General features: G+C 66.3%; 101 protein-coding genes, 1 tRNA gene and 1 pseudogene (2 of these 103 running past the window's edge). 62 read left to right on the top strand and 41 right to left on the bottom strand.

Annotation, left to right across the window (positions count from 1 at the left end; all coding sequences use genetic code 11):
* Window positions 1–433, top strand: partial view of a LysR family transcriptional regulator gene (locus AC20117_RS13570; protein ID WP_074699274.1) — the 3' end only. The gene continues 476 nt to the left of window position 1, outside the view; 433 of the gene's 909 nt are visible here — the last part of the coding sequence; its start codon lies off the left edge, out of view; the stop codon is at window positions 431–433.
* Between the two features lie 7 nt (window positions 434–440).
* On the opposite strand, the gene AC20117_RS13575 is transcribed toward AC20117_RS13570, so the two are convergent.
* Genes AC20117_RS13575 through AC20117_RS13585 form a run of 3 tightly spaced genes read right to left on the bottom strand, consistent with a single transcriptional unit; the run spans window position 441 to window position 3,369 of the window.
* Window positions 441–1,766 carry an NAD(P)/FAD-dependent oxidoreductase gene (locus AC20117_RS13575; RefSeq protein ID WP_074699273.1) on the bottom strand — a complete coding sequence of 442 codons (1,326 nt, stop codon included), beginning with the start codon at window positions 1,764–1,766 and terminating at the stop codon, window positions 441–443.
* Window positions 1,767–1,795: 29 nt separating this feature from the next.
* Window positions 1,796–2,122, bottom strand: a complete 327-nt coding sequence (locus AC20117_RS13580) for a 2Fe-2S iron-sulfur cluster-binding protein (protein WP_074699272.1) — start codon at window positions 2,120–2,122, stop codon at window positions 1,796–1,798.
* 47 nt (window positions 2,123–2,169) lie between these two features.
* Complete coding sequence (locus tag AC20117_RS13585) at window positions 2,170–3,369, bottom strand: cytochrome P450 (protein ID WP_074699271.1); 1,200 nt, start codon at window positions 3,367–3,369, stop codon at window positions 2,170–2,172.
* A gap of 140 nt (window positions 3,370–3,509) precedes the next feature.
* Here AC20117_RS13585 and AC20117_RS13590 point away from each other — a divergent pair, with 140 nt between their 5' ends.
* The 10 genes from AC20117_RS13590 (at window position 3,510) to AC20117_RS13635 (ending at window position 12,072) form a co-directional block, all read left to right on the top strand.
* Entirely contained in the window at window positions 3,510–4,430 is a 921-nt protein-coding gene (locus tag AC20117_RS13590; protein ID WP_074699270.1) for a LysR substrate-binding domain-containing protein, read from the top strand.
* A gap of 54 nt (window positions 4,431–4,484) precedes the next feature.
* Window positions 4,485–5,438 (top strand): ABC transporter ATP-binding protein, encoded by a 954-nt coding sequence (locus AC20117_RS13595; RefSeq protein ID WP_074699269.1) that lies wholly within the window; start codon window positions 4,485–4,487, stop codon window positions 5,436–5,438.
* On the top strand, window positions 5,431–6,387 hold the full coding sequence (locus AC20117_RS13600) for an ABC transporter permease (RefSeq protein WP_083339550.1): 957 nt from the start codon (window positions 5,431–5,433) through the stop codon (window positions 6,385–6,387). Before AC20117_RS13595 ends, AC20117_RS13600 begins: the two co-directional genes overlap by 8 nt.
* Window positions 6,384–7,235, top strand: coding sequence for an ABC transporter permease (locus AC20117_RS13605; protein ID WP_074699268.1), 852 nt, complete (start codon window positions 6,384–6,386; stop codon window positions 7,233–7,235). The genes AC20117_RS13600 and AC20117_RS13605 overlap by 4 nt, the downstream gene beginning before the upstream one ends.
* Window positions 7,236–7,357: 122 nt before the next feature.
* Window positions 7,358–7,717 (top strand): VOC family protein, encoded by a 360-nt coding sequence (locus AC20117_RS13610; RefSeq protein WP_074699267.1) that lies wholly within the window; start codon window positions 7,358–7,360, stop codon window positions 7,715–7,717.
* A 111-nt stretch (window positions 7,718–7,828) separates the two neighbouring features.
* Window positions 7,829–8,359 carry a hypothetical protein gene (locus AC20117_RS13615; protein WP_074699266.1) on the top strand — a complete coding sequence of 177 codons (531 nt, stop codon included), beginning with the start codon at window positions 7,829–7,831 and terminating at the stop codon, window positions 8,357–8,359.
* Between the two features lie 86 nt (window positions 8,360–8,445).
* On the top strand, window positions 8,446–9,267 hold the full coding sequence (locus AC20117_RS13620; protein ID WP_074702904.1) for an exodeoxyribonuclease III: 822 nt from the start codon (window positions 8,446–8,448) through the stop codon (window positions 9,265–9,267).
* Between the two features lie 15 nt (window positions 9,268–9,282).
* Entirely contained in the window at window positions 9,283–10,353 is a 1,071-nt protein-coding gene (trpS, locus tag AC20117_RS13625) for a tryptophan--tRNA ligase (RefSeq protein ID WP_074699265.1), read from the top strand.
* Window positions 10,354–10,355: 2 nt separating this feature from the next.
* Window positions 10,356–10,985: a 2'-5' RNA ligase family protein gene (locus tag AC20117_RS13630; RefSeq protein WP_074699264.1), complete on the top strand. Its 630-nt coding sequence runs from the start codon at window positions 10,356–10,358 to the stop codon at window positions 10,983–10,985.
* The gene (locus AC20117_RS13635; RefSeq protein WP_074699263.1) at window positions 10,927–12,072 is read left to right on the top strand and encodes a YihY/virulence factor BrkB family protein; all 1,146 of its coding nucleotides are present in this window, start codon (window positions 10,927–10,929) and stop codon (window positions 12,070–12,072) included. The genes AC20117_RS13630 and AC20117_RS13635 overlap by 59 nt, the downstream gene beginning before the upstream one ends.
* A gap of 4 nt (window positions 12,073–12,076) precedes the next feature.
* On the opposite strand, the gene AC20117_RS13640 is transcribed toward AC20117_RS13635, so the two are convergent.
* The 5 genes from AC20117_RS13640 to sdhC form a co-directional block, all read right to left on the bottom strand.
* The gene (locus AC20117_RS13640) at window positions 12,077–12,856 is read right to left on the bottom strand and encodes an alpha/beta hydrolase family protein (protein WP_074699262.1); all 780 of its coding nucleotides are present in this window, start codon (window positions 12,854–12,856) and stop codon (window positions 12,077–12,079) included.
* 135 nt (window positions 12,857–12,991) lie between these two features.
* On the bottom strand, window positions 12,992–13,780 hold the full coding sequence (locus AC20117_RS13645; protein WP_074699261.1) for a succinate dehydrogenase iron-sulfur subunit: 789 nt from the start codon (window positions 13,778–13,780) through the stop codon (window positions 12,992–12,994).
* Window positions 13,780–15,567, bottom strand: a complete 1,788-nt coding sequence (sdhA, locus tag AC20117_RS13650) for a succinate dehydrogenase flavoprotein subunit (protein WP_074699260.1) — start codon at window positions 15,565–15,567, stop codon at window positions 13,780–13,782. Before sdhA ends, AC20117_RS13645 begins: the two co-directional genes overlap by 1 nt.
* Before the next feature lie 135 nt (window positions 15,568–15,702).
* On the bottom strand, window positions 15,703–16,173 hold the full coding sequence (locus AC20117_RS13655; RefSeq protein WP_074699259.1) for a succinate dehydrogenase hydrophobic membrane anchor subunit: 471 nt from the start codon (window positions 16,171–16,173) through the stop codon (window positions 15,703–15,705).
* Window positions 16,174–16,175: 2 nt separating this feature from the next.
* Window positions 16,176–16,559, bottom strand: a complete 384-nt coding sequence (sdhC, locus tag AC20117_RS13660; protein WP_074699258.1) for a succinate dehydrogenase, cytochrome b556 subunit — start codon at window positions 16,557–16,559, stop codon at window positions 16,176–16,178.
* A 355-nt stretch (window positions 16,560–16,914) separates the two neighbouring features.
* Between sdhC and AC20117_RS13665 the strand changes: the two genes are divergently transcribed.
* The 21 genes from AC20117_RS13665 to AC20117_RS23885 all read left to right on the top strand — a co-directional run bounded on the left by AC20117_RS13665 (window position 16,915) and on the right by AC20117_RS23885 (window position 41,431).
* Window positions 16,915–18,063 (top strand): mannose-1-phosphate guanylyltransferase, encoded by a 1,149-nt coding sequence (locus AC20117_RS13665; protein WP_074699257.1) that lies wholly within the window; start codon window positions 16,915–16,917, stop codon window positions 18,061–18,063.
* 105 nt (window positions 18,064–18,168) lie between these two features.
* Window positions 18,169–19,347 carry an amidohydrolase gene (locus AC20117_RS13670; protein ID WP_236777581.1) on the top strand — a complete coding sequence of 393 codons (1,179 nt, stop codon included), beginning with the start codon at window positions 18,169–18,171 and terminating at the stop codon, window positions 19,345–19,347.
* A 289-nt stretch (window positions 19,348–19,636) separates the two neighbouring features.
* Window positions 19,637–20,743 carry a BMP family lipoprotein gene (locus AC20117_RS13675; RefSeq protein WP_418202219.1) on the top strand — a complete coding sequence of 369 codons (1,107 nt, stop codon included), beginning with the start codon at window positions 19,637–19,639 and terminating at the stop codon, window positions 20,741–20,743.
* 154 nt (window positions 20,744–20,897) lie between these two features.
* Complete coding sequence (locus AC20117_RS13680) at window positions 20,898–22,451, top strand: ABC transporter ATP-binding protein (protein WP_074699255.1); 1,554 nt, start codon at window positions 20,898–20,900, stop codon at window positions 22,449–22,451.
* On the top strand, window positions 22,448–23,815 hold the full coding sequence (locus tag AC20117_RS13685; RefSeq protein ID WP_083339549.1) for an ABC transporter permease: 1,368 nt from the start codon (window positions 22,448–22,450) through the stop codon (window positions 23,813–23,815). The genes AC20117_RS13680 and AC20117_RS13685 overlap by 4 nt, the downstream gene beginning before the upstream one ends.
* On the top strand, window positions 23,812–25,101 hold the full coding sequence (locus AC20117_RS13690; RefSeq protein ID WP_074699254.1) for an ABC transporter permease: 1,290 nt from the start codon (window positions 23,812–23,814) through the stop codon (window positions 25,099–25,101). Before AC20117_RS13685 ends, AC20117_RS13690 begins: the two co-directional genes overlap by 4 nt.
* A gap of 112 nt (window positions 25,102–25,213) precedes the next feature.
* The gene (locus tag AC20117_RS13695) at window positions 25,214–25,609 is read left to right on the top strand and encodes a cytidine deaminase (protein WP_074702898.1); all 396 of its coding nucleotides are present in this window, start codon (window positions 25,214–25,216) and stop codon (window positions 25,607–25,609) included.
* Between the two features lie 30 nt (window positions 25,610–25,639).
* On the top strand, window positions 25,640–26,926 hold the full coding sequence (locus AC20117_RS13700) for a thymidine phosphorylase (RefSeq protein WP_074699253.1): 1,287 nt from the start codon (window positions 25,640–25,642) through the stop codon (window positions 26,924–26,926).
* Between the two features lie 353 nt (window positions 26,927–27,279).
* On the top strand, window positions 27,280–27,951 hold the full coding sequence (locus AC20117_RS13705; protein ID WP_074699252.1) for a DedA family protein: 672 nt from the start codon (window positions 27,280–27,282) through the stop codon (window positions 27,949–27,951).
* A 78-nt stretch (window positions 27,952–28,029) separates the two neighbouring features.
* Complete coding sequence (locus AC20117_RS13710; RefSeq protein ID WP_074699251.1) at window positions 28,030–29,175, top strand: adenosine deaminase; 1,146 nt, start codon at window positions 28,030–28,032, stop codon at window positions 29,173–29,175.
* Between the two features lie 7 nt (window positions 29,176–29,182).
* Window positions 29,183–29,851 carry a MazG nucleotide pyrophosphohydrolase domain-containing protein gene (locus AC20117_RS13715; RefSeq protein WP_101632599.1) on the top strand — a complete coding sequence of 223 codons (669 nt, stop codon included), beginning with the start codon at window positions 29,183–29,185 and terminating at the stop codon, window positions 29,849–29,851.
* A gap of 96 nt (window positions 29,852–29,947) precedes the next feature.
* On the top strand, window positions 29,948–31,228 hold the full coding sequence (gene eno, locus AC20117_RS13720; RefSeq protein ID WP_074699250.1) for a phosphopyruvate hydratase: 1,281 nt from the start codon (window positions 29,948–29,950) through the stop codon (window positions 31,226–31,228).
* A gap of 181 nt (window positions 31,229–31,409) precedes the next feature.
* A complete protein-coding gene (locus tag AC20117_RS13725; RefSeq protein ID WP_074699249.1) occupies window positions 31,410–32,144 on the top strand; it encodes an FtsB family cell division protein in 735 nt (244 codons plus the stop codon).
* 132 nt (window positions 32,145–32,276) lie between these two features.
* On the top strand, window positions 32,277–32,981 hold the full coding sequence (locus tag AC20117_RS13730) for a DUF501 domain-containing protein (protein WP_074699248.1): 705 nt from the start codon (window positions 32,277–32,279) through the stop codon (window positions 32,979–32,981).
* Window positions 32,978–33,922: a Ppx/GppA phosphatase family protein gene (locus AC20117_RS13735; RefSeq protein WP_074699247.1), complete on the top strand. Its 945-nt coding sequence runs from the start codon at window positions 32,978–32,980 to the stop codon at window positions 33,920–33,922. Before AC20117_RS13730 ends, AC20117_RS13735 begins: the two co-directional genes overlap by 4 nt.
* 110 nt (window positions 33,923–34,032) lie before the next feature.
* Window positions 34,033–35,535: a S8 family serine peptidase gene (locus AC20117_RS13740; protein ID WP_083339545.1), complete on the top strand. Its 1,503-nt coding sequence runs from the start codon at window positions 34,033–34,035 to the stop codon at window positions 35,533–35,535.
* 103 nt (window positions 35,536–35,638) lie between these two features.
* On the top strand, window positions 35,639–37,075 hold the full coding sequence (locus tag AC20117_RS13745) for an NAD(P)/FAD-dependent oxidoreductase (RefSeq protein ID WP_074699246.1): 1,437 nt from the start codon (window positions 35,639–35,641) through the stop codon (window positions 37,073–37,075).
* Between the two features lie 184 nt (window positions 37,076–37,259).
* Window positions 37,260–37,772: a GNAT family N-acetyltransferase gene (locus tag AC20117_RS13750; protein ID WP_074702896.1), complete on the top strand. Its 513-nt coding sequence runs from the start codon at window positions 37,260–37,262 to the stop codon at window positions 37,770–37,772.
* Between the two features lie 68 nt (window positions 37,773–37,840).
* Window positions 37,841–37,913 (top strand) — tRNA-Leu (locus AC20117_RS13755).
* Window positions 37,914–38,107: 194 nt separating this feature from the next.
* Window positions 38,108–39,490 carry an ABC transporter substrate-binding protein gene (locus AC20117_RS13760; protein ID WP_101632600.1) on the top strand — a complete coding sequence of 461 codons (1,383 nt, stop codon included), beginning with the start codon at window positions 38,108–38,110 and terminating at the stop codon, window positions 39,488–39,490.
* A gap of 261 nt (window positions 39,491–39,751) precedes the next feature.
* Window positions 39,752–41,431, top strand: a complete 1,680-nt coding sequence (locus AC20117_RS23885) for an HNH endonuclease (protein ID WP_074699245.1) — start codon at window positions 39,752–39,754, stop codon at window positions 41,429–41,431.
* Window positions 41,432–41,496: 65 nt separating this feature from the next.
* On the opposite strand, the gene AC20117_RS13770 is transcribed toward AC20117_RS23885, so the two are convergent.
* From AC20117_RS13770 to AC20117_RS13790, 5 genes are all read right to left on the bottom strand, one after another.
* Window positions 41,497–42,252 (bottom strand): ABC transporter ATP-binding protein, encoded by a 756-nt coding sequence (locus AC20117_RS13770; protein WP_074699244.1) that lies wholly within the window; start codon window positions 42,250–42,252, stop codon window positions 41,497–41,499.
* Window positions 42,249–43,241: an ABC transporter ATP-binding protein gene (locus AC20117_RS13775; protein ID WP_074702894.1), complete on the bottom strand. Its 993-nt coding sequence runs from the start codon at window positions 43,239–43,241 to the stop codon at window positions 42,249–42,251. Before AC20117_RS13775 ends, AC20117_RS13770 begins: the two co-directional genes overlap by 4 nt.
* 65 nt (window positions 43,242–43,306) lie before the next feature.
* Window positions 43,307–44,287: a branched-chain amino acid ABC transporter permease gene (locus AC20117_RS13780; protein ID WP_074699243.1), complete on the bottom strand. Its 981-nt coding sequence runs from the start codon at window positions 44,285–44,287 to the stop codon at window positions 43,307–43,309.
* A gap of 10 nt (window positions 44,288–44,297) precedes the next feature.
* A complete protein-coding gene (locus tag AC20117_RS13785; protein ID WP_418202220.1) occupies window positions 44,298–45,572 on the bottom strand; it encodes a branched-chain amino acid ABC transporter permease in 1,275 nt (424 codons plus the stop codon).
* Window positions 45,573–45,864: 292 nt separating this feature from the next.
* On the bottom strand, window positions 45,865–46,161 hold the full coding sequence (locus AC20117_RS13790) for a GroES family chaperonin (protein WP_074702892.1): 297 nt from the start codon (window positions 46,159–46,161) through the stop codon (window positions 45,865–45,867).
* 264 nt (window positions 46,162–46,425) lie between these two features.
* Here AC20117_RS13790 and AC20117_RS13795 point away from each other — a divergent pair, with 264 nt between their 5' ends.
* Entirely contained in the window at window positions 46,426–47,268 is an 843-nt protein-coding gene (locus tag AC20117_RS13795; protein ID WP_074699241.1) for a Bax inhibitor-1/YccA family protein, read from the top strand.
* 84 nt (window positions 47,269–47,352) lie between these two features.
* Here the strand turns inward: AC20117_RS13795 and galK are convergent, their stop codons facing one another.
* Window positions 47,353–48,519 (bottom strand): galactokinase, encoded by a 1,167-nt coding sequence (gene galK / locus AC20117_RS13800; protein ID WP_074699240.1) that lies wholly within the window; start codon window positions 48,517–48,519, stop codon window positions 47,353–47,355.
* Window positions 48,516–49,622 carry a galactose-1-phosphate uridylyltransferase gene (galT, locus tag AC20117_RS13805; RefSeq protein ID WP_074699239.1) on the bottom strand — a complete coding sequence of 369 codons (1,107 nt, stop codon included), beginning with the start codon at window positions 49,620–49,622 and terminating at the stop codon, window positions 48,516–48,518. The genes galK and galT overlap by 4 nt, the downstream gene beginning before the upstream one ends.
* Before the next feature lie 39 nt (window positions 49,623–49,661).
* On the opposite strand from galT, the gene AC20117_RS13810 reads away from it, so the two are divergent.
* Genes AC20117_RS13810 through AC20117_RS13825 form a run of 4 tightly spaced genes read left to right on the top strand, consistent with a single transcriptional unit; the run spans window position 49,662 to window position 53,872 of the window.
* The gene (locus tag AC20117_RS13810; protein ID WP_074699238.1) at window positions 49,662–50,597 is read left to right on the top strand and encodes an aldose 1-epimerase family protein; all 936 of its coding nucleotides are present in this window, start codon (window positions 49,662–49,664) and stop codon (window positions 50,595–50,597) included.
* Window positions 50,598–50,616: 19 nt separating this feature from the next.
* Window positions 50,617–52,023 (top strand): AI-2E family transporter, encoded by a 1,407-nt coding sequence (locus AC20117_RS13815; RefSeq protein ID WP_083339542.1) that lies wholly within the window; start codon window positions 50,617–50,619, stop codon window positions 52,021–52,023.
* The gene (gene ilvA, locus AC20117_RS13820) at window positions 52,020–53,258 is read left to right on the top strand and encodes a threonine ammonia-lyase (protein ID WP_074699237.1); all 1,239 of its coding nucleotides are present in this window, start codon (window positions 52,020–52,022) and stop codon (window positions 53,256–53,258) included. The genes AC20117_RS13815 and ilvA overlap by 4 nt, the downstream gene beginning before the upstream one ends.
* Window positions 53,259–53,260: 2 nt before the next feature.
* The gene (locus AC20117_RS13825) at window positions 53,261–53,872 is read left to right on the top strand and encodes a rhomboid family intramembrane serine protease (protein WP_074699236.1); all 612 of its coding nucleotides are present in this window, start codon (window positions 53,261–53,263) and stop codon (window positions 53,870–53,872) included.
* 62 nt (window positions 53,873–53,934) lie between these two features.
* Here AC20117_RS13825 and greA read toward each other — a convergent pair whose 3' ends face one another.
* Together greA and AC20117_RS13835 are read right to left on the bottom strand one after the other, a co-directional pair.
* Window positions 53,935–54,426 (bottom strand): transcription elongation factor GreA, encoded by a 492-nt coding sequence (gene greA, locus AC20117_RS13830; RefSeq protein ID WP_074699235.1) that lies wholly within the window; start codon window positions 54,424–54,426, stop codon window positions 53,935–53,937.
* 282 nt (window positions 54,427–54,708) lie between these two features.
* Window positions 54,709–55,161, bottom strand: coding sequence for a DUF4307 domain-containing protein (locus AC20117_RS13835; protein WP_074699234.1), 453 nt, complete (start codon window positions 55,159–55,161; stop codon window positions 54,709–54,711).
* An 85-nt stretch (window positions 55,162–55,246) separates the two neighbouring features.
* Here AC20117_RS13835 and mca point away from each other — a divergent pair, with 85 nt between their 5' ends.
* The 3 genes from mca to AC20117_RS13850 all read left to right on the top strand — a co-directional run bounded on the left by mca (window position 55,247) and on the right by AC20117_RS13850 (window position 58,799).
* Window positions 55,247–56,179 carry a mycothiol conjugate amidase Mca gene (gene mca, locus AC20117_RS13840; RefSeq protein WP_236777307.1) on the top strand — a complete coding sequence of 311 codons (933 nt, stop codon included), beginning with the start codon at window positions 55,247–55,249 and terminating at the stop codon, window positions 56,177–56,179.
* 82 nt (window positions 56,180–56,261) lie between these two features.
* A complete protein-coding gene (locus AC20117_RS23635) occupies window positions 56,262–56,651 on the top strand; it encodes a hypothetical protein (RefSeq protein WP_074699233.1) in 390 nt (129 codons plus the stop codon).
* 6 nt (window positions 56,652–56,657) lie between these two features.
* Complete coding sequence (locus tag AC20117_RS13850; RefSeq protein WP_074699232.1) at window positions 56,658–58,799, top strand: thioredoxin domain-containing protein; 2,142 nt, start codon at window positions 56,658–56,660, stop codon at window positions 58,797–58,799.
* Here AC20117_RS13850 and trhA read toward each other — a convergent pair.
* Window positions 58,796–59,539, bottom strand: coding sequence for a PAQR family membrane homeostasis protein TrhA (trhA, locus tag AC20117_RS13855; protein WP_083339540.1), 744 nt, complete (start codon window positions 59,537–59,539; stop codon window positions 58,796–58,798). The two genes, AC20117_RS13850 and trhA, sit on opposite strands and share 4 nt — an antisense overlap.
* Window positions 59,540–59,699: 160 nt before the next feature.
* On the opposite strand from trhA, the gene AC20117_RS13860 reads away from it, so the two are divergent.
* Together AC20117_RS13860 and AC20117_RS13865 are read left to right on the top strand one after the other, a co-directional pair.
* Window positions 59,700–60,461 carry an isoprenyl transferase gene (locus tag AC20117_RS13860; RefSeq protein ID WP_074699231.1) on the top strand — a complete coding sequence of 254 codons (762 nt, stop codon included), beginning with the start codon at window positions 59,700–59,702 and terminating at the stop codon, window positions 60,459–60,461.
* 268 nt (window positions 60,462–60,729) lie between these two features.
* Window positions 60,730–62,136: an RNA 5'-3' helicase PhoH2 gene (locus AC20117_RS13865; RefSeq protein ID WP_236777308.1), complete on the top strand. Its 1,407-nt coding sequence runs from the start codon at window positions 60,730–60,732 to the stop codon at window positions 62,134–62,136.
* A 23-nt stretch (window positions 62,137–62,159) separates the two neighbouring features.
* On the opposite strand, the gene AC20117_RS13870 is transcribed toward AC20117_RS13865, so the two are convergent.
* From AC20117_RS13870 to AC20117_RS13890, 5 genes are all read right to left on the bottom strand, one after another.
* Complete coding sequence (locus AC20117_RS13870) at window positions 62,160–62,816, bottom strand: GNAT family N-acetyltransferase (RefSeq protein WP_074699230.1); 657 nt, start codon at window positions 62,814–62,816, stop codon at window positions 62,160–62,162.
* A gap of 22 nt (window positions 62,817–62,838) precedes the next feature.
* Window positions 62,839–64,416: a sensor histidine kinase gene (locus AC20117_RS13875; RefSeq protein WP_083339539.1), complete on the bottom strand. Its 1,578-nt coding sequence runs from the start codon at window positions 64,414–64,416 to the stop codon at window positions 62,839–62,841.
* On the bottom strand, window positions 64,409–65,074 hold the full coding sequence (locus AC20117_RS13880; protein WP_074699228.1) for a response regulator transcription factor: 666 nt from the start codon (window positions 65,072–65,074) through the stop codon (window positions 64,409–64,411). Before AC20117_RS13880 ends, AC20117_RS13875 begins: the two co-directional genes overlap by 8 nt.
* Window positions 65,075–65,264: 190 nt before the next feature.
* The gene (locus AC20117_RS13885) at window positions 65,265–66,206 is read right to left on the bottom strand and encodes an AfsR/SARP family transcriptional regulator (protein WP_236777309.1); all 942 of its coding nucleotides are present in this window, start codon (window positions 66,204–66,206) and stop codon (window positions 65,265–65,267) included.
* A 376-nt stretch (window positions 66,207–66,582) separates the two neighbouring features.
* Complete coding sequence (locus tag AC20117_RS13890; protein ID WP_074699227.1) at window positions 66,583–67,440, bottom strand: hypothetical protein; 858 nt, start codon at window positions 67,438–67,440, stop codon at window positions 66,583–66,585.
* A gap of 60 nt (window positions 67,441–67,500) precedes the next feature.
* Here AC20117_RS13890 and AC20117_RS13895 point away from each other — a divergent pair, with 60 nt between their 5' ends.
* Window positions 67,501–68,013 (top strand): prepilin peptidase, encoded by a 513-nt coding sequence (locus AC20117_RS13895; protein WP_074699226.1) that lies wholly within the window; start codon window positions 67,501–67,503, stop codon window positions 68,011–68,013.
* A 10-nt stretch (window positions 68,014–68,023) separates the two neighbouring features.
* Entirely contained in the window at window positions 68,024–68,494 is a 471-nt protein-coding gene (locus AC20117_RS13900) for an NUDIX hydrolase (protein ID WP_074699225.1), read from the top strand.
* A 151-nt stretch (window positions 68,495–68,645) separates the two neighbouring features.
* Here the strand turns inward: AC20117_RS13900 and AC20117_RS13905 are convergent, their stop codons facing one another.
* The 5 genes from AC20117_RS13905 to AC20117_RS13925 form a co-directional block, all read right to left on the bottom strand.
* Window positions 68,646–70,373 (bottom strand): MDR family MFS transporter, encoded by a 1,728-nt coding sequence (locus tag AC20117_RS13905; protein ID WP_074699224.1) that lies wholly within the window; start codon window positions 70,371–70,373, stop codon window positions 68,646–68,648.
* A gap of 59 nt (window positions 70,374–70,432) precedes the next feature.
* Window positions 70,433–71,086, bottom strand: a complete 654-nt coding sequence (locus AC20117_RS13910; RefSeq protein WP_074699223.1) for a TetR/AcrR family transcriptional regulator — start codon at window positions 71,084–71,086, stop codon at window positions 70,433–70,435.
* Between the two features lie 173 nt (window positions 71,087–71,259).
* On the bottom strand, window positions 71,260–72,690 hold the full coding sequence (locus AC20117_RS13915; RefSeq protein WP_074699222.1) for a class II fumarate hydratase: 1,431 nt from the start codon (window positions 72,688–72,690) through the stop codon (window positions 71,260–71,262).
* Window positions 72,691–72,712: 22 nt separating this feature from the next.
* Window positions 72,713–73,327, bottom strand: coding sequence for a carbonic anhydrase (locus tag AC20117_RS13920; protein ID WP_074699221.1), 615 nt, complete (start codon window positions 73,325–73,327; stop codon window positions 72,713–72,715).
* Window positions 73,328–73,387: 60 nt separating this feature from the next.
* The gene (locus tag AC20117_RS13925) at window positions 73,388–73,999 is read right to left on the bottom strand and encodes a DUF4245 domain-containing protein (protein ID WP_083339537.1); all 612 of its coding nucleotides are present in this window, start codon (window positions 73,997–73,999) and stop codon (window positions 73,388–73,390) included.
* A 195-nt stretch (window positions 74,000–74,194) separates the two neighbouring features.
* On the opposite strand from AC20117_RS13925, the gene glpX reads away from it, so the two are divergent.
* Window positions 74,195–75,232, top strand: coding sequence for a class II fructose-bisphosphatase (glpX, locus tag AC20117_RS13930; protein ID WP_074699220.1), 1,038 nt, complete (start codon window positions 74,195–74,197; stop codon window positions 75,230–75,232).
* Window positions 75,233–75,544: 312 nt separating this feature from the next.
* Here glpX and AC20117_RS13935 read toward each other — a convergent pair whose 3' ends face one another.
* Genes AC20117_RS13935 through AC20117_RS13955 form a run of 5 tightly spaced genes read right to left on the bottom strand, consistent with a single transcriptional unit; the run spans window position 75,545 to window position 81,330 of the window.
* The gene (locus tag AC20117_RS13935; protein WP_074699219.1) at window positions 75,545–76,594 is read right to left on the bottom strand and encodes a lipid II:glycine glycyltransferase FemX; all 1,050 of its coding nucleotides are present in this window, start codon (window positions 76,592–76,594) and stop codon (window positions 75,545–75,547) included.
* 32 nt (window positions 76,595–76,626) lie between these two features.
* Complete coding sequence (gene manA / locus AC20117_RS13940; protein ID WP_074699218.1) at window positions 76,627–77,901, bottom strand: mannose-6-phosphate isomerase, class I; 1,275 nt, start codon at window positions 77,899–77,901, stop codon at window positions 76,627–76,629.
* Window positions 77,902–77,957: 56 nt separating this feature from the next.
* A complete protein-coding gene (locus tag AC20117_RS13945; RefSeq protein ID WP_083339536.1) occupies window positions 77,958–79,631 on the bottom strand; it encodes an LCP family protein in 1,674 nt (557 codons plus the stop codon).
* Window positions 79,628–80,140, bottom strand: a complete 513-nt coding sequence (gene purE, locus AC20117_RS13950) for a 5-(carboxyamino)imidazole ribonucleotide mutase (protein ID WP_074699217.1) — start codon at window positions 80,138–80,140, stop codon at window positions 79,628–79,630. Before purE ends, AC20117_RS13945 begins: the two co-directional genes overlap by 4 nt.
* Window positions 80,137–81,330 (bottom strand): 5-(carboxyamino)imidazole ribonucleotide synthase, encoded by a 1,194-nt coding sequence (locus AC20117_RS13955; protein ID WP_074699216.1) that lies wholly within the window; start codon window positions 81,328–81,330, stop codon window positions 80,137–80,139. Before AC20117_RS13955 ends, purE begins: the two co-directional genes overlap by 4 nt.
* Before the next feature lie 171 nt (window positions 81,331–81,501).
* On the opposite strand from AC20117_RS13955, the pseudogene AC20117_RS13960 reads away from it, so the two are divergent.
* Window positions 81,502–81,993 (top strand): annotated as a pseudogene (locus tag AC20117_RS13960) (GtrA family protein); the annotation flags it as partial.
* Window positions 81,994–82,193: 200 nt separating this feature from the next.
* Here AC20117_RS13960 and AC20117_RS13965 read toward each other — a convergent pair.
* The gene (locus tag AC20117_RS13965) at window positions 82,194–82,895 is read right to left on the bottom strand and encodes a TIGR03089 family protein (protein ID WP_074699215.1); all 702 of its coding nucleotides are present in this window, start codon (window positions 82,893–82,895) and stop codon (window positions 82,194–82,196) included.
* A 421-nt stretch (window positions 82,896–83,316) separates the two neighbouring features.
* Here AC20117_RS13965 and AC20117_RS24165 point away from each other — a divergent pair, with 421 nt between their 5' ends.
* The 3 genes from AC20117_RS24165 (at window position 83,317) to AC20117_RS13980 (ending at window position 89,344) form a co-directional block, all read left to right on the top strand.
* Window positions 83,317–83,871: a WhiB family transcriptional regulator gene (locus AC20117_RS24165; protein ID WP_074699214.1), complete on the top strand. Its 555-nt coding sequence runs from the start codon at window positions 83,317–83,319 to the stop codon at window positions 83,869–83,871.
* Window positions 83,872–83,987: 116 nt separating this feature from the next.
* Complete coding sequence (locus AC20117_RS13975) at window positions 83,988–87,503, top strand: glycosyltransferase family 2 protein (protein ID WP_335644091.1); 3,516 nt, start codon at window positions 83,988–83,990, stop codon at window positions 87,501–87,503.
* Window positions 87,504–87,505: 2 nt separating this feature from the next.
* Window positions 87,506–89,344, top strand: a complete 1,839-nt coding sequence (locus AC20117_RS13980) for a DUF5719 family protein (protein WP_179951885.1) — start codon at window positions 87,506–87,508, stop codon at window positions 89,342–89,344.
* Window positions 89,345–89,395: 51 nt separating this feature from the next.
* Here the strand turns inward: AC20117_RS13980 and AC20117_RS13985 are convergent, their stop codons facing one another.
* A complete protein-coding gene (locus AC20117_RS13985; RefSeq protein WP_074699211.1) occupies window positions 89,396–89,887 on the bottom strand; it encodes a metallopeptidase family protein in 492 nt (163 codons plus the stop codon).
* Between the two features lie 90 nt (window positions 89,888–89,977).
* Between AC20117_RS13985 and AC20117_RS13990 the strand changes: the two genes are divergently transcribed.
* From AC20117_RS13990 to AC20117_RS14005, 4 genes are all read left to right on the top strand, one after another.
* Window positions 89,978–90,367: a DUF3499 domain-containing protein gene (locus AC20117_RS13990; RefSeq protein WP_083339533.1), complete on the top strand. Its 390-nt coding sequence runs from the start codon at window positions 89,978–89,980 to the stop codon at window positions 90,365–90,367.
* 103 nt (window positions 90,368–90,470) lie between these two features.
* Window positions 90,471–90,698 (top strand): Trm112 family protein, encoded by a 228-nt coding sequence (locus tag AC20117_RS13995; RefSeq protein WP_074699209.1) that lies wholly within the window; start codon window positions 90,471–90,473, stop codon window positions 90,696–90,698.
* A gap of 19 nt (window positions 90,699–90,717) precedes the next feature.
* Window positions 90,718–92,220 carry an adenosylhomocysteinase gene (gene ahcY, locus AC20117_RS14000; protein ID WP_074699208.1) on the top strand — a complete coding sequence of 501 codons (1,503 nt, stop codon included), beginning with the start codon at window positions 90,718–90,720 and terminating at the stop codon, window positions 92,218–92,220.
* 471 nt (window positions 92,221–92,691) lie between these two features.
* Window positions 92,692–93,801 carry a pyridoxal-phosphate-dependent aminotransferase family protein gene (locus AC20117_RS14005; protein WP_074699207.1) on the top strand — a complete coding sequence of 370 codons (1,110 nt, stop codon included), beginning with the start codon at window positions 92,692–92,694 and terminating at the stop codon, window positions 93,799–93,801.
* A gap of 56 nt (window positions 93,802–93,857) precedes the next feature.
* On the opposite strand, the gene AC20117_RS14010 is transcribed toward AC20117_RS14005, so the two are convergent.
* The gene (locus tag AC20117_RS14010; RefSeq protein ID WP_074699206.1) at window positions 93,858–94,661 is read right to left on the bottom strand and encodes an RDD family protein; all 804 of its coding nucleotides are present in this window, start codon (window positions 94,659–94,661) and stop codon (window positions 93,858–93,860) included.
* Window positions 94,662–94,773: 112 nt separating this feature from the next.
* On the opposite strand from AC20117_RS14010, the gene AC20117_RS14015 reads away from it, so the two are divergent.
* Together AC20117_RS14015 and AC20117_RS24225 are read left to right on the top strand one after the other, a co-directional pair.
* Window positions 94,774–95,766 carry a stage II sporulation protein M gene (locus tag AC20117_RS14015; protein ID WP_170837932.1) on the top strand — a complete coding sequence of 331 codons (993 nt, stop codon included), beginning with the start codon at window positions 94,774–94,776 and terminating at the stop codon, window positions 95,764–95,766.
* Between the two features lie 161 nt (window positions 95,767–95,927).
* Window positions 95,928–97,727, top strand: coding sequence for a TIGR01906 family membrane protein (locus AC20117_RS24225; RefSeq protein WP_074699205.1), 1,800 nt, complete (start codon window positions 95,928–95,930; stop codon window positions 97,725–97,727).
* A gap of 8 nt (window positions 97,728–97,735) precedes the next feature.
* On the opposite strand, the gene AC20117_RS14025 is transcribed toward AC20117_RS24225, so the two are convergent.
* Both AC20117_RS14025 and AC20117_RS14030 read right to left on the bottom strand, forming a co-directional pair.
* Window positions 97,736–99,547 (bottom strand): AMP-dependent synthetase/ligase, encoded by a 1,812-nt coding sequence (locus tag AC20117_RS14025; RefSeq protein ID WP_074699204.1) that lies wholly within the window; start codon window positions 99,545–99,547, stop codon window positions 97,736–97,738.
* 74 nt (window positions 99,548–99,621) lie between these two features.
* Window positions 99,622–101,265: a dolichyl-phosphate-mannose--protein mannosyltransferase gene (locus AC20117_RS14030; RefSeq protein WP_074699203.1), complete on the bottom strand. Its 1,644-nt coding sequence runs from the start codon at window positions 101,263–101,265 to the stop codon at window positions 99,622–99,624.
* A 244-nt stretch (window positions 101,266–101,509) separates the two neighbouring features.
* On the opposite strand from AC20117_RS14030, the gene rsmI reads away from it, so the two are divergent.
* Both rsmI and AC20117_RS14040 read left to right on the top strand, forming a co-directional pair.
* Complete coding sequence (gene rsmI, locus AC20117_RS14035) at window positions 101,510–102,376, top strand: 16S rRNA (cytidine(1402)-2'-O)-methyltransferase (protein WP_074699202.1); 867 nt, start codon at window positions 101,510–101,512, stop codon at window positions 102,374–102,376.
* A gap of 169 nt (window positions 102,377–102,545) precedes the next feature.
* The gene (locus AC20117_RS14040; RefSeq protein WP_074699201.1) at window positions 102,546–104,033 is read left to right on the top strand and encodes an NAD-dependent succinate-semialdehyde dehydrogenase; all 1,488 of its coding nucleotides are present in this window, start codon (window positions 102,546–102,548) and stop codon (window positions 104,031–104,033) included.
* A 96-nt stretch (window positions 104,034–104,129) separates the two neighbouring features.
* Here the strand turns inward: AC20117_RS14040 and AC20117_RS14045 are convergent, their stop codons facing one another.
* The 3 genes from AC20117_RS14045 to AC20117_RS14055 are packed head-to-tail and all read right to left on the bottom strand — an operon-like array spanning window position 104,130 to window position 108,998.
* Entirely contained in the window at window positions 104,130–106,484 is a 2,355-nt protein-coding gene (locus AC20117_RS14045) for a transglutaminase TgpA family protein (protein WP_074699200.1), read from the bottom strand.
* Complete coding sequence (locus tag AC20117_RS14050; RefSeq protein WP_074699199.1) at window positions 106,481–107,908, bottom strand: DUF58 domain-containing protein; 1,428 nt, start codon at window positions 107,906–107,908, stop codon at window positions 106,481–106,483. Before AC20117_RS14050 ends, AC20117_RS14045 begins: the two co-directional genes overlap by 4 nt.
* A 10-nt stretch (window positions 107,909–107,918) precedes the next feature.
* Window positions 107,919–108,998: an AAA family ATPase gene (locus AC20117_RS14055; protein ID WP_074699198.1), complete on the bottom strand. Its 1,080-nt coding sequence runs from the start codon at window positions 108,996–108,998 to the stop codon at window positions 107,919–107,921.
* Between the two features lie 127 nt (window positions 108,999–109,125).
* Here AC20117_RS14055 and AC20117_RS14060 point away from each other — a divergent pair, with 127 nt between their 5' ends.
* The 5 genes from AC20117_RS14060 to AC20117_RS14080 all read left to right on the top strand — a co-directional run.
* The gene (locus AC20117_RS14060; protein WP_074699197.1) at window positions 109,126–110,073 is read left to right on the top strand and encodes a TatD family hydrolase; all 948 of its coding nucleotides are present in this window, start codon (window positions 109,126–109,128) and stop codon (window positions 110,071–110,073) included.
* 337 nt (window positions 110,074–110,410) lie between these two features.
* Window positions 110,411–111,547 carry a resuscitation-promoting factor gene (locus AC20117_RS23895; protein ID WP_269467188.1) on the top strand — a complete coding sequence of 379 codons (1,137 nt, stop codon included), beginning with the start codon at window positions 110,411–110,413 and terminating at the stop codon, window positions 111,545–111,547.
* 167 nt (window positions 111,548–111,714) lie between these two features.
* Window positions 111,715–112,605, top strand: a complete 891-nt coding sequence (gene rsmA / locus AC20117_RS14070) for a 16S rRNA (adenine(1518)-N(6)/adenine(1519)-N(6))-dimethyltransferase RsmA (protein ID WP_074702876.1) — start codon at window positions 111,715–111,717, stop codon at window positions 112,603–112,605.
* Window positions 112,606–112,634: 29 nt separating this feature from the next.
* On the top strand, window positions 112,635–113,570 hold the full coding sequence (locus AC20117_RS14075) for a 4-(cytidine 5'-diphospho)-2-C-methyl-D-erythritol kinase (protein WP_074699195.1): 936 nt from the start codon (window positions 112,635–112,637) through the stop codon (window positions 113,568–113,570).
* Between the two features lie 57 nt (window positions 113,571–113,627).
* Window positions 113,628–115,343 carry the 5' portion of an ABC-F family ATP-binding cassette domain-containing protein gene (locus tag AC20117_RS14080; RefSeq protein WP_074699194.1) on the top strand. It continues 180 nt past the right edge of the window, so 1,716 of the gene's 1,896 nt are visible here — the first part of the coding sequence; its start codon is at window positions 113,628–113,630; the stop codon falls past the right edge of the window.

Here is a 115,343-nt window from a genome sequence, read left to right on the forward strand (position 1 = left end):
CAACCAGCGGACCATCTACCGGACGGAACTCGAGGCCGTCCTGCCGCCGGACCACAAGCTGGCCCGGCAGGACACGGTGGATCTGGCGCAGCTGGCCGAGGAGCCCCTGATCATGTACGACTCCAGCCCCAGCACCGCCAATACCCACCACGTTTTCGCCGAACGCGGCCTGCGTCCCAACGTTGTCTCGTCAATGCCCCAGATGGTCCTTGTCCAAGCCATGGTCGGCCGTGGTCTGGGGTATGCCCTACTCATGTCCAGGCCGAACTCGCCGGGGCTGACCGTCGAAGGCCGCCCGGTGGCCATCCGGCCGCTGTCTCCGCCGGCCACCCGGACCACGGTCTGCGCCATCTGGCCCGAAGACATGTCGCTGAGCCCGCGGGCGGAAGCCGTCGTGGACCTGGCCGTGCGGATTCTGGATAGCCAGGACTGAGGACCGGCTACACGCCCGCCGCGGCGGCCTTGGAGTACGCCTTGAAGTCGAACTCCAGGTCGGCGGCCTGTTCAGGGGCGAGGGTTCGTTCCTGGGCGAGGAGCCGGCGGGCGGCCATGTGGTCGGCGGGCTGGTTCACGGATTCGACTGCCACCAGGCGGCCGCTGCGGAAGCAGAAGACGGAGAACTTCCCGTCGTCCGGGTTGCCGCGCAGGACGGTTTCGTCGTCTGGGTGGGCGATGCCGGCGATCTGCAGCCGCAGGTCGCCCTGGGTGGACCAGAACCAGGGCAGTTCGGTGTAGTCGCGGCCGCCGTCGTGGGTATCGAGGATGGACTTGGCGGTGTGCCTGGCCTGGTCGGTGGCGTTCTGCACGGATTCGAGCCGGGTGCGCGCTTCGGCGTGGTGGCTGGGGTAGTTCGCGCAGTCGCCCAGAGCGTAGATGTCCGCATCGTCGGTGCGCATGGCGCTGTCCACCGTGATGCCGTTGGCGACCGCGAGTCCGGCCTGCTCGGCGAGTTCGGTGCGGGGGATGACGCCGATGCCCACCAGCACCATGTCCGCGGGGTAGGTTTCGCCGGTGGTGCTGGCCGCTGCGGCCACGTGCCCGCCGTCGCCGTCGGCGCTCCCGCCGTTGTCGCCGGTGAAGGAGGCGATGCCTTCGCCCAGGCGCAGGTCCACGCCCATGTTCCGGTGGGCCTGGGCGAACCAGTTGCCCATCACGGGGGAGAGCGCGCGGGCCATCGGCCGGTCCGCGTATTCGAGCACCGTGACGTCCAGCCCGCGTTTGCGCGCGGCGGCGGCGAACTCGAGCCCGATGAAACCGGCACCGATCACGACGACGGAGCGCACCGTGTCCAGGCGGGCGTGGACGGCTTCGGCGTCGGCCAGCGTCCGCAGCCCGTAGATCCCTGCCAAGTCGCTGCCCAAGACGTTGAGTTCGCGGTTGGCGGCGCCGGTGGCCAGGACCAGCGTGCTGTAGCCGATGCTGGTCCCGTCGGAGAGCTCAACAGTATGTCCGGCGCGGTCGATGGCGGTGACCCGCACGCCCAAGCGGGAGTCGACGTCGTTATCGGTGAAGAACTTTTCCGCGCGCAGCGGCAGCGGTTTCGGCTCCTTGTCCGCGGCCATGAAGTCCTTGGACAGCGGCGGTCGCTGGTACGGGAAGTGCGTTTCCTCGCCGATGACCGTGATGGTCCCGGCGTAGCCTTCCTTGCGCAGCGAGTCGACCAGCTGGATGCCGGCCTGCCCGTTGCCGACAATGACAATGTTCTGCGGGTTCTGAGGCTGCTCGGGGATCTTCGCGTTGCTCGATGTGCTGGGTGCGGCGGTCATGGTGGCCCTTCCGTGGGGTTGCGGACTTCCTAGATCTGGCTGGCGGGGACGTCGACCTCGATCTCGTCGAAGCCTTCGCCCGCCTTGATCTGGCAGCCCAGCCGGCTGCGGTCCTCATCCCGCGGGTCGGCGGTGCATTCGAGCATTTCCTCTTCGTCCTCGCTGATCTCCGGGAGCCCGTCGAGGTACTCCGGGCGGACGTAGACGTGGCAGGTGGCGCACATCGCCTGGCCGCCGCATTCGCCGACGATCCCGGCGACGCCGTTGGTCACGGCCGCGCGCATCAGCGAGGTGCCCGGGTCGACGTCGAGCACGTCTACATTGCCGTCATTGTGGTGGAAGCTGACTTTAGCCATGGGAGGTTTCCTTCTTGAAAGTGTGGTCTGGTCTGATGATATGCCGGTTACTTCGCGTCCCAGCGGACCGGCAGGGCGTTCATGCCGCGGAACACCCAGCCCGCATCGACGGCCGGCCGTTCCGGGTCCAGGCGCAGGTTGGGCAGCTCGGCGAAGAGCTGCGGCAGCGCAATGCCCGACACGGAGGCCTTTGCCACCCATGCGCCCGCGCAGTAGTGGTTGCCGCCGCCGAAGGCCAGATGCGGCTTCTTGGGCCGGTTGATGTTGAAGCTCTCCGGATCCTCGAAGACCGCCGGGTCACGGTTAGCCGCACCAACAACGACGCCGAGGCGGGCGCCCTTGGGCAGCTGCACGCCTTCCAGGACGGTGTCGCGGGTGGTTTCGCGCGGGTACATGCCGATGGGCGCGACCCAGCGGACGGACTCCTCGAACACGGTGGGGTAGAGCGCGGGGTCTGCGAGCACCTGGGCCAGTTGGTCCGGATGGGAGAGCAGGGCCCAGACTGCCACGCCGAGCACGTCGCGCGGTTCGTTCAGGCCGCCGCCGATGGTCATCTTCATGTTGGCCCGGATGGCCTCCAGCGGGATCGGCATGCTGGTCATGCCGGAGAGCAGGCTCGAGTCCGGGTTCTTGCGCAGGTAGGGCAGGATCTCGTCGATCGCGTCGTCGACCTCGTTGTAGGACTTTTCCGAGGCGGCCCAGACCTCGGGGTCATCGGCGTAGTTTCCCGTGCCGTTGATCATTGTCTGCGACCAGCGCTGCATGTCTTCCTGCGTGGCGTTGTGGAAGCCCATCACCAGGCGCAGGTTTTCCGCGGCGTATGGAGCGGCGTACTCCCAAATCAGGTCGGAGCCCGGGCCGGCGGCCTTGAGCCGGGCCAGGTACTTCTCGTGGTTGGCCTGGAAGATCGCGTTCCAGTGTTCCTTGATCGCCTTGGGCCGCAGCACCGAGCCATAGGACTTGCGGTCGACGTCGTGCTCCGGATCATCCTTGCGGAGCATCGAGTGGCCCATGGCGCGCTTCATCAGCGAGTTGGTCTCGTCGGCGGAGAAGATTTCCTGGTCATTCTCGACCGTGTGGCAGGCCTCGTAGCTGGTGACCATGTAGCGGTTTACCGCCGGCACCCAATGGACCGGCGCCTCGGAACGCATTTTCCGGTAGATCGGGAACGGGTTGCGGTAGAGGTCCTCGATGGTCACCCAGTCCGCGGTGGGCACCGGGCGGGCTGCAATGGCTTCGGCGGTCATCGTCCACTCCTTGTTGCGGCCGGTTGGACCGGCACGATAGGCGAGCTTGTCTTTCAACTGAGTGTGGCAGGAGTCATATCCCCGGGTAAAGTTCATAAATAGTTGATTTATCCGCAGAAAAGCGGGGGATAGGAGGAGCGATGGCGCGCTACACGCTGAGGCAGCTCTCCTACTTCGCGGCGGTGGCGGAAGCGGGAACCATTTCCGGTGCCGCGGCCAAGCTGCATGTGTCCCAGACCGCCGTCGCCGCAGCGGTGACCGAGCTGGAAAGGATCTTCAAGACGCAGCTGACTGTCCGGCGCAAGGCCCACGGGGTGTCGCTGACGCCGGCCGGCACGTACCTCTACGCGCAGGCCGCCGAGCTCCTGCGCTCCGCCGAGGAGCTGGAGCTCAACGCCAGCAGCGGCGGGCGTGAGCTGGCCGGGCCGCTGGTGATCGGCTGTTATGCCACCGTGGCGCCGACCATCCTGCCGGTGTTGATCGAGGGCTTCACTGTGAATCATCCGAAGGTGCAGCTGGACTTCGTGGAAGGGCCGCAGGACCGGATCCAGGAGCGGCTCTTCGCCGGTGAGCTGGACCTGGCCATCGTCTACGACATGGACCTGAGTCCCGGGCTCGGGTCGGTCCAGCTCTATGACGTGCGGGGCTATGTGCTGTTGCCGCAGTCCCACCGGTTGGCCGGCCAGCCGGAGGTTTCGCTGCAGGAGCTCGCCGAGGATCCGATGATCCTGCTGGATGCCCCGCCAAGCAGCCACCACACCATGACGCTGTTCGAGCAGGCCGGCGTCAGTCCGGCCATCCGCTACCGCACCACGGACTTCGAGCTGACCCGCTCCTTGGTAGGCCGCGGCGTCGGGTATTCGGTGCTGGTGCAGCGGCCGGCGATCGATTCCTCCTACGAGGGGCTGCCGGTGGTGCCCAAGCCGATCGTGCCTGCGGTGAAGCCCGTCGCCGTGAAGATGGTCTGGCCGGAAGCGATCCGGCTGACTGACCGCGCGGAGGCCATGGTCAGCTTTGCCGCCAGCGCCGCCCGGAATGCCCGCAATCCGCCGCCGGCCTAGGCGCGGGGCGGTGATTGACCTTGCTCAATCAGTGAACTCTATTAGGCTTGTGATGTGCCTAACATCGTAGAGCCGAAGCAGCTGACCAAGACGGTCATTTCCGCCCGCGGGCTCACCAAAAAGTACGGGGATTTCGCCGCGGTGGACGGCATCTCCTTCGACGTGCCCGCCGGTGAATCCTTCGGGCTGCTCGGGCCCAACGGCGCCGGTAAATCGACCACCATGCGGATGATCGGCGGCGTCTCCCAGCGCACCTCCGGCGACCTGGCCATCATGGGTCTGGACCCGGAACAGCATGGCCCCGAGATCCGCGCGCACCTGGGCGTGGTTCCGCAGCAAGACAATCTGGACGAGGACCTTCGCGTGCGGGACAACCTCATCGTCTACGGGCGCTACTTCGGCCTGCCGCACAGCTACCTGCGGCCCAAGGCGGACGAACTGCTCGAGTTCGCCCAGCTCTCCGACAAGGCCAAGGCCAAGGTGGACTCGCTCTCCGGCGGCATGAAGCGCCGGCTCACCATTGCGCGCTCGCTGATCAACGAGCCGAAGATCCTGCTGCTGGACGAGCCCACCACCGGCCTGGATCCGCAGGCCCGGCACATCCTGTGGGACCGGCTGTTCCGGCTCAAGGAACAGGGCGTGACCCTGGTGCTGACCACCCACTACATGGACGAGGCGGAGCAGCTCTGCGACCGCCTGATCGTGGTGGACAAAGGCCGGATCATGGCCGAGGGATCCCCGGCCGCACTGATCCGCGAATACTCCACGCGGGAGGTGCTCGAGCTGCGCTTCGGCTCCGAGCGCAACGCCACCGTGGCCGCCCAGCTCGAGGGGATCGGCGAGCGCCTCGAAACCCTGCCGGACCGGGTGCTGATTTACACGCACGACGGCGAAACGTCCCTGGAGCAGGTCAGCGGGCGCGGCCTCCACCCGGTGACCTCGCTGGTGCGCCGCTCCAGCCTGGAAGACGTGTTCCTGCGCCTGACCGGCAGGAGCCTCGTTGACTGAGGACCACCTCCCGCCAAGGTCCACACAGCCCGGGTCCGGCCAACCCGGGCCGACCCCGTCCCCGGGACCCGCCAGCGCCCGGGAGACAGACGCGGCCACGCCGCTGTTGTCCCTCCACGTTCCCCTGACCCCGGAGCAGTCCGCGGCGAAGGCGCGGAAATACGGCTCCCTCTACTTCGCCGAGCACTGGATCCGGACCATGCGCGGCTACGGCTGGACGGTCGCCATGACGGCCGTGGGCACGCCGCTGGTCTACCTCTATGCCATGGGCGTCGGCCTGGCCTCGCTGGTCGATGCCAACACCAATGCAACGCTCGACGCCGGCAACGGCGCCGTGGTTTCCTACCTCACCTTTGTGGCCCCGGCACTGCTGGCCACGGCCGGCATCATGGTGGCCAGCGAGGAGAACACCTATCCCGTAATGTCCGGCTTCAAATGGCGGCGGACCTACTACGGGCCCAACGCGTCCCCGCTGGGCAGCCACCAGCTGGTCAACGGCCACGCGCTGGGAGTTTCCTTCCGGCTGCTGCTGACCACCGGCATCTACTTCGCGTTCCTGCTCCTGTTCGAGGCAGTGCCCGGCTCCACCGGCTGGATCATGATCTTCGCGGCTGCCTTGGGCGGGATGGCTTTCGGGCTGCCGCTGATGGCCTATGCCGCCAGCATCCAGGAGGACCGCGGACAGTTTGCAATGGTCCAGCGGTTCATTGTCATGCCGCTGTTCCTGTTCTCCGGCACCTTCTTCCCGCTCGCCTCCATGCCTTGGGCCGTGCAGTGGATCGGCTGGGTTTCCCCGCTGTGGCATTCCGCCGAGCTGGGCCGGGTGCTCAGCTACGGCTACGGGGAGCCGGCCTGGCTGACCATCACCCACGTGCTCTATCTGGCGGTGCTGGCCCTCGCGGGCTGGGTCTTCGCGCAGCGCGTCTATGAACGGCGGCTGGGCAAATGAGCGCGACCGCCGGCAGCGGACACACTTCCTCCGGCGAGCAACTCCAGCTCCTGCCGTCCGGGCGCCCCTTCGGTTCCCTGTACTCGGGGAACGTTCGTGCCGTCGTCGCACGTGGCCTGAAGGCGACGTGGGGCAGCAACTGGGCCATCATGGCCAGCGGCTTTGTGGAGCCGGTGCTCTTTCTCATTGCCATGGGCATCGGGCTCGGCTCGCTGGTCGGCACCGTGGAAGGCCCCGGCGGCCAGGAGATCGGCTACATCGCCTACATCGCCCCGGCGCTGCTGGCCGTCTCGGCGATGAACGGCGCGGTATACGACTCCACCTGGAACGTGTTCTTCAAACTGAACTTCGCCAAGCTGTACCAGGGCATGCTCTACACCTCGCTGGGCCCGCTCGACGTGGCACTCGGCGAGATCACCCTGGCCCTGCTCCGCGGCGCGCTCTACGCCACCGGCTTCACGGCCATCATGGGGGTGATGGGGCTGATCACCACACCCTGGGCGCTGCTGATGATTCCGGCGTCGGTGGTCATCGCCTTCGGGTTCGCGTCCTTCGGGATGGGCATCACCAGCTTCATGAAGACCTTCCAGCAGATGGACTGGATCAACTTCCTCATGCTGCCGATGTTCCTGTTCAGCGCGACGTTTTACCCGCTGTCCGTGTACCCGCAGGCCATCCAGTGGATGATCCAGGCGCTGCCGCTCTGGCATGGCGTGGAACTGCTGCGCCAGCTCAGCGTCGGCACGTTCACCGCCGCGACCGGCATCCACGTGCTCTATTACCTGGTCATGATTGTGCTCGGCCTGATCCTGACCACCGCGAGGCTGCGGAAGCTGTTCCTGAAGTGAAGGTCGCCTGTTTTCCGCCGCGGCACGGCCGGCAGGCCACGCGAGGCTAGCCAGTCCTTCCAGATGCGGGTCATGATGGAAAGTGCCCGGTGAAACGCGTGAACCAAGTTCAGGAGTTGGCGATGATAGGCACATGGCAGTCGCTGGTCATAGATTGTCCGGATCCGGATTCCCTGGCCACGTTCTACGAGCAGTTGTTGGGCATGATCCGCATCCAGCACGACGAGGACGGCTGGATCAGCATCGGCGACGGCACGGGCCGCCCCGGCATCGATTTCCAGAAGGTGGAGGACTACATGCCGCCGCAGTGGCCCGGCAGCGAGCACCCGCAGCAGATGCATGTGGATGTGCGGGTCAAGGACCTGGACATCGGCGAGGAACTGGTCCTCAAACTCGGCGCGACCAGCATGGATTCAGGTACCAATACTTTCCGGGTCTATCTGGATCCGGCCGGCCATCCCTTCTGCCTGGTGCTCTATTGATGCCACCTGCTGCGGGGCTGAAGTGGGCGCCGCAAAGACGGTCCGCGGCGGATCGTTCGCCTGCGGTGGAAGCTGCCCGCGCGCGGGGTCAGGATTTGAGACAATAACTCCATGCAATCCCTTGGGAACCCCTCAGCGAATACCTCTGCCAACCGCGTCATGCCGTTCAAGGCGGGCAACCTCGGCATCGCCGTCATGGTGCTGGTCTTTCTTTTTGCGGTTGTTTTCGCCGCCAACCAGAACGATGTGATCGGCTGGATCGTGGCCATCATCGCGCTCGGCTGGCTGCTGCTGGCTGCCTTCGTGGTGTTCAGCGTCCGCGGCGCCACCAAGAAGGCCAAGGAGAAGTTCGCCACGGCCCAGGCGGATTTCGCTGCCCAGCAGATGCCCAAGGGCTCCGCCGGCGGCACCGCCGTGGTGGAGGAGCAGGTGGCCAAGGCCAATGCCGTCCGGGACGAGAAGCTGGACCACAGCTTCAAGATCGTCCAGGTCCAAGCCAAGGTCGTCCGCGACTACCTGGGCAAGGACGAGGGCATGGTGGAGCGCGCCCTCGATACCATCGAGGTGACCGCCCACAACGGCCGCGGCATGATCCGCAAGAACGACGGCGAGGGTCCGGTTACGGGCACGGTTGTCAACTGAGCTGCGGGCTTGGGTAAGGTAGTCGAGTGAGTTTGGCATCCGAGGGCATCGTTCAGGAATCCGGTACTGCAGCAGGCGGAGCAGGCATCGCGGTTAGGCAAAAATTGCGGATCGCCACCGTCAATGTCAATGGCATCAGGGCCGCGTACAAGCGCGGCATGGAAGCCTGGCTGGCGGAGCGCGATGTGGACATTTTGTGCCTGCAGGAAGTCCGGGCACCTGACGCTATTGTGCGTGAACTGCTCGGGGACGGCTGGCACATCCTGCACGCCGAAGCCGAAGCGAAGGGCCGTGCCGGCGTCGCCATCGCCTCCCGCACCGCCCCGGTGGCCACGCGGGACCACATCGGCGACGACTACTTCGTTACCTCCGGCCGCTGGGTCGAAGCGGACTTCGAGATCCCGTCCGACGGCGGCACGAAGACTTTGACCGTGGTCAGCGCCTACGTCCATTCCGGCCAGGTGGATAGCCCGAAGCAGGTGGACAAGTACCGCTTCCTGGACGTCATGGGCAACCGCCTGACGGAGCTGAAGACCACCAAGGACTACGCGCTGGTGGTCGGTGACCTCAACGTCGGCCACACCACCCTGGACATCAAGAACTGGAAGGGCAACGTCAAGAAGTCCGGCTTCCTCCCGGAGGAACGGGCCTACTTCGACCGCTTCTTCGGCGACGAGCACGGCTGGCGGGACGTGCACCGTTCCCTCGCCGGCGAGGTCGCCGGTCCGTACACCTGGTGGTCGTGGCGGGGGCAGGCTTTCGATAACGACGCCGGTTGGCGCATCGATTACCACATGGCCACCCCGGAGCTCGCCGCCGTCGCGTCCGACGCCGTTGTTGACCGCGCCGAGACCTACGACGCGCGCTTCTCAGACCACGCACCCTTGGTAGTGGACTACCGCTTCTAGAAAGATCCTGCTCATATGACCAGCACAACCCAGACCACCGACGACGCCGAAACCACCAAGGCCGCCGGAAGCACGTCGCGAAAGCGGCTGCTCTCCGGCATGCAGCCCTCGGCGGATTCGCTCCACCTCGGGAACTACCTAGGCGCCCTGGTGAACTGGGTCAGCATGCAGGACGAATATGACTCCATCTTCTTCGTCCCGGACATGCACGCCATCACCGTGGACCATGACCCGGCCGAGCTCGCCACGCGCACCCGGGTGACCGTCGCGCAGTACATTGCCGGCGGGATCGACATCGAGAAGTCCACCCTCTTCGTCCAGTCCCATGTGCCCGAGCACGCCGAGCTGGCCTGGGTGCTGAACTGCATTACCGGCTTCGGCGAGGCCTCGCGGATGACCCAGTTCAAGGACAAGTCGCAGAAGTCGGGAGCCGAGCACTCCAGCGTGGGCCTGTTCGCCTACCCGGTCCTCATGGCCGCGGACATCCTGCTCTACCGTCCGTACGGCGTGCCGGTCGGCGAAGACCAGCGCCAGCACCTGGAACTGGCACGCAACCTGGCCCAGCGCTTCAATCACCGTTTCGGCGAGACCTTCGTGGTTCCTGAAGCGGTGATCCCGCGGGAGGGGGCGAAGATCTACGATCTGCAGCACCCGAACGCCAAGATGTCCAAGTCGGCCGATTCCCCGGCGGGCCTGATCAACATCCTGGACAACCCGAAGACCGCGGCCAAGAAGATCAAGTCCGCGGTGACCGACGACGGCACCGAGATCCGCTTCGACCGCGACACCAAGCCCGGCGTGTCCAACCTGCTGACCATTTACTCCACGCTCAGCGGCAAGAGCATCGACTCGATCGTCGCGGATTACCAGGGCAAGATGTACGGCCACCTGAAAGTGGATCTGGCGGAACTCGTGGTCGAGCGGCTCGCGCCCATCCAGTCCCGCGCCCAGGAATTGCTGGACGATCCGGCCGAGCTGGACCGGCTGCTCGCCCGCGGGGCCGAAAAGGCACGCGGAATCGCCTCGGCTACACTGGCCGATGTGTATGACAAGGTCGGTTTCCTGCCCGCAGGAGCACGGCGCTAGCAATGTGCCAGCACGGGCTGCAGGTGGACCCCGGCGTCGCTCCGGACGGCGGCGTCCGTCCGGCTGCCCTGCCCGAGGTGGGCTGCGCCGGCGTCGTTATTGGTATTCCTGAGCCGCTGGCTGGCGACCTTGAAGGCTGGCGTGCCTCGTTCGGCGACCCGATGGCCGCCGTCATCCCGCCGCACGTCACGCTGGTAACGACGACGCCGGTAGCTGACTGGGCTGCGACGACCGAGCACGTCCGCCGGATTGCCCGCAGCCAGCAGCCCTTCACGGTGGCCCTGCGCGGCACCGGCAGCTTCCGGCCGGTGTCGCCGGTGGTCTTCCTCAACATTGCCGAGGGCTTCGATGAGATCGTTGCGCTGCACCGGAAGCTGCAGGCGGGACCGTTGGCCCGGGAGCTGGAATTCGACTTCCACCCGCACATCACCGTGGCGCACGATGTCAGCGATGCAGGCATGGACGCGGCGGAAAATAAGCTTGCAGACTATGACGCTTCGTTCACCGTCAGTAGCATGGGCCTGTACGAGCACGATTCGTCAGGAGTCTGGATACTGCGGGAAGAGCTGAGCTTTGGGACAGAAATCGGCGCAGAGAGCAGCGCGCAAGGCGACGGGCAGCGGCGGGAGTAAAACCGAAACACCGCATCCGCTCGAACGGCAGAAGCTGAAAGTCGCCGAGCTGGAAAAGCGGCGTGCCTTCGTCCGGGCCCGGCGCCAAGGCTCCACCGCCAAGACCCTACTGGCCGCCATGCAGTACCTGCTGGCGAAAGCGCACGCGCGGCGGGCCATGCGGGTCTGGATGCTCTACAGCATGCGCCACGGCCCGCTCATGGCCGCAGGCAGCGCCTACAACATGTTCTTCTCCGTGGCGGCGATGCTGGTGGCGGGATTCTCCATCTTCGGCCTCATCGCCTCCGGAAACCGCGACCTGCAGCTGGCGGTGGTGGAAGTGGTCAATGATTCCACACCCGGGCTGATCAATACCGGCGACGGCGGCCTGGCCAAGCCGGAACAACTCTTCTCCCAGAGCGGCGCCTTCGGCATCACGCTGATCATTTCCACGGCCGCCATGATCCTGACCTCCCTGGGCTGGATTGCGGGCCTGCGCGAAGGGATGCGTGGCGTCTTCGGGCTCCCGCCGCTGCAGGGGAATCCACTTCTGATCAAGCTCAAAGACGTGGGCACCCTGCTGTTGCTGGGGGTGGCGCTGATGCTGACCTCGGCCGTGGCCGGCATTGCGAACACCGCGCTGGACCTGATCATCAACCTGCTCCATTTCGACGGCGGCGCAGTGGTTCCGCTGACGAAGATCACCGCAGTGCTGGTCATGCTGCTGCTGGACATGGTGGCCGCCGTGGTGCTGTTCCGGATCGCCTCGGGGGTCCGCATGCCGCGCAGCATCATGTTCCAGGCCGCCCTGATCGCCGGGATCGGCAGTACCGTGCTGCGGTACTTCGCGTCGGATCTGCTGGGCACCGTGGGAAACAACCCGCTGCTGGCGCCGTTCGCGGTGATCCTGGGCCTGTTTGTCTGGTTCTATTTCCTCAGCCAGGTGTACCTGATAGCGACAGCGTGGGGCGCCATCGGCAAGGCGGACCTGCACGCACGCGAACAGGCCGGCGGCCGGACACACGGCTTCCTGTCCCTGCGCCGGCGCGCCCACCTGAAGCAGGACGAGAACCTGGAGCACGCGCTCGGCGGAGCCAGCGTCCCCTAAGCCGTCAGCTCAGCGGGTCTTCGGTGTCCAGGTACTGGTTGGCCCAGGCGGCGATCAGCAGGCCGGCCCGGTCCGTCTGGTCCCGGTCGGTGAGCATGTGGTTGCTGCCTTCGAGCGAGATGAATGATTTGGGGTGCTTGGCCGCGGCGAAGATCTCTCCGGCGTTCTCCACGCCCACGGTGTTGTCGGTGGGGGAGTGCATGACCAGCAGCGGCCGGTCCAGGTTGCTGATGCAGCCGGTCAGATCGGTACGGCGCAGATCTTCCACCAGTTGCCGGCGGATTTCGAGCCGTTTGCCGCCCAAGGTGATTTCGGCCGAGCCGGTGCGCTCGACGTCGTCAATCTCTTCGTCGAAAAGGTGCGTGACATGGTCCGGCCGGAAGGGCGCGGCCACGGTGGCCACGGCCTTGACCTCATCGAGGCCGCCGACGGCGCCCAGCACCGCGGCCCCGCCGAGGGAGTGGCCGATCAGCAGCGAGATCCGGCGCCCGCTCTCGCGCATGAACGCCGCAGCACTGCCGATGTCCGCCATCTTGGTGGAGAAGGTGGCCGCCGACCAGTCCCCGGTGGAGCCGCCCAGGCCCGCGGCATCGTAGCGCAGCACGCCGATACCGTGCCTGGCCAGTGCCTTGGAGATCCGCGCCGCCGCCGCACTGTTCTTGCCGAGCGTGAAGCCGTGGCAGAACAGCGCCCAGGCCCGCACTTCGCCGTCGGGAATATCCAGGACCCCGGCCAGCGTGGTGCCGCCGACCCCGGGGAAGCTCACTTTCTCGAACGTGGTCATGGTGCTCCTGTCTGGCCGTGAAGCCGGAATGCGGGCGGATGGTTAAAAGCGTAAGGTGCCGATTCCTGACGAATCGGCACCTTACGGATGCTGGCAGGTCGTAAGGACCTGACGGACCCGGCAAGCCGGGACGGATCAGATCTTGCGGTTCAGCACGGCGTTCTTGACCTCGGCGATCGCCTTCGTCACCTGGATGCCGCGCGGGCAGGCCTCGGTGCAGTTGAAGACGGTGCGGCAGCGCCACACGCCTTCCTTGTCGTTGAGGATCTCCAGGCGCATGTCGCCGGCGTCGTCTCGCGAGTCGAAGATGAAGCGGTGCGCGTTGACGATAGCGGCCGGGCCGAAGTACTGGCCGTCGGTCCAGAAGACAGGGCAGGACGAGGTGCACGCAGCGCACAGGATGCACTTGGTGGTGTCGTCGAAACGCTCGCGGTCCTCGGCGGACTGCAGGCGCTCACGCGTCGGCTCGTGGCCCGAGTTGATCAGGAACGGCATGATCTCGCGGTAGGACTGGAAGAACGGCTCCATGTCCACGATCAGGTCCTTCTCCACCGGCAGGCCCTTGATCGGCTCGACGAGGATGGGCTTGGACGTGTCCAGGTCCTTCAGCAGCGTCTTGCAGGCCAGGCGGTTGCGGCCGTTGATGCGCATGGCATCGGAGCCGCAGACGCCGTGGGCGCAGGAACGGCGGAAGGAAACCGAGCCGTCGTGCTCCCACTTGGCCTTGTGCAGGGCGTCCAGCACGCGGTCCGTTCCGTACATGGTGAGAACGAACTCGTCCCAGCGGGCTTCTTCCGAAACCTCGGGATCGTACCGGCGAACCTTCAGCGTGATGTCGAAGCTCGGGATTTCCCCTCCGCCGCCGACCCCGGGGGCCAGCTCGACCTTTGACGGTCCTTCGGGAATTTCGGTCGGGGTGCTCATTAGTACTTCCTCACCATCGGTTCGTAGCGCGTGAATACAACCGGCTTCGTTTCCAGACGGATACCGGCGACAGACTCGGACGTGGCCAAGTCATCCTTGTATGCCATGGAGTGCTTCATGAACTTTTCGTCATTGCGGTCCGGGAAGTCTTCCCGGAAGTGGCCACCGCGGGATTCCTCGCGGTGCAGGGCGGCAACGGTCATGACCTGGGCCATGTCCAGCAGGAAGCCCAGTTCCACGGCTTCGAGCAGGTCCAGGTTGAAGCGGCGGCCGCGGTCCTGGATGCCGATGTTCTTGTAGCGCTCACGCAGGGACGCGATCACATTCAGTGTTTCGTTCAGGGTCTGCTCGGTGCGGAAGACCTGGACGTTGGCGTCCATGGTGTCCTGCAGTTCCTTGCGCAGCTGGGCAACGCGTTCGGTGCCGTTGGCCGCACGGACCTGTTCGATCAGATCGATCGTGAACTGATCGGCGTTTTCCGGAACCTCCACGTACTCCGCTACCTTGGCGTACTCGGCGGCGGCGATACCGGCGCGCTTGCCGAAGACGTTGATGTCCAGCAGCGAGTTGGTGCCCAGGCGGTTGGAGCCATGGACGGAGACGCAGGCTACCTCGCCGGCGGCGTAGAGGCCGGGGACAACCGTGTCGTTGTCCTGCAGCACCTCGGCCTTGATGTTGGTCGGGATGCCGCCCATCGCGTAGTGCGCGGTCGGGAACACCGGCACCGGCTCGGTGTACGGCTCCACGCCCAGGTAGGTGCGCGCGAACTCGGTGATGTCCGGGAGCTTGGCGTCGATGTGTGCCGGCTCCAGGTGGGTGAGGTCCAGCAGGACGTAGTCCTTGTTCGGGCCGCAGCCGCGGCCCTCGCGGACCTCGTTGGCCATGGAACGGGCCACGATATCGCGGGGCGCAAGGTCCTTAATCGTCGGGGCATAGCGCTCCATGAAGCGTTCGCCGTCGGCGTTGCGCAGGATGCCGCCTTCGCCGCGCGCGGCTTCGGAGAGCAGGATGCCCAGGCCGGCCAGGCCGGTCGGGTGGAACTGGAAGAACTCCATGTCTTCCAGAGGGATGCCGCGGCGGAACGCGATGCCCATGCCGTCACCGGTCAGGGTGTGGGCATTCGAGGTGGTCTTGAAGACCTTGCCCACGCCGCCGGAGGCGAAGACCACGGACTTAGCCTGGAAAACGTGGATCTCGCCGCTGGCGAGGTCATAGCTAACGACGCCGGCAACGCGCTTCTGCATGTAGGAGGTACCGTCTTCGCGGAGTGCTTCCTCCTCGACCAGGAGCAGATCCAGAACGTAGTACTCGTTGTAGAACTCAACGTTGTGCTTGACGCAGTTTTGGTACAGCGTCTGCAGGATCATGTGGCCGGTACGGTCGGCGGCGTAGCAGGCGCGGCGCACCGGGGACTTGCCGTGATCGCGTGTGTGTCCGCCGAAGCGGCGCTGGTCGATCTTGCCTTCGGGCGTGCGGTTGAAGGGCAGGCCCATCTTTTCCAGGTCCAGCACGGCGTCGATGGCTTCCTTCGCCATGACCTCGGCGGCGTCCTGGTCTACCAGGTAGTCGCCGCCCTTGACCGTGTCAAAGGTGTGCCACTCCCAGTTGTCTTCCTCCACGTTCGCCAGCGCAGCGCACATGCCGCCCTGGGCCGCACCGGTGTGGGAACGGGTGGGGTAAAGCTTGGTCAGTACTGCTGTTCGCGCGCGCTGGCCTGATTCAATGGCGGCGCGCATACCGGCGCCACCGGCACCGACAATAACGACGTCGTACTTATGGACCTGCATACCAGATGCTCTTTCTGTTGAAACCAAATGTTCTTCACGGGGTTGATGCTGCCCTGGGCGCTGCCCCGACGGCAGCGCCCGCGGCGCCCTGCTGGATGTTCTGCCGGCCGCGTTTCCGAGGCGGCCGGCACCGAATTACGGTGCGGGGCAGAAGGAAGGCAGCAGTTCAGCAGCGGCGTTCGGCGGGCACGGATCGAAGGTGAAGATCACGAGGGTGCCGAGCACAATGATGACGGCCGTGGCCGCGTAGAGCACGGACTTGAGCCAGAAGCGCGTGCCGTCCTTGTCCGCGTAGTCGTTGATGATGGTGCGGACACCGTTGGTGCCGTGCAGCATGGCCAGCCACAGCATGGCCAGGTCCCAGATCTGCCAGAACGGGTCGGCCCACTTGCCGGCCACGAAGCCGAAGTCGATGGCGTGGACGCCCTCGCCGACCATGAGGTTCACAAACAGGTGGCCGAAGACCAGGACAACCAGCACGAGGCCCGAAACGCGCATGAACAGCCATGCGAGCATTTCGAAGTTGCCGCGGGAGCTGCCATGGCGGGTGTACTTGGGTGCAACGCGACCGGAGCGCGGTGCCTGGATTTCAGATGTAACTGCCATGATTAGTGACCCCCGGTGAATGCGAGCGTAAGGTGACGGATCAGGAACGGAACCATGACGAGAACCCACAGCCCGACAACGCCCCACAGCAGCTGCGCCTGGTACTTCGGGCCCTTCTTCCAGAAGTCCACGAGGATGACACGCAGACCGTTAAAGGCGTGGAACACGATGGCTGCTACCAGTCCCGCTTCCAGAACGGCCATGAACGGGTTCTTATACGTGGCTATAACGACGTTGTATGCCTCCGGCGATACGCGTACCAGCGCGGTGTCCAGTACGTGTACTAAGAGGAAGAAAAAAATTGCGACGCCGGTGACGCGGTGTCCTACCCATGACCACATGCCTTCTCGGCCGCGGTAGAGGGTGCCTGCTGGTGTCTTCGACACTGAATTAACCTCCCTGCATCGCAAGGGCGCTAGCGTGGTTTCCACGCAGAGTTACGCCATGCGAGAGCGCTCTTCGTTCAAGACTAATCTAGGCTTCGCTCAGGGCTTATTCAATTTGAAGACACTCACATGTGAGCTTTTTAACAGCGGCGCTGTCATGTAGGCCTGATCCGCGCGAAATAGGGGCAGATTGAGGCATTTAGGCCATTAAAACGTGTCCTATTCCCGGCCTCAAAAACAGGCTGCAACGTCCGAACCGGGCGTTCACGCTGCGGACGGGCCTTGACAGGGGCGTGCGCCAGATCCCTCCACAGGATGAGTACACCCGGCGCCGGTCTGGTCTACCTTTGAAGTGATGACTACTGATAAGCCGCTGGGCAATGGCCCGGCCAACGAAGACAATGTGCTGGGCCGTTTTTACGGTGTTATTCCGGCCGGCGGGGTGGGGACCCGGTTGTGGCCGCTCTCGCGGGCGGCGGCGCCGAAGTTCCTGCATGACCTGACAGGGTCCGGGAGCACGCTGATCCGGGCGACGTATTCGCGCCTGGAGCCGTTGTGCGGGGACCGGACCATGGTGGTCACCGGTACCGCGCACCGCAAGGCGGTGCTCGCGCAGCTGCCGGAGCTGACGAAGAACAACCTGGTGCTCGAGTCCGAGCCGAAGGATTCCGCGGCCGCGATCGGGCTGGCCGCGGCGATCCTGTACCACCGGGATCCGCGGATCATCATGGGTTCCTTCGCCGCGGACCAGGTGATCAACCCGGTGGAGAAGTTCCAGGACGCGGTGCGCGAGGCGATCCATACCGCGGCCGAGGGCTATATCGTCACGATCGGGATCACGCCCACGCACCCCTCGACCGGGTTCGGCTACATCCGCACCAACGGGAACCTGGACATCGGGTCCGCGCCGAACGCGCTCGGGGTGACCGAGTTCGTGGAGAAGCCCGACGCCGAAACCGCGCAGGCCTACCTGGCCGAAGGCGGGTACTCGTGGAACGCGGGCATGTTCGTGGCCCCCGTTGAGCTGCTGCTCAAGCACCTGGAGACCAACGAGCCGCTGCTCTACGCCGGACTGATGGAGATCGCCGCAGCCTGGGATACCTCCAAGCGCCGCGAAGTGGTGCGGCGGGTCTGGCCCGGGCTGCCCAAGACCGCGATCGACTACGCCGTGGCCGAGCCGGCCGCCGCGGCCGGGGACGTGGCGATGATCCCGGGCGACTTCTCCTGGGACGACGTGGGGGACTTCGCCGCGATCGGCCGGCTGAACGCCGCGTCCGAGACGAACAACCTGACCGTGCTCGGCGAGGGCGCGCGGGTGTATGCGGAGAACTCGACCGGCATGGTGGTCTCCGATACCAAACGCGTGATCGCGTTGATCGGCATCGACGACGTCGTTGTCGTGGACACCCCGGACGCGCTGCTGATCACCACCAAGGAACACGCCCAGCAGGTCAAGAAGGCCGTCGAATCCCTCCGCGCCAGCGGCGACACCGACGTCCTCTGAGTCCGGCCGCCTGGCTGGCTTAACGCGGGTACGTTGAACACGCCTCTTCCGGCGGCAACTGGGTAGAGTTTGTCTGTGCAGACTATTTCAGAGACTTCGGACAGCATTCCCCGCATAGGTGTGTGGACGGCCCCGTTCGTGGACGGGCTGCGGCAGTTCCGCCGGGATCTGCACCAGCATCCGGAGTTGTCCCACAAGGAATTCCGTACGACGGCGAACCTCATTGCCCGGCTGCGGGCGGCGGGGCTTGAGCCGGTGCCGCTCGAAGGTACCGGGCTGTACGTGGACATCGGCGAGGGGCCGCTCGCCATCGGCCTGCGTGCCGACATCGATGCGCTGCCGATCATGGAGGAGACCGGGCTGGAATACGCCTCGGTTAATAAGGGCATCAGCCACGCGTGCGGCCACGACATCCACACCACGGTCATGCTCGGCGTGGCCCTGGTGCTGTGCAAGCTGGAAATGGAGGGCGAGCTCGGCGGCCGGGTACGCGTCATCTTCCAGCCGGCCGAGGAGACCATGCCCGGCGGCGCCTTAGCCGTGATTGAACAGGGCGTCCTGGTGGATGTGCCCCGCATCCTTGCGCTGCATTGCGACCCGCGGGTGGATGTAGGCCAGGTGGGCACCCGGATCGGCGCCATCACCTCGGCATCGGACACCATCCGGATCGAGCTGTCCGGACGCGGCGGACACACCTCGCGGCCGCACCTGACCGAGGACCTGGTCTTTGCGCTGGCCGAGATCGCCGTCAACGTGCCCGCGGTGCTGAGCCGCCGGATCGACGTGCGCAGCGCGGTCTCCGTGGTCTGGGGCCAGATCCGCGCGGGCGCCGCGCCCAACGCCATTCCAGCGCACGGGTTCATGGCGGGCACCATGCGCTGTCTCGACGGCGAGGCCTGGCATGCCGCGGGGGAGTTGCTCGATGAGGTGGTCACGCAGGTGGCGGCGCCGTTCGGGGTCGAAGTGAAGCTTGAACACATCCGCGGCGTGCCTCCGGTGATCAATACCGAGCGGGAAACCGGCTTGATCGAAGCCGCCGCACGGCTGGAGCTTGGCCCCGGTTCCGTCATCCTGACGCCTCAGTCCATGGGCGGCGAGGATTTCGCGTGGATGACGCAGGAAGTTCCCGGCGCGATGATGCGGCTGGGGACGCGGACCAGGGGCGGAGAGACGTTCGACCTGCACCGCGGCGACTACGCGCCGGACGAGCACGCCATTGGCGTAGGAGTGCGCGTCATGGCCGCGGCCGCCGTCATGGCCTGCCGCGGCAAGGACCAGGGCTAGCGGCCGGACCCGCAGCCGGCACACAACCGAACCGGAGCCGGGGCACGCAGCCGGGCCCCGCCGTCGTCGTTGTTCTGTGGCAATACCGGTAAGTAACAAATTTTCAACAATGTTTGGCCAAGTGCCGGAAATTGATACTCTGCCCTGCCCGCGGCCACTATTGTAGGGCTCGTAACGCACCTGCAGGACGGGTGCGCCCGCCGCGCGGACGCCAGTGGTGACAGGACACGGTCCTGGACGCACTCAGTGGCCTACGGCAGTGGGGCAATCTTTCTTTTTTGGAGGAACCTTGAAGAAATCACTGCGCACCATCAAGCGCGGCACCGGCCTGTCCGCGGCCATGCTCGGCGCATCTGCCCTCGTTCTCGCCGGCTGCGGCGCACCTCCGGCCGAACCCGAGGGCACCGCAGGCGCCGAAGGAGCCGATTACCTCGGCTGCATCGTTTCCGACTCCGGGGGCTTCGACGACCGTTCCTTCAACCAGTCCAGTTACGAAGGCCTGAAGATGGCCGAAGAGGAGCTGGGCATCAAGATCCAGCAGGCGGAGTCCCAGGCGGAAACCGACTTTGTGCCGAACGTGGACGAGATGGTGCAGTCCGGCTGCAACATGGTCCTGACCGTCGGCTTCCTGCTCGGGGATGTGACCAAGGAAGCGGCCGCGGATAATCCCGAAACCAACTTCGCGATTGTCGACTACTCGGATCCCGAGTTCACCGACAACGTCAAGCCGATTGTCTACGACACGGCCCAGGCCGCCTTCATGGCCGGCTACCTGGCCGCCGGTGTCACCGAGACCGGCAAGGTCGCCACGTACGGCGGCATCCAGATTCCTACCGTCACCATTTTCATGGACGGCTTTGCCGACGGCGTGAAGTACTACAACGAGCAGAAGGGCGAGGACGTCCAGCTGCTCGGCTGGAACAAGGAGCGGCAGAACGGCACCTTCGTCGGCAACTTCGAAGACCAGGGCAAGGGCAAGACCAATACCCAGAACTTCATCAACGAGGGCGCGGACATCATCATGCCCGTCGCCGGCCCGGTGGGCCTGGGCACCCTGGACGCCGTGATCGAAGCCAACGAAGCAGGCAAGGAAGCCAAGGTTGTCTGGGTCGACTCGGACGGCTACGAAAGCGCCGGCAAGGGCGAAGAGTTCATCCTCACCTCGGTCATGAAGGGCATGGCTGCCTCGGTCGAGGACGTCATCCGGACCGATCTCGAGGGCAACTTCGACAGCACCCCGTACGTCGGCACACTGGAAAACGAGGGTGTCTCGCTGGCACCGTTCCACGATCAGGAAGCCAACGTGCCGGACGAGCTGAAGCAGGAGCTGGAGACCATCAAGGACTCCATCATCTCCGGCGAAATCACCGTTGAATCCGAGGCAAGCCCCAAGTAGCAGCTGAGCCGGCCGGACCGCCGCCTCCGTGCGTTCACCCGCACGGGGCGGCGGTTCGTTCTGTTATCGGTGCGATCGGTTTAGGCTGTAGACAGTTCGCCCGTTGCACTAAAACGTTCCGCTGACACCTACAAAGAACAGGTTGGTTGGGGTTTTGAAGCTCGAGCTAAAGGGAATTACCAAGAAATTCGGTTCCTTCGTTGCCAACGACCACATAGACCTCGTGGTCGAACCGGGACAGGTACACAGCCTGCTTGGCGAGAACGGCGCAGGGAAGTCCACGCTGATGAACGTCCTCTACGGTTTGTACGAACCGACCGAGGGACAGATCCTGATCGACGGCAATCCGGTTAATTTCAATGGCCCCGGCGATGCCATGGCAGCGGGCATCGGCATGGTGCACCAGCACTTCATGCTGGTACCGGTGTTCACCGTGGCGGAGAATATCGCCCTGGGCAACGAAGCGACCAAAGCGGGCGGGATCCTCAACCTGGACGAAACCCGGACCAAAATCCGGCAGATTTCCGAGCAGTACGGCTTCCAAGTCGACCCGGACGCGGTGGTGGAGGACCTGCCGGTCGGCGTCCAGCAGCGGGCGGAGATCATCAAGGCACTGGTCCGCGACGCCGAGGTGCTGATCCTCGATGAGCCCACGGCCGTCCTGACGCCGAAGGAAACCGACGAACTGCTGGCGATCATCGCCCAGTTGAAGTCGGATGGTAAATCGATTGTCTTCATTTCCCACAAGCTCCGGGAGGTCAAGGCCGTTTCCGACCTGATCACGGTCATCCGCCGCGGCAAGGTGGTCGGCGATGCGGATCCCAACGCCTCCACCACGGACCTGGCCTCCATGATGGTGGGCCGCTCGGTGAGCCTGTCCCTTGACAAGGCGCCCGCCCAGCCCGGCGAAGCGACCTTCATGATTGACGGCCTGACCGTGACGTCGCCGACTGGCCAGCGGGTGGTGGACAACATCTCCCTGCAGATCGCCCAGGGCGAGATCCTGGCGGTCGCCGGTGTCCAGGGCAACGGCCAGACCGAACTCACCGAGGCCATCCTCGGCCTGCAGGAGCATGTATCCGGTTCCATTCGGCTTGAGGGCAAGGAGCTGGTGGGCCGCGGCACCAAGGAGATCATCAACTCCGGCGTCGGCTTTGTGCCGGAGGACCGCAGCGTGGAGGGACTGGTCGGCCCCTTTTCGGTAGCCGAGAACATGATCCTGAACCGCTATGACCAGGCACCGTTCGCCAAGGGGCTGGCCATGAAGCCGGCGTTGGTGGCACAGAACGCCGCCGAGCGGATCGCCGAGTTCGACGTCCGTACGCAATCGGCCACTGCCGCCGCGGGCACACTCTCCGGCGGCAACCAGCAGAAGGTGGTCATGGCGCGCGAACTGTCCCGGCCGCTCAAACTCTTCATTGCCTCGCAGCCGACCCGCGGCGTCGACGTCGGTTCTATCGAATTCCTGCACAAGCGGATCGTCGCCGAACGAGACCAGGGCACACCGGTGATGATCGTGTCCACGGAACTGGACGAAGTCCTGGAGCTGGCGGACCGCATTGCCGTGCTATACCAGGGACGGCTGATGGGCATAGTTCCCGGCAATACCTCGCGCGACGCCCTCGGCCTGATGATGGCGGGGATGGGCGCGGAAGAAGCGCAAGGCACCGATCCGGCACGCACTGATCCTGAAAGCGGGGACAAATGAGCGAGGACGAGCATAAGCACGCCCGGAAGAAAACCGACGAGCACGCCTCCGAGGTACGCCTTGAGGCCATGGTCGACACGGAGGACGGCCGGATTGCTCCGCCACCGGTCCCGGCCACTGCGCAAAGCGGAAACCTGCACCCGGAAGCCAGCTCGCAGACAGTAGTCCAGCGGATCATGAGCGGCGACGCCCTGGTGGCCGTGCTCGCCGTCGTACTTTCGCTGATTGCCGGCGGAATCCTGATCGCGCTGACGGATGAGGATGTTGCGCAGACGGCCACCTACTTCTTCGCGCGGCCGCAGGACATGCTGCTCGCTGCGTGGTCGGCCGCGTCCGAGGCCTACCTTGCGCTCTTCCAAGGATCGGTTTTCAACTTCGAGGGCGAGACGTTCACACGGATGATCTCCCCGCTGATGCAGACCCTGACCGTGGCGACGCCGCTGATCTGCGCCGGACTGGGCGTGGCGCTGGCCTTCCGCGCCGGCCTGTTCAACATCGGTGCCCAGGGCCAGATCATCATCGGTGCCACGCTCGCGGCCTGGGTCGGCTTCAGCCTGCACCTTCCGGTGGGCATCCACCTGCTGCTGGTGATCGTGGCCGGCATCATCGGCGGAGCGATCTGGGGCGGCCTGGTGGGCCTGCTCAAGGCGAAGACCGGTGCGCACGAGGTCATCCTGACCATCATGCTCAACTACGTGGCGATCTACCTGGTCACCTATTTCCTGACCACGCCCGCCTTCCAGCGCCCGGGATCCTCCAATCCGATCAGCCCCCAGCTCGATGAAACGGCCATGTATCCGCCGCTGTTCGGCGACGCCTTCCGGCTGCACTGGGGCTTCATCGTGGCACTGCTGGCCACGGTGTTCGTCTGGTGGCTGCTCAAGCGGTCGATCATCGGCTTCGAACTGCGCGCGGTGGGGGCGAACCCCGTGGCCGCGCGCACCGCAGGCATCAGCGTGACCAAGGGTTACGTCGTCGTCATGCTGATTGCCGGGGCGCTGGCCGGTCTCGCCGGCGTGGCCCAGGTGGCCGGCACCGAACAGGTGCTGTCCTCCGGCGTGGCGGCCAGCTTCGGCTTCGATGCCATCACCGTGGCGCTGCTGGGACGCTCGACGCCGTGGGGAACGTTCTTCGCCGGGCTGCTGTTCGGCGCGTTCCGGGCCGGCGGCGTGACCATGCAGATCAGCACCGGGACCAGCATCGACATTGTGCTGGTGGTCCAGTCCCTGATCGTGCTCTTCATCGCGGCCCCGCCGCTGGTCAGGGCGCTGTTCCACCTGCCCGAGCCCGGCAAGACCAAGGGGCCCAGGAGCCCCAGGGGAACCAAATCCCGCAAGCCCGCCACGACCGGAGGTTCAGCATGAGCACGGCAGTCTCAACCGCGCCCGAGCAGAGCACCGCCCGCGCCGGCGCGGTGCGGAGCTGGAAGACCCCCATCACGCTGGCCGTGCTGGCCGTCTTCGCGCTGCTGGTCTTCGCCATCGGGGCGCCCGGCAATGAGGTGACCTTCCGGCTGTCCGACCCGGGGGATGCCATCGTGCTCCCACCGATTGTCGTCTTCGCCCCGGTGATGGGTTGGATCGGCGCGGTCATCATGCTGGCCGCAGCCGCGCTGGCCTTCGTGCAGGTGCGTGCCGGACGGCCTGTCCCGGGCTGGCTGATCGCCGTGTTCGCCGTCGTCTTTGTGGCGGCTTTCCTGAGCTGGATTGTCGGCAGCGCGCGCACGCCCAACGTGGCACTCTATGGGCTGCTGGCCGGATCCGTGACGCTGGCGGTGCCGTTGATCTTCGGTTCGCTCTCGGGCGTGCTGTGCGAACGCTCCGGCGTGATCAACATTGCCATCGAGGGACAGCTGCTCTTCGGCGCGTTCTCCGCGGCGGTTGCGGGATCCCTGTCCGGCAGTGCGTTCGTCGGCCTGCTCGCCGCCGCCGTCGGTGGTGTCCTGGTCTCGCTGGTGCTGGCGGTGTTCAGCATCAAGTACCTGGTCAACCAGGTCATTGTCGGCGTGGTGCTCAACGTGCTGGTGTCCGGCCTGACCGGCTTCCTGTTCTCCACCGTGCTCAGCGCCGATGCCGAAACCTGGAACTCCCCGCCGCGCCTGCCGGTGATTTCCATCCCGTTCCTCTCCGACATTCCGATCATCGGACCCATCCTGTTCGAGCAGGCCATTGTGGGCTACCTGATGTATGTCGCCGTCGCGGTGATCTACATAGGCCTGTTCCACACCAAGTGGGGCCTGCGGACCCGGGCAGTCGGCGAGCACCCGAAAGCGGCGGACACCCTCGGCGTCAAGGTCAACCGGATGCGCTTCATGAACGTGTCCCTGGCCGGTGTGGTGGCCGGACTCGGCGGCGCGTTCTTCACCCTGGTGTCCGTCTCCAGCTTCGGCCGCGACATGACGGCCGGCCAGGGCTACATTGCCCTCGCCGCGTTGATCTTCGGCCGCTGGAACCCGATCGGCGCCTTCTTCGCGGCCCTGCTGTTCGGTTTCGCCACCAACCTGCAGTACGTGCTCAGCTTCCTGGGCACCCCGGTGCCCAACCAGTTCCTCGCGATGCTGCCGTACATCGTGACCATCTTCGCGGTCGCCGGCCTGGTCGGCAGGTCCCGGGCGCCTGCGGCCAACGGCGTGCCGTACATCAAGGGCTGACATGACTGAGACAGCGAATCCAAACAACGACGGCGGGACGTCACCTAAGGATGGCGGGGCACCTCAGGTTGACCGGGCCAAGTCGGGCCGCGCCAAGGCGGAGGCTGCCGCGGTGCACCAGGCCGAGGTGGACTGGACCGGCCTGCAGGACGCGGCGCGCGCAGCCTCCGCGCACGCCTATGTGCCCTACTCGAAGTATCCGGTGGGCGCGGCCGCCCTGACCGAGGACGGCCGGATCGTCTCCGGCGCGAACGTGGAAAACGCCTCCTACGGCCTGACGCTGTGCGCGGAATGTTCGCTGGTCAGCGCGCTGCACATGTCCGGCGGCGGGCGGCTGGTGGCCTTCAGCTGCGTCGACGGGGCCGGCAATATCTTGATGCCGTGCGGACGCTGCCGCCAACTGCTGCACGAATTCCGGGCGCCGGGCATGCAGCTGATGACCGTTTCCGGCATCAAGTCCATGGAAGAGGTCCTGCCGGACGCCTTCGGACCCGAAAACCTGGGCTGAGTCCCGGCACGCTGACAGAAGGAGAGCCACGTGAGTGAGAAGTTCGACGCCGTCGACATCATCCGGATCAAACGCGACAAGGGGACGTTGAGTCCGGAGCAGATCAGCTGGACCATCGATGCCTACACCCGCGGCGCCATCGCTGACGAGCAGATGTCCGCCCTGAACATGGCCATCCTCCTGAACTGCATGAGCCGCGAGGAAATCTCCCAATGGACGACGGCGATGATCGCCTCGGGCGAGAGGATGGACTTCTCCTCGCTCGGCAAGGCGACCAGCGACAAGCACTCCACCGGCGGCGTGGGGGACAAGATCACCCTCCCGCTGGCCCCGCTGGTCGCGGTCTTCGGTGTCGCCGTGCCGCAGCTGTCCGGCCGCGGGCTCGGGCACACGGGCGGAACCCTGGACAAGCTGGAGTCGGTCCCCGGCTGGCGCGCGGACCTGTCCAACGACCAAATGATGGCCCAGCTGGCCGATGTCGGTGCGGTGATCTGCGCCGCGGGCGCCGGCCTGGCCCCGGCGGACAAGAAGCTCTACGCCCTGCGTGATGTCACCGGCACGGTGGAGGCCATCCCGCTGATCGCCTCCTCCATCATGAGCAAGAAGATCGCCGAGGGCACCGGTTCACTGGTACTGGACGTCAAGGTCGGCTCCGGGGCGTTCATGAAGGACGAGGACATGGCCCGCGAGCTGGCCGAAACCATGGTGGGCCTGGGCAAGGACGCCGGCGTGAACACGGTGGCCTTGCTCACCAATATGCGGACGCCGCTGGGACTGACCGCAGGCAACGCCATCGAGGTGGAGGAATCCGTGGAGGTGCTGGCCGGCGGCGGCCCCCAGGACGTGGTGGAACTGACAATCCGGCTGGCCGAAGAAATGCTGCAGGCTGCCGGTGTGCCGGACGCGGATCCGGCCGCCGCGCTCAAGGACGGGCGGGCGATGGACGTCTGGAACCGCATGATCAAGGCGCAGGGCGGCGATCCGCGGGCCGCGTTGCCGACCGCCAAGGAATCTGAAGTGGTCTATGCCGCAGCGGACGGCGTCCTGCTGGAACTGGATGCCCTCGCCGTCGGCGTCGCCGCCTGGCGACTGGGTGCCGGCCGCGCCCGCAAGGAAGACCCGGTCCAGGCCGGTGCCGGGGTGCGGATGCATGCGAAACCGGGCGCGCTGGTCCGGGCGGGCGAGCCGCTCATGACCCTGCTGACGGACACGCCGGAAAAATTCGACCGGGCGAAAGAGGCCCTGGCGGACGCCGTCGTTATTGGTCCCGAAGGTGACCGGCCCGCCCAGCAACTGGTCATCGACCGCATCGCCTGACCGCCCACGCCCAGCGACCTACCCCAGCGCGCAGAAACTGGGGTAGGGATAACTACATCGGATGGACAAACCTCTTCCACAGCTGTCAAACCGCGTGGATAATTGTTGCCATACCGGCGCCCGGGGGGAGTGGCCGGAGCCGCGGCTGTCTCACCCCGAGGGATGAGGCAGCCGCGGTGATCGCAGCGCAGAAGCTGCCGTCATGGGATCAAGGGATGATGCGTGCAGGGCGGTGGGCACGTACCGTTATCTCAGGGGGTTGATCAGGGCAACACCCCATAGCGGCACTTATTGCAACGTGACATCGTTGGAATAACCAACCGGCGAACAGGATCATTCACGTGCAGGCTTTTATGGACGCTCTTAACGTCTTCATCATCGATGCGGCCGCCCAATGGTGGGTGTATCCGCTGCTTTTCGCGCTCTGCCTCATTGACGGAATTTTCCCACCGGTGCCGAGCGAATCAGTGGTAGTTGCATTGTCCGCGCTGGCCGTTTCGGCAGGCGTGCCGAACATCTGGCTGGTCATGGTGATCGCGGCAGCTGGCGCCATCGCAGGGGACAACATCGCGTATCTGATCGGCCGGCGCATCGGCTCGAACCGCTTCAGATGGATGCAGCGCCCGCGTGTCGCCTCGGCCTTCGCCTGGGCACGGAAGGAACTCGACCGGCGCGGCGCCCTGCTGATCCTCAGCGCCCGCTACATCCCCATCGGCCGCGTTGCGGTCAACATGACCGCCGGCGCCACCGGCTTCCACCAGCGCAGGTTCGTCTTCTTCAGCATCATCGCCGGCATCTCCTGGTCGCTGTATTCCGTGGGCATCGGCGCCCTCGCCGGCCAGTGGTTCCACGACCACAGCCTGCTGGCTGCCGGCCTGGCCATTGTCATCGCCCTGGCCATGGGTCTGGTGGTGGACCACGGACTGAAACTGCTCTACAAGCGCAAGGCACGCAAGAGCCTTGCGGCGGAGGACGCAGCCTCCAAGGGCGCGCACTCGCGGACCGGCACCCCGGTCTCGCACTGAACCTCCCGTTTTCCACCACCCCTACACAACAGTTCCTGACGCGTGCATCGGTTCGATTGCCAACGTAAGGTGGTGCCTGTGACTGAGCCTAATTACTCTGCTGACCCTGCCGCCGACGTCGACATCGATATCCGCAGCCTCCCCAAGGTTTCGCTGCACGACCACCTCGACGGCGGTCTCCGCCCGGGGACCATCATCGAACTGGCCGCCGAAGTAGGCCATCAATTGCCGTCAACCGATCCGGTCGCGCTGGGCGAGTGGTTCCGCGAATCCGCGGACTCCGGCTCGCTGGTTCGCTACCTGGAAACGTTCGACCACACCGTAGCCGTGATGCAGACCAAGGAGGGCCTGCACCGGGTCGCAAAGGAGTTCGTCGAGGATCTGGCGGACGACGGCGTGGTGTACGGCGAGGTGCGCTGGGCGCCGGAGCAGCACCTGACCAAGGGGCTGACGCTGGATGAGGCAGTCGAAGCAGTCCAGGCCGGGCTTGAAGCTGGCGTGGACGCGGTTGAGGCCAGCGGCCGTCCCATCCAGGTCGGTCAGCTGATTACGGCCATGCGCCACGCGGACCGCGGCCAGGAGATCGCCGAGCTTGCCATCCGGCACCGGGACAAGGGCGCCGTCGGCTTCGACATTGCCGGCGCCGAGGACGGCTTCCCGCCCTACCGGTTCAAGGACGCGTTCACCTACCTGGCCGAAAACCAGTTCCCGGTCACCATCCACGCCGGCGAGGCCGCGGGGCTGGACAGCATTGTCGACGCCCTGGTCAGCGGCCGAGCCCTGCGCCTGGGCCACGGCGTGCGTATCGCCGAGGACATCCAGGTGGACTTCACCCCGAATGAAGAGAACGACGCCGATCTGGGCCTCGTCACGCTGGGCCGCGTTGCCGCCTGGGTCCGGGACCGGGGGATCGCGCTGGAATGCAGCCCGTCCTCGAACCTCCAGACCGGTGCCACCGCGCCCTTCGGCGAGGGCATCGAAAACCACCCGTTCGACCTGCTCTACCAGACCGGCTTCAAGGTGACCATCAACGCTGACAACCGTCTGATGAGCGGCGTTACGCTCACCGACGAGTATGAACTGCTGGTCGAAACCTTCGACTACGACCTCGATGACCTGCTCGAAATCACCCTCAATGCAGCGGAAGCAGCCTTCCTGCCGCTGGAAGAGCGCGAAGCGCTGGTCGAATACATAGCCGAGGGGTTCAGGGCCTACCAGGGCTGAACCTGCCATGGCTGAAAGCACGACGGCGGTCGGCCGGCTTGTGCAGGTTGTGGCGCAGTTGCGCGAGCATTGCTTGTGGACAGCTGCGCTCACCCACGAGTCCTTGGTCGAGTACCTGATCGAGGAATCCCACGAGCTGGCCGAGGTCATCGAGGCCGGACCGGGCGCAAGCGCCGAACTCAAGGGCGAGCTGGCCGACGTCCTCTTCCAGGTGCTGCTGCATGCCCGGATCCAGGAGGAGGCCGGCAACTTCAACTTCGAGGATGTGGCCGAATACCTGAGTGCAAAGCTGGTCCGCCGGAACCGGCATGTGTTCAAGCCCGATGGTTCGCTGCAGGAGTCCTTCCCCGAGAGCATCGAGGAAATTGTCGCCAGCTACGATGCGGTCAAACAAGGTGAGCGGCCCGAACGGGACAGCCCGTTCGACGGCATCCCGCCGACATTGCCCGCACTCACCTTGGCGGCGAAGTCGATCGGCCGGGCCAGGCGTGCCGGCGTCCCGGTGGACCAACAGCCGGGAAGCTCCGAGGCAGGAAGCCGGCCACCGGCCTCGGAAACCGAACTCGGGGACCTGCTGCTCGCCGTCGTTAGCCAGGCCTCGGCCGCAGGCCTGGACGCGGAGCAGGCGCTGCGGGGCGCGGTACGCCGGTTTCAACGCGGCGTAACGGGCGCATAAGCACGCCCCGTTCTCCATTACGCTTAGACCGACAGTGCTGTCCGGCGGCCTGTTGTAAAGAGTTTCATCTTTCGTTCCAATGAACAGGAGCAATCAATGGCGCTTATTGATGCCATCCACGCGCGTGAAATCCTTGATTCCCGCGGCAATCCCACGGTTGAGGTTGAGGTCTTGCTCTCGGACGGCTCCATGGGCCGCGCTGCTGTCCCGTCCGGGGCATCCACCGGTGCTTTCGAAGCGGCCGAGCGCCGTGACGGCGAGAAGAACCGCTACCTGGGCAAGGGCGTCAGCCAGGCCGTCAACGCGGTGCTCGACACCATCCAGCCCGCACTGGTGGGCCGCGACGCGACCGACCAGCGCCTGATCGACCAGACCATGATCGACCTGGACGGCACCTCCAACAAGTCCAACCTGGGCGCCAACGCCATCCTGGGTGTTTCGCTGGCCGTGGCCAATGCTGCTGCCGAGTCGGCCAACCTGCCGCTGTACAAGTACCTGGGCGGCCCGAACGCGCACGTGCTTCCCGTTCCGCTGATGAACATCCTCAACGGCGGCTCCCACGCGGACTCCGACGTCGACATCCAGGAATTCATGGTGGTGCCCCTGGGTGCTGCCACCTTCTCCGAAGGCCTGCGCTGGGGCGTCGAGGTCTACCACAGCCTCAAGACCGTGCTGAAGGACAAGGGCCTGTCCACCGGACTGGGCGATGAGGGCGGTTTCGCCCCCAACCTGCCGAGCAACCGCGCGGCGCTGGACCTGATCACCGAGGCGATCAACAAGGCCGGCTACACCCCGGGCAAGGAAATCGCGCTGGCCCTGGACGTCGCCTCCTCCGAGTTCTACTCCGACGGCGCCTACCAGTTCGAGGGCAAGTCCCTGACCGCGGCCGAGATGAGCGAGTACTACAAGCAGCTCGTCGCCGACTACCCGCTGGTCTCCATCGAGGACCCGCTGGACGAGGACGACTGGGAAGGCTGGGCCACCCTGACCGCCGAAATCGGTGACAAGGTGCAGCTGGTGGGCGATGACCTCTTCGTCACCAACCCCGAGCGCCTGCAGCAGGGCATCGACGCCAACACCGCGAACTCGCTGCTGGTCAAGGTCAACCAGATCGGTTCCCTCACGGAGACCCTGGAAGCCGTCTCGCTGGCACAGCGCAATGGCTACACCACGATCACCTCGCACCGCTCCGGCGAGACCGAGGATACTTCCATTGCGGATATCTCGGTGGCCACCAACGCGGGCCAGATCAAGACCGGCGCCCCGGCCCGGTCCGAGCGTGTGGCCAAGTACAACCAGCTGCTGCGCATCGAAGAAGAGCTCGACGACGCCGCGCGCTATGCAGGTGCCGGCGCTTTCCCGCGTTTCAAAGCCTGATCCGAAGCCCCTGAATCTGTATCGTCTTAAGCGGGGACTGATAACCTCAATTCCTGCCGACGACCAATGATCTAGGAGCTCCATGGCCACCCGACGCCCCAGAGTGCCACGTGCCGGCCGCCCGGCCGGCGGCAACGGGCCTGTGCAAACAGGTTCCGGTTCAGGGGCGCCGGGTGGTTCCATGTCCGGGAACACCGGCCGGACCAGCAGCGGTGCAGCGGGGCATGAAGGCGCCTCGTCCGAGGCAAAGGTTATCCGCGCGGACTTCGGCGGCTCCGAGGCCAAATCCGAAGGATCGAAAACCGAAGGAACCAAAAAGAAGCCCTCGCCGTCGGAAGCCCGGGCAGCCGAACGCCGCGAGCTCTCCGGCGCCATCCGGCAACCCATTATCAGCAGGACGACGCCGCAGGACCGGCCGGAAGATGGCGGCGACGGCACTGGAAGCACCCCGGTCCCGGCCAGGGGTTTTTCCGGACGCATGCTGGCCCTCGCCGTCGTACTCGTGACGATCACCATTCTGCTGGCGCCGTCCGTGCGGATCTTCATCGAGCAGCGTTCCGAAATCGCCGCTTTGGAACGCGAGATTGCGGCCGAGCAGAAGACCCAGAGCAAGCTGGAGCGGGAGCTGGCCCGCTGGGAGGACCCGGAGTACATCAAACAACAGGCCCGGGATCGCATATTCTATGTAATGCCGGGTGAGACACGTTATCTGGTGACCGGGACCGAGGGGCTGAGCGAATCCGAGGAGCATGCGTCCGTAGCGGCACCGTCCAACCTGCCGTGGGTGGATGCGCTGTGGGACTCGGTGAAGCGGGCAGCTACCGACGTTCCGGCGGAAGAGGACGAGGAAAAGTCTTCGGACAAGCCGGACAGCTCCGAAAAACCGGATGATTCGGCCGAAAACCCAGCTGAATAGCTCGTCTTTCCGACGGTTTGGGAAACCGGCCGGCCGAAGCGGCGCCAGTACCTTTGCCCGCCCCAACCCAGCCGCTTATCCAAGCCAAACCGCACGCACCAGCATGTCCGCACAGCCAGGAAGGACCGCGCCATGGAAGACCCGCGCACACCCACCCCCCAGGATCTGGAGACCCTCAGCCGGCAGCTCGGCCGGCCGGTTCGGGACGTGGTGGAAATAGGGGCGCGCTGCGTCTGCGGCAACCCCCTGGTGGCAACGACGGCGCCGCGGCTGGGCAACGGCATTCCGTTCCCCACGACTTTCTACCTGACCCATCCGATCATCACCTCGGCCGTGTCCCGGCTCGAGGCCGCCGGTGTCATGACCGAAATGACTGAACGGCTCGAACGCGATCCGGAACTGGCTGCCGCCTACCGTGAGGCGCACGAGGACTACCTGCGCGTCCGCGATGAAATCGGCGCCCGCACCGGCGTCGGGCCTGTCCCCGAGATTGCCGGTGTCTCCGCCGGCGGGATGCCCACGCGGGTCAAGTGCCTGCACGTGCTGGTGGGACATTCGCTGGCCGTCGGCCCGGGCGTGAACCCGCTGGGTGATGAGGCGTTGGACGGGATTGCAGAATGGTGGACCAAGGACCGCTGTTATTGCGACGGCGCCTGGGACGTTGCGGGGCCTGCCCCCGCGAAGGACCTGAGCCGCCACACCAAGACCCAAGGCCTGAGCCCGGAAGAGCTCGAGGCCAAGAAGGCCGAACGCCGTCGTGCTGCCGAAGAGGAACCGGCGGGCGAACATGGCGCGCCGGCACACGGCGCGCCGGAACAGGAAGAGGGAGCCCGATGAGCCGCGTAGGTGCCATTGACTGCGGTACGAACTCCATCCGCCTGCTGATTGCCGATATCGACGGCGACGGCGTGCTGACCGACGTGGTGCGGCTGATGAAGGTAGTCCGGCTTGGCCAGGGCGTCGACGCCACCGGCATGCTCGCCGAGGAAGCCCTGACCCGTACTTTCGCCGCCGCGGAGGAATACGCGGGCCTGCTGCAGGAGCACGGCGCCGAACGCCTGCGCTTCGTCGCCACCTCCGCCACCCGCGACGCCGGCAACCGCCAGGTCTTTGTCGACGGGATCAGGGAGCGCCTCGGCGTGGAACCGGAAGTCGTGTCCGGTGCCGAGGAAGCAGAACTGTCCTTCACCGGCGCGGCAAGCGTGCTGGCCACGGCACCGGGGGAGAAGGTGCTGGTGGTCGACCTGGGCGGCGGCAGCACCGAGTTCGTCCTCGGCACGTCCGAGGGGGTCCAGGCCGCCCTGAGCACGGACATGGGCTGCGTGCGCTTTACCGAACGGCACCTGAAATCGGATCCGCCGACCGCCGTCGAAATCGCCGCCGCGGAAACGGACATCAACGCCTACATCGACGCCGTGCTGGGGGACGTACCGCTCGCTGACACGGACCGGCTGGTCGGCGTGGCCGGGTCCATCACCACCGTGACGGCCCATGCCCTCGGGCTGACCGAATACCAGCCCAACGCCATTCATGGTGCGGAGCTGGATACGGCCAAGACCGCCGCCGCCTGCACGTCGCTGCTGTCCATGTCCCGTGCTGAACGCGCCGCTCTGCCCTACATGCATCCGGGCCGGGTGGACGTGATTGGCGCCGGGGCCCTGATCTGGCGCACCATTAACAATCGCGTTAATGAACTGACCGCCGGCGGAGTCAACGGGGCCACCGCCAGCGAGCACGACATCCTCGACGGCATCGCCATGAGCGCCGCCCGCGGGTAAGCACGAAGTAACCGAGAAGGGCCGCCGGTCCGATCAACGGTAGGATAGTCCGCCATGCCCCCGTACAGGGGACTGGCAGGACACCGGGGAATCCAGGAAAGAGGACACGTATGCACAGCAGGGCCGGAAAACCGGGCCGTCGGGCCACGGTCCGAGCCGCCGCACTCTCTGTGGTCTCCGTGCTGGCCTTGGTAGGCGGCACAGTCTTCGCCCCGGCGGCGATAGCCGATGCCACCCGGGACAAGCAGTACTGGCTGGACTCCTACGGTATCCGCGAAGCGTGGAAGACCTCGCAGGGCGAAGGCGTCAAGGTTGCCGTCATCGACAGCGGCGTCGACGCCAGCCACCCGGATCTCAAGGGCGCCGTCGTCGGTGGTACGGATGTTTCCGGCTCCGGTACGCCCAACGGGCAGCGCGGCATCGGCCAGACCCCTGAACACGGCACCCTCGTTGCCACCTTGCTGGCCGGCCGCGGCCACGCCCCCGAAAAGAAGGAGGCGGACAAGGGCGCCGCCGACAAGGACAAAGACCAGAAGGACGACGACGAGAAGGCGCCTGAGCCCAACGACAAGGGCATCGGCGCCGGTACCGACGGTGTTATCGGGGTGGCGCCCAAGGCCGACCTGCTGACCGTCTCCACCTGGCTCGGGTCGCCGAATCCGGCCGGCGTCAGCATCGAAGAACAGATCCCCGCCGCGGTGAAGTGGGCCGTGGACAACGGTGCCAAGGTCATCAACATGTCGCTGACCAGCTCCAGCACGTCCTGGCCCGAAAGCTGGGACGAAGCGTTCCTCTATGCCGAGCAGAACGACGTCGTTATTGTGGCCGCTGCGGGCAACCGCGCCGGTGGAACAGAGCAGTCCGGTGCGCCCGCCACCATTCCCGGCGTGCTGACGGTCGCCGGGCTGAACCGCGAAGGCGAAGCCAGCGAAGGCGCTTCCGCCCAGAGCATCGTGATTGGCGTGGCGGCCCCGGCTGAGGACCTGGTGGGCGGCCTGCCAGACGGCCTCTACGCGGACTGGTCCGGTACCTCCGGCGCCACTCCGTTGGTCTCCGGCGTTGCGGCCCTCATCCGTGCCGAGTACCCGGAGATGAGCGCGGCCCAGGTTGTCAACCGCATCATCTCCACGGCCAAAGACGCAGGCGTGCCTGGTCATGACCCGATCTACGGTTTCGGGATTCTCGACGCCGAAGCGGCCCTGACCGCTGACGTGGCGGTTGTCGGCGCGAATCCGGTGGGCTCGATCGCCCAGTGGATCACCGTGCACCGCAGGGGACAGGTGGCCCCGCCTGAAACCAAAGCCCCCGCCAACCGCGTGGAGGAAGAACCGGCCGTACCCGAGCCCACCACTCCGGTGGCAGAGGAGCCGCGGCTTGAAGGGGACGTGCTTCCCGCGGTGATCGTGATCGGGTTCAGCCTCGTTTTTATCCTGGTCATCGGCCTAGGCGTCCAGCAGACGCTGCGCGCCCGTCAGGTGGCAGCCGCTGAACAGGGTGCCGACGACGGTGAAGACACGGGTTTCCTGCCGCCGATCCGCGAGCCGCTGCTCAAGGAATCGGGCAAGATTGTGGACCAAGGAACCGGCAAAGGCAGCGGTCCACAGAACCGCTGACCACACGAGGACCTGACTGCGTTTCAGCGCCCGCCTTACGCGGTTCCGCGCCTGCGCCCGCTACTTAGTGAAAACTTTCACAAAAGGGTTTACACTATTGCGTATGGCATACACTCCTGCTCTCTCAGACCGTCCTCGCGTCCTCGTAGTCGGCGGTGGCTACGTCGGACTTTATGTGGCCCTTAAGCTCCAAAAGAAGGTTAAGGCCCATGGCGGCATCGTGACCCTGGTGGATCCGCTGCCCTACATGACTTACCAGCCGTTCCTGCCGGAGGTGGCTGCCGGCTCCATCGAATCCCGCCATGCCGTGGTTTCCCACCGCATGCACCTGAAGCAGACCGAAGTCATCACTGGCCGAGTGGCCTCGATCGACCACGCCAACAAGACCGCCGTGGTTGAATCCGAAGACGGCGAAGTCAGCTTCGAGGTTCCGTACCGCGACGTGGTGATTGCCGCCGGCGCGGTGACCCGCACCTTCCCCATCCCGGGCCTCGCCGAAGAGGGCATCGGGCTGAAGACCATTGAAGAAGCGCTGGAACTGCGCAACACCGTGCTGGAACGGATCGAAGCCGGCTCCATCATGCCGGACGGCCCGGAGAAGAAGCGCGCCCTGACCTTCGTCTGCGTTGGCGGCGGATTCGCTGGCATCGAAGCCATGACCGAGATCGAGGACATGGCGCGCCACGCTGCAGAGCACAACCCGCGCCTGAAGCGCTCCGACCTGCGCTTCGTGCTGGTAGAGGCCATGGGCCGAATCATGCCCGAGGTCACCGAGCACCAGGCCGAGTGGGTCGTCGAGCACATGCGCTCCCGCGGCATCGAGGTCCTGCTCAACACGTCCCTGGCCTCCGCCGTGGACGGCAAGCTGGATCTCATCAACATGCCGGACAAGACCCCGGCGCAGTCTTTCGAAACGGACACCCTGCTGTGGACGGCAGGCGTTCAGGCGAACCCCGTCGTGCGCAACTTCGGCTTCGAGCTGGATGAGCGCGGCCGGGTCAAGGCCAATGCGGAACTTCGGATCATCGACGCGGACGGCAAGCCGGTTGAAGGCGCCTGGACTGCCGGCGACGTCGCGGCCGTGCCGGACCTCACCGGCGGCGGAGTCGGCGGCTTCTGCGTGCCGAACGCCCAGCACGCCGTGCGCCAGGCCAAGCACCTGGCAAAGAACATCTACGCCGAGCGCTGGGGCGTGGGTGAGGTGACCGAGTACAAGCACAAGAACCTCGGCGCCGTTGCCGGCTTCGGCATCAATAAGGGTGTCGCCAAGGTCATGGGCATCAAGCTAAAGGGCCCGCTGGCCTGGCTGGCCCACCGTGGTTACCACGGCTTCGCCATGCCGACCGTCGAGCGCAAGATCCGCGTTATCGCCGACTGGCTGCTGAACGCTGTCCTGGGCCGCGACACCACCGAGATCAGCGATTTGGAAACTCCGTACCGCGCCTTCCGCACGGCGGCAACCCCGGCGCCCAAGCCGAAGCCAGCCGAAAAGAAGGCGGAAGACAAGGCTGACGAGCAGGCGCCTGCAGACTCGCGCTAATAATGCGCCCAGCCTCCGCCGCTAATGATCCGAGATCCGGATCCAGCGACGGCGGCAGCAGGACCTAACGACGGCGGGAGCCGGGGTTTCGTGCGGAACCCCGGCTCCCGCCGTCGTTAGCTTGGTTGGCTGTTTGGGTGGCGTTGGCTGGTTGTCTAGTGTGGCTGGGATCTAGACTGCAATGATGGAAGTGCGCAGCGAACATATCAGCGACAGGCCGGCGATACTGGAATTGACCGGCCGTGCTTTCGCCACCGAGGAAGGGCCCAACCCGCCGGTCGAGGTTGCACTGCTGGCCGAGTTGTTCGAATGCGACGGCTACCTGCCCGGGCTCTCGATTGTTGCTGTCGATGCTGGCATGGTTATTGGGCATACGATCACCACCCGTGGTTTCATCGGCGATCAGCCGGCGCTCGGACTGGGCCCGATTTCCGTCCTGCCCGAACATCAGCGGCAGGGGATAGGGGCAGCGCTGCTGGAGGAAACCAGAATCCGTGCCGCGGGGTTGGGGGAGTCGGTGATCGTGCTTCTCGGCCACACATCCTACTACCCAAGATTCGGCTACCGGCCGGCCTCCGAGCTCGGCATCGAAGCGCCGGATCCGCAATGGGGCGACTATTTCATGGCGCTGCCGCTTGGTGTCAGCGAGGTGCCTGCCGGAACGTTCCGCTACGCGGAGCCCTTCACCCGGTTGTAGGCCTTCGTGCCCGCCTCGTCCTGGCCCGGGCGGATCGAGTAGGCTTAGGAAGTGCGTTTTCACGGCACGCCCCCGTAGTCCAATGGCAGAGACAGTCGACTTAAAATCGATCCAGTGTGGGTTCGAGTCCCACCGGGGGTACAACTTCTTTCCGTTCCGGAAGGTCTCGGAAGGGTCCATCTTGGGGTGAAAGACCTTCGCTGTGACGAGCGTTACAATGATGTAACCGAATAGTCTTATTTTTTGGCGATTTGTGCACTAGCTTTTCTTCTAATCAGGAAACCCTGATATTCGCATCGAAGGTTCGCGGACCTTTGGATCGAGGAGAAAAATTCATGACTGCAACACGTAACGCAGTGCTGTTTGGCGCCGGCGGTAACACCGCGCGCGCGGCCAGATTCGCGGCACTCGGTCTCGGCGTCGCACTGTTCGCGTCAGCCTGTGGGGGCGGCACTTCGACCGAAACCGAAGGAAACGGCGGCTCTGCACCCGCAGCCGCCGGGCTTGTCTGCCCCGAGGGCGGCGAAGGCGCGGGTCCGACCACCGGAACCAAGGGGGATCCGGCAGCGGTACCGGAGACAAAGGGGTCCACCGATACACCGCTGAAGATCGGCTCGCTGCTGCCCACCACGGGTGCGCTGGCGTACCTTGGCCCGCCCGAAATTGCCGGCGTTGATCTGGCCATCAAGCAGATTAATGAGGCAGGCGGCGTTCTCGGTGAAGACGTTGACGTTGTGCACCGGGATTCGGGCGACACCACCACAGATATCGCCACCCAATCCGTGTCCGCACTGCTTGGCCAGGATGTTAACGCCATTGTCGGCGCAGCCTCCTCTGGCGTTTCGAAGACCGTAATCAACCAGATCACCGGAGCTGGCGTCCTGCAGATCTCGCCGGCGAATACCTCGCCGGACTTCACTGATTGGGACGACAACAACCTGTACTGGCGTACAGCCCCCTCGGACGTGCTCCAAGGCCGTACTCTGGGCAGCTACATGGTCTCCTGTGGTGCTCAGACGCTGGGCATGATCGTCCTGAACGATGCCTACGGCACAGGCCTGCGTGACAACGTGAAGACCGCGTTTGAAGGCGCCGGTGGCCAGATTGTCGCGACGGAAATGTTCAACGAGGGCGACTCGCAGTTCAGCTCACAGGTTGACGCTGTCGCTGCCGCCAACCCGGACGCCATCGCACTGATTACGTTCGACCAGGTGAAGTCCATCGCCCCGCTTCTGCTGGCCAAGGGCATCACTCCGGACCAGTTGTTCCTCGTGGACGGCAACACTGCCGACCTGAGTGAGGATCTGGATCCGGGCGCCATGGAAGGTGCACAGGGCACCATTCCCGGCACCTTCGCCAAGGATGAGTTCAAGGCCTCTCTCGCGGAAATCGATGACGGACTGACTTCCTACGCGTACGCGGGCGAGGCTTATGACGCCGTGAACCTCGTGGCTCTGGCCTCCGAGGCTGCCGGCAGCACTAAGGGCGAAGACATCGCCGCAGAAATGCAGTCGGTGTCCAGGGACGGCGAGAAGTGCTACGACTTCGCCGGTTGCGTGACCCTGCTCCGCGAGGGTGCCGATATCGACTACGACGGTATCTCCGGCCCGATCTCCTTCGATGAAAACGGCGATCCGACCGAGGCTTACGTCGGTATCTATGAATACGATGCTGAGAACCGGCCGCAGCCGATGCGTGAGGAGTTCGGCCAGCTATAAAATAAAACAACGTCACTCGCAGTCACTCGCACTGACGCAGGAAGCCTCCGCTCTTGGCGGGGGCTTCCTCGCGTTGTGGGGGGCACTTGCGGAACTCCAATGCTGGCATCCTCACGCGTAACGAGTTTGAAGTGGCGTTCCGCTGGTCGTCTCGATCCAGGGAAGGAGGGCCGCTGACAACTCGACAAGCGTTCTTGGGGTTGTGCACAGCCCGCAAGTAGCCGTTGTGTTTGTCCATCACTCCACGATAGAATCGAAACTATGTTCGAGTCAATCGTTCCAGCAGAGATGGATCCGGTGAAGCCGGTTCCCGGCGACCCGGGTGCCGCCCTGGTCCGCTCAATGATCCTGGAACTGGCTAACATGGACCAGGATGTGTCCGAGGGGGTGCGGATTGACCGGATCACCGCCCTGGAAGAACTCAAGGCCGCCGCGTCGGCGGGGCAGGCCCGCGAGACCGAGGCGTTTGTGGCTTCCCGGCGGGAGGCCCGGGCGGCGGCCGGGGTCCCGGCGGAGCGGCGGGGCCGGGGCCTGGCGAAGGAGATCGGGCTGGCCAGGAAGGACTCGCCGAACCGGGGCGGCAAGCACTTGGGGATGGCGACCACGCTGATCAGGGAAATGCCCCACAGCTATAGGGCGTTGGCCGAGGGCCGGCTGAACGAGTGGCGGGCGACCATCCTGGTCCGCGAAACCGCGTGCCTGAGCGTGGAAGACCGCGCCCGCATCGACCGGGAGTTGTGTGCTGATCCGAAGACGCTGCAAGGGTGCGGGGACAAACAGATCGGGGCGATGGCGAAGCAGGCCGCGCTGCGGCTGGACCCCCTGTCGGTGGTCCGCCGGGCCGCGAAAGCCGAAAAGGAACGCCACGTCTCCTGCCGTCCGGCGCCGGACACCATGGCCCAGGTGAGCTGCCTGGTGCCGGTGACACAGGGCGTGGCCGTCCTCGCGGCCCTGGCCAAGGAAGCCGACCGGCTGAAGGCGCAGGGCGACGAACGCTCCCGGGGACAGCTGATGGCCGACATCTTCGTCGAACGCGTCACCGGCCAGCCCGCGGAGAACCCCGCAAAAATCGAGGTCCAGCTGGTCATGACCGACCGCACCCTGTTCCAAGGCGACTCCGAACCGGCACACCTGGCCGGGTACGGCATCGTCCCCGCCCAATGGGCCCGGGACCTGATCCGCACCGCAGACACCGACACCGACAACGGGAACGGCAGCGTCGGCACGGACACCACAGACGCCGGGAACGGCAGCACAGATCACCCCGCGGTTGGCAATCCGGTACAGGGTGCCGAGGCGGACAAGATCGTTGCAGGCACAACCGAAAGCAGGGAAACGGACGGTGCTGCCGGTTCCGGCCCGCCGGAGGCGGCCGAACCAATACCGGGCGCTGATGCAGAACTCGGCAAGGGCAACACGGGCACTGCTGGTACGGCGACAGGGCCTCCCGGTTCGAAGCGAAGAGCCTCCGCCGATGCTGACGAGGTGGAGGTGTGGGTGCGCCGGCTTTACACGGCGCCGGGCACCGGGCAGCTGCTCGGAATGGATTCGCGGGCAAGGTTGATGCCCGCCGGGATGCAGCAGGTGATCCAGGCCAGGGACCAGCTCTGCCGCACGCCGTGGTGCGACGCACCGATCCGCCACCACGACCACGTCGTGCCCTGGCGCGATGCCGGGGAGACCGCCGAGGTCAATGGGCAGGGTTTGTGTGAAGCGTGTAACCTCGCGAAGGAATCAGAGGGCTGGCACGCCCAAACCGTCCCCGGACCGCGGCACACGGTGGAAACGACCACCCCGACCGGGCACACTTATCTATCCACTGCACCGGCACTGTCCGGCACACCACCGGCAACAGAGCAGCCGGAGGAGACACTGGAGCCGGTGTCAGTCTTCGAACGGGCGCTCGGCCGCATCGACTTCCTCTACCGCCCCGCAGCCTAAGTCGTAAGCCAGCAATTGGCAGCGAGGAAGGCGCGGTTCAGGGGTTACGCCCTGAACCGCGGCATCTAAGCGGAATCAGCCAACGTCCCTAGATACAGCTGGATGACCTTCGGATCCTTCATCAATTCACGGCCTGTTCCCGTGTACGCATCCTTGCCCTGGTCCAGCACATATGCACGGTCGCAGATCTGCAGGCACCGTCGCGCATTCTGCTCGACCATGATTACGGAAACCCCGGCACGGTTGATCTCATGTACCCGGAGGAACGTTTCGTCCTGCTTAACGGGGGAGAGCCCCGCGGACGGCTCGTCGAGGAGCAGGACCGCCGGTTCCATCATCAGGGCACGGCCCATGGCTACCATCTGCCGCTCGCCGCCGGAGAGCGAACCCGCGCGCTGGGTGCGGCGTTTCCCGAGTTCCGGAAAGAGACTCGTGACAAAATCGAAGCGTTCCTTGAAATTCTTGGGTTGCTGGAACATACCCATCTGCATGTTCTCTTCGATCGTCAAAGAAGCGAAGACGTTGTTTGTCTGGGGCACGAAGCCAACGCCCTGCGTGACAAGCTTGTTGGCCTTAAGGCCGGTAAGGTCTTTGCCTCGGACGACCACAGTCCCGGAATGTACCCGCACCAGGCCGAACATGGCTTTGAGCAGCGTCGATTTTCCGGCTCCATTGGGGCCGATGATGCCGATCAGTTCGCCGGGGCGGGCCTCAATACTGCACCCATTGAGAATATTGACGCCGGGCAAGTAGCCTGCGACGAGGTCCGTGACCTTGACGACCGCTTCCTCCGGCGCAGCCTCGCGGCTCTGCTCACTCATCGTTGTTCCTTACTGTCTCCGGAGCCTGGTTCGCCCGGGCGTTCAGTTCCGCCGTCGAGTTCGGTGATATGGCGCCCGATCACGCCTTCGTCCTCTGTGCCGACAACGGACTCCTGGTCGTGTGAAAGCTGTTCTTCCAGTGCCTCGATACCTTCCGCGTCGCCAAGGTCCACGTCGTGGTGAGCTCCAAGGTAGGCATCGATTACGGCCTGGTCTTTCATGACGTCCTGAGGCGGGCCTTCGGCAACGATTTTTCCTTCCGCCATAACGACGACCCAGTCGGCAATATGGCGAACCATCTGCATGTCGTGTTCCACGAACAGCACCGTCATGCCCTCGGCTTTGAGGTTTTTGACGTGATCCAGCAGCGACTGCGTCAGTGCGGGGTTCACGCCTGCCATCGGCTCGTCCAGCATTACCAGCTTCGGCCGCACCATCAGGGCCCGGGCCATCTCCAGTAGCTTGCGCTGGCCGCCGGACAGAGAGGCCGCGTAATCATCCTTCTTCGTATCCAGTTTGAACTTCTCAAGCAGGCCGTCAGCCTGTCTGGTGATCTCCTTTTCCCGGCTGCTCCACATGCCTTTGAAGAGTGCTTTGCTCAGCCTTTCGCCGGGCTGGCTGTCCCCGCCGAGACGCATGTTCTCCATCACCGTGAGCTTGCCCATTACCTTGGTGAGCTGGAAGGTGCGGACCATGCCCATGCGGGCAACCTTGTGGGACGGGACGCCTGCCAGCGAATGGTCGTCGAATTTCCACTCGCCGCTTTGCGGCACGTCGAATCCGGTCAGCAGGTTGAACAGCGTGGTTTTGCCTGCACCGTTGGGGCCGATCAACGCGGTGATCTTGTGGCGCGGGACTTCCAGGTATTCGACGTCGACCGCCTTGAGTCCGCCGAAGGTCCGGGTCACGTTCTTGGCAATCAGGATCGGATCCCGCTTCTTGCAGCCCGGCCCGGTGTCGCCGGCCGCGATGGGCCTGGTATCGGTCATGAATTCGGAGGCTGCATGCTCCGGCGCACCGCTCACGGGCGCCGGGACTGCGGTGTTGTTGTCGGTCATGCGAACGCCAGCTCCTTCTTATTGCCCATGACGCCTTGGGGCCTGAAGATCATCAACAGCATCAGCGCCGCACCTACCAGAATGTAGCGAAGCTGGCCGGCTTGGGTGGCGGTGAGGAAGGTGATGTAACCGGCCCCGATTGCGCCATAGAGTACGCCCTGGGTCAGCGAGAGGACCACCCAGAAAATCATGGCGCCGATGACCGGACCGAGTACGGTAGCCATGCCGCCCAGCAGCAGGCAGGTCCACAGGAAGAACGTCAGTTCCGTGGCGTAGTTGGCCGGCTGCACGGCGCCGCGCGGTAGCGTGAAGATCATGCCTGCCAATGAACCGAAGATGCCGCCGATGATGAGGGCCTGCATTTTATAGGAATACACGTTTTTGCCCAGGGAACGGACGGCGTTCTCATCCTCGCGGATGCCCTTGAGCACACGTCCCCAGGGACTCCGCATCAGAAGCCAGACGATCACGCAGCAGAGGGCGACCACGCCCCAGCCCACGATCCGGATCCACAGGTCCCGCTCGTTAAAGTCCACCAAGCCGAGGTTGTACTGGCCCGGCGGGATGGGGTTCATGGCGAAGAATCCGCCTTCGAAGGCAGCAAGGCCGTTGGCGGAACCGGTGATAGGGGTGAGTTGGTTGGTGGTGACGATGTAGCGCAGGATTTCTGCCGCCGCGATCGTCACGATGGCCAGGTAGTCCGCGCGCAGCCGCAGGGTGGGAATGCCGAGCAGTAGTGCGAACAGGACCGAGCCGATGAGGGCGATCAGCAGGCCGACGACGAATGGCACGTCCCACAGGATCGTAGGAATGGCGAAGCCGTAGGCACCGACCGCCATGAAGCCGGCCTGGCCGAAGTTGAGTAGCCCGGAATAGCCGAAGTGTACGGCGAGGCCGAGCGCCGCAAGGGCGTACGCCGCCGTCGTCGGGCTGATGATTTCACCGAAGGCGTTGGCGAGAATGTTGAGAAAGTCCATATCGAAGCTCCTATCCCACTCGCTCTTTACGGCCCAGAATGCCTTGGGGCCTAAACAGGAGTACGACGATCATGATCAAGAGGGCGCCAACGTACTTCAGGTCGGCTTCCAGCCAGAGGGTGGACAGCTCAACGAACAGGCCAACGAGCACGGATCCCAGCAGGGCGCCGAAAATGGTACCGAGACCGCCAAGAACGACGCCGGCAAAGATCAGCAGGAGGATCTGCTGCCCCATATTGAACGTCACGCCCGGCCGGTAGTAGGCCCAGAGGATGCCGCCGAGGGCTGCCAGCACGCCGCCGGCGGTCCAGACAATCCGGATGACGCGGTCCACATCGATGCCGGATGCTGCGGCCAGGGCCGGGTTGTCGGAAACGGCCCGCGTGGCCTTGCCCAGCCGCGTCTTGAGCAGCAGCAGACCGATGGCGACGATGACGATGGCGCTGACCACCAGGGACGTCAGGGTGTTGCGGCTGATGGAGATGGAGCCGAATTCGAGAATAGGGCTGTTGGCGCCGGGCAGTTGCTGGGTGGCACCGCCGAAGAAGAACTGGATGACATAACGGCTGGCGAGGGCGAGACCGATGCTGACGATCATCATTGGGATCAGACCCGAGCCACGGCGCCGCAGCGGCTTCCACAGCCACGCATCCTGGGTATAGCCGAAGATGGCTCCGCCGACGATCGCCAGGGCAATCGCGAGCCAGACGGGCAGCCCTGCGGCGTTGAAGCCGAAAACGAGCACGGCTCCGAGGGTCACCATCTCGCCGTGGGCGAAGTTCGTCAGGCCCGTGGTGCCGAAGATCAGGTTCAGCCCGACGGCGGCGAGGGCTAGGAGCAGGCCGAAGCTCAGCCCCGCGATCAGGCGTTCAACCAACTGTTCCCCGAAGCTCGCGCCTTGGACGACAATGCCTTCGCCGAGCGGGAAAATCGCTGCCGCGTTGGAGGTGTTGGTGAAGGTTACTTCGCGCGGGTTGGGTGTTCCTTCCGCAAGCTCCACGCCCTCGGGAAAGGTGGTGACATCCACTTCCACTTGATAGGTGCCCCGCTCCGGAACCCCGATGGACCAGGAACCGTTTTCTCCGGTGAGGGTTTCCCCCGTGAATCCTTCACCCGTCGCGGTGATTCTGACGCCAGACACCGGACCTTGGGCGTTGCGGAGAACACCGCTGATGGTGTCCCTGAACGGTTCGGCCGGGGCACTCGTCGTTGAGTCCGGTGCCGGGGCGGGCGCAGTAGTGGCAGCCAGCGAGGGCGAGGCGATGAACAGCATTGCCGCTGTCATTGCCAGAATTGCGAGTAACTTCCCCCAGAGCCGAGCGAGCTTCGGCATAGTTCTCAAAATACAAACCTCCACAGTGTGGGGTGGCCCGACGTTTTTGCGGCAGGCAGCTGACGTCGCCTGTGATCTCTATCACGGACGTGTCGTTTATGTTACTCGCGGAATTCGTTCAGCATGTTGCGAAATGCTTGCTTTTCATCGCAATCGGATAACACTTCTGCAGGTTTGGTGAAACGAAGCTGCCTGAAGGGCATCGAGGAGGTTGGAGAAGAAACCGGAGAACGCGGACTTCAGCTCAGAGGTAAAGCCCGGTGCTCTTGTCCTGCTCTTCCGGTTCGGCCACCGCGTGGATGTCGCGCTCGCGCAGCAGCACGTAGTCCGTGGCGTTGACTTCCACCTCGGCGCGGTCCTCCGGATCGAACAGCACCTTGTCGCCGACGCTGACCTGGCGAACGTGAGGGCCTGCGGCGACGACGGCGGCCCAGGCCAGGCGCTTACCCATGGCGGCGGTCGCCGGGATCACGATGCCGGATGAAGAACGGCGCTCGCTGCTGTCCTTGTCCAGCGCAACAAGAATGCGGTCATGAAGCATCCGCAGGGGCAGCTTGGTTGCGGGCGTGCGGCTGGAGGAGGAATCGGGGCGCGTGGTCACCCCAGTATTCTAGCCATGGCACCGGCTTGCGCCGAGCCGAGCGGCCGGGAGTCATCGCAGGTCCGCGGCCGCTGAACCCCCATTCGGCCGGCCGAAGCGAATGATCCGGTTAATTTTCACAGCTCGGGATAAATTTCGGGCCTTCAAACGTTGTGATTGGTAGGGTTTAGTCAGCTCGTACCCCCTAGATGGAGGACAACAACAATGGCCATGGGTGGAAATCCGGTCTTCAATAATCCAAATGCGTTCCGCAGCCAGCCGCAGCGCTCGGCGAACGCCGGCTCGGCCATGCTCGCGGGCCAGTCGCAAATGTCCAGCCAGCAGCTCAATGAGCTGTACAACCAGCCGTCGGCCGGTCCCGCACAGACCGGGCGGATGACCTACGACGACGTCATCATGAAGACCATGGCCTGCCTGGCCCTGGTCCTCGCCGGTGCCGCCGTCGGTTGGATGATCCCGGCCCTGATGATTCCGGGCATGCTCGTCGGCCTGGTACTGGGCCTGGTAAACGCCTTCAAGAAGGAGCCGTCCAAGGCCCTGATCCTGGCGTACGCCGGAGCCGAGGGCGTGTTTGTCGGCGGCCTGTCCATGGTGCTCGACTCGATGTACCCCGGCGTCGCACCTCAGGCAGTGCTCGGCACGGTCTGCGTGTTTGCCGTAACCCTGCTCCTCTTCAAAAGCGGCAAGGTGCGCGCGACTCCGAAGGCGATGAAGTTCTTCATGATCGCCATCATCGGCTACGCGGTGTTCTCCCTGGTCAACCTGGGCCTGCAGATGTTCGGCGTGATGGACACCCCGTGGGGCGTCCGCGGCATCGAAATCAACATCATGGGCATCGGCATTCCCCTCGGCGTGATCATCGGCCTGTTCGCCATCGGTCTGGCCGCGTTCTCGCTGATCATGGACTTCACCTCCATTGAGCAGGGCGTCCGCGCCGGTGTGGACCGCAAGTACTCCTGGACAGCCGCGTTCGGCCTGACCGTGACGCTGATCTGGCTGTACGTGGAGATCCTGCGCCTGCTCGCGATCCTTCGCGGCACTGAGTAGCAGCACATTCCCTAGTTCGACCGCAGGGTCCCGGCAGCAATGCCGGGGCCTGTTGCGTTTAACAGGCAGATTAGCGGGCGGCGGTCAGGCCACCCGCCGGGCGCCGTCCGCCGGGGCAACCGGAAACACATCGGGCTGCTTTAATCCGGCCATCCGGAAAGAATTGACGACGGCGGCGCCCACCTTTTCTGCCGCTTCTTCCGGTACCAGGGCGATGGCCGAGCCGCCGAATCCGCCTCCCGTCATCCGCGCACCCAAGGCGCCGTGCTGCAGTGCGGTGTCCACGGCCAGATCCAGCTCGGCACAGGACACCTCGTAGTCATCGCGCAGAGAGACATGGCTGGCCGTTAAGAGGTCGCCGATGGCTGCCGGCCCGGATGCTTGGCCTTTTGACGTCAGCAGGTGGGCTGTCTCCAGTACTCGCTGGTTCTCGGTGACGACGTGCCGCACCCGGCGGAACGTTGTTTGGTCCAACCGGCCTCGTGCCTCCGGAAGCATCCCTTCCTCCACATCGCGCAGGGAGTCCACGCCCAGGGCTTCGACGGCTCGGGCGCAGTCGGCGCGCCGTGCGGAATACCCGCCGCTGGCGTGCGAGTGCGAGACTTTCGTGTCGACCACCAGCAGCTGCAGTCCCGCCTCGCGCAGCGGCAGGGGGACCGGCTGGGTTGCCAGACTGCGGCAATCAAGGAGCAGGGCATGGTCGCCGCGGCCCAAGAGGGAAGCCGTCTGGTCGAGAATGCCGGTTGGCGCACCCGCCATCTCGTTCTCGGCCTGCCGGCAGATCTGGACCAGCTCCGGCGGCTCGAAGCCGGCGCCCAGCAGATCGTTGAGGGCAACGGCCACGGAGCATTCCAGCGCTGCCGACGACGAGAGTCCGGCCCCGATGGGAACATCGGACCCGAGTTGCAGCTCCAGGCCGGGAATCTCGACGCCGCGCTGGGCGAAGGCCCACACGACGCCGAGCGGATAGGCCGCCCAACCCGTCACGGCGCCGGGCGAGATATCAGCGGCAGCCAACGTCACGTCGTCGTACGCAGTATCCAGCGCGGTGGCGCGGACGGTTGAATCGTTCCGCAGGGAAACCGCGGCGAGGGTGGAGCGGTCGATGGCCAGCGGAAGGGCAAAGCCAAGGTTGTAATCGGTATGCTCGCCGATGAGATTGACGCGGCCCGGGGCGGCCCAGATGCCGTCGGGAGCGTGGCCGAAGCGTCGGGTGAAGGCATCCGCAGCGGCGGTGGTGCGGCAGGTCATGCCGTGTCCGCCGCCCGGAGCCGTGCGGCGGTGTCCTCGGGCGCGGTGTCGTTGATGAAGGCACCCATGGCGGCTTCAGAGCCGGCCAGGTACTTGAGTTTGTCCTCCGCGCGGCGCGGGGAGGTCAGCTGCAGGTGGAGGTGGCCGGAGGGGCGGAAGTCTTCGGCGACGGGTGCCTGATGCCATGCGGCGATGTAGGGAGTGGGGGAGTCGTAGAGACTGTCCAGCCGGCGCAGCAGTTGCGGGTAAAGCTCCGCGAGTTCATCGCGTTCCTCCCCGGTCAGAGCGGCGAGGTCGGGGACCTGGCGGTGCGGAACCAAGTGAATTTCCAGCGGCCAACGGGCGGCGAAGGGAACATAGGCGCTGAAGTGGCTGCCCTCGACGATCATGCGCTCGCCGTTGGTCCGTTCGGCCGCCAGCACGGAACTTGTCAGGGTTTCCAGTCCGCCGGAGCGCAGGTAATGCCGCCGGGCCAGCTTCGCCATGCCGGTGCTGCGCGGCGTGATGAACGGGTAGGCGTAGATCTGGCCGTGCGGGTGGTGCAGTGTCACGCCGATCTCGGCTCCACGGTTTTCGAAGCAGAAAACCTGCTGCACCCCGGTCATCGCAGACAGGGCCTCGGTGCGCTGCGCCCAGGCGTCCACCACCGTGCGGACCCGCTCGAACGGGAGCAAGCCGAAGGAACCGACGTGGTCTTCGGTAAAAGAAATGACTTCGCAGCGTCCGTACGCCGGCGCGCTGGTGGCGGGAGCGTCGTCGGGGGCGGGCAAGGTGCCGAGCTGCGGACCGAAGGACGGGAAGCGGTTCTCGAAGACCGCTACCTCGTAGCCGGAGGGAATCTCGGTCTGCCGTACGCCGTCGGAGGGGCACAGCGGGCATTCGTCCGCCGGCGGCAGGTGGGTGCGGTTCTGCCGGTGCGCGGCCACGGCCACCCATTCGCCGGTCAGCACATCGAAACGCGCCTCGCCGGTTTCGCCGCGCGGATCCAGCTGCCGGCCGTCCACCGGGGAGGTGCCGCGGCGCCGCTTGGCTGCGTCAGGGGAGCTGTCAAAGTAGATCAGTTCCCGCCCGTCCGCGAGCCGCGTGGAAGTCATGGTCGTCATGGCGGCTCCTGAGGATGCATTCTCCGGTACGTTTTAGCTATGAGCCACCCTACCTTTGCCACCGGTGAACAGTTCGAGATTGTCCGCGGAGACTCACGCGCCGTCATTACGGAACTCGCAGCCTGCCTGCGGTTGTTCGAGAAGAACTCCGTGCAACTGACCGAGACTTTCGGCGACGACCAGATTCCGCCGGGAGCTGTAGGGGTCCTGCTGGCGCCGTGGCCCAACCGGGTGGACAAAGCCGTCTGGATGCTCAACGGCAAGGAACAAAAGCTGGACATCACGGAGCTCAAGCGCGGCCACGCCACCCACGGGCTGCTGCGGAACGCCGGTTACCGCAAGGTGGAACATACCGAATCCGCCGTTTCGCTGGAGGCCGCGATCTTCCCGCAGCACGGATATCCGTTCCACCTCACCCACCGCGTCCGCTACGAACTGGATAACGACGGCGACCTGCAGGTCACGCAGTCGCTGGTCAACCATTCGGCGGAGGCCGCGCCCGTGGCACTCGGCGCGCATCCCTACATACGGCTCGGCAGCGAGGACACCTCGGGCCTGACGCTGACGGTCCCCGGTCAGACGTACCTGATCACGGACGAGACACTAATTCCCCGGGACAAAGCCGCCGCCGCAGATGGGATGGACCTGCGTGCCGGACGAGAGGTGGGCTCGCTGGACATGGACTGTGCCTACACCGATCTGGTTCCAGCTGCCAGCGGCCGGGTGGAGAGCACCTTGAGCGCCCCGGACGGCAGATCCGTGACGTTGTGGCAGGACGAAACATTCCCCTACACGCATGTGTTCGTGACCGACAAGTACCCGGGACGGGCGCAGGCGGTGGCCATTGAACCGATGACGGCACCCGCAAATGCGTTCAACTCCGGGGATGGCCTCATCTGGCTGGAGCCCGGCGCCGAATTCGGCGGCAGCTGGGGCATCAGCGCCGAGGTCCGTCCGACGAATGTCCGGGCGTGAATATGAAACTATTGAGACTATGACCCGGCCCTTTCCCGACAACCGTCCACCGGCCGCCGGTCCGCGCGCCGGAACCGGTGGTGCGCACCATGTCCGCGAGGACGTGCCGTACGCCCTGAGGATCAGTGCTGCCTGGGCCTGGCGGCTCGGATTGATCATTGTGGTGATCGGGGTGCTGATCTGGCTGCTCAGCTACATTTCGCTGATCATCATCCCGCTGATGGTCGCCGCCCTGCTGGCGGGCCTGCTCCAGCCCGTGGTCCGGTTCCTCCATAAGGCCAAAGTGCCCGGCGGCCTGGCCGTCGCCATCACGATCCTGGGTTTCCTGGGACTGATGGGCGGGGCGTTGTCCCTGGTGGGGCGCCAGCTGTTCTTCGGCTTCCGCGAGCTGTGGGACCAGGCGCTTGAAGGCGTGCGGCAGATCCAGGGCTGGCTGACCGACGGCCCCTTGGCGCTGACCTCGGCCCAGCTGAACGACTACATCAACGAGCTGCTTGACCAGCTGCAGAACAACAGCAGCGCCATCCTCTCCAGCGCCCTCTCCGTCGGTTCCACCGCCGGCCACCTCGTGACCGGTCTGCTGCTGGCAATTTTCGCGCTGATCTTCTTCCTGCTCGACGGCGAGCGGATCTGGATGTTCGTCGTCGGGCTGCTGCCGAAGCGCGCCCGAGCGGCAAGTAACGGTGCCGGCCGCAGGGGCTGGTACTCGCTGGTCCAGTACATCCGCGTCCAGGTATTCGTGGCGTTCGTGGACGCCGTCGGCATTGGGGCCGGCGCGGCCATCATCGGCGTTCCACTCGCGCTGCCATTGAGCGTGCTGGTGTTCATCGGCTCCTTCATCCCGATTGTCGGTGCCCTGGTCACCGGGTTCGTGGCGGTGCTGCTGGCCCTGGTCGCCAACGGCTGGGTCAACGCGCTGATCATGCTGGCCATCGTGCTGGGCGTCCAGCAACTGGAAAGCCACGTCCTCCAGCCACTGATCATGGGCAAGGCCGTATCCCTGCATCCGCTGGCCGTGGTGATTGCCGTGGCCGGCGGCACCATGGTGGCCGGCATCCCCGGTGCGCTCTTCGCCGTTCCCCTGCTCGCCATCGTCAACACGGTAGTGAAGTACATAGCGGGCCGGGACTGGGAACATGACCCCGCAGTCGGCGGGCAGCAGCGGCGCACGGAACCGCTGGCCGAGCCGCCGGGCACGAAAGGTGCACGCGGCGCCGGAGGTTCGGCACCGGAAAGCGATGACGCGTCCGGGGACACCGCGAAGAACGATGCCGGGGCCGCCGCAACGCAGGGGACTGCGGTGAAACCTGATGCCAGGGACGGGACTGCACAGGGCACCGCCGTCGAGAATACGAAGCCCGAAAAGACTGAAGCTGGGGAACCGGGCGGTACTGCCCCCGAGGATAGGAACGAACTGCGCAAATGATAGATCTCAAAGCACTCCCCGTCACCGTTGACGACATCATGGATGCCGCCGAATTGCTCGACGGCGTGATCGAGCTGACCCCGGTCGAGCAGTCCCGCGCGTTGGGCCGGATGACCGGATCCGACGTCTACTTCAAGTGCGAGAATCTGCAGCGCGCAGGCTCGTTCAAGGTCCGCGGCGCCTATGTGCGCATGGCCCGACTGAACGAAGAGGAGCGGGCGAGAGGCGTGGTTGCGGCGTCCGCGGGAAACCACGCCCAGGGTGTGGCCGTGGCTGCGGCGAGGCTGGGCATCAAGGCACGGATCTTCATGCCCATGGGCGTCGCCCTGCCGAAGCTGGCTGCCACCCGCGGCCACGGCGCGGAAGTTGTCCTGCACGGCCACAACGTTGACGAAGCCCTGGCCGAGGCCCAGCGCTACGCCGACGAGACCGGTGCGGTCTTCGTCCACCCCTTCGACAACACGGACATCATTGCCGGGCAGGGAACCGTCGGCCTGGAGGTGCTGGAGCAGATCCCCAACGTGGACACCGTGGTTATGGGCGTGGGCGGCGGCGGTCTGTTGGCGGGGGTGGCGACGGCGATCAAGGCCCGCGCCAAGGAACTGGGCCGCGAGATCAGGGTCATCGGGGTGCAGGCCGAAAACGCGGCCGCCTATCCGCCGTCGTTGGCCGCTGACGCGCTGGTGCCGCTGCAGAAAGTGTCCACCATGGCGGACGGCATCGCAGTGGGCCGGCCCGGACAGGTGCCGTTTTCCATCATCCGCGAACTGGTCGACGACGTGGTCACCGTCAGCGAGGATGCCCTCGCGCGGGCCCTGATCTTCCTGATCGAGCGGTCCAAACTGGTGGTGGAGCCGGCCGGTGCCGTGGGCGTGGCCGCGCTGATGGAAGGGGTCATCGAGAATCCCGGCACCACGGCGGTGATCCTCTCCGGCGGCAACATCGATCCGATGCTGATGCTCAAGGTGATCCAGCGCGGCCTATACGCCTCGGGGCGGTTCATGTCCGTGCGCATCATGCTGGACGACCGGCCCGGTTCGCTGGCCCAGATCTCGCGCATCATCGCCGAGTCGGACGCGAACGTCACCCGCGTGGACCACACCCGGATCGGCGGGTCCATCAGCATGGGCGACGTGGCCATCACCATCGACATCGAGACCAAGGGCCACGAGCACTGCAAGCAGGTGCTGGACAACCTGCGCGCGGAGGGCTTCCAGCCCATCGTTGTGCATTAGCCATGGCAGACTACGGCGGGCAGGCGCCTCGGACCCAGGCGTCACGGGCGCGGCGGGGACTGGTGGTGCTCGGTGCCCTCACGGCCGTGCTGTGGGGTATCCAAATAGTCAACGTGTCGACCGGCCGGGAGCTGAATTTCCTGCTGGGCAACATCCCGCGGACGCTCTACGGGCTGGACGGCATCATCTTCTCGCCCCTGCTGCACGCGGACTTCAGCCATCTGCTCAGTAACAATCTGCCCCTGGTGGTGCTTGGGTTCCTGGTGTTCCTGGAGGGCGTGCGCCGCTTTGTCGCAGTCCTCGCTTCCAGCTGGCTGGTGTCCGGCGTCGGCGTCTGGCTCACCGGCGCAGGGCTGACGGTCGGCTCGTCGGGACTGGTCTTCGGCTTCCTGACGTACCTGCTGGTGCGCGGGTTCTACAACCGCAGTTGGAAGCAGATTCTGCTGGCCGTGGTGATCTTCATGTTCTACGGCTCGGTCCTGTGGGGCGTATTGCCGACGCCGGGGTCCGGCATTTCGTGGCAGGCCCACCTTTTCGGCGCGGTCGGGGGAGTGCTGGCGGCGGTCCTGCTGCGCAAGGATTCCCGGCGCCGGAACCGCCGCGTGGGAAGTTAAGAAAAAATGGCGGGCTCCCGGTGGGAACCCGCCATTCGAATCCGGACTGGCCGGAAGCTGCTTTAGCCCTTGTACGGCTTGGCGGAGATGATCTCCACCGAGATTTCTTTGCCGTTCGGTGCTGTGTAGGTGGTCTTGTCGCCTGCCTTGAGACCGTGGATTGCGGCGCCGAGCGCTGACCGCTCGCTGTAGACGTCGATATCGGCATCGCCGGCAACTTCGCGGCTGCCGAGCAGGAAGGTCTCTTTATCGCCGGCGACATTGGCTTCAACAACCATGCCCGGTTCGACAACACCGTCATCGGCAGGTGCTTCCCCCACGTGCGCGTTGCGAAGCAGCTCGGTCAGCTGCCGGATGCGTGCCTCTGCTTTGCCCTGTTCCTCTTTGGCTGCATGGTAACCGCCGTTTTCCTTGAGGTCTCCCTCGGAACGGGCCTGCTCAATACGGGCAACAATCTCCGTACGGCCGGGGCCGGAGAGATGATCCAGTTCAGCCTTCAGGCGGTCGTAGGACTCCTGGGTGAGCCAGGCGACGGATGCGCTGGATGTAGACACGTACTTCTCCTTAGTTACTGCCGGTTTCAAAGCTGAGACTCCGGCACGGTTACTTATTGCAGGAAACGGCCGCCGGGTTGGCAGCCGCTTCCATGCAAAGACCCCGCCGTACCGGTGACTCGTCTAGCGAATTTCCTTAGTCACCTGATGGGCGGGGTGGAATGTATTTGAATAAGTCTAGTCAATCACAGAAGCAAATCCCAATAACCGAGACCGAGCTGCAACATTTGCTTCGGGCTTCGACCCCCGTGTCGCCAGGGGCAGCGCAGAGCCACCAGCGGGTCAGTCCACAATCCAGCAGCTGTTGACGCCGCCGGTAGTCGCGGGGGATTCCGTCCGCAGCTCAACGCGATGGGCCGTGGTGCGGCCGTTGGCTGCTCCCTCGTCCTCGGCGTTGGGGCCCACGGTGACAACCTTCCAGCCGACGATCGCGTAGTTTTCGCTCAAGGCCTGGACCGCGCACTCCGCCGTGGCGTCCGCATCCTTCATGACCTGGAAGTCCACTAGCACTGTTCCATCGTCGCTAAGATTGAACCCGACGTCGGTGCTTGAGACGTCGTCGGAGCCCTGGATGGAGAAGGACATCCAGCCAGCGATGACGACGGCGACAGCCAGCGCGGCGATGGCCATCCACTTTTTGGCTTTCCCGCTGAGCCCGCGCTTTGGGGCGCCGTAGCGATTGGCTACGCTTAAGCCGGACGAGGTGTCCGTGGGAGTGGGTCCGGTGGTGCTCACACCACCACTTTATCGTGTCCCGGGATCGCCGGAGGTCCCTTCAGAATTCAGTCATAGTCCGTTCGTAGATCACCAGGAGTTTTTCGTGAGCATCCCCGCACAGCCCAGCGTGGCCCCCAAGGGAAGCAGTTCCGGGGGCCGGCTTCGCCTGCTCGCGGTCCATGCGCACCCCGACGATGAGTCGAGCAAGGGTGCGGCGACGATGGCCAGCTACGCCGCGGCCGGCGTCGACGTCATGGTCGCCACCTGCACCGGCGGTGAGCGCGGCGACATCCTGAATGCCGAGGTCGCCTCGGTTCCGCACGCCTTGCGCGACCTGCCGGGCCTGCGCCGGCTGGAAATGGCCGACGCCGCCAAGGAGCTCGGCGTTGCGCACCGCTGGCTTGGCTTTGTTGACTCGGGCCTGCCGCAGGGCGACCCGCTGCCGCCGCTGCCCTTCGGCAGCTTCGCCACGCTGCCGCTGGAGCGCGCCGCGGCGCCGCTGGTCCGCCTGGTCCGCGAGTTCCAGCCGCACGTGATCATCAGCTATGACGAGAACGGCGGCTACCCGCACCCGGACCACATCATGGCGCACAAGGTAGCCGTGGAGGCCTACAACGCCGCTGGCGACGCCGAAAGCTACCCCGAAGCCGGCGAGCCCTGGACGCCGCTAAAGCTCTACTTCGACCGTGCCTTCAACCCCGAACGGTTCCGCGCCCTGCACTTCGCCCTCGAAGAGGCCGGCCTGCAGTCGCCGTATGCCGCGCGCATTGCCGCCTGGCAGGAGGCGGATGCCGAGGGGCACCAGCCGCCGATGCCGGTCCACCGGACCACCACGCAGATCGACTGCGGGGACTTCTTCGAGCACCGCGACCGCGCCCTGCTGGCCCACCGCACCCAGATCGAGCCCAACGGTTTTTTCTTCGCGGTGTCGCCGGATATGCAGCGCAAGGTCTGGCCGTGGGAGGACTACACGCTCGTTGACGCCCGGGTGGAAACCTCGGTACCGGAAACGGACTTCTTTGCTGGCATACGATAGAGACAGCGCCACCTGATTTTTTGGGCACCCTGTGCCTATTCCGGGCCACATGTCCCGGGTTCTGCCAGAAAGAGACTGACCTTTGCACCTGTTGCACGTATTTGCCGCCGCAGCCCCGAACGATGAGCCCTCGCTGCGTCCGGGCCTTGACCCCGACCAGGTCACGCCCGGTGCCTGGGGCTTCTTCGCCACCTTCTTCCTGGCTGCCGCCATCATCCTGTTGATCTGGGATATGGCCCGGCGGATCCGGCGCGTACGCTACCGCCAGCAGGTTGAGGAAGCCGCCGTGCTTGAGGCAGCAGAGCGTGAGGCGGCAGACCAGAACGACGACGGCGAAGGCCGCCCGCGCGGCTCGGATGCGGATACGGGACGCGAGTTCCGGCTCCAGGACGGGCTCGACGAAAGGATTACCGGCGGCAAGCGCGCCGATGAATCCCGCGGGGACAAGTCCGGCCCGGATCGCGTGGGGTAGCTGACCATGGCCGGCAGACTGCGCAGCGAGGCCTCGGCCTACCTGCGCCAGCATGCCGGCAACCCGGTGGACTGGTGGCCGTTCGGCGACCAGGCTTTTGAACAGGCACGTCTGCGCGACGTGCCTGTTTTCATATCCATCGGCTACGCCGCCTGCCACTGGTGCCACGTCATGGCGCACGAATCCTTCGAGGACCAGGCCACCGCGGACGAGCTGAACGAACACTTCGTCAGCATCAAGGTGGACCGGGAAGAGCGGCCCGACGTGGACGCGGTCTACATGGCGGCGACGCAGGCGATGACCGGCCAGGGCGGCTGGCCGATGAGCGTTTTCGCCCTGCCGGATGGCCGCGCGTTCTACGCGGGTACCTACTATCCGCCGCGGCCGGTGTCCGGCATGCCCTCCTTCCGGCAGGTCCTCGCCGCGGTCTCGGAGGCGTGGGCAGAGCGGCGCAGCGGTGTCGAGGAAAGCGCCGCCGCGCTGGCGGAGGCGCTGGGACGGGCCGAAGACGGCAACCGGCAGCTGCTGGGGGACCTGGTCCAGGTGCCCGACGGCGGGTGGCTAGGACAACTGCCGGCGCACCTCGAGCAGGGGGTCCGGCTGCTGGCGCAGCAGGAAGACCGGCAGTTCGGCGGCTTCGGCGATGCGCCTAAATTCCCGCCGTCGTCGGTTGTGCAGTTCCTGCTCCGGCACGCGACCGCCGGCAGTTCCACGGCAGAGCTGGCGGGCGGGCTCGCCGGGCGGACGCTGGCAACCATGGCCGGCTCGGCGCTCTACGACCAGCTGGACGGCGGCTTTGCCCGCTACGCGGTGGACCGGCAGTGGTCGGTGCCGCACTTCGAGAAAATGCTGTACGACAACGTCCAGCTGCTGCGGGCCTACGCGCAGTGGGCCATGCAGTCCGGGCAGGGGCCGGACCGGGAGCTGGGCGCCGCGGTGGCGTCGGAAACGGCGGACTGGATGGTGGCGCGGCTCGGCATGCCCGGCGGCGGCTTCGCTTCGTCCTTGGACGCGGACACGGTGGTGGACGGGGTGCACCACGAGGGCGCCACCTACCTCTGGTCGATCGCCGAGCTCGAGGACGTCCTCGGCGCGGACGGGGCCTGGGCGGCGGAAACCATGAACGTCGGGGCGCGGGGCACGGTCAGCGAAACGGGGTCGCCGCTGCATCCCGGGCGCCGGCTCGCTCCGGCGGAGCGGCAGCGGTGGAACGCGCTCAAGCCCGCGCTGCTGGCGGTACGCAGCCGCCGTCCGCAGCCGGCCCGGGACGACAAGATCGTCGCCGGTTGGAACGGACTGGCGATCGCCGCGCTGGCCGAAACGGCCGAGTTGCTGGAGCGGCCGGACCTGCTCGCGGCAGCCGAGGCCGCGGCGGACTATCTTCTCCGGGTACACCTTGACGACGGCGGACGGCTGGCCCGGGTGTCGCACGACGGCGCGGCGCAGGGCATCGAGGGGCTGCTGGAAGACTATGCCGGCTGCACCGAGGGCTTCTTCGCGCTGTATGCCGTATCGGGCGCGGAACGCTGGTACCGGGCTGCCGAGGATCTGGTGCTGCGTACCCGGGAGCTTTTCCTGCGCGACGGGGTGCTCAGCGATTCCGCCGTCCGTCCCGCACAGCTCTCGGCCGCCGCAGGGGAGCGCGGCGCGGCGGATCCGCTGGAAAGCGCCACCCCGAGCGGGGCCAATCTTTTCGCCGGAGCGCTGCTGACTCACGCCGCTTACAGCGGATCCATCGAGCACCGCGCGCTGGCGGAGAACCTGCTGCGGTACCTGGAACGAGCTGCTCCCAAAGTGCCGCGGGCGGCGGGCTGGGGCATGGCCGTGGCCCAGGCCATGCTCGCCGGGCCAGTGGAACTGGCGGTGGTGGGGGAATCGGATGCGGCCGCGGAACTGGTGCGGGCCGCGCGGAAGACCGGGCAGCCCGGTATGGTGGTCGCCCGGGGTACTGGCGGAACCGGCCGGGCCGGGGGAGCTGCCGGAATCGCGGGAGCTGCTGGAATCGGCGAGGCGGCGGGGACCAGCGTGCCGTTGCTGGCGGATCGTCCGGCGCCCGCCGAGGGCGCCCTCGCCTATGTATGCCGGGGCATGGTGTGCCGCCGGCCTGTAGGCAGTGCAGAGGAGCTCGTCGCCGAACTTGCCGGCTAGGAGCCGGCGCCGGCGCCCAGGACAGCCATCATGATGGCGGCGAAGTGGCAGCTGAAGCCGACCACGGTGAAGGCGTGGAACAGTTCATGGAAGCCGAACCACGCCACCGAAAGGTTCGGTTTCTTCAAGCCGTAGAACACCGCGCCGGCAATATAGAAGGCACCGCCCACACAAATGAGGATGGTGGCGGCAGGGTCCGCGGAGTAGAAGTCCGGCAGATAGAAAAGCGCGGCCAGACCAAGGCCGATGTAGACGGGCACGTAGAGCCAGCGGGGCGCGTGCGGCCACAGCACCCGGAAGGCGACGCCGGCGAGGGCCGCGCACCAGATCACCCACAGCAGCAGTGTGGCTTGGGATCGCTCCAGCAATGCCCAGGCCAGCGGGGTGTAGGAGCCAGCGATGACCAGCATGATGTTGGTGTGGTCCAGGCGCTTTAGGATGAGCTTGGTTTTCGGCTGCCAGTTGCCCCGGTGGTAGACGGCGCTGACACCGAACAGCAGCAGGCCAGTCACCGCGTAGATGGCAGAGGTCAGCTTCCCGGCCGACGTGGGCGCCATGCTGACCAAAATGATGCCTGCGATCAGCGCCAGCGGCGTGGCGCCGGCGTGCAGCCAGCCGCGCAGCTTGGGCTTGATGTTCAGCACATCGGCGACTTCTTCGACGGCAGACTCGAGGGGGCCGTCGTTTTGTTCCGGGTCCCGGTCGTAGGAGTCGGGAGGCAAGGTACCGCGAGGAGTCATATGCGCATTCTATTCCAGTGGGATGCGTCACCTCGCCGCCACGTGGAGCGGCGTTGCCGCTGTGTGGAAGCCTCGCCGCGGGCAACCTGGAACGTGGCCGGCAGCGGAAGCGATAGTATTTTCTCCGTTGGTAGCTGACAAGGAAAGGGCGGGTGCACAGTTGAGACTTCCGGCTGTGGTGTACCGCCTCTATGAACGCAAGCTGCAGCGGACGCTGGCGCAGGAGCGGATCCCGGGCCATATCGGCGTCGTCGTGGACGGCAACCGCCGCTGGGCCAAGCTCGCCGGCACCCCGACGCGCGAAGGCCATCAGGCCGGTGCGGAGAAGATCCTCGAGTTCCTGGGCTGGTGCGATGAGCTCGGGGTCAAAGTGGTGACCCTCTACATGCTCTCCACCGACAACATGAACCGTTCCGGCGAGGAACTCGAACAGCTCATGGGGATCATCGCCAATACCCTTGACCGGCTCGGCGAGGGGAAGAATGTCCGGGTGAGCCCGGTCGGCGCGCTCGAAACGCTGCCGGAATACCTCAGCGACAAGGTCTGCCGGCTGGCGGAACAGACCAAGGACGTCGACGGCGTGCACGTGAATGTGGCCATCGGTTACGGCGGCCGCCAGGAGATCGTGGACGCGGTCAAGGGCCTCCTCTACACCGCCGCCCGGGACGGCCGGGACCTGAATTCCGTGGCGGACGGGCTCGACGTGGACGACATCTCCCGCTACCTCTACACACGCGGCCTGCCGGACCCGGATCTGGTCATCCGTACCTCCGGCGAACAGCGGCTCTCGGGCTTCCTGATGTGGCAGAGCGCCTACAGCGAGTTCTACTTCTGCGAGGCGCTCTGGCCCGATTTCCGCCGGCTGGATTTCCTGCGCGCACTGCGCGATTACGCGAGCCGGCAGCGCCGTTTCGGCGCGTAATTAAGCCGGCCGCGCGCCGTCGTCGTCCGTTTACTTTGAGTTATCCACCAGGTTGCCCGAAGTAGTTGTGCCGTAAATAACAGGGGCGTAGTTTTGGAGCTATCAGTCAGCAACACCGCGGATTGATCGGGAGGCCACCATATGCCGCTTTTCACGAAGCAGCGGGGGAGGCCGGTAACGGCCAGGTGGCCGGACCGTCTCACCCTGACCCAGATCATTCGGAGCGCCAGCGCTCCGGACGGGAGCTAAAGTGGCCACCACTGAGAACATGAGTCAAGTCGCCGAGACCGGACGCCAGGCAAACGAAACAGATGTTTCTGCTGCGGCGGACGGTCTTTCTGTTGCTGCCCAGGCGGCGGCAGACCCGGCCGGCGGAACACCGGAGCCTGCACAGTCCTTTGTGCTGGACACCTCCGTTCTGCTGTCCGATCCGCGGGCGCTGATGCGCTTTGCCGAACACGAAGTCATCCTGCCGGTAGTGGTCATTACCGAGCTGGAAGGCAAGCGGCACGATCCCGAGCTGGGCTACTTCGCCCGCAAGGCGCTGCGGCTGCTGGATGATCTGCGGATTGAACACGGCGGGCTCAATACGGCGATCCCACTTGGGGAAGAGGGCGGATCGCTGCGCGTGGAGCTGAACCACATTTCCCCCGACGTGCTGCCGGCGGGTTTCCGGGGCGGGGACAATGACAGCCGGATCCTGGCGGTGGCGAAGAATCTGGCGGACGAGGGCAAGAACGTCACGGTGGTCTCCAAGGACCTGCCGATGCGCGTCAAGGCCTCGGCCATGGGGCTGCAGGCGGACGAGTACCGCAACGAGCTGGTCAAGGACTCCGGCTGGACCGGGGTAGCCGAGCTGGACGTGCTCGAAGACGACGTCAACAACCTCTACAACCACGAGCCGGTGTTCATTCCGGCGGCCGCGGAAATGCCGGCCAACACCGGCCTGGTCATGCTCTCCAACCGCGGCTCGGCGCTCGGCCGGGTGGGAGCGGACAAACAGGTCCGGCTGGTCAAGGGGGACCGTGACGTCTTCGGACTGCATGGCCGGTCCGCGGAGCAGCGGCTGGCGATCGACCTGCTGATGGACCCGGAGGTCGGCATCGTCTCGCTCGGCGGCCGGGCCGGAACCGGCAAGTCGGCGCTGGCACTCTGCGCCGGGCTGGAGGCCGTGCTGGAGCGCCGCGAGCACCGCAAGGTCGTGGTATTCCGGCCGCTGTACGCGGTGGGCGGCCAGGAGCTGGGCTACCTACCCGGTTCCGAGTCGGAAAAGATGAACCCGTGGGCGCAGGCTGTCTTCGACACGCTCGGTGCCCTGGTCTCCACCGAGGTGGTGGAGGAAGTGATGGACCGCGGCATGCTGGAGGTGCTGCCGCTGACGCACATCCGGGGACGTTCGCTGCATGACTCGTACGTGATTGTGGACGAGGCCCAGTCGCTGGAGAAGAACGTCCTGCTCACGGTGATGAGCCGGATCGGGCAAAACTCCAAGATCGTCCTCACCCACGACGTGGCCCAGCGCGACAACCTGCGGGTGGGCCGCCACGACGGCATTGCCGCGGTGGTGGAGACGCTCAAGGGCCACCCGCTCTTCGGCCACATCACGCTGACCAGGTCCGAGCGCTCGCCGATCGCAGCGCTGGTAACGGAACTGCTGGAAGGGGCGGAAATCTAGGGGAGTACTTTGGGGCCGCCGCGTCAGGCGCCTTCGAGCCCGAGGAAGCGGGCCGCCGCGAGGTGGCCCGCTGTCTCCAGGCTCCAGTCGGGGCGGCGGAATAGTTCCGGCGTCAGGCGCATGCGCTGCATTGTGCGCACGTGGTCCCGGCCGGAGGAATGCCGCCAGACGCCGTTGGGCTCATAACCCAGCGACCGGGAGACGCCCAGCGACGCGGTGTTGAAGTCGAACGCCTCCGACTCGGCAACCTCGGCGCCGAGGAAATCAAAGGCATAAAGAACGACGGCGGTGCGCATCTCTGTGCCGAGCCCTTGCCCCTGCGCGGACTGCTTGAGCCACGAACCCGTGCTCACGGTCCGGGTTTCGGCGAAGCTGGTCGCCAGCAGTTCCTGGCAGCCGGCGAAATCGTTTCCCTGCCAGACACCGAATAGCAGCGACCAGCTGCCGGCCGTGGTTTTGGCCCGCTGGTGCCAGACATGGGCAGCCGTATTGCGCGGGAGTTCCTCGCGCGGCGCATCCGTCCAGGGGAAGGAGAAAGGCGAGACATCCGGATCATGGATCCCGCTCAGCACCGCATCGACCATCGCCGGGATGTGGTCATCGGCAACCGGACGCAGCTGCAGCCGAGGCGTGGTCAGGGTCAAGCCGAGCACGGGCCAGATATCGGTCAGCTGCGTCATTGGTCTTGTCTACCACACCGGCTCAGACGGGCAGGCTCACCAGGACCTCGGTGCCCTGCCGGGGCGCGGTGTGCAGATCCAGGCGGCCGCCGGCGGCGGACACGGTGTCCTGCAGGATCTGCAGTCCAAGGTGGCCTTCCGGGGCTCCGGAAGACCGTTCGAAGCCTGTGCCGTCGTCGTACACCGCCAGCTGGAGCCGGTCACCACTCCGGCTGAGTTCAACGCTGATCACGCTGGCGCGGGCATGTTTGATGGCATTGGTGATGGCTTCGCGTGCCGCACGGTACAGCAGGGCCGCCTGCTGCGCGTCCGGCGCAGGGTCGCCGACGACCCGCAGGTGCCACTCAAGCCCGCGGGCGCGGACCGGATCGCCGAGGCGCTCGAGGGCGCCGGCCAGACCAAGGTCGGCAAGGTCCGGCGGGTACAGCTCGGTGGTGATGCCGCGCAGGGCGCTGATGTTGTCCTGGACCAACGTCCGGGTCCGGGCAAGAAACTCCTTGGACGGCGGCTGGTCCTGCAGTTCGAAGGACTCCAGCGCGTAGGCCACGCCGGACAGATCCTGGATGACATCATCGTGCAGATCCCGGGCCAGCCGCTGGCGCTCAAGTTCAGAGGATTCGATGGCGCGCTGGAGCAGTTGGCGCCGGGTGGCGCTGTCCCGTTGCAGCCGGCGCGCCATCCGGAGAGCCGGGACCAGCTGGACGAGCTGGAGCACCGCGAGCGCCCCGAGCACCGGCGGCAGGATGCCCAGCATCATCTCCCGCTCGTCGGCGCGCACTTCGTCGGGCTGGTAATACGTCTCGTACAGCACGGGTTCGCTGCCGGTGGTCCCGGTGGCGACATAGACTTCCAGCATCTCGCCCTGACCGCTCTCGAAGGTGTTTTCAAAACCCGTCTGGGGCTCGAAGTGGGCGATGCCGGGGTGGTCCCCGGCGAGCAGCTCCTGCTGCCAGGGCTGCAGGTCGAACTGCTGGCCGATTAGCGAGCGCTCGTCCGAGTAGATGATGACCCCATCGGCACTCCACACCTTGATCCGCAGGATGCGGTGGCGTTCAAACCGCGGCTGAAGCAGCCGGTCCATCCGGTCCAGCGCACCGGGCTCGCCGGCCAGCAGCCGTTCATCGATGAACGGGGCCACGGCAAAATCAGCCGTGCTTTGGGTCCTTTCGATCGCGTGGTCGATGGCCTGCTGACGGGAGATGGCGCTGGCGCCGATGACCACGGGAACAACTACAATCAGCAGCGTCGCCAGGCTGCCGATGAGGAACCTCCAGATTGCCCGCCGCATCTCGGAGTTTTCCGGAACCAGGTGCGGCGCATTCGGATTGCTGGCACCGGTGGCACCCGACGGTGCCGCCGCCAGCGGCCACCACTTCTTTTTCGTCCGGCGGCCCGAATCAGGGTCGGCGGCAGGGCCCTCGGGGGAAAACTGGTTGGCCGAAACAGGGGTGACGGAGGCGGGCTCTGCTGCAGCGGGCTCCGGTGACGACGGCGCTGCCGAAGAGGACACTGGCGAAGCGGACTCCGCCGAGGACCCGGCTTCAGCACTGACCTCGTCCGCGGAGGCTCCGTCACGTACCCCGCGGGCCGGGCTAGCCATCCCTGTCCGCCGTCAGGAGCCCCAGGCGACCGGCTACCGCCACCGCTTCAAGCTGCGTGTGTGCGTCCAGCTTTGCCAGGATGGATTTCACATAGCCGCGGCAGGTGTTTTCCGTGATGCCCAGATGTTTCGCGTTGGCCCGGACGTCGTGTCCGGCCGCCATCAGCCCCAGTACCTGACGCTCCCGCTCGGTCAACGACGGCGTGTCCGCGGGCTGCGAAGCCGAGGCCCTGCTGGCGATCGCCAGCAGGGACGGATGGATCACCAGGGAACCCGTGCGGGCATGCCGCAGGGTATCCAGCAAGGTGGCCAGCGAGCCGTCCTTCGGCAAGAAGCCGCAGATTCCGGTGATGGCCGCACGGCCAAGGATTTCCGGCGACGGATCTCCAGTGAGCACGATGACGCGCGTCAGCGGATTGTGCGCCAGTATTTGCTCCGCAGCGTCGAGCCCGTTGCCATCCGGCAGGTGGTAATCCATCACCACCACGTCCGGTTCCAGCGAGCGGCACAGTTCTACGCCGTCCTTGGCGCTGCCCGCGATGCCCGCGTTCTCCAGATCATCCTGCCGGTCCAACGCATCCGACAACAATTCCGCAAATGTTGTGTGGTCATCAACGACCACAACACGGGCTACATCCCGTGCATTTTCTTCGGTCATAGCAGTGTCCCCAACCCAAGCCCCCCGACACGGTCATAGAGTGAGTATGCTCTATCAGCGTGTGCTTGTACATAGCTTCTTTGCGGCAGCACCGTGGTTCCGCGCCGTCGCCAGGGGTCTGTTACAGACTTTGACGACGGCGCAGCCTGCCTGTTGCCGCGCTCGCACCCTCAGCGGTGCTACCTCATGCTCAGCTAGCGGCGAGTGCTTTGTTCAGGAACGAACTGATGACCCTGCTGGCCGATTCGTGGTTGCTGCCGGTCCTGAAGCCGCGCGACCGCGAGTGCGCCGCCGCCATCGCGCTCTCGCGCAACGACTGGGCACGCATCCGCTCGTTCAGGTACAGCAGGGCCTCCAGGACCTCGGACAGTTCGCCGTCGGTCTCTGCGGTTTTCTGCAACAGCCGCACGTGCGCTTCCCGCAGGGCGGGGCCCGGGGCGCAGCCGAGATCACGGTCCAGCAGTCGCCGGCACTTGTCGTAGGCCTGCAGGCCTTCGGCATAGCGGCCGGCGCTTTCCAAACTGGTGACCAATGCGGACCAGGCCCGTTCGTTCAGCGGCTCCGTTGCCACCGCTTGCTCGGACCACTGGACAGCTTCGTGCGCCTGTCCCAGGCCGGCGGCGATTTCGGCCGCCCGGATCTGGGTGGCCGTCACTGCGGCCGTGTGGTGGTCGCGTGCTTCTTCGGCCCATTCCGGTGTGAGCTCGTCGCTGAGCAACGTTCCGGAGCCGAAGTTCAGCGCCTGGGTCAGTGCGGCGTAGGCCTGCTGTGGCTTGCTATGCTCGGCGAGGTCCACCAGGTCGTTGAAACGCGCCAGGTCGAGATCCACCAGGGACGGTTCCAGCAGGTAGCCGCCGTTGGCGGTACGCAGCGGGCCGGTCTTGGCGCAGCCCGGCTGCAGGTTGCGCCGCAGGACGCTGACGTAGCTTTCCAAGGTGGCCAGGGCCTCGCCCGGAGGCCGGCCGCCCCACAGCAGCTCAACGAGTCGGTCCTTGGAAACCGGAGTACCCAGTTTCAACAGCAGAATTTCGAAGATCTGCCTGGGTTTCGGGCCGCCCAGCGTGGCTGCCGTCAAAACGGTGTCGCCGCGGCGGACCTGAAGATTACCGATGATCCGAACAGAAATGGGCATGCAATGCCCGGCTAACATTTGCTCCACGATGTCCCCCTCGTAGGTAGCACCCCCAACGAATGCTGGTTCCATCCTCCAGTGCGTCCCTATTCTGCAACAGCCCCGATTGGGGTTAGTCGGTTACCCCAATTTTGGGGGTGGTGTACATCACATTCCCGTTCGAGGTTTTTCCCAAGCCCGTCCAGCGAGAGTGTTTCTACACCTTGAACCTGCAAACGGCCCACGGATGGCCCGGTGCCGGCTAAGGGTGCGGCGCCTGAGTGCGCCATCCGGTAAGACCCCGGACCCCGGTTGCCCGCCCCCAACAGCCGGGGTCCGGGCCTGCCTGTGGGTCAGGAGACCCGCCACATGTCTGGCGGCGACCGCCAGGCTGCGGTCACGCGGTGTGCGGCTGCAACGGCCAGGGGATGTGTTCCCGCACATCCGTCAGGTTCATGCTGACCTCGACGAAGAGGTCATCGAGCATGTATTCGTCGACGCCGAGGATGCGCAGCGTGTGGCCGCTGCCGGCATCCGGCCCGTCCAGTGCCGCCGCGGAGACGCAGACACCGGTCTGCCAGTCGATCCGGACCAGGGAACGGCCGGGTCCGATCAGCGGGTGTGCCGGGTCAAAGGGCTTGTAGGTCCGGTTCGGCGAGACGACAGCTTCGAGCGCCTTGCGGCCGTTGTAGTTGACTTCCGCGAGCGAGAGTATTTCCACCACGTTGGCGTAGGGGACTTCGAACGATACGGGCGCATTGCCCGCCAGCTCCACCGGATCAAGCATCGCGGACCAGCGCCCGTTGCCGAAAACCGGTTCGCCGTAGGCGGCCTCCGGTCGCCGGCGGACGAGGTTGATGTCGTTGTACACCGGCGTCACCAGATGCGGCGGCAGCAGCCAGGACTTACGGGTGGCGCTGACGTAGAAGCCGCCCTTGGAGTCGTTGATGCCGGTGGTGCTGAAGAGCAGCCGGCCGTCCGTCGTCTCGACCCGGAGGGCTGCGGGACGGCGGGTCCAGGCACGGAGCCCGGTGCCGGTGCCGTCGTCGGCAGTGGAGGCAGTGGAGGCACTGGATGCGGTGTCGGTGTCGGGGGTATCGGCGCCGTCGTCGGCATGTACCGCGGGGTCATGCGCGAAGACTTCGAAGCGCAGCGTTTCCCATTTCCAGGGCGAGGACCGGCACAGGCAGCGGAAAAGCTCAGCGCCCTCGGCCGAGACATCGTCAACGTGGTTCAGAATCTCCCCGGCGTCCATATCCACAGTGTAAGACTTCACACTGCACTGCGGGCCGGGCCGTGAAGTACGTTGGGAGCTATGATCCAGGAACTGGCCCGGCTGTGGAGCGTCCACCCGTTGGCCTTCGCCGCGCTGCTGGTTGCCGCGGTCTATTTGGTGGCTACCGGCGCCCTGCTGAGCTGGATCGATCTGCGCACGCACCGGCTGCCCAACCGCATCGTCTTCCCGGCCTACGCGGTGGCGGGGGTACTACTAACGACGACGGCGCTCGTCGCGGGCGAGCCGGACAGGCTGGTGCGGCTGCTCGCCGGGGGAGCGGTGCTGTGGATCTTCTACTTCGCGGTTCGTTTCGTGTACCCCGCCGGGATGGGGTTCGGCGACGTCAAGTTGGCCGGGGTGCTGGGGCTGTACCTGGGCTACTTCGGCTGGGGGCACCTGCTGGGCGGGACCTTCGCCGCCTTCCTGCTGGGCAGCTTGTACGGCGTGGCCCTGCTGCTGGTCCGGCGCGGGACCCTGAAGTCCAACATCCCGTTCGGCCCGTTCATGATCCTCGGTGCCCTCGCGGCGGTGGCGGTCCCGTTCGGCTTATAGGCTGGGAACCATGCCTACACCGGATTTCATTCTTCAGCTGCGCGAAAAAATCGGCCAGGACCTGTTGTGGCTGCCCGGCGCCACCGCAGTGGTACTCGACGACCGGGACCGGGTGTTGCTGGGGCGGCGTGCGGATAACGGCATCTGGACCCTGATCACCGGAATCCTGGAACCGGGGGAGCAGCCCGCCGTCGGGATCGTCCGGGAAGTGTTCGAGGAAACCGGCGTGGTGGCGGAAGTGGAGCATCTGGCCGAGGTGTTCGCCGGCGGCCCGATGGAGTTCGTCAACGGCGACCAGGCGCAGTTCCTGACGCTGAATTTCCGCTGCCGGTATATTTCGGGCGAGGCCCGGGTGAACGACGACGAGTCCTCCGCGGTGGGCTGGTTCGCCTTGGGTGACCTGCCGGAGCTGCCCGACTACCACCGTGCGCGGTTGAGCGCTGCCCTGCGGGCTAACGGCGTGCCGGAGTTCGTGCGCTGACGCGGTGGACGGATGCTGGCCTTCCGGCGGCCTGGCCAGCGAGACAGAACGGAGAAGGATGGACATCCTCACGGATGTCCATCCTTCTCGATGGTGCTTGGGCCGTAGCGCGCTGACCTGGCCTGGCCTGACGCGGCCAGCGAAGCCCGTGTTACCGGCTAGACCCGCTGCTGTCCCGGGATGAACCCGCGTTGGCGGGCTGGCCCGCGTCGACGAGATCCCCGCCGTCGTCGTTCGGATCCTTGGAAGCGACGGGAACCTGGCGCCCCGCGGCCTGGGCTGCTTCCCGCTCGGCCTCCAGCCGCACAGCTTCCTCGCCGCCGATCGCCTCGCCGCGGGCGACCATGCCGGCCACGTCGGAGAGCGGGATCTGCTTCATGGTGATGGCCAGCACCAGTGCGATGACCAGGAAGGGCACGAGGTACCAGAAGACCGGCGCCAGGGACTCGGCGTAGGCGGTGACAATGCCGTCCTGGACCTGCTGGGGCAGTTGGCTCATTGCCGCCGGCTCCAGCGTGGCGGTGGCGTTCGCTGCGGCTTCGGGCGAGGCCCCCGAGCCCGTGAACACGTCGGTCAAGGACTCCGACAGGCGGGAGGTGAACATCGCGCCGAAGATCGCCACGCCCAAGGCCGCTCCGACCTCGCGGAAGTAGTTGTTGGAGCTGGTCGCGGTGCCGATCTGGTCCACGGGCACCGAGTTCTGGACCACGAGGACCACCACCTGCATGATCAGGCCGAGCCCGGCGCCGAAGAGGAACAGCTGGGCGCAGATGACCCAGATCGGGGTAGCTGCCTCGAGCGTGGTCATCCACAGCATCGCGGCGATCACCACCGCGCTGCCGGCGATCGGGTACGCCTTGTACTTGCCGGACTTGGTGATCGCCAGGCCGGACCAGATGGACGTGCCCATCATGCCGACCATCATCGGCAGCATCAGCAGGCCGGAGACCGCGGCAGAAGTGCCGGAGGACATCTGCAGGAACGTCGGGACGAACGCCAGCGCGGCGAACATGGCCACGCCCAGAGTGAAGCCGATGGCCGTGCTGTTGATGAAGATCGGGTTCTTGAACAGGCTCAGCGGAATGATCGGGTCCTCCGCCTTGCGCTCCACGAGGACAAACGCGACGGCGGCAAGCAGCATCCCGGCACCGAAGAGCCAGGTCAGCGGGGCGCCCCAGCCGTAGTCGTTGCGTCCGCCGAAGTCGGTGAAGAAGATCATGCAGGCGGTGGCTGCGGACAAGAGTACGACGCCGGCGATATCGATCCGCTTGTCGGACTTCTTGTTCGGCAACGTCAGCGCGAAGTACGCGATCAGGAAGGCAATAATGCCGATGGGAATGTTGATGTAGAAGGCCCACTGCCAGGTCAGATGGTCCACGAAGTAGCCGCCGAGCAAAGGACCGGCAACGGCGGAGAGACCGAAGATGCCGCCGAGCGGGCCCATGTACTTGCCGCGCTCATTGGCCGGGACGATGTCGGCGATGATGGCCTGCGAGAGGATCATCAGGCCGCCGCCGCCCAGGCCCTGCATGGCGCGGAAGACCACGAAGGTCCAGAAGTCCGGGGCGAACGCGCAGCCGACCGAGGCCAGCGTGAACAGCGCAATGGCAAAGAGGAACAGGTTGCGCCGGCCCATAACGTCGCCGAACTTGCCGTAGATCGGCATCACGATCGTGGTGGCCAGCAGGTACGCCGTGGTGATCCAGGTCTGGTGCTCCACGCCGCCAAGCTGGCCGACGATAGTGGGCATCGCCGTCGAGACGATGGTCTGGTCCAGACTGGCCAGCATCATGCCGGCGATCAGCGCGGAGAAGATGATCCAGATGCGTTTCTGGGTCAGCAGCAGCGGGCCCTCGGTCCGTGCAGCGGTAGCGGTCATGAGGTTCCTTGGTGAGGATAGTGGCTGCAGACTCAGGGTTGTCTGCGGCGACTGGGCGGTCAGGTGGTTGTCGTGTGTGCTGCCGGGTGGATGATCGTGCGGACGGCGTCCACCGCTTCGGTCAGGACCTCGCGGTAGCCGCGGGTGTTCCACGGGGCGAAAAACTCTTCGCCGGCCTGCTTGGAGATGGCGGTCAGGACGCCTACGGCGAGCCGGATCCGCAGGTCCTGGGGCAGCAAGCGTTCACGCGCCGCCAGCAGCTGGGCGAAGGCTGCCTCGGCCTTGTTGGATCCGTGCACGGCCTTGTCCAGGAGCTTGGGTTCGGCCGTGATGGCCTCCCGGAGCCGGACTACGTCCTCCCGGCTCATCGCCAGGCGGTCCATCATGGCGCAGGCGAGCTCGATGAAATCGGGCAGCAGGGTCGGCGAGATTTCATCGGCGGGAAAACCGGCTCCGCCTTCGACGAACACCTGCGCCAGCGCTGCCGGGATGTGGTCCATCGGATCACCGAGGATGGCGTCCTCTTTGCCGGGGAAGTAGTTGAAGAACGTGCGGCGCGAGATGCCGACTTCTTCGCAGAGCTGCTCGACGGTAAACCCGTTGACGCCGTGCGCGGCGGTCAGGGAGCGGGCGGCGTCGGTGATGGCCATGCGCGTTGCAGCGCGTTTGCGCTCGCGTCTCCCGCCGCCGTCGTCCTTCGTACTCTCTGCCACCGTTGAATTTTTGCACTTTTACAGCAATAGTGCAATTTAGTGGGCTGCGCCACAGGAGTCGCAGGCGGCACAGCAAAGCGCCCCCGGTCCGGTGTGGACCAGGGGCGCTTTCAGGTTCGCGCGGGTAGCGCTACCTGTCGTACTTATTCGGGCTTGCTTGAGCTTGCTTGCGCTTACTTCTGCGGCGGGGTGGTCATGGACAGGACGTCCAGGGCCTTGTCCAGCTGCTCTTCGGTCAGTTCGCCGCGCTCGAGGAAGCCAAGGGCGACGACGGACTCGCGGACGGTCAGGCCTTCCTTGACCGCGTGCTTGGCGATCTTGGCGGCGTTCTCGTAGCCGATGTACTTGTTCAGCGGGGTCACGATGGACGGCGAAGCCTCGGCCAGGAAGCGGGCGCGTTCCACGTTGGCGGTCAGGCCGTCGATCATCTTGTCCGCCATGACGCGGCTGGTGTTGGTCAGCAGTCGGATGGACTCAAGCAGGTTCGCAGCCATGACCGGGATGCCCACGTTCAGCTCGAAGGCGCCGTTGGTGGAGGACAGGGCGATGGTGGTGTCATTGCCGATGACCTGGGCGGAGACCATGATGGCGGCCTCGCAGATGACCGGGTTGACTTTGCCGGGCATGATCGAGGAGCCGGGCTGCAGATCCGGGATGGCGATTTCGCCGAGGCCGGTGTTGGGGCCGGAGCCCATCCAGCGCAGATCGTTGTTGATCTTCATGAACGAGTAGGCGATGTTGCGCAGCTGGCCGGAGGCTTCCACCAAACCGTCGCGGTTGGCCTGGGCCTCGAAGTGGTCGCGGGCCTCGATCAGCGGCAGGCCGGTGTCGGCTGCGAGCAGCTCGATTACGCGGGCGGAGAAACCGGCGGGGGTGTTGATGCCGGTGCCGACGGCGGTGCCGCCCAAGGGGACCTCGGCCACGCGGGGGAGCGAGGCGTTGATGCGCTCGATGCCGTAGCGGACCTGCGCGGCGTAGCCACCGAACTCCTGGCCCAGGGTGACCGGGGTGGCGTCCATCAAGTGGGTGCGGCCGGACTTCACAACGTCCTTGAACTCCACGGCCTTGCGCTCCAGCGAGGCGGCCAGGTAGTCCAGCGCCGGGATCAGGTCATTGATCAGGGCGGACGTGGCGGCAACGTGGACCGAGGTGGGGAACACGTCGTTGGAGGACTGCGAGGCGTTGACGTGGTCGTTGGGGTGGACCACCTTGTCGCTGCCGGACTCCTTGAGCGAGCGCGAAGCCAGCTCGGCCAGGACCTCGTTGGTGTTCATGTTCGAGGACGTGCCGGAACCGGTCTGGAACACATCGATGGGGAAGTCGCCGTCGTACTTGCCGGAGGCGACCTCGTCGGCAGCGGCTTCGATCGCCTTGGCCAGCTCGCCGTCGAGCACGCCCAGTTCGGCGTTGGCGGTGGCGGCGGCCTTCTTGATTCGTGCCAGCGCCTCGATGTGCGCGCGCTCCAGCGTCTTGCCGGAGATCGGGAAGTTCTCGACGGCGCGCTGGGTCTGCGCGCGGTAGAGAGCGTTTACCGGGACGCGGACCTCGCCCATGGTGTCGTGTTCAATGCGGTACTCAACGGAGTCGGCAGTAGTGGAAGTCATGCCCTCAGTTTCTCCCACGGCGTTAGAGCGCACCAAATCCTGAGACAAGCTCGGCCCGGCCCTCGGCGAGCCGGTAGGTGACGCCGATGACGGCAACTTCGCCCTTGTCGACGGACTCGGAGATGACGCGCGAACTGTCCACCAGCCGCTCCGCCACCTGCTGCACGTGCTCGACCACCATGTCGTTGACGTCCTCGAAGCCGTTCCGCCGGGCGGCGAGGACGGAGGGCGTGATGCGTTCGACCAGGTCGCGCAGGAATCCCTTGGGCATTTCGCCGGTGTCCACGGTCTGTTTGGCGGCGGTCACCGCGCCGCAGCTGTCGTGGCCGAGCACCACGATCAGCGGGACATCCAGCAGGCTGACGCTGTACTCCAGCGAACCGAGGACCGCGTCGTCGATGACCTGGCCTGCCGTGCGGACCACGAACGCGTCGCCGAGGCCAAGGTCGAAGATGATTTCGGCGGCCAGCCGGGAATCCGAGCAACCGAATATTACGGCGAAGGGATGCTGCTGGTTGACCAGCGAACTGCGGCGGGAGGCGTCCTGGTTCGGGTGGTTCGAGGAGCCGGCGACGAAGCGTTCGTTGCCTTCGCGGAGCTTTTGCCACGCCAATGCGGGGGTGAGGTCTGTAGTCACCCTGCTTACTTTACTGACGCGAGCCGACTGGGCCGTTTCCGTTGCGGTGCGTTACGCCGGTTACTTTTCGGCCGGCTCGCCCTGGGCCAGCTCCTCCACGACGGCAGTGCCGAGGGTGTCGAACTCGTCCAGGTCCGCGCCGCCGCTGAGGATCACGGTGAAACCGTCCTGCTCCAGCACCAAATGCTTGCGGTCTTCGCCCCTGTCGCGCAGCTCCCAGCTTTCGCCGCCGGCCTGGCGGTCGCTGGTGATGGGCGCGTTGTCAGTAGTCTGCGCGATCCAGGTGGGATTGGCCTTATCCGTCTGAGTCAGGGCGATGTGCTGGCCCTTCGGAGTGAGGTAGCCGACTTCCCAGGAGGGGACCGCTCCGGTGCCGCCGGTGTTCCAGCGGGCATAGTTGGCACGCCACGGTTCCGGCAGTTCGACGGTCAGCGGCTCGTAGCCGGCGGTGGCCGCGGCCTGCGATGCCGTGCCGGGAACGTCAATGTTACGTTCGTAAACCTCGGACTTGCTGGCGGGGTTCAGGAAGAAGACCGGCAGGAAGATCGCGATGGTCAGGCCCAGGGCAATCAACATGCCGGTCACCGTGGCATTGGCACGTTTGGCCTGTTTTGCCGTCAGAACCGGGGTTGCGGCAGGCTGGTCTGAATCTTCGGGGCGCACTTCACTCACCCCTCTATCGTCTCTTAAACTACGGCACCCTTGCACCGCCGTCGTGCTTTGAATGGGTTTGGGTGTGGTGGATAAGTCGGACGTGCCTGTCATCACAGACTCGGCAGGCGCCCCGGCGACTATGATCGGAAGTACAGGAAAACCGATGCAGTCCCGATCGGAACTGCGCCCAAGCCACTCGAAGATGAGGTTCTCGTGTCCAAAGCCGCACCGGCCGCCCAGTATTCAACGCTTTCCCCGTCCCTGGCTGTCGCCGACGATGGGCCGGACCGCAACCTGGCCCTGGAGCTCGTCCGCGTGACCGAAGCTGCCGCCATCGCCGGCGGCCACTGGGTTGGCTACGGGGATAAAAACACCGCAGACGGCGCCGCCGTGGACGCCATGCGTTCCTTCCTCTCCACCGTCCACTTCAACGGCGTTGTGGTGATCGGCGAGGGTGAAAAAGACGAAGCCCCCATGCTCTTCAACGGCGAGAAGGTCGGCGACGGTTCGGGTCCCGAGGTTGACGTGGCCGTGGACCCGATCGACGGCACCCGCCTGACCGCGCTGGGCATCAACAACGCGCTGTCCGTGCTGGCCGTGTCCGAGCGTGGCAGCATGTTCGACCCCTCGGCCGTGTTCTACATGGAGAAGCTGGTCACCGGTCCCGAGGCCGCGGACCTGGTGGACCTGCGCCTGCCGATCAAGCAGAACCTGCACCTGATCGCCAAGGCCAAGAACAAGAAGGTCAACCAGATCAACGTGATGATCCTGGACCGCGACCGCCACAAGCCGATGGTCGAAGAGATCCGCGCAGCCGGCGCCCGCACCCGCTTCATCATGGACGGCGACGTGGCCGGCGGTATTGCTGCCGCCCGCGAAGGCACGGGCATCGATGTCCTGATGGGCATCGGCGGCACCCCGGAGGGCATCGTCACGGCGTGCGCCATCAAGTCCCTCGGCGGCGTCATCCAGGGCCGGCTGTGGCCCACCAATGACGAGGAAAAGCAGAAGGCAATCGACGCCGGCCACGACCTGGACCGCGTGCTGACCACCAATGACCTGGTCACCAGCGACAACTGCTACTTCGCCGCTACCGGCATCACCGACGGCGACCTGCTGCGCGGCGTCCGCTACGCGTCCAACACGGTGCGCACCCAGTCCATCGTCATGCGCTCCAAGTCCGGCACCATCCGCTTTGTCGACGGCGAGCACCGCGCCGACAAGTGGGAAGGCTACGAGCGCAAGCACTAGGCTTCCGCGGCGGCGGGGGCTGCCGCTCCGGCGGCGCGGCCGCTGTTCCGTAAAGAAAACCCGCTCCGGCTCAGGCCGGGGCGGGTTTTCTTGTGGCCGGCTGGGCCCGCCAGCCGCGTTGCGACCCATGTTCTGGCCTAACGGTCCATGTTTTGGATTCCAGTAAGGCGCTGACTTGGGGCGATGTTGTGGGCACGTTTTAAACATGGGCTGCTAGGCGGGGCGACAACGAACAACGACGGCGAAGGACCGCTTCGGCGGCGAGGCCTGCCTGACCCGCTGAGGGGCCGGAAGCCCCTCAGCGGTCGGCGGTCAGCGGCCGAGCTTGGCGCGCACCTTGTCGAGCATCGGGCCAGCGGCGGAACGTGCCTTCGCCAGTGCAGGACCGGCGGCGGTGCGTGCTTTGTGCAGGGCCGGCACTGCCGTATCGCGCAGCTTGCGGGCAAGGCCGTAGGCGGAGTGCATCACCTTGTTGACCGGCAGGTCCCAGGAGCCCGGGTAGGCCACCTCGAAGCCGCCGAAGGAGCGCTTGAAGCGGGAGAAGCCGGCCCAGGCATGGTCCGGTTCGTCCTCGGGGGAGACGCCCCACATGTCGAAGCGGGTCATACCCGAGGCTTTGGCGTCCATCATCATGGTGACTACCAGCGGGATGCCGGCGTTGAGCTTGCGGTAGGTATCGTCGGCGGCCGCATGGGCGTAGACGCGCGTGGTCTCCGTGTCATAGGACAGGGCTGCCGCGATCGGGGTGCCCTCCAGCTTCGCGATGAAGATCTTCGCGTTGCCGGCCGGCACCAGGGCCTGGGCGGCGCGGGTGAGGTAGTCATCGGACTGCGCCTTGAATTCGGCCCGCTCCGAAACGTCATGCAGGAAGCCCAGCAGGATGGAGATGTCCTTCGGATCGGTGGAGATCTCGAAGGTCACGCCCTTCTTGTGGATGTTCCGGTAGAGGTTCCGGCTGGTGCTGCGCATGTCGGCCAGGATCTTGTCTTCGTCCTGGGTCAGATCCACCATCCAAGTCAGGTGCGGCTGGATGTCGGTGGGCGCCTTGACGAGTCCCAGTCCTGCCAGCTCGGCCTCCACGTCGGTGCCGGGGCCGGAGGCCAGGCCCGCGTTGACCGGCTCCACGCGGACGTAGTGCGCGCCCTCGGCCTTCGCCAGCGCCGCCAGGGCGTCGAGTGCCCGGGTCAGGGCATGCTTGTCCTCGGCGGCGGGTCCGTACGGCACGTAGAGGTAACTGCCCAGCGGCGTCTTCTCGTGGATGGCCAGGAAGGAGTAGCCGTCCCCGGTGGACTCGAAGACTTTCTTCCCGAGACTGCGCTGGAACTCGGCCCAGGCGGCGGACTGCAGGATGGAGGAACTCATGCGTCGATATCCGTTCGTTGATTCACTGAACTTCATAGACTTTCATAAAACTCGGCAAACTCGCTGGCATTGCCCGCGCAGGTGACCGCAAAAAGCACGGCGGGGGAGTCCGCGTTCAGCACCGGATGGACCAGCACGGGCTGCTCCGAGGCCGGGATGAACGCCGAATCTCCGCGGTGCAGCGTCAGATCCGTAACGGGTGAATCCAGCAGCGCGCTGCCGCTGACGGCCAGCACGACAACGGGACCATGCTGCGCCAGCGGTACGGGCGTGTCGCCGTCGTTAATCTCGATGCGCTGGAGCTGGAACTCGGCGAACGGCGGGCAGTAAAGTTCCTGGCCGGCGTCCGTCAGCTTCCGTTCCACCCGGGGCGGCTCGATCGGGCGGAAATCCGTGATCTTGAGCAGCTCGGGGATGTTGATGTGCTTCGGTGTCAGCCCGCCGCGGAGCACGTTGTCGCTGGTGGCCATGACCTCGATGCCAAGGCCGCGCAGGTAGGCGTGCACGTTACCGGCCGGCAGGCTCAGCGCCTGGCCCGGCTGCAGCGTGGTCAGGTTCAGTAGCAGCGAAATCAGCGTGCCCGGGTCCTGCGGATAGAGCTCGGCCAGCCAGCGGACCGCGGCGAATTCCGGCCCGGTTTCCTCTTCGGGGACGGCGGCCAGCACCCCGGCCGTGCTGTCGACCAAAGCAGCGGACTCGGCGCCGCCTTCGAGCAGCGTCACGAAAGCGCCGCGGATGGCCGCGGATTCGTCCGGGCCCTCGAGCGACTTGATCACCCGTTCCAGCAAGGCGGTGTCCGCGTCGACGGCCTTGAGCTTGCCATGGAGCCCGCGGAAAAACCGGACGGAATCCTGCGGGTGCCGGAAGCCGCACAGGGCCTGGAACTCCGTCAGGGCGAAGAGCATTTCCGGCTTGTGGTTATCGTCGCGGTAGCTGCGTTCAGGGGAGGACAGCGGGACCTTGGCGGCGTTCTCGGCCGCAAAGCCTTCGCGGGCCTGCTCCAGCGTGGGGTGGACCTGCAGCGAGAGCGCCTCGTCGGCGGCCAGGACCTTGGTCAGGAACGGCAGCTTGGCGCCGAACAGGGCCAGCGCGTTCTCGCCAAGCGCCAACCCGGGGCCGTCGTCAATGAAGTCCGTGAGCGGCTGCTCGTCGCCGTCGGGCAAATGGACCGACGACGGCGAATCCGGGTGGGCTCCGATCCACAACTCGGCCTCGGGGCTGCCCGAGGGCTCGCGGCCGAACAACTCGGCAATCGCCGTCGGCGATCCCCAGGCATAGGGTCGCAGAACATTGGTCAGCCGGTACATTGTGGAGCCTCTTCTCTATGCAAGTATCTGAACGTGCTGGTGCGACGACTTCGAGCCTAGGGCACCGAGCATTCCCCGTTGCCGCGCACGATCGACGAAAGCGTTGCCGTGTCGCCGATGACGGCCAGCTGCTGCAGGTACTCCTCGGTGATCTCCGGAGTCTGTTCAGCCGGTGTTTCGGCCGGGGCGGCTTCGCCGCCGTCGTTAGCCGGAGTGTCCTCCGCGGTGCCGCCGGAGTCCGCGCCGCCGTCGTTGTTGTCGCCGGCGCCGGAATCCGCACCGCTGTCCGGTTTGGAGCCCGCGTCGCCGCCAGCGTCCTTAGTCTCCTCTTCCTGGATGAACATCTCCTGAACACGAGGGTGGATCTGGCTGAAGTCCGGGAAGGTGACGAAGTTGTCCGAGGGGGTGCCGAAGTCCGGCGGGCCGATGGTCAGCCGCTTGATCTTCTGCCCCTTCGCATCGGCAGCCAGGGACACGAAGCTGCCGAGCTGCTCGCTGGGAATGTCCGTCTCCACGACCTCCTCGCCGGCGGAGGCCAGCTGCTGGAAGCGGGTCAGCACGGTGGCAGGGTCCAGCTGCTTGACCATCGCGGACATCACGCACTGCTGGCGCTGCACGCGGTCATAGTCCGTGGCGAATTCGCGCGAGCGGGCGTACCAAAGCGCGTGGTAGCCGTCCAGCTCCTGCACGCCGGGGGCGATCCAGCCCTTCGGCGGGTAGTGCTGGTTGGTGCCGGGGATGGTGCGGTTCGAGATGGGCACCCAGCCGCCGGCGTCCACGGTGATGCCGCCCATGGCGTCCACGAGGGCCTCGAAGCCGCCCATGTCTACCAGCGCGTAGGCCTGGATTTCGATGCCGAGGATGCCGCTGACCGCGTCCTTCATGGCCTCGGCGCCCGGGTTTTTGGCGTCCGGGTAGAGGTGCGCGTAGTTCTGCTCCACGTCCACATAGAGCGCGTTGATGATGCACTCGTCGCCGCAGTTGAAGCCCTCCGGGTACACCGCGTGCATCGGCGAGTCCTCCGGGAACGGAGCGTTCTGGAAGTTGCGCGGGATGCCGAACATGACGGTCTGGCCGGTCTTGGCGTCCACGCTGACCACCTGGATGCTGTCCGGGCGCAGCCCCACACGGCCGGCCCCGGCGTCGCCGCCCATCAGCAGGAAGTTGTAGCGCCCGTCCACCGGATCGAAGGCGGGGCGGGTTTCGAAGATGGTGCCCAGCGTGCTGCGCCCCACGTTCATCAGGTAGGCGCCGTAGCCCAGCGAGCCCGCGGTCAGCGCCATCAGCGCCACCAGGCAGACTGCCACGATGGGGCGCATCCCCGGCGCGAGCAGGCCGGGCCGGATGATCCGCAGCGTGTCCAGGAACAGGAACGCCCAGAACAGCGCCAGCGCCGCCAGCACAATAACCAGCACCAGCGAGCCCCAGCGGTGGGTGGCGATGTTGACCAGCGTCGGCCAGTTCACCAGGGCCACGATGCCCGCGGCGATCAGCAGCGCCCACACGGTAAACGTCACCCGCAGCGCCTTGCGGCCGAGGCTGCGGTTGCCCGCCACCAGCTGCGCGCTGCCCGGGATGAACAGGGTCAGCAGCAGCAGGATGAACGCGCGCTTGGTCCGTACCGGAGCCGCCGCGCTCTGCGGGTAGCGGACCGGATCGGTGACGCCGTAGCCGTCGTCGCCGCGGTTACCGCGGCGCGGACTGTCCTGTGGGGCGATACGCGGCGTCATGACAATTTTGCCCGCAGGGCTTCACCCTTGTCGTACGCGCTTTGGCGCAGCTCAGCGGCGAAGTCGGCCAGCTGCGGCTGCAGCCGGGCGGCAAGGTCATCGGTTCCGGCTGCCAGCATCCGGACCGCCAGCAGCCCGGCATTGCGGGCGCCGCCGATGGAGACGGTGGCCACGGGAACGCCGGCGGGCATCTGCACGATGGACAGCAGCGAGTCCATGCCGTCCAGCATCTTCAGCGGCACCGGAACCCCGATGACCGGCAGCGTAGTGACTGAGGCGAGCATGCCGGGCAGGTGCGCAGCGCCGCCGGCACCGGCGATGATGGCGCGCAGCCCGCGGCCCTGGGCCTCTTTGCCGTAGCGGATCATGTCCTCGGGCATGCGGTGCGCGGAGACCACATCGGCCTCGTACGGGATGCCGAATTCTTCCAGCGCCGCGGCTGCAGCCTGCATCACGGGCCAGTCCGAATCGGAGCCCATTACGACGCCGACAATCGGGTTTTCGCTCATAAGTTGCCTTCCTGCGGGTCTGACCCGGCGCGCTGCGGGTCTGCCCCGTCGCGGATGATCGCGGCCACCCTTGCGGCCTTGGTGCGCAGCACGTCCACGTCCGAAGCGTGCCGGCCCACCACATTAACATGTCCGATTTTGCGGCCCGGGCGCACGGACTTGCCGTAGCCGTGGACCTTGACGTCCGGTTCGGCAGCCAGCGCCTGCGGGTAGGCGCCGAACAGATCCGTGTTGGCTCCGCCCAGGTAATTCTTCATAACGACGACGGCGCCCAGGGCCGCCGTATCCCCGAGCGGCAGGTCCAGGACCGCGCGCAGGTGCTGCTCGAACTGACTGGTCACGCAGCCGTCCATCGTCCAGTGCCCGGTGTTGTGCGGGCGCATGGCCAGCTCGTTGATGACGAAGCCCTGGCCCTGGCCGGGGGTTTCGAACAGTTCGGCGGCCATCACGCCGGTGACGCCGAGCTCCTGGGCCAGGCGCAGGGCGGCCTGTTGGGCGGCCTCGGCCACCTCGGCGGAAAGTTCCTGGGCCGGGGCGATGACCTCGTCGCAGACGCCGTCCACCTGGATGGTGTGGGCCACCGGCCAGGCCTTGGCCTCGCCGGAAGGCGTGCGTGCCACCAGCGCGGAGAGCTCGCGGCTGAAGTCCACCTTGTCCTCGGCCAGCAGCGGTGTACCGGTGAACCAGTCAGCGGCAGCCGCGGCAGCGCCGGCGTCGTCAATCATGCGCACGCCCTTGCCGTCATAGCCGCCGCGCGGAGTCTTGAGCACCACCGGCCAGCCGGTCTGCTCGCCGAACGCGACCAGCTCTTCGACGGTGGACACCGCGGCCCAGGCCGGGTTGGGCAGGCCGAGCTTTTCGACGACGCCGCGCATGATGAGTTTGTCCTGCGCGTGGATCAGCGCATCCGGCTGCGGCTGGACATTGACGCCCTCGGCGATCAGGGTCTGCAGGTGCTCGGTGGGGACGTGCTCGTGGTCGAACGTCATCACATCCAGGCCCTGGGCGAACTGCCGCAGGGTGTCCAGATCCTTGTAGTCGCCGACCGGAGCGTTGGCCACCGCCGCGACCGCCGAGACGTCTTCGGCCTCGGCCAGGACTCGGAGTTCAAAGCCAAGGGCTACTGCACAGGGGGCCATCATGCGGGCTAGCTGGCCGCCGCCAACAACGCCAATTACTGGGAAAGTCACGTAGTTAGCGTACCGAACCACATCCCCGATAGCCCTATCCCCGGCCGTGCGGCACTGCTAACCTTCGCTGACGCGGGCCGATGTCCTAGGAAACATTCAGCCACCCGACCTAGAATGGGCCCTCGGTGCCTAACCGGCGCTACCCTGAGGAAAAGGATCCCGCTGAAGCTCATGCACATAACGATCGCCGACCGCATCCGGGGTCTCATCTCCCTGTTCTGGCGGGAGGTGGCGAAGTTCGGGACCGTCGGCGGCGTGGCATTCGTCATCGACAACGGCCTCTACTGGTGGCTGATCAACGGTCCCATGTCGGACAGTGAGGTCAAGGCCCGCCTGGTTTCGGCCTCGGTGGCCACGCTGTTTTCCTGGGTGGCAAACCGCTACTGGACGTTCCGCGATCGGCGCCAGCCCAATCCCGTCCGCGAACTGATCATGTTCGTAGTGATTAACGTCATCGGCATGCTCATTTCGGCCGGGTGTGTCTGGATCGCCAAGTACCCGCTGGACATCGAGGGCCGCACCGAGCTGCTCATCGCGGGCATCTTCGGCACCGTGGTGGCGACGGTCATGCGCTTCTTTGCCTACCGCTTCCTGGTCTTCAACGCCGAGCTGGACGCCGAGCCGGAGTTCGCCCACGACCACGAGATCTTCGAGCACGAGCACGCCGGTGCTGGGCATGACTGCGGTGAAGAAAGCGGCGGCCTCGGGCAGGGCGGATCTGCGGGCGGCGGAACCGCGGCCGGTGGAATCAGGTCAAGTGAGCATGAGCGTGACGGATTCCGCTCTGACGATCAGCTCGGCGGCAGTCATGCCCGCGACGGACACGTGGCCGGCCCCGGCCGCCGCCGGCCCCAGCCGCCGGCCTAGAGCTGTTCGGTGATCCGTTCGTTGGCCACGAGCTTGGCCGTGTCGTGCACGGACTGGTGGCACAGCACCACGGTTCCGCCGCCGAGCCAGGTAGCCACGGCCTCGGTCAGCGTGGTGAACCAGTCAGACTTCGTGGGAATCAGCAGGTTCCGGCTGGCTGGCTCCCGGTGCAGCAGCGCATCAAAGGTGAGCGAGCCGCCCTCGTACTCCAAAGCCGTTGCCGAGTTCTCGGCCGAGCCCATCCCCATAAACACGTCGCCGTAGGAACGCACTTCGGCCGCGTAATCCAGCACTCCCTCGGGTAGGGCGCCCGGCCAGCCCAGCGCCAGCGCGCCCTCGGCCACCGCAACCTGGTACGCCGGGCCGTCGCCCAGCTGGTCCACGTCATTGCTGACGACGACGTCGGGCTCCGTGCCGTCGTCCCCGGCAGCGTCCACGGTAAGGGTAGCGCCGGTCTGCCAGCCGGCCAGTGCCCACACCACGGACCGCCAATGCGGCGGCATCGCCAGCCGGATGACCGTGCCGGGCTCGGCGTCCAGTTCCTCCGAGAGCAGGTTTGCAGTCTTCGCCACCCAGTTGTCCAGCACCCGGCCGGACAGCTCGACTCGTTCGCCATCCGGGCCGTACCAGATGAGCGCGGGGGAGGAGTCCGGGCGCAGGACTGCCAGCAGCTGGTCGATGGTGCTCACTGAATGCACGGATGCTCCTTGAGGATGGGTCGGTTCGGTAACGGCGTGGTTCCAGCGTATCCGGCAGGCGCCTGAGCGACATCGGGGTGGATTGCATCGGTGCATAAAGTCAGTGCATCCGGCCCGCTTTCCACAGATCACATCCGCCCGCTGACACCAGCGGCCACGAGTAGTAAATTGGGCAGCAGCTTGCGTATTCCTTGAGATGACGGGCTTTCCGGCGCGCCCGGCAACCCGGCCCACGCTTTCGGGCGTGGCGTACACGCTTTTTTGCCGTTGGAGTCGATAAGATTCCCGCTTTGGCTTGACTTGCACGACTTACACCAATGTAATTAGGTATCGGATTTGTAACAGCAATGAAGACGCAGCGGCTGTTATCAGGCCATTGCATATCTGGCACCACGCTGGGACAACGACACCGGGAGGGCTCATGGGGCAGGCAGAGCGTATAACGGACCGTACGGAATTAGAGGCACAGGCTTCAGTCCGGTACGGTTCCCGCGGCGTACCAGCGGACTGGTATGTGGATCCGGCTGATCCCGCGGCGGCAGAGCGCTACCACGAAACAAGCCAGCAGTCTCTGGAAAACCAGGCCACCGCATTTCTCGCCGCGCATCAGGCACTTGCTGCGGACGTCGAGGATCTGCAGGCCGACGAAACACGTGAACTGGCCGCGCCGCGCATGCTGCACGAAGTCGCGCCGCCGAAAGAACAGCCCCTCTGGATCGGTCTGCCCGGATTCGGCTCGGACTTTGACGATGAGGGCGAGCTGGGCTGGCAGGCGGATGCCTTGTGCGCCCAGACGGATCCCGAAGCATTCTTCCCCGAAAAGGGCGGCTCGACCCGGGACGCAAAGAAGGTCTGCGGCGCGTGCACCGTACGCGCGCAGTGCCTGGAGTATGCCCTGGCCAATGACGAACGCTTTGGAATCTGGGGCGGCCTTTCGGAGCGCGAGCGCCGACGCCTAAGGAAGCGGGCAGTCTAATTCACCAGCAAGTTCGCGTTACCGCCGTTGTTGTCGCCCACAACGGTGCCGAATACCTGCCCGAGACGCTCGCTGCCCTCAACGCGCAAACCCGGCCGGCCGACTTCCACATCGGCGTGGACACCGGCTCCACCGACGCCTCGGTTTCGCTCCTGGAACAGACGCTGCCGGCGGGCAGCCCCGTGGTCAAGGCTTCTGCCCGGGCCGGATTCGGCACGGCGGTGCGCGTTGCCCTGGACGAGCTGAAGAACCAGAAGAATGACGACGGCGTCCCGGCCTCGGTTGCGCCTGCCGGCTCCGTGTCCGCCCATTCGGGCCAGGCGGACGCCTTGGCGGAGGCTTCCCGCCCGGCCGCGGCAGGCCAGGGGGATTCCCAAGCTGCGGCGGGGACTGCCCGCGAGGCCGCCGCGGCTCCCGGCGGCACGGACACTGCTGCTTCCGGCGTCGCTACACCCGCAACTGTTGCAAGCGGCCGCGTGCAGGAATGGGTGTGGCTGCTGCATGATGACTCCGCCCCGGAACCGGACGCGCTGGAAGAACTGCTGCTCGCCGTGGAGACCGCGCCGTCGGTTACCGTTGCCGGCTGCAAGCAGGTGGACTGGGAGAATCCGCGCAAGCTGATCGACGTCGGTCTGACGGTAACGCGCGGCGCCGAACGGCTGACCATGATCGACCTGGACGAGATGGACCAGGGCCAGTACAACGGCCGCAGCGACTTCTTCGCCGTGAACTCCGCGGGCATGCTCATCCGCCGCGATGCCTTCGAGCAACTGGGCGGGTTCGACCCGGCACTGCCCGGCATCGGCGACGACGTAGACCTCTGCTGGCGCAACCGGCTGGCCGGCAACCGCGTGGTCGTGGTGCCGACGGCGGCAATGCGGCATGCAACCTCACGCGGCAATCCGCATGCCGCAGCCATGGCGGCCCGGCGGTCCCAGATCCACCTGCGGCTCAAGCACGCGGCGTGGTGGCAGCTGCCGTTCCTGTGGATCGGCACGCTGCTTGGCGGTTTCTTCAGCTTCATCATCAGCACCGTTGCCAAGGATCCCGGCCACGGACTGCGGCAACTCCTGGCCACCTTGTCCGGCCTGTTCCGGCCGCGGGAATTCCTGCAGGCACGCAAGCAGGCCGGCGCCACCCGCAGGGCGTCCAGAAGCATCATCAAGCCGCTGATGGTCAAACGGCAGGATGTTTTCGCCTACCGCCGCTCGCTGATGGAATCCGTCAGCGCCGAGCATGTGCTGGGGGACGGCACGGGCACCGACACCACCGGCAGCTACGAGCCCACGGGCGGTTCCGACGAATTCGCCTCCATGGCCTCGCCGCTGCGCACCTGGGTCGGCACCGGTGCCGTGGCCGCCACGCTGGTTCTGGCACTCGTATCCATCATCGGCATGTTCGGCTTCCTCGGCGTTCCGGCGCTGGCCGGCGGCGCCCTGCTTCCGGTCTCCGCGGACCTGGCCGAAATCTGGCACAACGCTTCGACCTGGTGGATCAGTCTCGGCTCGGGCATGCCCGGCCACGGCGATCCGTTCGGCTATGTCCTGGCCGTGCTGGCAATCCTCGCGCTGGGCAACGGTTCGGCCGCGGTCCTCACCCTGATCCTGCTGGCGATGCCGCTGGCCGGTCTCGCGGCGTGGATGGCCGCCGGCGCCTTCACCCAGCGCCGCTCGCTTCGCCTCTGGGTCGCTTTCTTCTGGGCCACCCTGCCGGCTCTCCAGGTGGCCCTCGGCTCCGGCCGGATCGGCGCGCTGATCGCCCACCTGATGATTCCGTGGGCCGTGCTGGGACTGGTCCGCGCCTCCGGCTCCGCGGTGCAGCGGCTGAACCCGGATCCGCTCAAGCCCCGGCCCGAGGTCATCCACAAACCCGGCATCAACGGCATCCCGTCCTGGACCGCGGCCGCTGCCGCTGGTCTCTGCCTGGCCGTGATCACCGCTTCCGCCCCGGCGCTGCTGCCGGTCTTCATCATTTTCGTCGGCATCATCTGCCTCAAGCGCGGCCGGCGCGCCAAAACCGTGTGGTGGTCACTGGTGCCGCCCCTGGCGCTCGCCCTGCCGATGCTCCTGGCCGCGATGGACACCCCTCGGGCACTGCTCGGCGACCCGGGCGTGCCGCTGTTCTTCGAGGGCGCGCCGCTCTGGCAGCAGGTCATGGGCTTCCCCGTGGCCTTCGATGCCACCGCCGGGCTGGGCGCCTTCGGCTTCCTCGAGTCCCTCGGCCAAGGCCCGTGGGCGCTGGTCTTCGCGCTGATCACCGGCGTTCCCATGCTCGTGCTGGCCGCCGTCGGTCTGCTCCTTCCCAGCCGCGGCGCCGTCGTTGCCCGGCTGTCCTGGCTGGGCGCGATCGTGGCCCTGGCCGCCAGCTGGGTCTCCGCCATGATCGCCACCGCCATCGCCCCGGGCGCCATGGTGCCTCCGTTCACCGGCCCGTTCGTTTCGCTGGCGCTGTTCCTGCTCACGGCCGCCGCCCTGATCGGCGGGGACAGCGGCCTGCGGCGCCTGCACACCCTGAACGAGCCGCGGAAGGAACGCAAAGGTGCCTTCCGTGCCATAGCCGTTGCCGCCGTCGTTGTTCTGGCTGCCGGCCCCGTGCTGAATCTGGCGCACTGGCTCCTGCCGCAGCTGATCGCCGAGGAAACCATCGCCGCTGAAGGGCGCCCGCTGACCGACTTCGGCACCGAGATGCAGCTTGAGCCGAGCCAGGCACGGATCCTGCCGGCCACGGCCACGGACCGGGGGACCGGGCCGGAACGCACCCGCTCGCTGGTGCTCAGCAGCGAGAGCGGTTCGATCAGCGCCGCCGTGATGCACAGCGGCGGCACCACCATGGACCAGCTGTCCCCGATCTACGCCGCCCGCTCCATTACCGGCGGCATCTTCGACGCTGAACGGCGGGAGGACGACGACGCCACCGCGGCCGCCCGGAACGCGGTCGCCGTGATCGCCGCCGGCACCGGAGTGGACCCGCGGGAGGAACTGGCGCGGCTCGGCGTCGGCTTTGTGGTGCTGCAGCAGACAGACAGTTCCGCGGAACTGCTGGCCAACAGGATCGACGCCGTCCCCGGGCTCAGCGCCGTGGGACGCACGGATTCGGGCTGGCTGTGGCGTGTGGTGCCGGACCGGAGCGGCGAAGGCGACGCGAGCAGCACACTGACCAGCCGGGTGCGCGTGATCGACAGTACCGGAGCACTGCTGCAGACGGTGCCGTCCTCCTGGACCAGTGCCGGAACCACCATTCCCGAAGGCAACGCCGGACGCATGGTGGTTCTAGCCGAGCGGATGAACCCGGGCTGGAATGCAACCCTTGACGGCCAGCCGCTCGAGCAGGCGGAGAACGGCTGGGCGCAGGCGTTCAAGGTGCCCGAAGCCGGCGGCGAACTGCGGATCAGCTACACCAACCCGTGGGGCATCTGGGTAGCCATTGTGCAGATCATTTTCCTCGGCATCACCGTCCTGCTGGCCATCCCGATCCCGTCCCGACGGCGCTTCGTTCCCCGGCGGATCGACCACATCATGACCACCGGCACGGACAGCAGCCCCGAAGAACTGCGGATGGCCGCACACGAGATCGACCGCGCCGACAGGCACCACGCCGACACGGCACCTGCCACGGCAGGGAAGGAACCGTAGCCATGGCAGACAAGCCTGACAACCAGCCCGACGAGCAGTCCGCGCCTGCCGATCCGCAGGACGCTGCAGCCGGAAAGGCCGAACGCGGGACCCGCAAGGGGCGCCGCGCCACGAAGACCGCCAAGGCCCAAGAGGCAGCGGCAGCAAAGGCATCGGCCGCAGGTTCGGCCCGGGCCGCCAAAAGGAACGCTTCCGCTCCCGCCGCCAGTACGACGGCGGATGCAACGCCGCGCCCGGACGGACGCGAGGACGAACCGCCAGCCCGGAAGAAGAACGGCCGCCTGGTTGGCCTTGCGGCCGGGCTGGGCATCCTCGTACTCGGCACCGGTGGCATTGTGGCCGGCAGCGTCATGCAACCACCCCGGGCCGCCGCCGAACTGCCACCCGTTTCGGCCGCCGTCCCGGCCGGTGAGTACACCGGCGCCTGCCCCGAACCGCTGAAACTCCTGGACAGCTCGGCCGAAGAGGTGGATCCCGAGTTCAGCCCTGTCTCCACGACGGCGGAAACCCGGGCACGCGCCGTCGTTCTTAGTGATTTGGGCGGAACGGTGCCCGGTAGCGCACTGTTCGAACTGGGTTCGGACTCGCCGCTGCGCGAGATCGCGGAGTTCACCGGTGAGGCAGGCAGCACCGGCCGCAGCGAAGCAGGGGAGACTAAGGTCCTGGCCGAGGTGGTGCCGAGCCAGGACATTTCCGCGGCCATCGTGCTGAGGGTGGAGCCGATGGGGCAGCAGCATCCGCAGGCGGGGGCGACGATGACCTACACCGCCGAAGACGGCGACCTCCGCGGCTTGGCGGCGGCCAACTGCGCGATGCCGTCGAACGATTTCTGGCTGCTCGGTGCCTCCACCACGGTGGGCAGCAGCGCCGTGCTCAACCTGTACAATGCCACCGAAACCGCGTCCACCGTGGACCTGGAGCTCGTCGGTGCCGAGGGGCCGATCCAGGCCGCCGGCAGCCGCGGGTTGCTCATCGCCCCCGGCGAATCGAAGTCCATCGTGCTGGCGGGTCTGGCCGCGAACCAGGAATCACTGGCCGTGCATGTCAGTTCCTCCGGCGGTCCGATTGTAGGCGCCATCCAGCAGAGCGTCCTGCGCGAACTGACGCCCGGCGGCGTGGAGCTGCTGCAGCCTTCGGCCGGCGCGGGCCTGAGCCAAGTGCTCACCGGAATTGCGGTGCAGGACGAGGAAACTGCGCAGGAGATCCGCGGGCAGGCCGGGTACGAGAATGCCTCGCCCGCCCTGAACGTGGTGGTCCCGGGTGCCAGCGACGCGACGGTGGAAGTACGCGTTTTCGGTTCGAAGGGCCAGGTGGCACTGCCCGGCGGCGGAGTCTTCAACGTCGCGGCCGGAACGGTCTCCGCTATCCCGCTCGACTCGCTTCCGGGGGGAACGTACTCGGTTCAGGTGACCTCGGACGTGTCCGTGGTGGCTTCGGCCCGGGTGAGCCGGGGCACGGGCGAAGGCGACCCGGTGGATTTCGGCTGGGCTCCGTCCACGGACCGGCTGGGCAGCGAACACCTGGCCATTGTGCCCGGCGGCGTCAGCTCCCGGTTCTCCTTCATCGCGCCGGAGGGCAATGCAAAGGTCAGCGTGACGCCGGTCGGCGCGAACGGCCAGCTCGGCAGCGAGCGGGTGCTCGATGTGCCGGGCGGAAGCACCGTCTCGCTGAATCCGATGGCCGGCGGCGCGGACCCGGCCGCACTCCTGATCGGCGCGACGGGGGATCCGGTCTACGGGTCGCAGGTAGTCTTCACCGGGGGCTCGCCGAACATTTCGGTGCTGGCGGTTCCGCCGGGAACCCAGGGCCGGCAGAGCGTGCCGGTCTTCCTGGGCTACTGAGGCAGCCGGGCTACGGAGGCAGCTGGGCTGCTGATCCCCCGGGCTGCCGAGTCAGGAGCGGGTGCGCCCGTAGCTGGGGTCAACGGCCTCGGGGGCCATGCCGAGTAACTCGGCGGCCTGTTCAACCACGACGTCGTGCACCAGTTCCGGCAGCTCTTCCTTGCTGTCGGCCTCCCGCTCCACCGGACGCCGGAAAACAGTAACGACGGCGGGCCGTCCCGGAGCTGCAGGAGTGAAGCTGCCAAGGGGCGCGGGGCCGCCTGCGGCAACAAGTTCCTCCAGATCCGGTGGGATTTCGGCGACCACGAATTGGGTGGCCTCGATGGGGTCACCCCACAGGTAGTGAAGCCGTTCGGCGGAGTCCGAGACCCAGCCTTCGAACCGTTCTTCCCGGGTGCGGTTGCCCGGCAGGTGGGCGGGCACAAGCTCACCGCGCAGTCCGCGCCCGTGGCGGTTCCGCCGTCGTTTTTCGAACGGCTTTGATTTGCCCCCGGACTGCGCTGCATCACTCAGCCTGACATTGAGCGATGGTCCGTTTTTCATATATCGACTCTAATCCTGTCCGCGGCCAAAAGCACGGCAGAGCGTGCCGCTGCACGTTCCGGAGGCCGGAGGCGGGTAGGATGCATAGTCGTGGGATCCATACGCCAATGTTCACGCTCGGCCTGTCAACGGCCGGCCATCGCTACTTTGACGTACGTGTATGCCGATTCCACGGCCGTCCTCGGGCCGCTGGCCACCTATGCCGAACCGCACTGCTACGACCTGTGCGCCGAGCACGCGGAGCGGCTGACCGTACCGCGCGGCTGGGAAGTCATGCGGCTGGCGCTGCCGGAGCAGGCTCCCGTTCCCAACACCGATGACCTGATGGCCTTGGCCAAGGCGGTCCGCGAGGCAGGAACCGCCCCCTCCAGTCCGGACGAAGTGCCGGCCCAGCGCGGCCTGCGCGAGCCGATTGAACCCCCGGCCGAGTCCGGCGGAGCCCGCCGCGGGCACCTGCGCATTCTGCGCGGACAGCAGTAGGGCGATAACCTGAAGTGAAGAAATCCGCCGCCGGCCAGCCCTGGCCGTCTGCGTGCCGGTACGTCCTGACGCCAGGATCACAGGATCAAAGGAAACTATCACCATGGCCCATCTTTCCCCTGAACTGCTTGCCGTCCTGCGTTGCCCGGTGACCGGATCATCGCTGGTCCAGGAAGGCGAGGAACTGGTTTCCAGCGCGAAGGACGCCAGCGGCCGGCAACTGCACTACCGCATCGACGAGGGCATCCCCGTCCTGCTCCCGCCGGCGATGCAGGAAGCCGCACAGCCGGCCACCGACAATTCCCCGAACACCACGGCAACCGACGCCTAACCAACGCCCAGGAGAACACATGTCATTCGATTACAAGGTCAAGGACCTTTCCCTGGCCGAGGCCGGCCGCCACCAGATCCGCCTCGCCGAACACGAGATGCCGGGCCTGATGGCCCTGCGCGAAGAATTCGGCGCCAGCCAGCCGCTCAAGGGCGCCCGCATCGCCGGTTCCCTGCACATGACCGTCCAGACCGCCGTGCTGATCGAGACGCTGACCGCACTCGGCGCCGAGGTCCGCTGGGCCTCCTGCAACATCTTCTCCACGCAGGACGAGGCCGCCGCCGCCATCGTCGTCGGCAAGGGAACCGTTGAAGACCCGCAGGGTGTGCCGGTGTTCGCCTGGAAGGGCGAGACGCTCGAAGAGTACTGGTGGACCGCCACGCAGATCCTGACCTGGCCCGGCGCTGCCGAGAACCCCGAGCTCGGCCCCAACATGATTCTCGACGACGGCGGCGACGCCACCCTGCTGCTGCACAAGGGCGTCGAGTTCGAGGCTGCCGGCGCCGTCCCGGACGCCACCGCGGATGACGCTCACGAATACACGATCATCCTCGACGTGCTGCGCAAGTCGCTGGCCGAGGACCCGCAGCGGTGGACCCGCATCGCCGGCGGCATCCTGGGCGTGACCGAGGAAACCACCACGGGCGTGCACCGCCTGTACCAGCTGGCCGAACAGGGCAAGCTGCTCTTCCCGGCCATCAACGTCAATGACTCGGTCACCAAGTCCAAGTTCGACAACAAGTACGGCATCCGCCACTCCCTGCCGGACGGCATCAACCGCGCCACCGACGTCCTCATGGGCGGCAAGGTCGCCGTCGTCTGCGGTTACGGCGATGTGGGCAAGGGTGCCGCGGAGGCGCTGCGCGGCCAGGGCTCGCGCGTGATCGTCACCGAGATCGACCCGATCTGCGCGCTGCAGGCCGCGATGGACGGCTACCAGGTCACCACGCTGGACAAGGTCGTGGACCAGGGCGACATCTTCATCACCACCACCGGCAACAAGGACGTCATCATGGCCTCCGACATGCTCAAGATGAAGAACAAGGCCATCGTCGGCAACATCGGCCACTTCGACAACGAGATCGACATGGCCGGGCTCGAGAAGATCGACGGCGTGCAGAAGGTCGAAATCAAGCCGCAGGTCCACGAGTGGGTCTTCGACGCCGACCCCGCCGCAGGCAAGGAGGGGCGCTCCATCATCGTGCTCTCCGAGGGCCGCCTGCTGAACCTGGGCAACGCCACCGGCCACCCGTCCTTCGTCATGAGCAACTCCTTCGCCAACCAGACCATCGCGCAGATCGAGCTGTTCACCAAGGCCGGCAAGCCCGCCGCGGACTCAACCACCGGCGACCCGGAATACGCCAAGCAGGTCTACGTGCTGCCGAAGATCCTGGACGAGAAGGTTGCCCGCCTGCACCTCGGCGCCCTCGGTGTAGAGCTGACGGAACTGAACAAGGAACAGGCGGAGTACCTGGACGTGGACGTGGCCGGGCCGTACAAGCCGGAGCACTACCGCTACTAAGCCGCACCGCTACTAAGTCCCAGCGCACCACCGCATTCCAGCGAACGACGGCGGGCCGGTTACCTTCGGGTGCCCGGCCCGCCGTTTTCCTGCTACATCCCAGCGTTTCGGCCATCCCCCAAAATGGGGAATCGTTGGGGATTGATTTTTGGGACTGAGGTTTTTCAAAGCACGGCAGGCCAACATTGGTTCCAGTCTTGAACACGAGGACCACTGACACTGGTACCGAAGTGATCAAGACGCCGGAGTCCGGCGAAGCGCCCCCCAACCCGCCGGGCTCCGGTTCCCCTCAACCCGCCGGGCTCCGGTTCCCCTCCATCCCAGCGGCATGCCTGCAATCCGCCGAACCGTTGTTCATGTTGTCCTGTCCTGACCGCCAAAGCGAGAAAAACCGGGCCGGCTGGCATGATGAAGAGAGGTGTGCAGCCTGGCTGCACCGAGAACCGCTCACAACGTTAGGATGCAGACGTCATGACCATGAGTCCGGATCGGATCATTCCCACCCGTCATCTCTTTGGCCCGGGACCGTGCAACCCATACGCGGAGGCGACCGCGGCGCTGGGTCTGCCGCTGATCGGGCACCTCGACCCGGAGTTCATCGCGCGTATGGACCGGACCAACGAGGGCCTGCGCGTGCTCTGGGGTACTAAGAACGCCCGGACCCTTCCGCTGAGCGCCACCGGCTCGGCGGGCATGGAGGCCGCCTTCGTCAATACGGTGCAGTCCGGCGACGTCGCCGTGATCGCGGTGAACGGGCTCTTCGGCGAGCGGATGTGCGAGGTCGCATCGCGGGCCGGTGCCGAGGTGGTGCGCGTGGACCACGAATGGGGCACGCCGGTAGACGCCGAGCGGGTTGCGGCGGCGCATCCGAACCCCACGGTCATCGCGGCCGTCCATGCCGAGACCAGCACGGGCGTCCTGAGCGATATAGCTGCCCTCGGCGCCATCAAGGGGGACGCCCTGCTGATTACCGACGCCGTGACATCCATCGGCGGCATGCCCATCCTCGCGGACGAGTGGGGCATCGACGTCGGCTATGCCGGCACGCAGAAGTGTCTGGGCGTGGCCCCGGGCCTCGCGCCGTTCACCATCTCGGACCGCGCCTTCGAGCGCCGCGTGCCCAAGCCGCAGTCGTGGTACCTGGATCTGGGGCTGCTCGGCGGCTACGCCAACGGTGCCCCGGGCGGGCAGCGCGCGTACCACCACACCGCGCCGGTGGGCATGGTGGCCAGCTTGGAAGCGGGCATCAACCGCATCCTGGCGGAGGGGCTCGACGCGGTGACCGAACGCCACCGCTCGGCGGGCAAGGCCTTGCAGGACGGGCTCCAGGAAATGGGCCTGGAGCTGTTCGCGGCCGAGGGCTACCGGCTGCCGCAGCTGACCACGGTGATGGTTCCCGAGGGAGTCGACTCGGCGGCGGTCCGCGGCTACCTGCTGGAGAACTTCAACATCGAGATCGGTGCCGGCGCCGGCGAGTTCACGTCCACTGTCTGGCGGATCGGGCTCATGGGGCCGAACGCCAATCCGGCCTCTGTGGCACTGCTGCTGGGCGCCCTCAAGGAAGCGATCGCCAAGGCCTGACCTGACGGCGGCCTCGGTTCCGGGCTAGCCGCCGACTCGTCCGGAACCGAGGCCGCTCAGTCCTGGAACGGGAGCGAGTGCAGACGCTTGCTCTGCGCCTGGGAGCGCTCGTACTGGCGGCTCAGCCTGGCGAAGTCGCGTTCCCGGCGTTCGGCCATGACCGCGATCAGGAACATTTCCGGCGCGGTACCGGCCGGCGGCGGGGGAGAGACATAGCCCGAGGTCTCGTTCGCCAGGTCGATCGCCAGCCGTTCCCGCGAAGCAGGAATCATCTTGGGCGACTGGACAATGAACTGGGAGATCCGGCGCGCCAGCGGCTCCGGCAGCCGCCCCATGTCGGTCAGCTTCACCCACGGCACCAGCTGCGGCGGAATGTGCGGCAGTTCCTGCGGGATCACTCCCACGCGTTCGCGCATGCTGTAGGTCCCGGCGAGCAGATCGCCCAGCCGCTTGGATCGGTCATTGAAGAGTGCGACGACGAACGCCACGGAACCGAGCAGCAGGTACAGCTCGAACACGCCCACCAGCCCCCGGATCAAGGCGTGCCGGAAGCGGATGGAGCCGCCGTCGTCGCGCACTATCCGCAGTCCCATGATCAGCCGGCCGACCGACTTGCCGCGGGTCAGCGTCTCGAGCGTCACGGGCACGATCACCAGGAAAAACACCACCATGGTCAGCACCAGGGCCTGCGCCGCCGCGGGGTCGAACCCGATCTGCACGGTCTCCGCCAGGAACGCGGTGGTCAGGATCAGCAGCAGGAAGTTGATGATGCAGTCGATCATCGAGCTCAGCGCGCGCACCCCGAACGACGCCGGACGCAGTTCCAGGACCACGGCCTCGCCCGTGACGATGTTGCTCATGCCACCACTCTACCGAGCACCCGGCAGCCCAGCCGTGCGCCCGTAGCCCCCGCCCAGCACTTGCACAGTCCAACCCGGCACCCGCGCGGCCCGCGACCGATAGGCTGGAGGCGTGGATATCGATGCCTTCACCGCGGTGCACCAGCATGACTGGAAACGCCTGGACGAGCTCAGCGCGAAGCGCCGCCTGACCGGCGAGGAAGCCGACGAGCTGCTTGTGCTGTACCAGCGCACCTCCACGCACCTGTCGATGATCCGCTCCATCGCGCCCGAAAGCCAGCTCTCCGGAGCGCTCTCCACACGGCTGTCCCGCGCACGCACCAAGTTCACCGGCGCCCGCTCCAACTTCGCGGAGGATGTTGCCGGGTTCTTTGTGCTCTCGCTGCCCGCCGCGTTCTACCGGATCCGCTGGCTCACGGTCATTATCGGCGTCGTCTTTATCCTCGTGTCCTGGCTCTTCGGCGCCTGGGTTACAGGCAACCCCGAGGTCATCAAGGCCATCGGCTCGGACGAAGAGCTGCGCCAGTACGTCGAAGAAGACTTCGTCAACTACTACAAGGAAAACCCCAACGCGTCCTTCGCCGGCATGGTCTGGACCAACAACGCGTGGATCGCCGCCCAGTGCGTGGCCTTCGGCGTGACCGGTCTCTGGGTGCCGTACGTGCTCTACATGAACGCGCAGGGCGTGGGCATGGCCGGCGGAATGATGGCGGCCTACGACCAGCTGGACACCTTCTTTCTCTACATCCTGCCGCACGGCCTGATGGAGATGACCGCCATCTTCATCGCCGGCGCCGCGGGTCTGCGGATCTTCTGGTCCTGGGTTTCTCCCGGCCGCATGACCCGCGCCGCGTCGCTCGCGAAAGAAGGCCGCTCGCTGATCACCGTCGCCCTGGGGCTGGTGCTGGTCCTGTTCATCTCCGGGCTCGTCGAGGGCTTTGTGACGCCGAGCGACCTGCCGCACTGGCTCCGGATCGGCATCGGCGCGCTGGTGCTCGCCGCATACTGGACCTACACCCTGGTGCTCGGCCGGCGTGCCTACAATGCCGGGGAACGCGGCGACCTGGGCCGCTTCGACGCCGGGGAGGTCGCCCGGACCAGCTGACCTGCTCCCGGAACTGAGCTGGGCCGGCTCCGGGCAGCCCAGGCCAGAGCCGCCGGTAACGGGGCGACTCATCCGATGACGCCGGGGTGGCATCCGCGGCCGGAACGCTCCCGGCGGTACTGTCTTGACAGACGTGCCAACCGCGAGGAAAGAGGGAGAACGTGGCAGGCGAGGACCGGATCTCCGGCAACATTGAGGACCCCCGTACGGATCGTGCGCCGGATACCGACAGCGACCCCATCGAGGTGCCCGCGCCTCCGGTCCCTGCCAGCGGCCGGTTCCTTGACGAGGCCAACCGGCAGCCGATGCGCAAGGCCAGCCGCTTGCCGGATCTGAGCGCCTTCAACAAGGAGCCTCGCGGCACGGCAAAGAACAACGACGGCGGAGCCTCCTCAGCAAATAACGACGGCGGTGCGCCCGCGGCCAAGAGCGACGGCGGTGCTTCCAATGGGAAGAGCGACGGCGGTACCCCCGCCGTCTCGCGCTTCAAACCGGACGCCGTCCCCGGCTGGGGGAGTCCCGCCCCCAAGCCGACTGACTCGACGCCGGCAGACGCTTCTCCGAAGCCGGAGCAAGCAGACTCCGCCAATAGCGAAGCAACAACTGCGAACGAGCCGGAATCCGCGGATGAGGCTGCCCCGGAGACCAAGGCGGTTCCCACAACGGCGGCTTCCGCTGGTAGTGAGACTTCGGCTAACGCAGCAACCTCCGCGGTCTCGCCCGACTCCTCCGGATCGCCGGCCACTTCCGGGTCGCCGGACTCAGCCGAACTGCCCAGTACCGGACGTCGGGCTGCCCCGGGCGGACCGCAGGAGGATAGCCAGACTCTGGTCGGCGAGCAGGGGGACGCGAAGTCTCCGACCGGGACTGCCCCCGGACCAAACCCGGAGCTGGACCCTGCGAACCACGGGCAGGATCGGGCGTCGGAATGGCAGCCGGACCCGGCCGAGACGGTGCGGGCGGAGAAGACCCGAACCCGTCCGGGAGATAAAGGTGCCGGCAAAACGGCGGCGGCGGCAGCAACGGCGTCGTCCGCGGCTGTAGTCGGAGCCGCCATCGGCGGGGCTGGCAAGGGAGCTGGCAACGGGCCCGGCGCCAAATTGGGCGATGCTAAACCAAGTAGGCCAGTGCTTTCGGATGTGGAGCGCCGTGCGGCTGAGCGCGAGGAAGCAGTCAACGCGAAGCCGCCGGCGGGCCGGATCCTGCAGGTGATGCTCGCCGTCTTTTTCCCGTTCCTGCTGATCATCGGGGCTATCCGCGCGGTGTGCACGCCGCTGTTCCTGTGGACTGAGTACCACCGGCCCGGTTTCCCCGCGGACAGTTTCGGCTTCAGCACCGAGGACCGAATGACCTACGGCTCGTACGCGGTGGATTACCTGCTGAACTGGGCCGGGCCGCGCTACCTCGGCGGGCTGGTGGGGCCGGACGGCGACCAGCTGTTCCTCGACAGCGAGGTCGGGCATATGGCGGACGTGAAGACCGTGATCATGGGCGCGTGGATCGCCGGGGCGGTGATGCTGGTCCTGGCCGTGCTCGCGGTGATTTATCTGGCGCGCGCGTATCCCGGCGGCATCCGCCGCGGCCTGTTCGCCGGGTCAGCCGCCACCCTGATCCTGATCATTGTGCTCGGCGTGCTGGGCGCGCTGAACTGGCAGGGCTTCTTCACCGCGTTCCACGGGGTCTTCTTCGCGGACGGTACGTGGACGTTCTTTGTGGACGACACGCTGATCCGGCTGTTCCCTGCCCAGTTCTGGATGGACGCGGGCATCGTGATCGCGGTGCTGGTGCTGATGGTGTCCTCGCTGGTGCTGGCCTTCACCTGGCCGACCAAGTCCCGGCGGGAACGCAGCTCCGAGAAGCTCGCCGCCGCCCGCGCCCGCTACCTCCAGGACCTGCGCGAAGACTCTAGGCGGCTCGGCGCCCCTCGCCGCAAGCACGGCGGGGCGCCGGATCAACTGTAGCCGCCAGGTCAGCTGTAGAGGCGCTCGATGTCCGCGGTGAAGTCCTCGATGACCTGGGTCCGCTTGAGCTTTAGCGACGGCGTCATGTGCCCGGAGGCCTCGGTCAGTTCCTGCCGGAGCACCGTGAACTTCCGGATCTGCTCGGCGCGCGAGACCAGCTTGTTGGCGTGGTCCACCGCGCCCTGCAAATCTGCCAGCACCGCCGGATCCGCACCGGCCTGGGCAACGCTGAGGCCGTTCCGGGAACGGGACTTGCACCAGGCGGCCAGGCCGGCCGGATCAAGGCACAGCAGCGCCGCCACAAAAGGCTTCCCTTCGCCGACCACCACGGCCTGCGACACTAGCTGGTGCTCGCGCAGGGCATCCTCCAAGGGACCCGGAGCCACGTTCTTGCCGCCGGCCGTGACCAGCAGGTCCTTCTTCCGCCCCGAAATGGTGAGGTAGCCGTCGTCGTCAATCGTGCCCAGATCCCCGGTGCGGAAGAAGCCGTCCGTGAAGTTCTCCCGGTTGGCGTCCTCGTTGTTGTGGTAGCCCGGGGTGATGCCGATGCCCTTGATCAGGACCTCGCCGTCGTCGGCGATGCGGATGGTGGTGCCGGGCAGCGGCAGGCCGACGGTACCGATCCGGTTGCGGCCCGGCATGTTCACGGCGGCGGGCGCGGTGGATTCGGTCAGGCCGTAGCCCTCGAGCACTGGGATGCCGATGCCGGTGAAGAAGTGCGCCAGGTGCGGATTCAGGGCGCTCGCGCCGGAGACCGTGAAGCCGACCTGGCCGCCGAAGACCGCGCGCAGCTTGGCGTAGACCAGCTTGTCGAACACGGCGTGCTTGAGCTTCAGGACCGGGCCCGGGCCGGAGCCGGTGCCGCGGTCCCGCGCGTCGGCCGCCCGCGAATAGGCGACGGCGGTGTCGGCCGCGGCGTCGAAGATCCGGCCCTTGCCGTCGTCGTGCGCCTTTTGCTTGGCGGATGCGTAGACCTTCTCGAACACGCGCGGCACCACCAGCAGAAAGGTGGGGTTGTACGTGCGCAGGTCATCGATCAGGTCGGCCATGCTCGCCGTGTGGCCCATCTTCACGCCGGCGGCGAGGCAGATGACCTGGACGGCGCGGGCGAGGACGTGGGCCAGCGGCAGGAACATCAGCGACTTGGCGCCCGGCTCCTTGAGGATGGCGGGCAGGAACTCCGTGGTGTTCAGGGCGAGTTCCGCGAAGTTGCCGTGGGTGATGATGCAGCCGCGCGGGCGTCCCGTGGTGCCGGAGGTGTAAACCAACGACGCCGCATCCTCCAGGGTGCGCGAGGTGCGGGCCTGCTCCAGCTCCTCATCCGGGACGGCTGCACCCTGCGCCCGGAGTTCAGCCAGGCCCGGGTTGGCTCCGGCCATGGTCCAGACCGGCAGCGGGGCGGGCAACTCCTGCATGGCCGTATTCACGACGGCGGCCTTGGACTCGTCCTCCACAAAGACCAGCCGGGCGCCGGAATCGGAGAGGATCCAGTGCACCTGGTGCGCCGAGGACGTCTCGTAAATGGGAACCACCACGGCGCCGGCAAACCAGCCCGCAAGATCCACCACTGTCCATTCGAATCGGGTCTTGGACATCACGGCAATCTTGTCCCCGGGCCGGATGCCGGCATTGATTAGCCCCTTGGCTAGCGAGGAAACCTGGCCGAGGAGTTCGGCGGCGGACACATCGGTCCACACGCCGGCCCGCTTCACGGCATACAGGGCATGCTGCGGGTTCCGCTTGTGCCGCGCCATGAGAATGTCCGTGATGTTGGAGCCGTCCGGCATGCGCTCCAGCAGTTCGGTTGACGCTTCGCGCACCGCGTTCTCGCTTTCCTCGTTAGGTGTTGCTCAGGTTTTCTGTTGCCCGGGGCCGTCAGCACGGGCCTGTCTTCTCACACCCAGCTGGGCATCCACATCCGCCACCGCCACTGATCGTAGGGGATCTGCTCGGCCGTCCAGATCGGCATGAAATACGCCGAAATCAGCAGCACGGCAATGATGAACCCGCCGACCACTACCAGTCCCTGGCGGCGCCGCCAGACAGGATCGGTCCGTCTGCCGAGGAACAGGCCGAGCACATAGGTCAAGGCCAGGACCAGGAACGGCTGGAAGGAGATGGCGTAGAAGAAGAACGTGGTGCGGTCCGGGAACAGGAACCACGGGAGGTAGCCGGCGGCCAGTCCCGCCAGGATTGCGCCGGCGCGCCAATCCCGACGGCCCAACCACGCGAAGGCGACGGCGATCAGCGCCAACGCCGCGGCCCACCAGATGAGCGGGTTGCCTACCACGGTCACGGCAGTGGAACAGGTATCGACCGCGCATCCGTTCACGCCGTTCTCATCCGAATGGTAGTAGAAGGAGGTGGGCCGGCCCATGAAGAGCCAGGTCCAGGCATTGGACTGGTACGGGTGCTCGGAATCCAGTCCGTTGTGGAAGGTGTAGGCGCTGCGGTGGTACTCGGCGAGGGAGCGCAGCGGATCCGGCACCCAGCTCCAGATACCGCCGGCATTGTCGCGGGCCCATTGCCGGTGGTAGGCGTCTTCGGACAGGAACCAGCCCGTCCAGGTGGCCAGATAGGTAGCGGCGGCCAGCGGCATCATGGTTAAGAACGCGGGGACGCCGTCGCGGAAGACGCCGCCGGAGATCCAGCCCCGGATGCCGGCGATGCGGCGTGCGTTGACATCCCACAGTACGGCCATCACACAGAACACCGCCACGAAGGACAGCGCGGACCACTTGGTTCCGACGGCGAGACCCATGCAGACGGCGGCCACCAGCCGCCACGGCCGCCACAGCACGAACGGACCGTAGAGCAACTGGAGTTTATTGGGTACCCCGGACGGCCCGGCGAGAGCTGCCACTTTGCCAGCCAACCGCCGTCGTCCGTCGTCGCGGTCCAGCAGCAGTGCGCCGAACGCCGCGACTACCCAGAACGTGAGGAAGATATCCAGCAACGAGGTGCGCGAATGGACCAGATGGTGGCCGTCGACTGCGGTCAGCAGGCCAGCGACGCCGCCCAGGACGGGGGACTTGAACAGTTTCTGGGCGATCAGTGCGATCATCAGGATGGACAGTGTTCCGGCCAGGGCCGCGCCGAAGCGCCAGCCGAAGCCGTTGTCCGAGCCGAACAGCCACATGCCAAACGCGATCATCCACTTGCCAACCGGCGGATGGACCACATATTCAGGGGAGTCCAGCAGGATGTCCGGATTTCCTGCGTTGAAAGAATCGTTGGCGTCTTCCGGCCACTCCCGCTCGTAGCCGGACTGCAGGTAGGAGTAGGCGTCCTTGACGTAGTAGGTTTCGTCGAAAACCAGCGAGCCGGGTTCGCCCAGCCGGTAGAAACGGAGGATTCCGCCAATCGCCGCGGCCAGCACGGGGACCAGCCAGCCCCAGATCCCGAAGACTACGGGCGCGCCCAGCAGCCGCCGCCTGAGTACCTCAACCTTGAAGGCCTGCGCCGGCGCCTCAAGCCAGTGCGCCGGGCGCCCCGGCACCTGTTGCGGCTGGCTGGTGGTGTGGGTCACGGTGAACATATTACCCGCGAGTAACTTGCTGGGTGCAAGTCAGGGTGGGACGACCTTGGGGACGCTGTGGGCAGGACTGACTGTTCAATGAAGCCACATACTGACCTTATCTACCGGGGCTGGGAATCGTCGCCATTGTGCACATGTGGAGGTTCTGTCTCCTTGGTGAGTGCGGGATCGAAGGTGTGCAAGCCGACGACCAATCAGGCACTATGCCGGCTCGCTCCGGGCGGCGGGGCGGTAGGGTTGTCGTGTGAATGAGCAGGAAAAGCCGGACAGCGCGGGCCGCGGACAAATCGTGCTGGCAGGCACGCCCATCGGCAACATTGGGGATGCCTCCACCCGTCTGGTGGAGCTGCTCCAGACCGCCGACATCGTGGCCGCGGAAGATACCCGCCGGCTCCACAAACTCCTGCATGCCCTGGGCATCACCGCCTCCGGGAAAATCATCAGCTACCACGAGCACAACGAAGCCACCCGGACTGCCGAGCTGCTGGAACTCATCCGCGGCGGCAAGACCTTGATCATGGTGACCGACGCCGGCATGCCTGCGGTCTCGGATCCGGGCTTCCGCCTCGTCGAGGCGGCCGTCGAGGACGGCGTAGTGGTCACCGCGATCCCGGGGCCTTCCGCAGTACTGACGGCGCTCGCCCTGTCGGGCCTGCCAACAGACCGCTTCACCTTCGAAGGCTTCCTGCCGCGTAAGGCAGGGGAGCGCAGCGCCAGGCTCTCCGACCTGGTGGACGAAAAGCGGACCATGGTGTTCTTCGAGGCGCCGCACCGCCTCGAGCCGATGCTTCGGGCGCTGGACACCTCGTTCGGTCCGGACCGGCGTGTAGCGGTCTGCCGCGAATTGACCAAGCTGCATGAGGAAGTGCTCCGCGGTCCGGTGCGCGAACTGCTGGAGTGGTCGGAGTCCTCCGAGGTGCGCGGTGAAATTGCCGTCGTTGTTGCCGGTGCTCCGGACGCCGAGCCGGAGCAGGCCGAAGACCACGTTGCAGCAGTCAATGAGCTGATCGGTCAGGGTTCGCGTCTGAAGGACGCCGTTGCGGCGGTCGCCGCGGACGCGCGGATCAGCAAGCGTGAGCTCTACTCGGCTGTGCTGGCTGCGCGCTCCTGACGAGATCCGGCCGGAGCCATCGTACTAATGGCCCTTGTACACCTGCACAGACGTAATAAAGCGACCTAGTGCAGTCCTGCATTTACAGTCGTGAGCGCCAACACCTACCGTAAAAACAGTTGGGCAGCTCGCCCGTCGATTCAATGCTGAACAAATTGGAGGCACCGCTATGGGTGAAACCGCAACCCGCGAGGCAGAACTGCTCGCCAAGGTTCCCACAGGTCTGTTGATCAACGGCGAGTGGCGCGACGCCGCCGGCGGCCAGACGCTCGACGTTGAGGATCCCGCCACCGGCAAGGTCCTGCTCACCATCGCCAACGCCCAGCCCGAGGACGGCGCCGCCGCACTGGATGCCGCCGCTGCCGCCCAGGCCGACTGGGCCAAGACCTCCCCGCGCGAACGTGGCGAGATCCTGCGCCGCGCCTTCGAGCTCGTCACCGAGCGCACCGAAGACTTCGCCCTCCTGATGACCATGGAAATGGGCAAGCCCCTGGCCGAGGCCCGCGGCGAGGTTACCTACGGCGCCGAGTTCCTCCGCTGGTTCTCCGAAGAGGCCGTGCGCGTCAACGGCCGCTACGCGACTGCCCCGGACGGCAAGAACCGCCTGCTCGTCCAGAAGAAGCCGGTGGGCCCCTGCCTGCTGATCACCCCGTGGAACTTCCCGTTGGCCATGGCCACGCGCAAGATTGCCCCCGCGATCGCCGCAGGCTGCACGGCGATCCTCAAGCCCGCCACCCTGACCCCGCTGACCAGCCTGCTCTTCGCCCAGGTCATGATCGAGGCCGGCGTGCCTGCGGGCGTGCTGAACGTCATCCAGACCTCCACCGCCGGCAAGGTCACCGGACCGCTGATCAAGGATGACCGCCTGCGCAAGCTCTCCTTCACCGGATCCACCCCGGTGGGCCAGGCCCTCATCCGCGACTCGGCGGACAAGGTCCTGCGCACCTCCATGGAGCTCGGCGGCAACGCCCCGTTCGTGGTCTTCGAAGACGCCGATCTGGACAAGGCCGTCGAAGGCGCGCTCGCCGCCAAGATGCGCAACATGGGCGAGGCTTGCACCGCAGCCAACCGCTTCATCGTGCAGGACACCATCTCCGAGGCCTTCTCCGAGAAGTTCGCCGCCCGCATCGCCGAGCTGACCCCGGCCCGCGGCACCGAGGAGCACTCCAAGGTGGGCCCGCTGATCGATGGCAAGGCCCGCGACGGCGTGCACGAGCTCGTCACGGACGCGATCGCCAACGGTGCAACTGCCGTGACCGGCGGCGCTCCGGTGGACGGCCCCGGCTACTTCTACCAGCCGACCGTGCTCACCAACGTCTCGCCGAAGTCGCGCATCCTCGCCGAGGAGATCTTCGGCCCGGTGGCTCCGATCGTCACCTTCCGCACGGAGGACGAAGCCGTGAAGCTTGCCAACGGCAGCGAGTACGGACTGGTTGCCTACGTCTACACCAAGGACCTCAACCGCGGCCTGCGCGTGAGCGAAAAGATGGAGACCGGCATGCTCGGCCTGAACGCCGGCGTGATCTCCAACGCGGCCGCTCCGTTCGGCGGCGTCAAGCAGTCCGGCCTCGGCCGCGAAGGCGGCTCCGAGGGCATCGAGGAATACCTCTACACCCAGTACGTCGGCATCGCCGATCCATACGCGGACGAGCTCTAACCTGCTCTACAGCGGGGCGGCAAGCCGGTTGGCGTGCCGCCCCGCTGCCGTCTAACTACCTATACCGTTAATACCAATAACGACGACGGCGGCATGTCACCGGCGGCGGAAGAGCGACTGCGGCAGGAACCGTCCCAGCAGGCGTTGCTGCCAGGAGCTGCCGGCCTTGAGCTGCTCGGCCACGGCCATAACGTCCTCCCAGCGGCGGCTGTTCACGGGCGGCTGGGCAGGGGTTTGCGGATTGGAGTAGGCCGCGTGTTCGTACCCGGTGCGCAACCGTTCCAGCGCTGCCGCCGGCTCGCCGTCGAGGGTGCCGGTTGCGGCCAGCCGCTGGTTGAACGCCCGGGCCGATTCCTCCGGCGCGGACGGCTCTCCGTAGTCCGCGGCGACGTCGAGTGTCTCCTCCCAGGCCAGCAGCGCCGACTCGCGTTCCGGCACGGCCGGCGCCAGCAGTTGGGTGCGGCGTTTCCGCGTGCGCGAGGTGCGCAGCAGCATTGGGGACAAGAGGGCCAGCAGCAGGACTGCCGCTCCGGCTGCACTCCACAGCCGCGGCGCCAGGCTTTCCGCCTCGGTGCCGGTCCCGGCTTCCGGCTCGGCGCCGGCCGAGGGCAGCGGCAGGGTTGGTCCGGCACGGGGATTGAGGTTTTCCGGCTCCGCCGGATTCGGAACGGGAGCTACTTCAGCCTGTGCGTAGTCGGGCACCGCGCCGCGCCCCGGCGTCGGTTCGAACGCCACCCAGCCGAGGTCTTCGAAGTACAGCTCGGGCCAGGCATGGGCGTCGCGGGAATCGATCTCGAATTCGGTCAGCTCCCTGCCGTCCATCTCGAGGACTTCGCCGGTCTCATCACCCGGCGCGTAGCCGACGGCGATCCGGCTGGGGATCCCGGCCGTACGCGCCATGATCGCCATGGTCGAGGCGTAGTGCGTGCAGTAACCGGACTTTTCCTCCAGGAAGGCGCCCACCACGTCGAAGCCGCTCTGGTCGTACCCGCCGTCCACCGGGGCGTCTTCCGAGTAGACGAAATCCGGGCCGCGGAGGTAGCTCTGGATCGCCATGGCCTGCTCGTAGGGCTCGGTCAGGCCGTCGAGCACACCGTCGGTGGTTTCCTCGATGATGTCCGGCATGCTGTCGGGCAGTTCGGTGAAAATATCATCCACCACCGGCGCATCGATCGAATCGGCCGACTCCAGCCCTTCCCTGGTCAATACTGGTTCGACGCTGCGCACCGTGTACTCCTGGTCCGCGCTTGTGGTGTTACCGGTGCCCCGGATAGCGAGCGTGCGCGGATCCCAAGTCCAGTTGCCGCTCAGCCCGTCCACTTCGGCGGGCGCGTAAGGGACCGGGAGCCAGGGGCTGGTGAAGGAGCCCGTGCTGATGACGGTGGTGGTCACCTCGCCGCGCTCCATTAGCTCGCGGGTGCTCCGGGTGCCGATCCGTTCGACCCCCGAGCGCTGGACGCCGTCGGGATCGGTGGGCCGCCAGCGGGCGCCGGCTAGGTTCTCCAGGGTCACGGACCGGATATACAGCGGGTCCGTGGAATCGGTGGCATAGGTCATCCGGCCGAAGGCGCCGGGTCTGCGCAGGTTGTCGCCCAGGCTGACGATGGGATTGAGCCCGGTGGGCGCGCCCAGCCAGTTCAACCGGGATCCCTGTGGAAAGGCTCCGCTGGTGAAGCCCGGAATCGCCAGCGGCAGCAGCAGCGTCACGGCCAGGCCTGCGGCGCCGATGGAAGCGGCCCGGGTGAACTGGCCGGCCCGGACGGTGCCTGCGGGAGCCTGGTCGTCCCCGCCCAGCCATTGCGCGCAGCCCAGGATCAGCAGGAAGCCGATGGCGGCGGCCACGAAGCCCACCGCGCCGAGGCTGTTGGGCTTGATGATCGCCGGTACCATCAGCACGGCGAGCAGGCCGCCCCCGGCAGTGGCCGGCATCTGCAGCGGGACTGCCACCGTATCCACGAGCAGCGCCACCAGCCCGATGCCGACGCACGCCACCATGACGATGCCGGGTGTTGCGAGCACGGGCGCCACCTGCGAGATGACGGTCTCCTGCGCCTGGTCGACCATCGGTTCCAAGGCCCGGAAGGTTCCCGGACCCGGGAACACGCCCAGGAAACTGGTGGATGCGAAGAACATCAGCGTGACGGAACCGATCAGGCCCCCCAGCCCCAGCAGCGTGGCGGCGACCGCGGGCCAGTTGAGCGCCCGTCCCAGCGCAGTACCGGCTTCGACGCAGAGGACGGTGAAAAAGATATTGCCCAGCCACGCCCAACCTTCGATGACGCCGTTCAGGTTGGCGGCGGTGAGTACCACCGCCGCGGCGATTGCGGCGGACATGAGCCAGGGCCCGGAGCCAGTCGGGAGCCGCCGTCGTGAGCCGTTGTCCGGTGCGAGGTATTCCGGCGTTTCGGAGCGGATGCCGTGCCCCTGTCCGCGGTCCAAGGTGGCCGTCATCGCCGGCCTCCCCGGGAAGAAGTCGGGGAAGGGACGGGGCCGGCCGCGGCGGGGCCGGACCGGGCGGTGGACGCCGTGACCGGTGCCTGCGCGTCGAAGTAGCTCCACGCCGCCGGCAGCGACGCCTTGGCATTGACCGCCACAGCACGCCAGCCGCCGTTGCGCAGGGCCTCGAGGACCGGCGAGGAGTCGTGCGGATGGTCCATGACCAGGATGGCGAAGGCATGCGAGCCGAACTCGGCGGCCGGGGCCAGCAGGCGGGCTTCGGCGGCGGAGATGTTGCCCAGCAGGGCCAGCAGCGGGCCCTTGAGCTTGTGCGCGGCGAGCTTGTCCATCAGCCGGTCCCCGAACGTCTCCGCCCCCGGCTGCGGCCGGTCCGCTCGCCGGTGCGGATCCTCCGCGAGCCCCAGCGCCGCCAGGCCTTCCGCCAGGTTCTGGTAGCCGGCGGGGCCGACGAAGTTTTCGTCTTCAGGCCACGGCGCCGAGGGGGAGCGGAGCAGGCCGGGTTCGGCGTGGACGTCGAGCAGCCGCACCGTATAGTTGCGCTGGATGAAGTCATGCGCGGCCGAGGCCACCGCGGTGACCGCCCATTCGAACGCGGGCGAACTGTGCAGCAGCTCTCCGCCGTCGTGCTCCGCGGACAGCGTCGGCAGCAGCCCGCTGCCGAAGGTGTGCACGCGCTGGTCCAGAATGATGGTGGCCTGCGGGGTGGTGACGGATTCCTCCTGCCGGACCATCAGCTCGCCCTGCCGCGCGGTGGCCGCCCAATGCACGCGCCGCATCGGATCGCCGTGCCGGTATTCGCGCGTCATCACGTCGTCGTCGCTCGGATTCGCCTGCCGCCGGGTGCTGGCGGTGCCGTCCGTGCCGCGCGCGCCGGTTAACGACGTCGGCGGCAGTTCCACCGGCGCCGGCGTGACGATGAGCGCGGAGACCTCGCCCAGGTTGTGCCGGTGCCGGGCCAGGCCGAAGGGGTCCTCGAAGTCCGCGGTCACGGGCCCGATCCCGAACATCCCGCGCTTGCCGGAGCGCAGCCGGTACTCGTAGATGCTCTCGCCGGTCCGCGTCGGGTAGCGCGCCGGGAACCGGAAGGTGGGGGAGCGGCCGAACCGGTGCGGCAGCTGCTCCTCCATGTACGCGATGCCGCCGAAGCTGCCGGTACGCCGGACGGAGAGCTGGACGTGCGTGATCAGCCCGGTCTCCACGGAGGCGGGCCGGAATTTACGTTCGACGGCGAAGCGCGGCTTGAGCACCACCATCACCGCCGCGGCGAGCAGGGGGAGGGCGATGAGGAAAACCGCCAGGCTCAGCAGGTCGCGGCGGCCGAAGATCTGCGCCAGCAGCAGGGCGACGACGCCGGCGGCGAGCAGCCCCCAGCCGCGCATTGTCACGTAGCGGGTGGGCAGCCAGCCGAACCGGTCCATGGCGCTTGGCCTACACAGCGGGACGGCGGGCTTCGCCGCTGACCGGAACCTTGGCCAGGATCGACGCCACGATCCCCGGCGCGTCCTCGCCGGCGGTCACGGCCTTGCGGTCCAGCATCAGCCGGTGGGAGAGCACGGCCTCGGAGACTGAGGCGATGTCGTCCGGGAGCACGAAGTCCCGGCCGTCCAGGGCGGCAGCGGCCTTGGCGGCCCGGAGCAGCTGCAGCAGGGCGCGCGGGCTGGCGCCGAGGCGCAGGTACGGGTGTTCGCGGGTGGCCCGGCCGATGTTGACGGTGTACTCCTTGACCGCGGGGGAGACGTAGACGTCCTGCACGGTGGCGACCATGGCGCGCACGTCCGCCATGCCCACCACCGGGCGGACATCGGCCAGCGGGGAGGTGGACTGGTGGTTTTCCAGCATGTCCATCTCCGCCCGCGGGTCCGGGTAGCCCATGGAAATCCGCGCCATGAAGCGGTCGCGCTGGGCCTCCGGCAACGGGTAGGTGCCTTCCATCTCGATCGGGTTCTGTGTAGCCACCACCATGAACGGCGGCTCCAGCCGGTAGGAGCGCCCGTCCACGGTGACCTGGTGTTCCTCCATGCACTCGAGCAGCGCGGACTGCGTTTTGGCCGACGCGCGGTTGATCTCGTCCCCGATGACGATGTTGGCAAAGACCGGCCCGGGCCGGAACTCGAAGCTGTGCTTGTCCTGGTTATAGATGGAGACGCCGGTGACGTCCGAGGGGAGCAGATCGGGCGTGAACTGGATGCGGTGCACGCTGCAATCGATGGTGCGCGCGAGCGTTTTGGCCAACATGGTTTTGCCGACGCCGGGCACGTCCTCCACCAGGAGATGTCCCTGTGCCAGCAGCACGGTCAGCGCCAGCCGCGCGGCCTCCTCCTTGCCGTCGATCACCGTGTTGATCGCCGAAAGGATGCGCCCGCATGCCTCGTGGAAGTCCACCAGCGGCAACCGGCCGACGTCGTTAATCACCTGTCCGTTGGTGGCCGTGCCAGCAGCAGCGGTCGCCCCGCCGGCACCTGACTGCCGCGCGGGATCCGATACTGCCGCCTGCTGCTGGATGTCCATGGAAACCTTCCGCTAGCCTTCCCCCCGGGGCCGGATGTACCAACACTACTGGCAGAACTTTCCTGACGGTAGGGCCTGAAACGTTTCTTTCGGGCGCTGGCGATGACGCCGGCGATAACCTAGAAGCATGCCGAACAACCTCGCAGTCCAGCCCGGAGAAACGCCCGCCCCTTACGTCGCCGAAGCACCCTCGCCCGCGGAAGGGCGCGCCCGCAGCGCCGAAGAGGAAAACAGCGGACGACGGCGGCAGCTGCGGTATCCGCCGGCGCCCGAACCCCTGCCGGTGCCGGTGATGGACAACCATACGCATCTGGATTTCCGCGACGGCGACGTGCAGGTCAGCGTCACGGAGGCACTGGACGCCGCCGAGGCGCTGGGTATCCACGGTGCCGTCCAGGTCGGTTGCGACCTGGAGTCCTCCCGGTTCACTATCGAAGCGGTAGAAGCAGACGCAAGGCTGCTGGGCGCCGTCGCGCTTCATCCCAACGACGCGCCGGCACTGGGGGAGGCGGGCACGCTGGAGGAGGCGCTCGCCGAGATCGAAGCGCTCGCCGCCCATCCGCGCGTGCGGGCCATCGGCGAAACCGGCCTGGACTACTTCCGCACGGCGGGGCCGGGGCTGAAAACGCAGGAGTATTCCTTCCGCCGGCACATCGACATGGCCAAGCGGCTGGGGCTGGCGCTGCAGATCCATGACCGCGACGCGCACGAGGATGTGGTCCGGGTGCTGCGCGAGGAAGGAGCGCCGGAAAAGGTGGTGTTCCACTGCTTCTCCGGCGACGCGGAACTGGCCCGGATCTGCAACGAGAACGGGTGGAACATGTCCTTCGCCGGTACCGTAACCTTTAAGAACGCGGGCGACCTGCGCGAGGCCTTGAGCATTGCCGATCCCGGCCTGGTGCTGGTGGAAACCGACGCGCCGTTCCTCACCCCGCATCCCTATCGGGGCAGGCCCAACGCGAGCTACATGATTCCCTACACAATGCGTGCCATGGCCGAGGTTCTGGGCAAGGATCTGGGGCACTTATGTACAGAAGTGTCACAAAACACAGAAAAAATTTACGGCCCTTTGTGAGCTAAGTTACTGCCGCGTATTTTTCCTAGTCAGCCCCGGTTTTCCGACGTTTCACCGGGCCTGACTTGGGACGTTCCGGCGTGACCAAAAAGAGATTTTGGCCGTACTCGAGTTGGAGATGCATCACGGTTCGGTTACGGTGGGGAGCTAATGGCCGGGGTCGGGGAAGGCAACCGGACATGAAATCACTCGCTTGAGGCAAGTTGGACGTTCCGTTCGTACGCCCAAACCCTCTCGTCTAGTGCTGCCTGCACAAAGCATCGTGCCGTGCGATTCGGCGCGCGACTGCTCGTGTCCAAGTCCCCGTGCCCGGGAAACTTTAAAAAAGTTGGGTACCGTGGCAAACGCACTGAAAAACCGCTGGGTAAAAATTGCCGGGCAAATGGTCGTGATGACCGCACTCGTTCTGGGGCTCGTGGCCTTCGTCGGCAACAACAAGTCGGTAACCCTGACCGTTGACGGCCAGGCCAGCAGCGTCTCGACCTTCGGCAGCACCGTTCAGGACGTCCTGAACGAAGCCGATGTCCAGGTGGACGAGCTGGACGAAATCACTCCGTCCACCAGCGCCGAAATCACCGACGGCAGCAGCATCCAGGTCATCACCGCCAAGCCGGTCAAGCTGACCCTGGACGGCACCAGCAAGACAGTGCATTCCACCTCCGCCACCGTTGAGGACCTCCTCCACGAGCTCGGCGTCGAAGAGGACTCCGAACTTTCCGCCCCGCTGGATGCCGAACTGGCCAGCGTGAGCACGGTGACCATCACCACCCCGAAGACCGTTTCCATCACGGTGGACGGCGAAACCAAGAAGAAAATTACGACGGCGGCCACCATCGGTGATCTGCTGAAGGAACAGAAGATCAAGCTGGGCAAGGACGACGAGCTCTCCGACCCGAAGTCGACTGAGATCAAGGACAACCTGAAGCTCAAGATCACCCGCATCGACCGGGACCAGAAGATCGAGGTCACCGAGCCGATCGAGTTCGAGACCGAGACGAAGAAGGACTCCTCGATGTACGAGGGCGAGCAGGAGATCACCCGCTCCGGTGTCACCGGCGAACGGACCAAGACCTACGCCCTGGTCCTGGTCGACGGCGAAGAAACCGAGCGCGAGCTGGTCAGCAACGAAGTCACCCGCAAGCCGGTCACCCAGCAGGTCAGCGTCGGCACCAAGGAACGCCCGGCGCCCAAGCCCAAGGCATCCTCCGGCAGCAACAACACCAACGTCGGCGGCACCTGGCAGGCACTCGCCCAGTGCGAGTCCGGCGGCAACTGGGCCATCAACACCGGCAACGGTTACTACGGCGGCCTGCAGTTCAGCCAAAGCTCCTGGATCGGCGCCGGCGGCGGCAAGTACGCCCCGCTGCCGCACCTGGCCAGCCCGTCCGAGCAGATTGCCACCGCAGAGGTCCTGCGCAGCAACGGCGGCTGGGGCCACTGGCCGGCCTGCTCTGCCAAGCTGGGCCTGCTCTAACCACGGCAGCACCACCCCATCGGCAGGACCCGGGCATGAACCCGGGTCCTGCCGGCGTTTAAGGTGCGGCGAAGATCAGCGGCTACGATGGCACAGTGACAGAAGCGAATTCTTCCTCAGGGCTGGCCGACGACGGCTCGGCGTCGCCAACCCGCGAGGGCGCCGCAATGCCCGCGAACGACGGCGGCCGCCCGGCTGTTGCGGGCACGGCACCTTTGCTGGGGGCAGCCGACATCAGGCGCCTTGCGGCCGAACTGGATGTCCGCCCCACCAAGACCCTGGGACAGAACTTCGTCATCGACGGCAATACCATCCGCCGGATCGTCGCGGCGGCACATATCGATCCGCAGGAGACGGTCCTGGAGGTGGGCCCGGGCCTGGGCTCGCTGACGCTGGGCCTGCTGGACGCGGCCAAACATGTGGTCGCCGTCGAGATTGATCCCAAACTTGCCGCCAAGCTGCCGGACACCGCCGCCCGGCTTCGTCCGGATGCGGCCTCCCGGCTCGACGTCGTACTTGCGGATGCCATGCGGGTGACGGAGCTGCCGCAGCAGCCCAGCGCGCTGGTGGCCAATCTCCCGTACAACGTGGCCGTACCCGTGGTGCTGCACCTGCTGGAGCATTTCCCGTCGCTGGAGCACGGGCTGGTCATGGTGCAGGACGAGGTGGCGGACCGGCTCGCGGCGAAACCGGGCTCGAAGATTTACGGTGTGCCCAGCGTCAAGGCCGCCTGGTACTCGCAGATGCGCAAGGCCGGCGTGATCGGGATGAACGTGTTCTGGCCGGCGCCGAAGATCGCGTCCGGGCTGGTGCAGTTCACCCGGCACGAACCGCCCGAAACGAGGGCCACGCGCAAGGAAGTCTTCGCTGTGATCGACGCGGCCTTCGCCCAGCGCCGCAAGACCCTGCGCGCCGCCCTCGCCGGCTGGGCCGGCAGCCCGGCCGCCGCCGAGGATGCCCTGCGCGCGGCGAACGTGGACCCGAGCGCGCGCGGCGAAGTGCTGGACATCCACGCCTTCGCGCGGATTGCCGAATTCAAACAGCCCTTGATGGCGTGAGCTAAGACCCGGTGGAGGAGGCAATGAGCATGTCCAGAAAGCGTTCGGTTCGGGTGATGGCCCCGGGCAAGATCAACGTGTCCTTCCGGATGGGCCCGCAGCGCCTGGACGGCTACCACTCCGTGGCCAGCGTCTACCTGGCCGTGTCGCTCTACGAGGAAGTCACCGCCACCGTGCGCGACGACGACCGGATCACCGTGAGCGTGCGCAACGGCTCCACGCTGCCGCTGGAACTCGACGACATCCCGCTGGACGAATCCAACCTGGCCGTCCAGGCCGCGCAGCTGATCCGCTCCATGGCCGACCGGCCCACCGGCGTGCATCTGGACATCACCAAACGCGTACCCATCGCCGGCGGCATGGGCGGGGGATCGGCCGACGCCGCGGCGGCGCTGGTGGCGTGCAGCGCGCTGTGGGATACGGGCTTTTCCCGCGAAGAGCTCGTGCGCATTGCCTCGGACCTCGGCGCCGACGTGCCCTTCGCCATCCTCGGCGGCGTCGCCGTCGGGCTTGGCATCGGGGACCAGCTGACGCCTGCGCTGGCGCGCAAGGACATGAACTGGGTTCTGGTGCCCGCGAGCTTCGGGCTGTCCACGCCCAAGGTCTACGCCATGGCGGACCAGTTGCGCGAAGAGGCCGGATTCGGGGCCACCGAGCCGGAGGACGTGGACCCGGCCGTGCTGAAGGCCATGCATGCCGGGGACGTGGACTCGCTGGCGAACGCGGTTGGCAATGATCTGCAGGCCGCCGCGATGGCGCTGGCGCCGGAGCTGGCCGATATCCTTGAACTGGGCGTCGCCGAGGGCGCGCTGGCCGGGCTGGTCTCCGGGTCGGGTCCGACGCTGGCCTTCCTGGTGGCGGACCGCCTCGAAGCCGAGGACCTTGCCCAGCGGCTCTCCGACGTCGCGGGCGTGGCGGCCCTGCCCGTCCACGGCCCGGTCCACGGCGCGCGCATCATGGCCTGACCCGCCTGACCCGGCCCCGAAAACTTCACCTACACAGCAACAGAAAGTATCTTCACCTTGGCCCACCTGCTTGGCGCGGAAAACATCAGCGTCTCCTTTGCCACCCGCACCGTCCTGGACTCGGTTTCCCTCGGCCTGAACCAGGGCGACCGGATCGGCATGGTCGGCCGCAACGGCGACGGCAAGTCCACGCTGATGCGGCTGCTCGCGCAGCGCACGACGCCGGACGAAGGCCGCGTGACCAAGCGCGGCGACGTCAACATCGGCTACCTCGACCAGCAGGACGTGCTCAACGGGGACCTGCCCGTGGGCGAGGCCATCGTCGGCGACCAGGCTGACCACGAGTGGGCGTCGAACCCGCGCATCCGCGAAATCATGGGCGGCCTCGTCGGCGACGTGGACTGGCACGCCAAGGTTTCCCTGCTCTCCGGCGGGCAGCGGCGCCGCGTGGCCCTGGCCAAGCTGCTGATCGAAGACCATGACGTCATCATGCTGGACGAGCCCACCAACCACCTGGACGTGGAGGGCGTGGCCTGGCTGGCCCGGCACCTGAAGGAACGCTGGCGTCCCACCGAGGGCGCGTTCCTGGTGGTCACCCACGACCGCTGGTTCCTGGACGAAGTGTGCACCCGGACGTGGGAGATCCATGACGGCATCGTCGATCCGTTCGACGGCGGGTACGCGGCCTACGTCCTGGCCCGCGCCGAACGCGACCGCATGAACGCCGTCGTCGAAAGCAAACGCCAGCAGTTGGTCAAGAAGGAACTGGCCTGGCTCCGCCGCGGCGCCCCCGCCCGCACGGCCAAGCCCAAGTTCCGGATCGAGGCGGCCAACGAACTGATCGCCGACGTCCCGGAGCCGCGCGATACGGTGGCGCTGAACAAGGTGGCCACCGCCCGGCTGGGCAAGGACGTGCTGGATCTGGAGCACATCTCCTACACACCGCCGCCCCGCGAAGGCAGCGAGGCAAAGAACGACGGCGGCAGGCCGCTTTTCGACAACATCACCCTGCGGCTGGCGCCGGGGGAGCGGCTGGGCCTGGTGGGGGTCAACGGTGCGGGCAAGACCACGCTGCTGCGGCTGCTCAACGGCGAGATCGAGCCGGATTCCGGCAAGGCCAAGCGGGGCAAGACCGTGAAGACCGCCATCCTGACGCAGGAAGTGCGCGAGCTGGACGACGTCTCAGACCTGCGGGTCATCGAGGTCATCCAGCGCGAACGCCAGGTCTTCAATGTCGGCGGCAAGGAAGTGTCTGCCGGTCAGCTGGTGGAGCAGCTGGGCTTCAACAAGGAGAAGCAGTGGACGCCCGTGCGGGATCTTTCCGGAGGTGAGCGCCGCCGCCTGCAGCTGCTGCGCCTGCTGGTGGGGGAGCCGAACGTGCTGATGCTGGACGAGCCGACCAATGACCTGGACACCGACACCCTCGCGGCGGTGGAAGACGTGCTGGACGGCTGGCCCGGAACCCTGGTGGTTGTCTCGCACGACCGCTACCTGCTCGAGCGCGTCACCGACCACCAGATGGCGCTGCTGGGCGACGGCAAGCTCCGGGGCCTGCCCGGCGGCGTGGACCAGTATCTGGAACTGCGGGAGGAAGCACTCGCCGCCGGAGACGGGAAGGTGGGGCCGTCGTCGTCCGCTGGTGCCGCATCGGGAACGGTGCCCGCCGGCGAAAGCGGTGCTGCCCAGCACCGTTCCGGCGGTTCAGCACCGTCCTCAACGCACAGCGAGGCGGAAAAGCGGCAGGCTAAGAAGGACCTGAACCGGATTGAGCGC

Source organism: Arthrobacter crystallopoietes (assembly GCF_002849715.1).
Taxonomy (GTDB): domain Bacteria; phylum Actinomycetota; class Actinomycetes; order Actinomycetales; family Micrococcaceae; genus Crystallibacter; species Crystallibacter crystallopoietes.

Bases quoted from the DNA above. Each gene is read 5' to 3' on its own strand.
- AC20117_RS13575 (WP_074699273.1), bottom strand. From the start codon at position 1,766: ATGACCGCCGCACCCAGCACATCGAGCAACGCGAAGATCCCCGAGCAG.
- AC20117_RS13580 (WP_074699272.1), bottom strand. From the start codon at position 2,122: ATGGCTAAAGTCAGCTTCCACCACAATGACGGCAATGTAGACGTGCTC.
- AC20117_RS13585 (WP_074699271.1), bottom strand. From the start codon at position 3,369: ATGACCGCCGAAGCCATTGCAGCCCGCCCGGTGCCCACCGCGGACTGG.
- AC20117_RS13590 (WP_074699270.1), top strand. From the start codon at position 3,510: ATGGCGCGCTACACGCTGAGGCAGCTCTCCTACTTCGCGGCGGTGGCG.
- AC20117_RS13605 (WP_074699268.1), top strand. From the start codon at position 6,384: ATGAGCGCGACCGCCGGCAGCGGACACACTTCCTCCGGCGAGCAACTC.
- AC20117_RS13610 (WP_074699267.1), top strand. From the start codon at position 7,358: ATGATAGGCACATGGCAGTCGCTGGTCATAGATTGTCCGGATCCGGAT.
- AC20117_RS13615 (WP_074699266.1), top strand. From the start codon at position 7,829: ATGCAATCCCTTGGGAACCCCTCAGCGAATACCTCTGCCAACCGCGTC.
- trpS (WP_074699265.1), top strand. From the start codon at position 9,283: ATGACCAGCACAACCCAGACCACCGACGACGCCGAAACCACCAAGGCC.
- AC20117_RS13630 (WP_074699264.1), top strand. From the start codon at position 10,356: ATGTGCCAGCACGGGCTGCAGGTGGACCCCGGCGTCGCTCCGGACGGC.
- AC20117_RS13640 (WP_074699262.1), bottom strand. From the start codon at position 12,856: ATGACCACGTTCGAGAAAGTGAGCTTCCCCGGGGTCGGCGGCACCACG.
- AC20117_RS13645 (WP_074699261.1), bottom strand. From the start codon at position 13,780: ATGAGCACCCCGACCGAAATTCCCGAAGGACCGTCAAAGGTCGAGCTG.
- sdhA (WP_074699260.1), bottom strand. From the start codon at position 15,567: ATGCAGGTCCATAAGTACGACGTCGTTATTGTCGGTGCCGGTGGCGCC.
- AC20117_RS13655 (WP_074699259.1), bottom strand. From the start codon at position 16,173: ATGGCAGTTACATCTGAAATCCAGGCACCGCGCTCCGGTCGCGTTGCA.
- AC20117_RS13665 (WP_074699257.1), top strand. From the start codon at position 16,915: ATGACTACTGATAAGCCGCTGGGCAATGGCCCGGCCAACGAAGACAAT.
- AC20117_RS13685 (WP_083339549.1), top strand. From the start codon at position 22,448: ATGAGCGAGGACGAGCATAAGCACGCCCGGAAGAAAACCGACGAGCAC.
- AC20117_RS13690 (WP_074699254.1), top strand. From the start codon at position 23,812: ATGAGCACGGCAGTCTCAACCGCGCCCGAGCAGAGCACCGCCCGCGCC.
- AC20117_RS13705 (WP_074699252.1), top strand. From the start codon at position 27,280: ATGGACGCTCTTAACGTCTTCATCATCGATGCGGCCGCCCAATGGTGG.
- AC20117_RS13715 (WP_101632599.1), top strand. From the start codon at position 29,183: ATGGCTGAAAGCACGACGGCGGTCGGCCGGCTTGTGCAGGTTGTGGCG.
- eno (WP_074699250.1), top strand. From the start codon at position 29,948: ATGGCGCTTATTGATGCCATCCACGCGCGTGAAATCCTTGATTCCCGC.
- AC20117_RS13725 (WP_074699249.1), top strand. From the start codon at position 31,410: ATGTCCGGGAACACCGGCCGGACCAGCAGCGGTGCAGCGGGGCATGAA.
- AC20117_RS13730 (WP_074699248.1), top strand. From the start codon at position 32,277: ATGGAAGACCCGCGCACACCCACCCCCCAGGATCTGGAGACCCTCAGC.
- AC20117_RS13735 (WP_074699247.1), top strand. From the start codon at position 32,978: ATGAGCCGCGTAGGTGCCATTGACTGCGGTACGAACTCCATCCGCCTG.
- AC20117_RS13740 (WP_083339545.1), top strand. From the start codon at position 34,033: ATGCACAGCAGGGCCGGAAAACCGGGCCGTCGGGCCACGGTCCGAGCC.
- AC20117_RS13745 (WP_074699246.1), top strand. From the start codon at position 35,639: ATGGCATACACTCCTGCTCTCTCAGACCGTCCTCGCGTCCTCGTAGTC.
- AC20117_RS13750 (WP_074702896.1), top strand. From the start codon at position 37,260: ATGGAAGTGCGCAGCGAACATATCAGCGACAGGCCGGCGATACTGGAA.
- AC20117_RS13760 (WP_101632600.1), top strand. From the start codon at position 38,108: ATGACTGCAACACGTAACGCAGTGCTGTTTGGCGCCGGCGGTAACACC.
- AC20117_RS23885 (WP_074699245.1), top strand. From the start codon at position 39,752: ATGTTCGAGTCAATCGTTCCAGCAGAGATGGATCCGGTGAAGCCGGTT.
- AC20117_RS13770 (WP_074699244.1), bottom strand. From the start codon at position 42,252: ATGAGTGAGCAGAGCCGCGAGGCTGCGCCGGAGGAAGCGGTCGTCAAG.
- AC20117_RS13775 (WP_074702894.1), bottom strand. From the start codon at position 43,241: ATGACCGATACCAGGCCCATCGCGGCCGGCGACACCGGGCCGGGCTGC.
- AC20117_RS13780 (WP_074699243.1), bottom strand. From the start codon at position 44,287: ATGGACTTTCTCAACATTCTCGCCAACGCCTTCGGTGAAATCATCAGC.
- AC20117_RS13785 (WP_418202220.1), bottom strand. From the start codon at position 45,572: ATGACAGCGGCAATGCTGTTCATCGCCTCGCCCTCGCTGGCTGCCACT.
- AC20117_RS13790 (WP_074702892.1), bottom strand. From the start codon at position 46,161: ATGCTTCATGACCGCATTCTTGTTGCGCTGGACAAGGACAGCAGCGAG.
- AC20117_RS13795 (WP_074699241.1), top strand. From the start codon at position 46,426: ATGGCCATGGGTGGAAATCCGGTCTTCAATAATCCAAATGCGTTCCGC.
- galK (WP_074699240.1), bottom strand. From the start codon at position 48,519: ATGACCTGCCGCACCACCGCCGCTGCGGATGCCTTCACCCGACGCTTC.
- galT (WP_074699239.1), bottom strand. From the start codon at position 49,622: ATGACGACCATGACTTCCACGCGGCTCGCGGACGGGCGGGAACTGATC.
- AC20117_RS13810 (WP_074699238.1), top strand. From the start codon at position 49,662: ATGAGCCACCCTACCTTTGCCACCGGTGAACAGTTCGAGATTGTCCGC.
- AC20117_RS13815 (WP_083339542.1), top strand. From the start codon at position 50,617: ATGACCCGGCCCTTTCCCGACAACCGTCCACCGGCCGCCGGTCCGCGC.
- ilvA (WP_074699237.1), top strand. From the start codon at position 52,020: ATGATAGATCTCAAAGCACTCCCCGTCACCGTTGACGACATCATGGAT.
- AC20117_RS13825 (WP_074699236.1), top strand. From the start codon at position 53,261: ATGGCAGACTACGGCGGGCAGGCGCCTCGGACCCAGGCGTCACGGGCG.
- AC20117_RS13850 (WP_074699232.1), top strand. From the start codon at position 56,658: ATGGCCGGCAGACTGCGCAGCGAGGCCTCGGCCTACCTGCGCCAGCAT.
- trhA (WP_083339540.1), bottom strand. From the start codon at position 59,539: ATGACTCCTCGCGGTACCTTGCCTCCCGACTCCTACGACCGGGACCCG.
- AC20117_RS13865 (WP_236777308.1), top strand. From the start codon at position 60,730: ATGAGTCAAGTCGCCGAGACCGGACGCCAGGCAAACGAAACAGATGTT.
- AC20117_RS13870 (WP_074699230.1), bottom strand. From the start codon at position 62,816: ATGACGCAGCTGACCGATATCTGGCCCGTGCTCGGCTTGACCCTGACC.
- AC20117_RS13875 (WP_083339539.1), bottom strand. From the start codon at position 64,416: ATGGCTAGCCCGGCCCGCGGGGTACGTGACGGAGCCTCCGCGGACGAG.
- AC20117_RS13880 (WP_074699228.1), bottom strand. From the start codon at position 65,074: ATGACCGAAGAAAATGCACGGGATGTAGCCCGTGTTGTGGTCGTTGAT.
- AC20117_RS13885 (WP_236777309.1), bottom strand. From the start codon at position 66,206: ATGCCCATTTCTGTTCGGATCATCGGTAATCTTCAGGTCCGCCGCGGC.
- AC20117_RS13890 (WP_074699227.1), bottom strand. From the start codon at position 67,440: ATGGACGCCGGGGAGATTCTGAACCACGTTGACGATGTCTCGGCCGAG.
- AC20117_RS13895 (WP_074699226.1), top strand. From the start codon at position 67,501: ATGATCCAGGAACTGGCCCGGCTGTGGAGCGTCCACCCGTTGGCCTTC.
- AC20117_RS13900 (WP_074699225.1), top strand. From the start codon at position 68,024: ATGCCTACACCGGATTTCATTCTTCAGCTGCGCGAAAAAATCGGCCAG.
- AC20117_RS13905 (WP_074699224.1), bottom strand. From the start codon at position 70,373: ATGACCGCTACCGCTGCACGGACCGAGGGCCCGCTGCTGCTGACCCAG.
- AC20117_RS13915 (WP_074699222.1), bottom strand. From the start codon at position 72,690: ATGACTTCCACTACTGCCGACTCCGTTGAGTACCGCATTGAACACGAC.
- AC20117_RS13935 (WP_074699219.1), bottom strand. From the start codon at position 76,594: ATGAGTTCCTCCATCCTGCAGTCCGCCGCCTGGGCCGAGTTCCAGCGC.
- manA (WP_074699218.1), bottom strand. From the start codon at position 77,901: ATGTACCGGCTGACCAATGTTCTGCGACCCTATGCCTGGGGATCGCCG.
- AC20117_RS13945 (WP_083339536.1), bottom strand. From the start codon at position 79,631: ATGACGCCGCGTATCGCCCCACAGGACAGTCCGCGCCGCGGTAACCGC.
- purE (WP_074699217.1), bottom strand. From the start codon at position 80,140: ATGAGCGAAAACCCGATTGTCGGCGTCGTAATGGGCTCCGATTCGGAC.
- AC20117_RS24165 (WP_074699214.1), top strand. From the start codon at position 83,317: ATGGGGCAGGCAGAGCGTATAACGGACCGTACGGAATTAGAGGCACAG.
- AC20117_RS13980 (WP_179951885.1), top strand. From the start codon at position 87,506: ATGGCAGACAAGCCTGACAACCAGCCCGACGAGCAGTCCGCGCCTGCC.
- AC20117_RS13985 (WP_074699211.1), bottom strand. From the start codon at position 89,887: ATGAAAAACGGACCATCGCTCAATGTCAGGCTGAGTGATGCAGCGCAG.
- AC20117_RS13995 (WP_074699209.1), top strand. From the start codon at position 90,471: ATGGCCCATCTTTCCCCTGAACTGCTTGCCGTCCTGCGTTGCCCGGTG.
- ahcY (WP_074699208.1), top strand. From the start codon at position 90,718: ATGTCATTCGATTACAAGGTCAAGGACCTTTCCCTGGCCGAGGCCGGC.
- AC20117_RS14005 (WP_074699207.1), top strand. From the start codon at position 92,692: ATGACCATGAGTCCGGATCGGATCATTCCCACCCGTCATCTCTTTGGC.
- AC20117_RS14010 (WP_074699206.1), bottom strand. From the start codon at position 94,661: ATGAGCAACATCGTCACGGGCGAGGCCGTGGTCCTGGAACTGCGTCCG.
- AC20117_RS14030 (WP_074699203.1), bottom strand. From the start codon at position 101,265: ATGTTCACCGTGACCCACACCACCAGCCAGCCGCAACAGGTGCCGGGG.
- AC20117_RS14040 (WP_074699201.1), top strand. From the start codon at position 102,546: ATGGGTGAAACCGCAACCCGCGAGGCAGAACTGCTCGCCAAGGTTCCC.
- AC20117_RS14045 (WP_074699200.1), bottom strand. From the start codon at position 106,484: ATGACGGCCACCTTGGACCGCGGACAGGGGCACGGCATCCGCTCCGAA.
- AC20117_RS14050 (WP_074699199.1), bottom strand. From the start codon at position 107,908: ATGGACCGGTTCGGCTGGCTGCCCACCCGCTACGTGACAATGCGCGGC.
- AC20117_RS14055 (WP_074699198.1), bottom strand. From the start codon at position 108,998: ATGGACATCCAGCAGCAGGCGGCAGTATCGGATCCCGCGCGGCAGTCA.
- AC20117_RS14060 (WP_074699197.1), top strand. From the start codon at position 109,126: ATGCCGAACAACCTCGCAGTCCAGCCCGGAGAAACGCCCGCCCCTTAC.
- rsmA (WP_074702876.1), top strand. From the start codon at position 111,715: ATGCCCGCGAACGACGGCGGCCGCCCGGCTGTTGCGGGCACGGCACCT.
- AC20117_RS14075 (WP_074699195.1), top strand. From the start codon at position 112,635: ATGTCCAGAAAGCGTTCGGTTCGGGTGATGGCCCCGGGCAAGATCAAC.